This window comes from Companilactobacillus sp. FL22-1 (assembly GCF_043951805.1).
Classification (GTDB): domain Bacteria; phylum Bacillota; class Bacilli; order Lactobacillales; family Lactobacillaceae; genus Companilactobacillus.
The window spans coordinates 1-115,343 of record NZ_JBINJY010000006.1 but is presented as its reverse complement, the minus strand read 5'-3'; the positions used below and the strand labels follow the sequence as shown (position 1 = coordinate 115,343).

At 36.7% G+C, this 115,343-nt stretch carries 94 protein-coding genes, 1 pseudogene and 1 other annotated feature (1 of these 96 running past the window's edge); of the genes and pseudogenes, 68 read left to right on the top strand and 27 right to left on the bottom strand.

Features of this window, described 5'->3' with window-relative positions:
- The 3 genes in view from lacB to ACG72T_RS06425 are tightly spaced (at most 17 nt apart) and all read right to left on the bottom strand, a layout consistent with a single transcriptional unit that may run on beyond the window.
- On the bottom strand, positions 1-419 hold the 5' portion of the coding sequence (lacB, locus tag ACG72T_RS06435) for a galactose-6-phosphate isomerase subunit LacB (protein WP_395265347.1). The gene continues 97 nt to the left of window position 1, outside the view; 419 of the gene's 516 nt are visible here — the first part of the coding sequence; it begins with the start codon at positions 417-419; its stop codon lies off the left edge, out of view.
- Between the two features lie 17 nt (positions 420-436).
- Positions 437-871 (bottom strand): galactose-6-phosphate isomerase subunit LacA, encoded by a 435-nt coding sequence (gene lacA, locus ACG72T_RS06430; RefSeq protein ID WP_395265346.1) that lies wholly within the window; start codon positions 869-871, stop codon positions 437-439.
- 17 nt (positions 872-888) lie between these two features.
- A complete protein-coding gene (locus tag ACG72T_RS06425; RefSeq protein ID WP_395265344.1) occupies positions 889-1,653 on the bottom strand; it encodes a DeoR/GlpR family DNA-binding transcription regulator in 765 nt (254 codons plus the stop codon).
- 274 nt (positions 1,654-1,927) lie between these two features.
- On the opposite strand from ACG72T_RS06425, the gene ACG72T_RS06420 reads away from it, so the two are divergent.
- From ACG72T_RS06420 to ppk1, 5 genes are all read left to right on the top strand, one after another.
- Positions 1,928-2,455: a PTS sugar transporter subunit IIA gene (locus tag ACG72T_RS06420; RefSeq protein ID WP_395265343.1), complete on the top strand. Its 528-nt coding sequence runs from the start codon at positions 1,928-1,930 to the stop codon at positions 2,453-2,455.
- Positions 2,456-2,469: 14 nt separating this feature from the next.
- The gene (locus ACG72T_RS06415) at positions 2,470-2,775 is read left to right on the top strand and encodes a PTS fructose transporter subunit IIB (protein WP_395265341.1); all 306 of its coding nucleotides are present in this window, start codon (positions 2,470-2,472) and stop codon (positions 2,773-2,775) included.
- 28 nt (positions 2,776-2,803) lie between these two features.
- Positions 2,804-4,222 (top strand): PTS galactitol transporter subunit IIC, encoded by a 1,419-nt coding sequence (locus ACG72T_RS06410; RefSeq protein WP_395265340.1) that lies wholly within the window; start codon positions 2,804-2,806, stop codon positions 4,220-4,222.
- Positions 4,223-4,412: 190 nt separating this feature from the next.
- Positions 4,413-5,786, top strand: a complete 1,374-nt coding sequence (locus ACG72T_RS06405) for a DUF2252 domain-containing protein (RefSeq protein ID WP_395265339.1) — start codon at positions 4,413-4,415, stop codon at positions 5,784-5,786.
- A 27-nt stretch (positions 5,787-5,813) separates the two neighbouring features.
- A complete protein-coding gene (gene ppk1, locus ACG72T_RS06400; protein WP_395265338.1) occupies positions 5,814-7,817 on the top strand; it encodes a polyphosphate kinase 1 in 2,004 nt (667 codons plus the stop codon).
- Positions 7,818-8,090: 273 nt separating this feature from the next.
- On the opposite strand, the gene ACG72T_RS06395 is transcribed toward ppk1, so the two are convergent.
- Complete coding sequence (locus ACG72T_RS06395) at positions 8,091-8,996, bottom strand: proline-specific peptidase family protein (protein ID WP_395265337.1); 906 nt, start codon at positions 8,994-8,996, stop codon at positions 8,091-8,093.
- Positions 8,997-9,122: 126 nt separating this feature from the next.
- Here ACG72T_RS06395 and ACG72T_RS06390 point away from each other — a divergent pair, with 126 nt between their 5' ends.
- The 3 genes from ACG72T_RS06390 (at position 9,123) to ACG72T_RS06380 (ending at position 11,244) form a co-directional block, all read left to right on the top strand.
- A complete protein-coding gene (locus tag ACG72T_RS06390) occupies positions 9,123-9,911 on the top strand; it encodes a hypothetical protein (RefSeq protein ID WP_395265336.1) in 789 nt (262 codons plus the stop codon).
- A gap of 104 nt (positions 9,912-10,015) precedes the next feature.
- Positions 10,016-10,780 carry a threonine/serine exporter family protein gene (locus ACG72T_RS06385; protein ID WP_395265335.1) on the top strand — a complete coding sequence of 255 codons (765 nt, stop codon included), beginning with the start codon at positions 10,016-10,018 and terminating at the stop codon, positions 10,778-10,780.
- A 2-nt stretch (positions 10,781-10,782) separates the two neighbouring features.
- On the top strand, positions 10,783-11,244 hold the full coding sequence (locus ACG72T_RS06380) for a threonine/serine exporter family protein (RefSeq protein WP_395265334.1): 462 nt from the start codon (positions 10,783-10,785) through the stop codon (positions 11,242-11,244).
- 111 nt (positions 11,245-11,355) lie between these two features.
- On the opposite strand, the gene ACG72T_RS06375 is transcribed toward ACG72T_RS06380, so the two are convergent.
- On the bottom strand, positions 11,356-12,201 hold the full coding sequence (locus ACG72T_RS06375) for a MurR/RpiR family transcriptional regulator (RefSeq protein WP_395265333.1): 846 nt from the start codon (positions 12,199-12,201) through the stop codon (positions 11,356-11,358).
- Between the two features lie 151 nt (positions 12,202-12,352).
- On the opposite strand from ACG72T_RS06375, the gene ACG72T_RS06370 reads away from it, so the two are divergent.
- From ACG72T_RS06370 to ACG72T_RS06345, 6 genes are all read left to right on the top strand, one after another.
- Positions 12,353-13,660, top strand: a complete 1,308-nt coding sequence (locus ACG72T_RS06370) for a PTS sugar transporter subunit IIC (protein WP_395265332.1) — start codon at positions 12,353-12,355, stop codon at positions 13,658-13,660.
- A gap of 14 nt (positions 13,661-13,674) precedes the next feature.
- A complete protein-coding gene (locus ACG72T_RS06365) occupies positions 13,675-14,850 on the top strand; it encodes an aminotransferase class I/II-fold pyridoxal phosphate-dependent enzyme (RefSeq protein WP_395265331.1) in 1,176 nt (391 codons plus the stop codon).
- A gap of 548 nt (positions 14,851-15,398) precedes the next feature.
- A complete protein-coding gene (locus ACG72T_RS06360; protein ID WP_395265330.1) occupies positions 15,399-17,297 on the top strand; it encodes a heavy metal translocating P-type ATPase in 1,899 nt (632 codons plus the stop codon).
- Positions 17,298-17,440: 143 nt separating this feature from the next.
- Positions 17,441-17,671 (top strand): heavy-metal-associated domain-containing protein, encoded by a 231-nt coding sequence (locus ACG72T_RS06355; RefSeq protein ID WP_395265329.1) that lies wholly within the window; start codon positions 17,441-17,443, stop codon positions 17,669-17,671.
- Positions 17,671-18,225, top strand: coding sequence for a ferritin-like domain-containing protein (locus tag ACG72T_RS06350; RefSeq protein ID WP_395265328.1), 555 nt, complete (start codon positions 17,671-17,673; stop codon positions 18,223-18,225). The genes ACG72T_RS06355 and ACG72T_RS06350 overlap by 1 nt, the downstream gene beginning before the upstream one ends.
- 13 nt (positions 18,226-18,238) lie before the next feature.
- On the top strand, positions 18,239-18,925 hold the full coding sequence (locus tag ACG72T_RS06345; RefSeq protein WP_395265327.1) for a Crp/Fnr family transcriptional regulator: 687 nt from the start codon (positions 18,239-18,241) through the stop codon (positions 18,923-18,925).
- Positions 18,926-19,016: 91 nt separating this feature from the next.
- Here ACG72T_RS06345 and ACG72T_RS06340 read toward each other — a convergent pair whose 3' ends face one another.
- The 3 genes from ACG72T_RS06340 to ACG72T_RS06330 form a co-directional block, all read right to left on the bottom strand.
- The gene (locus ACG72T_RS06340; protein ID WP_395265326.1) at positions 19,017-20,567 is read right to left on the bottom strand and encodes an Ig-like domain-containing protein; all 1,551 of its coding nucleotides are present in this window, start codon (positions 20,565-20,567) and stop codon (positions 19,017-19,019) included.
- A 272-nt stretch (positions 20,568-20,839) separates the two neighbouring features.
- Positions 20,840-21,850, bottom strand: a complete 1,011-nt coding sequence (locus tag ACG72T_RS06335) for an NAD-dependent epimerase/dehydratase family protein (RefSeq protein ID WP_395265325.1) — start codon at positions 21,848-21,850, stop codon at positions 20,840-20,842.
- Positions 21,851-21,865: 15 nt separating this feature from the next.
- A complete protein-coding gene (locus ACG72T_RS06330) occupies positions 21,866-23,074 on the bottom strand; it encodes a glycine C-acetyltransferase (protein ID WP_395265324.1) in 1,209 nt (402 codons plus the stop codon).
- 300 nt (positions 23,075-23,374) lie between these two features.
- Here ACG72T_RS06330 and ACG72T_RS06325 point away from each other — a divergent pair, with 300 nt between their 5' ends.
- The 9 genes from ACG72T_RS06325 (at position 23,375) to ACG72T_RS06285 (ending at position 33,517) form a co-directional block, all read left to right on the top strand.
- The gene (locus ACG72T_RS06325; RefSeq protein ID WP_395265323.1) at positions 23,375-24,049 is read left to right on the top strand and encodes a Firmicu-CTERM sorting domain-containing protein; all 675 of its coding nucleotides are present in this window, start codon (positions 23,375-23,377) and stop codon (positions 24,047-24,049) included.
- Complete coding sequence (xrtG, locus tag ACG72T_RS06320; RefSeq protein WP_395265322.1) at positions 24,042-24,638, top strand: exosortase family protein XrtG; 597 nt, start codon at positions 24,042-24,044, stop codon at positions 24,636-24,638. Before ACG72T_RS06325 ends, xrtG begins: the two co-directional genes overlap by 8 nt.
- Positions 24,635-25,972, top strand: coding sequence for a TIGR03111 family XrtG-associated glycosyltransferase (locus tag ACG72T_RS06315; RefSeq protein WP_395265321.1), 1,338 nt, complete (start codon positions 24,635-24,637; stop codon positions 25,970-25,972). Before xrtG ends, ACG72T_RS06315 begins: the two co-directional genes overlap by 4 nt.
- Positions 25,969-26,349: a 6-carboxytetrahydropterin synthase gene (locus ACG72T_RS06310; protein WP_395265320.1), complete on the top strand. Its 381-nt coding sequence runs from the start codon at positions 25,969-25,971 to the stop codon at positions 26,347-26,349. The genes ACG72T_RS06315 and ACG72T_RS06310 overlap by 4 nt, the downstream gene beginning before the upstream one ends.
- A gap of 11 nt (positions 26,350-26,360) precedes the next feature.
- A complete protein-coding gene (locus ACG72T_RS06305; RefSeq protein ID WP_395265319.1) occupies positions 26,361-27,896 on the top strand; it encodes a TIGR03766 family XrtG-associated glycosyltransferase in 1,536 nt (511 codons plus the stop codon).
- A gap of 136 nt (positions 27,897-28,032) precedes the next feature.
- Positions 28,033-28,791: a formate/nitrite transporter family protein gene (locus ACG72T_RS06300; protein ID WP_395265318.1), complete on the top strand. Its 759-nt coding sequence runs from the start codon at positions 28,033-28,035 to the stop codon at positions 28,789-28,791.
- Positions 28,792-28,973: 182 nt separating this feature from the next.
- A complete protein-coding gene (gene helD / locus ACG72T_RS06295) occupies positions 28,974-31,295 on the top strand; it encodes an RNA polymerase recycling motor HelD (RefSeq protein WP_395265431.1) in 2,322 nt (773 codons plus the stop codon).
- Between the two features lie 145 nt (positions 31,296-31,440).
- Positions 31,441-32,088, top strand: a complete 648-nt coding sequence (locus tag ACG72T_RS06290) for a L,D-transpeptidase (RefSeq protein ID WP_395265317.1) — start codon at positions 31,441-31,443, stop codon at positions 32,086-32,088.
- Positions 32,089-32,182: 94 nt separating this feature from the next.
- Entirely contained in the window at positions 32,183-33,517 is a 1,335-nt protein-coding gene (locus tag ACG72T_RS06285; protein ID WP_395265316.1) for a dihydrolipoyl dehydrogenase family protein, read from the top strand.
- A gap of 77 nt (positions 33,518-33,594) precedes the next feature.
- Here the strand turns inward: ACG72T_RS06285 and ACG72T_RS06280 are convergent, their stop codons facing one another.
- Positions 33,595-34,959 carry an FAD-dependent oxidoreductase gene (locus tag ACG72T_RS06280; RefSeq protein ID WP_395265430.1) on the bottom strand — a complete coding sequence of 455 codons (1,365 nt, stop codon included), beginning with the start codon at positions 34,957-34,959 and terminating at the stop codon, positions 33,595-33,597.
- Positions 34,960-35,042: 83 nt separating this feature from the next.
- Between ACG72T_RS06280 and ACG72T_RS06275 the strand changes: the two genes are divergently transcribed.
- Positions 35,043-35,741 (top strand): EAL domain-containing protein, encoded by a 699-nt coding sequence (locus ACG72T_RS06275; RefSeq protein ID WP_395265315.1) that lies wholly within the window; start codon positions 35,043-35,045, stop codon positions 35,739-35,741.
- 64 nt (positions 35,742-35,805) lie between these two features.
- Here ACG72T_RS06275 and ACG72T_RS06270 read toward each other — a convergent pair whose 3' ends face one another.
- Positions 35,806-36,441, bottom strand: a complete 636-nt coding sequence (locus ACG72T_RS06270) for a GPP34 family phosphoprotein (protein WP_395265314.1) — start codon at positions 36,439-36,441, stop codon at positions 35,806-35,808.
- Positions 36,442-36,451: 10 nt separating this feature from the next.
- Positions 36,452-37,033: an SGNH/GDSL hydrolase family protein gene (locus ACG72T_RS06265; RefSeq protein ID WP_395265312.1), complete on the bottom strand. Its 582-nt coding sequence runs from the start codon at positions 37,031-37,033 to the stop codon at positions 36,452-36,454.
- Positions 37,034-37,124: 91 nt separating this feature from the next.
- Here ACG72T_RS06265 and coaA point away from each other — a divergent pair, with 91 nt between their 5' ends.
- From coaA to ACG72T_RS06225, 8 genes are all read left to right on the top strand, one after another.
- Positions 37,125-38,051 (top strand): type I pantothenate kinase, encoded by a 927-nt coding sequence (coaA, locus tag ACG72T_RS06260; RefSeq protein ID WP_395265311.1) that lies wholly within the window; start codon positions 37,125-37,127, stop codon positions 38,049-38,051.
- A 57-nt stretch (positions 38,052-38,108) separates the two neighbouring features.
- Positions 38,109-39,674, top strand: coding sequence for a glutamine-hydrolyzing GMP synthase (gene guaA / locus ACG72T_RS06255; RefSeq protein WP_395265310.1), 1,566 nt, complete (start codon positions 38,109-38,111; stop codon positions 39,672-39,674).
- A 99-nt stretch (positions 39,675-39,773) separates the two neighbouring features.
- Positions 39,774-39,917, top strand: coding sequence for a hypothetical protein (locus ACG72T_RS06250; protein WP_395265309.1), 144 nt, complete (start codon positions 39,774-39,776; stop codon positions 39,915-39,917).
- A gap of 12 nt (positions 39,918-39,929) precedes the next feature.
- Positions 39,930-40,211: a hypothetical protein gene (locus ACG72T_RS06245; RefSeq protein WP_395265308.1), complete on the top strand. Its 282-nt coding sequence runs from the start codon at positions 39,930-39,932 to the stop codon at positions 40,209-40,211.
- Positions 40,212-40,258: 47 nt separating this feature from the next.
- Positions 40,259-40,774, top strand: coding sequence for a hypothetical protein (locus ACG72T_RS06240; RefSeq protein WP_395265307.1), 516 nt, complete (start codon positions 40,259-40,261; stop codon positions 40,772-40,774).
- 224 nt (positions 40,775-40,998) lie between these two features.
- Positions 40,999-41,769 (top strand): endonuclease/exonuclease/phosphatase family protein, encoded by a 771-nt coding sequence (locus tag ACG72T_RS06235; protein ID WP_395265306.1) that lies wholly within the window; start codon positions 40,999-41,001, stop codon positions 41,767-41,769.
- 29 nt (positions 41,770-41,798) lie between these two features.
- Positions 41,799-42,623, top strand: coding sequence for a metallophosphoesterase (locus ACG72T_RS06230; protein WP_395265305.1), 825 nt, complete (start codon positions 41,799-41,801; stop codon positions 42,621-42,623).
- A 295-nt stretch (positions 42,624-42,918) separates the two neighbouring features.
- On the top strand, positions 42,919-43,530 hold the full coding sequence (locus ACG72T_RS06225) for an FtsK/SpoIIIE domain-containing protein (protein ID WP_395265304.1): 612 nt from the start codon (positions 42,919-42,921) through the stop codon (positions 43,528-43,530).
- 31 nt (positions 43,531-43,561) lie between these two features.
- Here ACG72T_RS06225 and ACG72T_RS06220 read toward each other — a convergent pair whose 3' ends face one another.
- Together ACG72T_RS06220 and celB are read right to left on the bottom strand one after the other, a co-directional pair.
- On the bottom strand, positions 43,562-44,104 hold the full coding sequence (locus tag ACG72T_RS06220) for a metallophosphoesterase (protein ID WP_395265303.1): 543 nt from the start codon (positions 44,102-44,104) through the stop codon (positions 43,562-43,564).
- Positions 44,105-44,604: 500 nt separating this feature from the next.
- Positions 44,605-45,957, bottom strand: a complete 1,353-nt coding sequence (celB, locus tag ACG72T_RS06215; protein ID WP_395265301.1) for a PTS cellobiose transporter subunit IIC — start codon at positions 45,955-45,957, stop codon at positions 44,605-44,607.
- 457 nt (positions 45,958-46,414) lie between these two features.
- Here celB and ACG72T_RS06210 point away from each other — a divergent pair, with 457 nt between their 5' ends.
- Positions 46,415-47,071 carry a zinc-ribbon domain-containing protein gene (locus ACG72T_RS06210; protein WP_395265300.1) on the top strand — a complete coding sequence of 219 codons (657 nt, stop codon included), beginning with the start codon at positions 46,415-46,417 and terminating at the stop codon, positions 47,069-47,071.
- Between the two features lie 166 nt (positions 47,072-47,237).
- Here ACG72T_RS06210 and ACG72T_RS06205 read toward each other — a convergent pair whose 3' ends face one another.
- Positions 47,238-47,789 (bottom strand): TetR/AcrR family transcriptional regulator, encoded by a 552-nt coding sequence (locus ACG72T_RS06205; protein ID WP_395265299.1) that lies wholly within the window; start codon positions 47,787-47,789, stop codon positions 47,238-47,240.
- Between the two features lie 154 nt (positions 47,790-47,943).
- Between ACG72T_RS06205 and ACG72T_RS06200 the strand changes: the two genes are divergently transcribed.
- From ACG72T_RS06200 to ACG72T_RS06165, 8 genes and pseudogenes are all read left to right on the top strand, one after another.
- On the top strand, positions 47,944-50,268 hold the full coding sequence (locus tag ACG72T_RS06200) for an ATP-binding cassette domain-containing protein (protein WP_395265298.1): 2,325 nt from the start codon (positions 47,944-47,946) through the stop codon (positions 50,266-50,268).
- Between the two features lie 370 nt (positions 50,269-50,638).
- The gene (locus ACG72T_RS06195; protein WP_395265297.1) at positions 50,639-51,187 is read left to right on the top strand and encodes a hypothetical protein; all 549 of its coding nucleotides are present in this window, start codon (positions 50,639-50,641) and stop codon (positions 51,185-51,187) included.
- 105 nt (positions 51,188-51,292) lie between these two features.
- Positions 51,293-58,792: a hypothetical protein gene (locus tag ACG72T_RS06190; RefSeq protein ID WP_395265296.1), complete on the top strand. Its 7,500-nt coding sequence runs from the start codon at positions 51,293-51,295 to the stop codon at positions 58,790-58,792.
- Between the two features lie 115 nt (positions 58,793-58,907).
- Positions 58,908-59,948 carry a LacI family DNA-binding transcriptional regulator gene (locus tag ACG72T_RS06185; protein ID WP_395265295.1) on the top strand — a complete coding sequence of 347 codons (1,041 nt, stop codon included), beginning with the start codon at positions 58,908-58,910 and terminating at the stop codon, positions 59,946-59,948.
- 132 nt (positions 59,949-60,080) lie between these two features.
- Positions 60,081-61,406, top strand: a complete 1,326-nt coding sequence (locus ACG72T_RS06180) for a PTS sugar transporter subunit IIC (RefSeq protein ID WP_395265294.1) — start codon at positions 60,081-60,083, stop codon at positions 61,404-61,406.
- A gap of 17 nt (positions 61,407-61,423) precedes the next feature.
- Positions 61,424-61,867: a DUF3284 domain-containing protein gene (locus ACG72T_RS06175; protein WP_395265293.1), complete on the top strand. Its 444-nt coding sequence runs from the start codon at positions 61,424-61,426 to the stop codon at positions 61,865-61,867.
- Positions 61,868-61,898: 31 nt separating this feature from the next.
- Positions 61,899-64,133 carry an alpha-galactosidase gene (locus ACG72T_RS06170; protein WP_395265292.1) on the top strand — a complete coding sequence of 745 codons (2,235 nt, stop codon included), beginning with the start codon at positions 61,899-61,901 and terminating at the stop codon, positions 64,131-64,133.
- Positions 64,134-64,144: 11 nt separating this feature from the next.
- A pseudogene (locus tag ACG72T_RS06165) lies at positions 64,145-66,190 on the top strand (beta-galactosidase).
- A 65-nt stretch (positions 66,191-66,255) separates the two neighbouring features.
- Here the strand turns inward: ACG72T_RS06165 and ACG72T_RS06160 are convergent.
- A complete protein-coding gene (locus ACG72T_RS06160) occupies positions 66,256-67,245 on the bottom strand; it encodes a zinc-binding dehydrogenase (protein ID WP_395265291.1) in 990 nt (329 codons plus the stop codon).
- Positions 67,246-67,512: 267 nt separating this feature from the next.
- Here ACG72T_RS06160 and ACG72T_RS06155 point away from each other — a divergent pair, with 267 nt between their 5' ends.
- Both ACG72T_RS06155 and ACG72T_RS06150 read left to right on the top strand, forming a co-directional pair.
- Entirely contained in the window at positions 67,513-68,400 is an 888-nt protein-coding gene (locus ACG72T_RS06155) for a serine hydrolase (protein WP_395265290.1), read from the top strand.
- 227 nt (positions 68,401-68,627) lie between these two features.
- A complete protein-coding gene (locus ACG72T_RS06150; RefSeq protein WP_395265289.1) occupies positions 68,628-69,167 on the top strand; it encodes a dihydrofolate reductase family protein in 540 nt (179 codons plus the stop codon).
- A gap of 108 nt (positions 69,168-69,275) precedes the next feature.
- Here the strand turns inward: ACG72T_RS06150 and ACG72T_RS06145 are convergent, their stop codons facing one another.
- From ACG72T_RS06145 to ACG72T_RS06135, 3 genes are all read right to left on the bottom strand, one after another.
- Positions 69,276-72,020, bottom strand: a complete 2,745-nt coding sequence (locus ACG72T_RS06145; RefSeq protein WP_395265288.1) for a cation-translocating P-type ATPase — start codon at positions 72,018-72,020, stop codon at positions 69,276-69,278.
- Positions 72,021-72,190: 170 nt separating this feature from the next.
- Positions 72,191-72,601 (bottom strand): nucleoside 2-deoxyribosyltransferase, encoded by a 411-nt coding sequence (locus ACG72T_RS06140; RefSeq protein WP_395265287.1) that lies wholly within the window; start codon positions 72,599-72,601, stop codon positions 72,191-72,193.
- On the bottom strand, positions 72,598-73,488 hold the full coding sequence (locus ACG72T_RS06135) for a LysR family transcriptional regulator (RefSeq protein WP_395265286.1): 891 nt from the start codon (positions 73,486-73,488) through the stop codon (positions 72,598-72,600). Before ACG72T_RS06135 ends, ACG72T_RS06140 begins: the two co-directional genes overlap by 4 nt.
- Before the next feature lie 107 nt (positions 73,489-73,595).
- Here ACG72T_RS06135 and ACG72T_RS06130 point away from each other — a divergent pair, with 107 nt between their 5' ends.
- The 3 genes from ACG72T_RS06130 to ACG72T_RS06120 all read left to right on the top strand — a co-directional run bounded on the left by ACG72T_RS06130 (position 73,596) and on the right by ACG72T_RS06120 (position 75,894).
- The gene (locus tag ACG72T_RS06130; protein ID WP_395265285.1) at positions 73,596-74,141 is read left to right on the top strand and encodes a DapH/DapD/GlmU-related protein; all 546 of its coding nucleotides are present in this window, start codon (positions 73,596-73,598) and stop codon (positions 74,139-74,141) included.
- Between the two features lie 17 nt (positions 74,142-74,158).
- Positions 74,159-75,025, top strand: a complete 867-nt coding sequence (locus ACG72T_RS06125) for an aldo/keto reductase (protein ID WP_395265284.1) — start codon at positions 74,159-74,161, stop codon at positions 75,023-75,025.
- Between the two features lie 122 nt (positions 75,026-75,147).
- Positions 75,148-75,894, top strand: coding sequence for an alpha/beta hydrolase (locus ACG72T_RS06120; protein ID WP_395265283.1), 747 nt, complete (start codon positions 75,148-75,150; stop codon positions 75,892-75,894).
- Between the two features lie 61 nt (positions 75,895-75,955).
- Here the strand turns inward: ACG72T_RS06120 and ACG72T_RS06115 are convergent, their stop codons facing one another.
- Positions 75,956-76,414: a nitroreductase gene (locus ACG72T_RS06115; protein WP_395265282.1), complete on the bottom strand. Its 459-nt coding sequence runs from the start codon at positions 76,412-76,414 to the stop codon at positions 75,956-75,958.
- Positions 76,415-76,564: 150 nt separating this feature from the next.
- Between ACG72T_RS06115 and ACG72T_RS06110 the strand changes: the two genes are divergently transcribed.
- From ACG72T_RS06110 to ACG72T_RS06085, 6 genes are all read left to right on the top strand, one after another.
- Complete coding sequence (locus ACG72T_RS06110) at positions 76,565-76,801, top strand: cytochrome b5 domain-containing protein (protein WP_395265281.1); 237 nt, start codon at positions 76,565-76,567, stop codon at positions 76,799-76,801.
- Between the two features lie 130 nt (positions 76,802-76,931).
- Positions 76,932-79,463, top strand: a complete 2,532-nt coding sequence (locus tag ACG72T_RS06105; protein ID WP_395265280.1) for a M1 family metallopeptidase — start codon at positions 76,932-76,934, stop codon at positions 79,461-79,463.
- 459 nt (positions 79,464-79,922) lie between these two features.
- Positions 79,923-81,953, top strand: coding sequence for a hypothetical protein (locus ACG72T_RS06100; RefSeq protein ID WP_395265279.1), 2,031 nt, complete (start codon positions 79,923-79,925; stop codon positions 81,951-81,953).
- Between the two features lie 155 nt (positions 81,954-82,108).
- Complete coding sequence (locus ACG72T_RS06095) at positions 82,109-82,846, top strand: metal ABC transporter ATP-binding protein (RefSeq protein WP_395265278.1); 738 nt, start codon at positions 82,109-82,111, stop codon at positions 82,844-82,846.
- 2 nt (positions 82,847-82,848) lie between these two features.
- Positions 82,849-83,700 carry a metal ABC transporter permease gene (locus ACG72T_RS06090; protein WP_395265277.1) on the top strand — a complete coding sequence of 284 codons (852 nt, stop codon included), beginning with the start codon at positions 82,849-82,851 and terminating at the stop codon, positions 83,698-83,700.
- Positions 83,697-84,632 (top strand): metal ABC transporter solute-binding protein, Zn/Mn family, encoded by a 936-nt coding sequence (locus ACG72T_RS06085; RefSeq protein ID WP_395265276.1) that lies wholly within the window; start codon positions 83,697-83,699, stop codon positions 84,630-84,632. Before ACG72T_RS06090 ends, ACG72T_RS06085 begins: the two co-directional genes overlap by 4 nt.
- 213 nt (positions 84,633-84,845) lie before the next feature.
- Here the strand turns inward: ACG72T_RS06085 and ACG72T_RS06080 are convergent, their stop codons facing one another.
- Positions 84,846-85,544 carry a Bax inhibitor-1/YccA family protein gene (locus tag ACG72T_RS06080; RefSeq protein WP_395265275.1) on the bottom strand — a complete coding sequence of 233 codons (699 nt, stop codon included), beginning with the start codon at positions 85,542-85,544 and terminating at the stop codon, positions 84,846-84,848.
- Positions 85,545-85,714: 170 nt separating this feature from the next.
- Here ACG72T_RS06080 and ACG72T_RS06075 point away from each other — a divergent pair, with 170 nt between their 5' ends.
- The 4 genes from ACG72T_RS06075 to ACG72T_RS06060 all read left to right on the top strand — a co-directional run bounded on the left by ACG72T_RS06075 (position 85,715) and on the right by ACG72T_RS06060 (position 88,926).
- Complete coding sequence (locus ACG72T_RS06075) at positions 85,715-86,179, top strand: LytTR family DNA-binding domain-containing protein (RefSeq protein WP_395265274.1); 465 nt, start codon at positions 85,715-85,717, stop codon at positions 86,177-86,179.
- A complete protein-coding gene (locus tag ACG72T_RS06070; RefSeq protein WP_395265273.1) occupies positions 86,169-86,921 on the top strand; it encodes a LiaF transmembrane domain-containing protein in 753 nt (250 codons plus the stop codon). Before ACG72T_RS06075 ends, ACG72T_RS06070 begins: the two co-directional genes overlap by 11 nt.
- Before the next feature lie 193 nt (positions 86,922-87,114).
- Positions 87,115-88,005, top strand: coding sequence for a helix-turn-helix transcriptional regulator (locus ACG72T_RS06065; RefSeq protein WP_395265272.1), 891 nt, complete (start codon positions 87,115-87,117; stop codon positions 88,003-88,005).
- Between the two features lie 312 nt (positions 88,006-88,317).
- Positions 88,318-88,926, top strand: a complete 609-nt coding sequence (locus ACG72T_RS06060; protein ID WP_395265271.1) for a hypothetical protein — start codon at positions 88,318-88,320, stop codon at positions 88,924-88,926.
- Between the two features lie 181 nt (positions 88,927-89,107).
- Here ACG72T_RS06060 and asnA read toward each other — a convergent pair whose 3' ends face one another.
- Positions 89,108-90,115 carry an aspartate--ammonia ligase gene (gene asnA / locus ACG72T_RS06055; protein WP_395265270.1) on the bottom strand — a complete coding sequence of 336 codons (1,008 nt, stop codon included), beginning with the start codon at positions 90,113-90,115 and terminating at the stop codon, positions 89,108-89,110.
- 94 nt (positions 90,116-90,209) lie between these two features.
- Positions 90,210-90,457: a binding site (T-box leader), on the bottom strand.
- Positions 90,458-90,652: 195 nt separating this feature from the next.
- Here asnA and ACG72T_RS06050 point away from each other — a divergent pair.
- The 9 genes from ACG72T_RS06050 (at position 90,653) to ACG72T_RS06010 (ending at position 103,962) form a co-directional block, all read left to right on the top strand.
- Entirely contained in the window at positions 90,653-92,344 is a 1,692-nt protein-coding gene (locus ACG72T_RS06050; protein WP_395265269.1) for a hypothetical protein, read from the top strand.
- A 547-nt stretch (positions 92,345-92,891) separates the two neighbouring features.
- Positions 92,892-93,950, top strand: a complete 1,059-nt coding sequence (locus ACG72T_RS06045) for a carbamoyl phosphate synthase small subunit (protein ID WP_395265268.1) — start codon at positions 92,892-92,894, stop codon at positions 93,948-93,950.
- A gap of 15 nt (positions 93,951-93,965) precedes the next feature.
- A complete protein-coding gene (gene carB, locus ACG72T_RS06040; RefSeq protein ID WP_395265267.1) occupies positions 93,966-97,142 on the top strand; it encodes a carbamoyl-phosphate synthase large subunit in 3,177 nt (1,058 codons plus the stop codon).
- A 376-nt stretch (positions 97,143-97,518) separates the two neighbouring features.
- Positions 97,519-97,944: a PTS sugar transporter subunit IIA gene (locus ACG72T_RS06035; protein WP_395265266.1), complete on the top strand. Its 426-nt coding sequence runs from the start codon at positions 97,519-97,521 to the stop codon at positions 97,942-97,944.
- Complete coding sequence (locus ACG72T_RS06030) at positions 97,928-98,398, top strand: PTS sugar transporter subunit IIB (protein ID WP_395265429.1); 471 nt, start codon at positions 97,928-97,930, stop codon at positions 98,396-98,398. The genes ACG72T_RS06035 and ACG72T_RS06030 overlap by 17 nt, the downstream gene beginning before the upstream one ends.
- 17 nt (positions 98,399-98,415) lie before the next feature.
- Positions 98,416-99,183 carry a PTS mannose/fructose/sorbose/N-acetylgalactosamine transporter subunit IIC gene (locus tag ACG72T_RS06025; RefSeq protein ID WP_395265265.1) on the top strand — a complete coding sequence of 256 codons (768 nt, stop codon included), beginning with the start codon at positions 98,416-98,418 and terminating at the stop codon, positions 99,181-99,183.
- 15 nt (positions 99,184-99,198) lie between these two features.
- Entirely contained in the window at positions 99,199-100,041 is an 843-nt protein-coding gene (locus ACG72T_RS06020; protein ID WP_395265264.1) for a PTS system mannose/fructose/sorbose family transporter subunit IID, read from the top strand.
- Positions 100,042-100,151: 110 nt separating this feature from the next.
- On the top strand, positions 100,152-101,123 hold the full coding sequence (locus ACG72T_RS06015) for an SIS domain-containing protein (protein ID WP_395265262.1): 972 nt from the start codon (positions 100,152-100,154) through the stop codon (positions 101,121-101,123).
- A gap of 79 nt (positions 101,124-101,202) precedes the next feature.
- Complete coding sequence (locus tag ACG72T_RS06010) at positions 101,203-103,962, top strand: sigma 54-interacting transcriptional regulator (protein ID WP_395265261.1); 2,760 nt, start codon at positions 101,203-101,205, stop codon at positions 103,960-103,962.
- Positions 103,963-104,158: 196 nt separating this feature from the next.
- Here ACG72T_RS06010 and ACG72T_RS06005 read toward each other — a convergent pair whose 3' ends face one another.
- The 5 genes from ACG72T_RS06005 to ACG72T_RS05985 all read right to left on the bottom strand — a co-directional run bounded on the left by ACG72T_RS06005 (position 104,159) and on the right by ACG72T_RS05985 (position 111,410).
- Complete coding sequence (locus ACG72T_RS06005; RefSeq protein ID WP_395265260.1) at positions 104,159-107,326, bottom strand: AAA family ATPase; 3,168 nt, start codon at positions 107,324-107,326, stop codon at positions 104,159-104,161.
- Positions 107,326-108,507, bottom strand: coding sequence for an exonuclease SbcCD subunit D (locus ACG72T_RS06000; RefSeq protein ID WP_395265259.1), 1,182 nt, complete (start codon positions 108,505-108,507; stop codon positions 107,326-107,328). Before ACG72T_RS06000 ends, ACG72T_RS06005 begins: the two co-directional genes overlap by 1 nt.
- Positions 108,508-108,640: 133 nt before the next feature.
- A complete protein-coding gene (locus tag ACG72T_RS05995; protein ID WP_395265258.1) occupies positions 108,641-110,050 on the bottom strand; it encodes a C69 family dipeptidase in 1,410 nt (469 codons plus the stop codon).
- An 84-nt stretch (positions 110,051-110,134) separates the two neighbouring features.
- Positions 110,135-110,995, bottom strand: coding sequence for a mechanosensitive ion channel family protein (locus tag ACG72T_RS05990; RefSeq protein WP_395265256.1), 861 nt, complete (start codon positions 110,993-110,995; stop codon positions 110,135-110,137).
- Positions 110,996-111,044: 49 nt separating this feature from the next.
- Positions 111,045-111,410 (bottom strand): DUF2200 domain-containing protein, encoded by a 366-nt coding sequence (locus ACG72T_RS05985; protein WP_395265254.1) that lies wholly within the window; start codon positions 111,408-111,410, stop codon positions 111,045-111,047.
- Positions 111,411-111,540: 130 nt separating this feature from the next.
- Here ACG72T_RS05985 and ACG72T_RS05980 point away from each other — a divergent pair, with 130 nt between their 5' ends.
- The gene (locus ACG72T_RS05980; RefSeq protein ID WP_395265252.1) at positions 111,541-112,125 is read left to right on the top strand and encodes a peptidylprolyl isomerase; all 585 of its coding nucleotides are present in this window, start codon (positions 111,541-111,543) and stop codon (positions 112,123-112,125) included.
- Positions 112,126-112,197: 72 nt separating this feature from the next.
- On the top strand, positions 112,198-113,109 hold the full coding sequence (locus tag ACG72T_RS05975; protein ID WP_395265250.1) for a prenyltransferase: 912 nt from the start codon (positions 112,198-112,200) through the stop codon (positions 113,107-113,109).
- Here ACG72T_RS05975 and ACG72T_RS05970 read toward each other — a convergent pair.
- Positions 113,074-113,952, bottom strand: coding sequence for a LysR substrate-binding domain-containing protein (locus ACG72T_RS05970; RefSeq protein ID WP_395265249.1), 879 nt, complete (start codon positions 113,950-113,952; stop codon positions 113,074-113,076). The genes ACG72T_RS05975 and ACG72T_RS05970 overlap by 36 nt on opposite strands.
- Before the next feature lie 99 nt (positions 113,953-114,051).
- Here ACG72T_RS05970 and ACG72T_RS05965 point away from each other — a divergent pair, with 99 nt between their 5' ends.
- Positions 114,052-115,071, top strand: coding sequence for a YeiH family protein (locus ACG72T_RS05965; protein WP_395265248.1), 1,020 nt, complete (start codon positions 114,052-114,054; stop codon positions 115,069-115,071).
- Positions 115,072-115,343 lie beyond the last annotated feature (272 nt).

The window sequence follows — 115,343 nt, the reverse complement described above, 5'->3', positions numbered from 1 at the left end:
TCGATTTTCTTAACTAGGTCGTCGTCTTCGCCAAGATACTTAGCTGCTAGGAAGGTCTTAACGATTTCTTCTGCAAGGTGTTCACCAACAACGGCACCACCGAAACTGATGACGTTTGCATTTAGGTGTTCCTTAGCATATTTAGCGGCTGTTGTATCAGCAACTAAAGCTGCACGAACTCCTTGGTTCTTGTCAGCGGCTGTTGAAATACCAACACCTGTACCACAAAGGACAACACCGTAATCTGCTTTGCCATCACGAACAAGGTTAGCAACACGTAGTCCGTAGATAGGGTAGTGTGTTCTTGTGTGGTCGTATGTACCAACATCAATAACCTTGTGGCCCATAGCCTTTAACATTTCTGAAATCTTGATTTTAGTATCTGTAACAATATGGTCGTTTCCTAATGCAATAATCATAAATTAATTCCCTCCTACTAATATAATTTCTCTAGCATGTCCAAACGGATTTGGTGACGTCCACCAGCGTAGTTGACACCTAAGTATTCATCAACGATTGATTCGGCACGTTTCTTACCAACGATACCAGCACCAATAGCGATTGCCTTAGCACCGTTGTGTTCTGTAGTCATATGAGCTGTATTTTCTTCAGTAACGTTAGCTGTTACCATGCCATGGATCTTGTTACTTGCCATAGCTGATCCTGTACCATATTCATCAAACATAATTCCACGGTCTGTTTTGCCATCAAGTACGGCGTGTGAGACTGCAACTGATGAATCTACGAAGTCAGCAGCTGGTTCTTCTGAAAGGTCAACGATTTCGTAACCTTTTCCTTCATTTTCAAGATAGTTCTTGATGTAGTTTTTTAATTCAAATCCTGCTTTATCTGAAGCTAATGCGATTTTCATAAAAATAATCCCTCCAATTATTTGGTAATAAGTCTTACATACTGTTGATAATAATCGATAGTTTCTTTGGAAGTGCCTTTGTTAGTCACAAGATAATCAACATCATCAAGGCTGTAGAAAGTATAGAAATCATTGCGATTTAACTTATATTTATCAGCTACGATGTATTTTGTCTGTGAGTTATTTAAAGCGACGCTTTGAATTCGACCTTCCTCAGTATTGGCAGTCATAATCTGAGAATTCTGAATCCCATTGACGCCAACAAATGCTTTGTCGAATTTTAGTCCACTGACAGCATTGCTTGCCAAAGCCCCGATCAATGTTCCTGAACGGCTTCGATAAATTCCACCAGCTAAAATCAATTCACAATTTAATTCTGAATTTTTAAAGCTTTCAAAGACAGGAATACTGATGGTGACGACTCTCAAAGAATTAATATCTTTCGTAATGTTTTGAGCAATCAGTTCCAACGTTGTTCCTGGACCAATAAAGACTGTATCGAAATTATCGATTTGATTAGCTGCTAATTTGGCTAATTCTTGTTTCTCTTTAATATGAACTTGACGCTTTTCCACATGAGATGCTTCCTCTAATGGAGAAACGCTGATTTTTTGAGCTCCACCGTGAATTCGGATCAACTTACCAGATTCTGATAATTCTTCGAGATCACGTCGGATAGTCATATCAGAGCAATCCAACAATGTAGTTAAATCATTAACAGTAACAATATCGTTTTTATCTAATTCCGATAGTATCTTTAGAAAGCGCTCTTTCTTTAACAAAAGATCACCTCTCTTTGTTTACTATTGTTCGTTACAAACATAATTTAGCACCTGAATGTTTACTTGTCAATCGTTTTTGACATGTAAATGTTTATTTTTGTGTAAGCATTTACTGCACTGATATAGTTTAAAAATTCCCGTTCCTATACTTAATATAGGAAAACACATTAAGACTATTATATTTTTTTATTTTGTATTGACATATTTTCTGCAAGCGTTTACTATTGTTGTTGTAAACAAAAACAAACAAGTGAACAGGTAGGTGATGGTGTTAATGGGTGAATTGGCTACTGATCAACTGTTTAGCGAAAGTGAAGTCTATATTTCAAAGGCTTCAACACAAGAGGAAGTGTTTCGTGAAATAGCTGATTCTTTACTAAAAAAAGATTTAGTAACTAAAGATTTAGTAACTAAAGATTTCATTAACAACTTGTTGGAACGCGAAAAGAACTATCCTACTGGAATTGACATGTCAGTCGTATCTGCAAAGATTCCTAACATTGCAATCCCACATACCGAGAGTGAATTCGTAAAATCAAGAATGATCGTTCCAATTAAGTTGGACAAAGAAATTTCTTTCCATAATATGATAGATCCTTCGAAAGAATTTCCAGTGAAGTTCTTGTTCATGATTTTAAACAATGATCCAGAAGGCCAATCGAATATATTGGCACAAATCATGGACTTCATGGCTCGTACTTCTGAAAACGAGCTTGTACCATTCTTTAAGAGTGAAAATCCTAAAGAAATCTATTCTTTCTTGAATAGAAAGTTTACTCAATACGCTAAGAACAACGAATAAGGAGAGTGTAAATTATGTTTAAAATTTTAGCTGCTTGTGGTGCCGGAGTTAACTCAAGTCACCAAATCAAAGATGCTTTGGAAGAAGAAATGAGCAACCGTGGTTATGACGTACAATGTGACGCTGTTATGGTCAAAGATATTACTGAAGATATGTTGAAAGATTACGATCTATTCACACCAATCGCTGATACTGACCTTGGATTCACACCTAGTTGCCCAGTTGTTGATGCTGGTCCTATCCTTTACAGAATGCCTGCTATGGCAAAGCCTGTTTACGATCAAGTAGAACAAGCTATTAAAGATAGTGGCAAAGCTTAAAAAACTGTTCATCTAGGGGGAAACAGAAATGTCAGGAATTATTCATTTTGCTAACTTGATATTCAAGCCTTTGATTGACCTTGGCGCTGCACCAATGATGTTAATCGTCTTGACTATCATCGCTTTGATCTTTAGAGTTAAATTCTCTAAAGCTTTGGAGGGTGGTATTAAATTAGCCATCGCTCTTACTGCTATCAGTGCCGTTATTGGTTTGTTGACAACAGCTTTCCAAGACGCCTTGAATGCGTTCGTTAAGTCAACTGGTATTCAACTATCAGTAACCGACTTAGGCTGGGCTCCACTTGCTACTATTACTTGGGGTTCACCATATACATTGTTCTTCTTGCTTGTAATGGTTATCGTAAATATCGTTATGATCGTTTTGGACAAGACTAATACACTTGATGTTGATATTTTTGATATCTGGCATCTAGCTTTCGTTGGTTTGTTAGCTATGTTCTTCGGCGCAAACTTATTAATCACAACATTGCTTGTTATCTTTATTGGTGTTTTGAAGATTATCAATTCAGATTTGATGAAACCTACTTTTAATGATCTTTTACACGCACCAGCTTCAAACCCAATGACAACAACACATATGAACTACATGATGAACCCAATCATCATGGTATTTGATAAGATTTTCGATGTTATTTTCCCATGGTTAGATAAATTCGACTTCGATGCTGCTGCATTGAACAAGAAGATCGGTTTCTGGGGAAGTAAATTCGCTATCGGTATTTATTTAGGTATCTTTATTGGTTTACTTTCACACCAAGGTATTAAGGAAATCTTTACACTATCATTCACAGCCGCATTCTGTTTGGAACTATTCTCATTGATCGGTTCATGGTTTATTGCCGCTGTTGAACCATTATCACAAGGTATTACAGACTTTGCTAACAAGAAACTTAAAGGTCGTACAATGAACGTTGGACTTGACTGGCCATTTATCGCTGGTCGTGCTGAAATCTGGGCTGCTGCTAACGTTTTGGCTCCTATCATGCTTCTTGAAGCACTTGTATTACCTGGTAACAAGATCTTGCCTTTAGGTGGTATTATCGCCATGGGTGTTACACCAGCTTTGCTAGTTGTTACACGTGGTAAGATTATCCGTATGATCGTTATTGGTGCTATTGAATTGCCTCTATTCCTATGGGCAGGTACATTGTCAGCACCAATGGTTACAGCTACAGCTAAGAAACTTGGCGCATTCCCTAAGGGACTTGCATCAGGTACAATGATTTCCCACTCAACAATGGAAGGTCCTATTGAAAAATTCCTAGCTTACTTAGTAGGTAACGCTTCAACTGGTCAAATCAAGTTTATCCTTTATGCTGCATTAGCACTTGCTGCATACCTATTGATCTTCATCTGGTACGCAAAGCAAATGAAGAAGAGAAACAAGATTTATGCTGACGAAGCTGCTGCTAAAGCTGCTAAATAATTAGAAAAGAATATAAGAAAATCCCAAAGTTAATTCTTTGGGATTTTTTTGTAGTCAATTATAAAATAATTAAATTTTAAGCACGTCTAATAAAAATATTTAGTCATACTTAATCATAATGTAAAAATAAGTGAAAGCTCACAGTTATTCAAGCTACCTATTGTATAATAAAATTAAGGAGATGACCGGTATGAGCAGAACACCATATACTTTCCAAGATACTGATGCTTTTAAAAGTACAGAACAATTAATTATTAGAGGCCGCTTCTTTGCCACGACGGTATCTGATAAATTCAATCAATTTGAACCGAAGAAAAGGAATATTCATAAGATCCTGAATATTAAGAATAAGCTACTAGTTCCAGAACTCTTAGCGGTAAAACGGGAACGAATGTCTAAGTCACTCTTTGCTTTTTTTCGGGGAACAGTTGATGTAATGCATTATGATATGTCACGCAATGAGAATAGTGGTATCAAAGTTCTAGTGGGTGGGGATGCCCATTTAGGAAACTTTGGTTTCTATGGCTCTTCTGAAGGGCAATTATTGTTCGATATGAATGATTTTGACGAAGCTCACTTAGGTCATTGGGAATATGATTTGAAGCGATTATTGGTCAGTGCCTTGATTGTTGCCAGAGCACATGGCTTTGAGGAAGCTGATGTGCAAGAGTTTTTATTGACTGTGGTCGATACTTACTTTGACACTCTCAAACATATGACAAAAATCTCTGAAATGAAGCGATTTATTTTGCCAAATACTTTGCAAAACATTACTGAGATTTTTGGTAAATTGAAGGATAACGAGGAATATTTCCAGGAATCTTTCAATAAGATGATTGCCAAGAGCATCAAAAAAGCTCAAAAGAGCAATTCAAAATTGGTCATTGAAAAATATACTGAGGTTAGTGCCAGTGGAGAACGTCGATTCGTCGAAAACAAACCAGTAACTCAACATATCAGCGAAAAGGATTACAAAGATGTGGTCGAGGGTTACAAGAAGTACAAGAAGAATCAACGTAGCGATGTTAGGTTATTTTTGGAAGACTTTGATATTATTGACATTGTGCGGCACAGTGTCGGTGTAGGGAGTGTGGGAACTCTCTGCTACTTGATCTTGTTGCAAGATTTAGACAGTAATTACTTGGTACTTCAAGCTAAACAAGCTTTGCCAATTTATAATGATGATAAACTTTATTCTGATGTGGATGTCAGTCAGGGACAGAATATTGTTAACAGTCAATTGATTTTGCAGAGTGCATCCGATCCATTTTTAGGGGCCTTTGATACCAAGAAATACAGTTTTTACATGCGGCAATTTAAAGATATGAAATCTTCAATTAATTTAGACAAACTAGACTTTGAATCATTTGAGGACTATACGAAAGTTTGCGTAATTTTATTAGCCAGAGCTCATTCACATTCGCCTAACTATCCATTGATCATTGGATTTGGTGAGGAATACGCTGATATTGCTAATTCGTTAATGAACTTTACTAATAGTTATGTCAAACAAGTCGAATACGATTATGATTCGTTTAAAAAAGAACAGAGGGATGAAGGATAAATTTAGAAATGAAGGTTAACTAGCTATATGAAGGATGAATATTATAATAGGGATTTAAGTTGGATATTATTTGATAATCGAGTAATCGATCAAGCTTATGACGAGAAGGTTCCATATTTGGAAAAGTTAAAATTCTTGTCGATTGCTTCAAATAACTTAGATGAATTTTTCCGAGTCAGAATGCATAACATTTTAACTTTGATGAAACATAACGAGTCTGAAAAACGGACCGGTTTTTCGGGTGAAGAATTGTTAAGCTTGGCTTACGAATTTAATACACGAAATATTGAAAAAGAGTATATGGCCTACCATTCATTAATGAAGGAAGCTAAAGAAAAGAAGCTTTTTAAGTTGATGAAGTTCGGTGACTTGAATGATTCAGAGAAGAAACATATTAAAAAACTTTATAATAAGAAAATTTTACCGCGCTTAGACATGCAACGATTCATGAAGGAATTCAAGTTTAGACGTAATTTGAATTTACTGATGGAAACTCCCAATTATGTTTATACGTGCCCAATTCCTGAGGATCTAGGACGTTTGATGGAAACTGGTGTCGACAACCACTTTATCTTGATTGAAGATGTGATTCGTCACTGTGCTTCTGACATGATTCGAAAATATCAGATTTCTAAATTCTATGTTTTCCGTGTCACTTACGACCAAAATAAGCCTTATGATTTTTTGAATGAAAATTCAACTGATCAAGAGTATTTGAGTGAAATGATCAAGTATGTTGATACTAGAGATTTAAGAAAGATCACTCGAGTTGAATTTGCATGTAACGGCGATAAAAAGGGACGCGAGTATTTTGCTAAGTTGTTCAACATTAGTAAAAAGAGCGTCTACAAGATTCAAGGACCAGTCGATCTTAAATTTTTGAACACGATTTTTAAGATGTACAAGGATCATCCTGCTTTAGTTTCTGCACCATTTGAAGGACTACAATGGAACAGCTCTAACGATATTTTGCAATATTTGAATAAGTCACCCATTTTAGTTCAGTATCCGTACGATTCGTTCCAAGTTTTCGTTGATTATTTAGAAGCAGCTGTCAACGATCCTAAAACGACTAAAATCTGTATAACGATTTATCGAACGGAAGAGAATTCTGACTTATTGAGACTGCTTCAAGAAGCTGCCAACAAAGGAATCGACGTTACAGCAGTGGTGGAATTGCGAGCTAGATTTGACGAAGTTCATAATATTGAAGTGGCTAAATTGCTTCAAGAATCCGGCGTTAGGGTGCTGTTCGGGGATAAGGTCAATAAAGTTCACTCGAAAATCTGTTTAGTTTTGCATGCTGATAATACTGGTTATGTTCAAATTGGAACTGGTAATTATAACGCCATAACGTCACATGTTTTTTCTGATATAAGTTATTTCACAAGCAATCAAGAGTATGTGGATGATGCCACGAAGTTTTTCAACTACTTGATCACTGGTCAAAAAACGCCATATAAACTTTTGGCAACTTCACCTAATGGGATCAACGACATGATCGTGACCAATATTAAAAAGGCGACTGAGGCGTATAAACGTGATGGTCAAGGCGAAGTCTTTATGAAAGTTAATGGATTGACAGATGTCGATATCATCAATGCAATCTACGCTGCAGCTAAAGAAGGCTTGCCATTCCACTTGATCGTCCGTGGTCCATGTTCACTCAAATTAGGTGTTTGCGGTCCCAAGGAAGATATTCGGGTGAAGAGTATCGTCGGTGAACTGCTAGAGCACAGTCGAATTTATAAGTTTCAATATGGTAAGGATCATACTGATGTTTGGATTTCATCGGCGGATATGATGACTAGAAATTTGGAACGACGTGTTGAAATAGCAGTACCTGTTTTGGAAGAAAAGCCTAAGCGTCAGTTGTTGAAAATCGTGAAGATGTATTGGCGAGATACGGAAAATTCATATTATATGAATGAAGACGGCGATTATGTTAAGAAAAAGGTTCATAATGGCTTTTCCGCACAACAAACTTGGTTACGACAATTGAAGTATCGTAAATATATACATACAAAATAAGAACTCGTCTGTTCTTTGTTAGAGAATGACGATGGTCCTTTTGTGGCTACTGGATGAAATAATTTGATTTCATTTGGTACCATGAAGGGCTTTTTTTGTTTGTGTTTTTTCATATATAAAAAAACAGCTATATAGCAGTATTTCTACTGATATATAGCTGTTTTAGAACCCAATTTCTTCCGGTTTACTACGTTTTATAAATCACACGCAAAAAACGCGTGCAATTCATAAACCTAGGTAAATCCTCGGAAATTCCCAGGCTTGTTTCACTCTCTAGTCGTTGAAGTTTCCGCTTTCTACGTCTTTGATGAATGTTTCCAAATGATCGAAGTAAACTGGTGCATTGTCGATCATGTGATGGTGTCCACCGTTTGGTGTAGTTACTAAGCGGGCATGTGGAATTTCTTTTTGCATAATTCTAGCAGATGAAAGTGGCATTGTTTCATGTTCACCGAATGTTAATAATGTAGGAACGGTGATTTCTTTGAGATGTTTTCTGAAGTGCCAATCTTTTAGTTTACCCGTGATAACAAATTCGTTGTCACCTTGGAATGTGTTATAGACAGGAACAGCGGTTGTGTCAACCAAGTGTCTGATGGAAATTGGTTGTTTACGGTCAACGTATTCTGCATTTAAGATGTCAACATAGCTTTGATATGTAGGATCGGATAACTTGTTTTCTGCTTCGATCTTTTCCATGTACTTAACTTTTTCAGGACCAAGTGTATCTAGACGGCATTTGTTGACGTTTTTAACGTATTCGTCAATTTCGTCAACCATACTTGAGATGATGGCACCTTTTAGATGTTGACCATATTTAGCAGCGTACATTTGAACTAATGCGCCACCCCATGATTGGCCGATTAGATAAAAATTATCTAGTCCTAGTTTTTGTCTAACTTCTTCAACTTCTTCCAAGAAGTAGTCGTAAGTCAGATACTTTTTAGCAATTTCGGGATCGCTGTAGTCGGGTTGGTCGGAGTACCATGATCCTAATTGATCATAAAATGTAACTTGAACGCCAAGATCAGCTAATTTATCGCCGAAGTTCTCCCAGTATTCGTGATTTCCACCAGGTCCACCGTGGAGGCACAGCAATTTGATATCACCGTGGCCAGTTGTGTGGGTCCATAAGTGATACCCGTTGTCTAAAGTAAGGATTGTTGTTCCTTGTTTCATAAATTTCACCTTCCTGCTTATGATAAGTATAAGTATATATCTATTTCTTAGTCCTTTTCAAACATTCTATAATATTATTTGAAACTTTCTAATTATGGTAAAATTGAATGTGTTAGAGAGGACGAGATGATGAGGAAAATATTGCGAAGTTTAGTGCTTGTGGGAGTACTTTTAGGCTTTTTTTGCATGATGAATCTCATTGTTCAAGCTGATACAGTCGAGTCAAATCAAGAAGTTAACTTCAAGGTTTATAAGTCTGGTTCCAATTCAATTTCACCAGTCGATAACTTTTTTACCAGAAGGGCTGCGGTCAAGGCCAATGATAATGGTAGTTACCAAGTTTCTCTGTTAACTAAAGATACTGATTTTAGTGATCTCAATATTTTATCAATCGACGGTCATAAACCTGCCACCCAAGTAAAGGGCAATAATTTGAAGTCAGTTAGTTTTGAAATCGACAAGCTATCAGACTTGAAGAAGAGTTTGACAGCGGTTGTTCAAACCAAAGTTTTCGATTCTAAAATTGATCAAACTACGGTCACAATCACTTTTGATTTTGATTCGTTACGTCCTGAAGGTGCTAAAAATCCTGCCATGTCCGGTTTAAAGCAAGTGACAAAAGCTGATAAAAAATCTTCAACATCTTCCAACTTAAATGTAAGCTCAACGGAAGATAAAATTATTTCCACACCAAACAAAACACAAACTACAACGACCAAGTTACCTAATCTGCTGTCAGATATTGATGGAGTAAAAGTTAAGACTACAACTTCAAGCAATCAGGATAAGGATCAGGGAAATTCCTTGCCACAGATGAATAATTTAACTAATTATATTTTGATAGTTATTGGAATTATTATCGCAATTTCCATATTTGCCTTGTTGAAGGGAACTTATTGGAAAGGGCCTAAGTAGCCGATAATTTTCAGAAAAAGAATTGTCTTTTTGCTTTGCTTTGATAGGGGAATGTGTTAATAATATTCTGATAATAAAAAATCTACCATTTGGAGGAAGCCATCATGAGTGCTATCAGTGAGGAAGAGATTGTCACTCTTTGTGGTCAAGTGGGGACGATTCTACTAGAAAATGGTGCTGAAACAGCTCGTGTTGAAAACACAGTCGAATATATCGGAAGAGCTGCAAGTATACCAGTTGTTTGTCATGCGACAATGACTGGTATTTTTGTTAGTTCTGAAAAGAGCGCCAAAACTCGGATCTTCAAAGTTCGGGTCGGGGATTTTAATTTACAAAAAGTAGATGAGATCAATACTTTATCCAGAGAATTTACAAGTCAAAAGATAACTTTTGAACAGTTACGCCGAGAGGTCATGCGAGTTAAAGATGAGACCTTGGATTTTTCATGGATTACTAAGTGTATCGGTGCTGGATTAGTTTCCATGCCACCGATGTTATTATTTAAAGCCACTTGGGGTGACCTAGGATTGGCTTTCTTCGTTGGGATTATAGGCTACTTAGCTGCACAATTCGTTGGTCACAATACTAAAATACCTTATATTCCAGTCGCTATTGGGAGTCTATTGATCAGCATGATTGCACATATCTTAGGTGTAAGTGGGGTGGCACATGATGCTAACTATATTATTATCAGTGCTTTGATGCCGTTAGTTCCAGGGGTGCCAATGACCAATTCGTTGCGGGAAATTATTGAGCGAAACACTATTTCCGGTTTAGTCAGAGCAACTGATGCTGTTATGTCAGGTATTTCAATCGGTAGTGGTGTGATTATTGGGCAAATTGTAATTAAAGCGATCATGGGAGGTTAGTTATGTCAGAAATAATTTATGGATTTATTTTTGGCTTCTTATCCAGCGTTGGCTTCGGTATTATTACCAACAATCCTAGACGGACACTAGTTCCAGCAGGTATTATCGGTGCCAGTGCCTGGGTGGTCTACATTATTGTCAGTTGGTATAACCATGGTTTGATCATGCCTAATTTAATGGGAGCGATTGTGATTGGTATCTTCGGCAATCTGGGGGCAATTTTAGTAAAAGCACCAGTTAATATCTTCTATGTTCCCTGTTTAGTTTCATTGGTTCCCGGAGCTATTTTATACAATAGTATGCGTAATTTTACTTTAGGCAATGATAGTTTAGCTGCTTATGGCTTTATTGAGGCATTGACTGTAGGGATGTCCTTAGCAATTGGTTTCATTATCGCAGAAGTGATAGCCAATAAACTTTATCCTCCTTTAAAAAGATATTTGAACAAACGAGAAAATAAATAGAATGAAATAAACAACGCCTTTTGACTCTCATTGCAGAATCAAAGGGCTTTTTTAGTAGGATGGATTGTCAAATCAAGTTAGATTTCTCAAAAAGATTATCTAATATAAAAGCTAAAAATGGGATTTTGGGGTTTTTCGTAAATTGTTGTAATTAGTATCATAATTTTTGTTGAAAAGACAGGAGTAGAGAGTGTTAAGAATATATTCTATAGATATCTGAGATGAAAAATTTGATACACCGTAAGGTAGGGTCTCTTTTTGAGGTATTAGCAAAACGACGGTGGCATAAAGTGCAAGAGGGCTTTGTTCATCGTCGGTTATAGCAATGATAGGAGTACCATTTTGTCGAAAATGTTTAGCATCATTTACTATTTCAGCAGTTGTTCCACTTCTAGATATGATGATTGCAACATCTTTGTCATCCGAATTTATTGAAAGATAAAACTGCTCAGCCTGTAAGGGCATTAAAAGAATATGATAATTAATTTGTAATAGTTTTAATTGAAAATCAGATAGTCTTATGAAGTTGCTACTAACGCCGATACCGTATATATTATGAGAATTTTTTATAAGAGTGATAGCATTATTTAATTTTTTTGTAGTTAGAAGATGCTGAGTTGCTGTGATAGTTTCAATAGATAATCTAGATATTTTACTGGAAACTGTTAGTGGATCGTCATTTTTTGAAAATGGGGTATTAGCATCAACATTTTCGATGGTTAGTAGTTTTTGCTCATAATCGCGAGCTAAATTAATTTTAAAATCCTTGAAACCAGTGGTTTTACATTTTTTACAAAACCTCACAATTCCCGCAGTAGAAATATGAGTATTTTTAGAGAGTTCATAAATTGACATAGACAAAACAATTTCAGTATTGTTCAAAATATATTGTGATAAGACTAAGTAACTGCTTGTAAAATTATTCTTTTCACGTAGTTCATTTATGATTTGGGTCATTCTAGTTCTCCTCGTAAATGTTTGTTTCGATGTTTATAAGATTTTGTTTACGTTTTAGTGAAACATAGTTTCATTATGACTTAATAGTGTTCCCTCTGATAGTTATACAACATATTATAATTATAGAATTTAGAAAAGGAGATTATCTATTATGGATGGAATGACGAACTTTGTAGAAAAGAATATTGTTCCTAAGGTATCTAAAGTAACTGACTTAAGATACTTCCAAGCTCTTCGTAACGGATTTTTTGCTATTATGCCATTAACCATTATTGGTTCAATTTTTATGTTAATTACGGATTTTCCAGTTAGTGGATATCCAGAATTTATGGCTAATATTTTTGGCTCTCATTGGGCAGACTTTATTTCACCTGCCTATCGTGCAACTTTCAATATGATGGGTCTGATGTTTGCTGGAACTATGTCCTATAAACTTGCTGAAAGCTACAATTTGGACAAGTTAATGGGAATGGTTCTAGGAATCGTTTCCTATGTCGTTGTGTTACCTAAGACTGTTACAACGGATAAAGGTGTAACAGTAGAAAAAGTATTGTCTTTTGATTGGTTAGGTACACAGGGTGTTATTACCGCAATTATTACATCAATAATTACTATTGAAATATTACATTTTTGTGTGAAGAAGAATATTGGTATTAAGATGCCAGATAGCGTTCCTGCAATGGTTAGTAAAGCATTTAGTGCCTTAGTTCCAGGTTTCTTCATTGTCCTAGTTTCTTTAATCATTAATGGAATTGGAACTGTATTATCTGGCTCTTTTCCAAACATGATCTACTCAGTTATTCAGGCTCCTATACAGGGAATTATTGGGGCTCCATTTGCCATTATTTTAGTTGCTGGATTAAATGGGTTGCTATGGTGGTTTGGAATTCATCCAACTGTTATCAATTCAATGCTTTATCCAATTCTTTATGCTAATGCCGATAAAAATCAACAGTTGGCGGAATTAGGGAAATTGACGGCAGGACATGGAAATTATGGAACAGTCCAAATGCTTGATCAATTTGCAACCATTGGTGGGGCTGGATGTACTATTGGTCTTGCCATTACAATGTTTATTATCGCAAGGTCATCCAGAATGAAAGCAATGTCTAAAATTGCTTTTATTCCATCATTCTTTAATATTAATGAACCTTTGATTTTTGGATTGCCAGTTATTTTTAACCCATTAATGTTGATTCCTGTGACTTTGGCTCCAATTGTTTCAGTATCAGTGGCTTTCTTATCCATGTCAGTTGGCTTTATGCCGATGTTTACTAATATTCAAGCTCCTTGGGCGACTCCATTTGGTTTCTCTGGATTTCTTGTCGGAGGGTGGCAAGGATTGGTAACTCAATTAGTTTGTGTTGTTTTAGTTGTACTAATTTATTACCCATTCGTCAAAGCACTAGATAATCAATATCGTAAGGAAGAAGAAGGAGATACTTCCGTCGAATACTAAAAGAGGTAGTTATTTTGGAAAAAGAAAATGTTTATAACGTTTGTAGTGAAGTGGACTTGAAATCAATAGAACCTTATGTACCCATGGCTCCAGACATTGTACAGACTACTTCATTTCATTTCTCAAATTATGAGGAATTTATTGATTATAGTTCAGATGAAAAAAATCATTTTGTTTATACTAGAGGTTCAAATCCAACCATTAAATCACTTGAAGAAAAATTGGCCAAATTGGAACATGGTGAAAAATGTAAGGTGTTCAGTTCTGGAATGGGAGCCATTTCGGCAACGATATTCACACTCTTACAAGCCGGTGATCATGTTTTAATGTTAAACACGATTTATGGTGAAGCAGTTTCGTTTGGAAGATACTTAAAAAAATATAGTGTGGAATGTGACAGGGTAGATATTAAAAATAGTGATGATATTTTAAATTATATTAAACCAGAAACAAAAATGATTTATTTTGAAAGTCCATCATCGCAAAAATTTGAAATGATAGATTTAGAAAAAGTTTCAAAGCTTGCTAGAGACAGGAATATCTATACAGTAATTGATGCTACTTGGGCATCACCTATTTTCCAAAGTCCATTGGATTATGGTATTGATGTTGTTATTCATTCATTATCCAAATATATAGGGGGACATTCAGATAGTGTTGGTGGAGCTATAATAGGTAAAGCTGAAATTATTGATAATATTTTTGAAAATGGACATCAATCCTTGGGAGCAGTAATAAGTCCGTTTAATGCATGGTTAACGATTCGCGGACTTAGAACATTACCTGTTAGAATGACACAATTCGATCAGAGTATTAGATACGTATTAGACGCTTTAAAGAATGATAATAGAATTGAAAAGATATATCATCCATATTTAGCAACAGGCGAACAAAAAGAAATTGCGGATAAATATTTGACTGGGTATGGTTCGCTGTTTGGAATTGATTTCAAAGATAAAGATTTCGACAAATTAAAGATTTTCGTTAATTCATTGAAAATTATTTCAATCGGAGTCAGTTGGGGAGGCTTTGAAAGTTTAGCGTTACCATCTTTCAAGGGTAACAATGAATCTAATTTGGAAGAACGAGGCCTACCAATCTCACACGTTAGAATGTATGTTGGTCTTGAGGATCCTAAAAGTATTGTTGAAGATATTTATCAAGCAATGAACATGGCATACGGCAAATAAAAAAATCCTAATTAGGGTGAAAGATTAACTAAAAATTTTAGTAACTTTGGTGAGATCCATTAGTGTATCAGGGCTGTGCAAAGGGAAAGATAGCAGAATCGAGGCAGTTTTTATTGAATAAATAGTTTGTCTCGCTTAATACTCAATTGAGAACGTGATCAATAATCTTTTTTGAAATCATTACTACCATAAATATCGGTGGAATCGATCAAATTGATGCCACTGTGTCCATGATTTTAGTAGATGCTTGATTCTAGTGTGATTTCTCGAATCTTTAATGTGAAACTATTATACGAACTCATAACTTAAGAACTCCTTTAGATGATTTTTGAAATCACTTTATTCTATGGGGCTCAGGTTATGAGTTCTTTTTTCTAATGTATTGAACTCTAATTGTAAGATTGTTGGGCAGGTAGTTGAAAGTTTCCCCAAACATGGTTTTAAATGCAACTTTTTTATCAAAAATCCTAAAACTTGATTCACATCAATTTTTAAAACCACCTTACCCCTTAGAATATGTCTTGTAAGTTAAGAAAGAGGTAAGCAAAATGACAAAGTTAAACGTATGGATTACGAAACATCAAAATAAAATTACTGCTGCAATTGCAATTTTGATCGTATTGAGTTTACTTTCAGAATACGTTTTAAAATTTGGAACTGCTGCGACAGTCTTCATGATCGTAGCCAGTATCCTCGGAGCAATTCCAGTAGCTCTACATGCTTTTACCGCTTTGCAAAATAAGGTTATCAGTATTGAATTATTGGTAACGATCGCGGTTATTGGTGCCTTTATTATTGGAGAATATGAAGAGTCAGCCGTCGTAACTTTTCTTTTTCTCTTTGGTAACTATTTGGAACAGAAGACTTTGGAAAAGACTCGTTCTTCCGTTAAGAGTTTGACACAAATGGCTTCTACAACCGCCGAATTAGTCAATGAAGATGGTCAAACTGAAACAGTTGACGTCGATGACTTGGACGAAGGCGACCATGTCTTGGTTAAACCGGGTGGTCAAATTCCTGTTGATGGCAAAATCATCGATGGTACAGGTTATATGAATGAAGCTTCAATTACTGGTGAATCAACACCAGTGAAAAAGGGTATCGGCGATAAAGTTTTCGCTGGATCTTTGACCGATAATGGAACTATTACAGTTGAAACGACTTCCGTTGGTGAAGATACTACTTTTGGTAAAATCATCGAACTAGTTGAAGAAGCTCAAGATAGTCAATCACCAGCTGCTCGTTTTATTGATAAATTTGCTACATATTACACACCCGCTGTTTTAATTATTGGTATTTTAGTTTGGGCGATCACACGTGACTTCCCACTAGCTATCATAGTTCTTGTTTTAGGATGCCCAGGTGCTTTGGTTATTGGTGCACCAGTTTCCAACGTTGCCGGAATTGGTAATGGTGCGAAAAACGGAATTCTGATGAAAGGCGGCAATGCCGTAAATAGTTTTTCACATGTTGATACTTTAGTTTTGGATAAAACTGGTACTTTAACAACTGGCCAAATGAGTGTAACTGACGTGGATAACTTTGGTGACAAAGCAGAAAACTTAGCCTTGTTAGCTGCAGTTGAAAAGACTTCAGATCATCCACTAGGACAAGCAATCGTTAAATATGCGACTGATCAAAAAATTACTGCAACACCTGCACTACCAGAACTAGATACTGTAAAGGGCCAAGGTTTAGTTGGCCAAAATGATGATTTCAAGATTCTAGTCGGTAATGAACGTTTGATGAAAGCTAACGATGTCAAAATTTCCGCTGAACAAAGACAAGCTATCGATAAGCGAATGAATGATGGTGATTCAGTTGTCTTAATGGCTATCGATCAAGAGTTGAGATTAGTCGTTGGTGTCAATGATCAATTGAGAAGTGATGCCCGTGAAGGTCTCCAAGCTTTGAAAGACGCTGGTTTGAAACGAATCGTCATGTTAACTGGTGATAACAAAGTAGCTGCTCAAAGAGTCGCTGACAGATTACCAATTGATGAAGTTCATGCAGAATTATTGCCCGAAGATAAAGTAACTTTTGTTAAAAAATTCCAAGCTCAAGGTAGCACAGTAGCCTTCGTTGGTGATGGTATCAATGATAGTCCATCCCTTGCTACAGCTGATATCGGGATTGGTATGGGAACCGGAACTGACGTTGCTATTGAAACAGCTGATATTATCTTGGTTAAATCTAGTTTCGATGCTTTAGCACATGCTTATATTTTGGCTAAAAAGACAGTTGCTAATACTAAAGAAAATATCGTTATCGCTGTTGGTACCGTAGCACTATTGTTGCTCGGCTTGATTGTTGGCGTTATCCATATGGGTAGCGGAATGTTTGTCCACGAAGTAAGTATCTTAGTCGTTATCTTCAATGCGATGAGATTAATTAGAAATAAATCTTCAAAACTTGATTCAAATCAAGTTCTCAAGACAGCAAACTAATTAGAATAGTGTTTGTAAGTTAGTTGAGCAAGTGATTTTCGAATTACTTGCGAGCTGTAAGTGCTTCAAGCTTGAAACATTTACAGCTCGTGGGTATTTGAAACTTCACTAGCGATGAATTAAGAAATATGGAGGAATCGATTATGGCAAAAGCAATTTTACAATTAGGTGAATTAACATGCCCATCATGTATGACAAAAATTCAAAAGGCCGTTGAAAATCAAGACGGTGTTTCAAACGTAAAGGTCCTCTTCAACGCTGGTAAAGTAAGAGCAGACTTTGATGAAAGCAAGACTTCAGCTGACAAGTTGGCTCAAGTTATTACTGATCTTGGATATGAAGTTCTAAAAGTTAAAGTTAAGGAGCTAGCATAATGACAGAATTAACAATTGATGAAAAATTCGCTGCTGAACAAAAGCAGGCTGACGCAGATCACCACAAACCTACAGCTGGAGCAATGACAGGACACATCGTTTCCAATCATTTTCTTTTGAATATCAAGTTGCATCAGATTGCTTGGTTTATCAAGGGAAGCAATGCTGAAAGTTATAAATCAGTTTTAAAACAGACAATTGACGAAAATAATGCTTGGTATGATAAGATAGCTGATGAATTACTTGATGAAGGCCAATTACCTCCATCCACTATGAAAGAGTACTCAGACTACGCTATGATTGAAGAAGATGGCAAGAATAAATATTTGAGCGCTGATGAGATGATTCAAACAGTCGTTAATGATTTCAATACGGATAATATGTTCGTTACTAGAGCAATCAAATTGGCTGAAAACGAAGATCGTCCTTTTATGGCTCAAGTATTAGTTCAATTGTTAGGTTTCAATAATCATCAAATTAGAATCTATCAAGCTTTACTTGGTAAAAGCGCACGTGAAGGTTTTGAAGAGGAAGACGACGAAGATTTCGACTAAGGAGCGATAATTGATGGCAAAGTTGGCACATGACCACACTGCAGAAGATTGTGTAGAGTTAGTTTCTATTTTCAAAAATTTATCAACCGCTGATAAAAAGACGATTGCAACCTTGGTGACTCACCATCACTATAAGAGTGGCGAATATCTTTTTTCAGCCGGGGATAAAGCTGATTCCTTGATCATTGTGGCTCATGGACAGGCGAAAGTTTTTCAAATGTCAGCCAATGGGAAAGAGCAGATGTTGCGCATCCTTCAAACTGGAGACTTCGATGGTGAGGCAGCCTTGTTCGCTGATTCGGAGCATGCCAGTTATGCTCAAGCTTTGATGGACACCGCCGTTTGCCAGATTACCCGTAGTGATTTTCAAAAGTTGATGCAACAGACGCCAGAATTGACAGTTAATATGGTCAACGCCCTAGGACGTCGAGTAGGCCAGTTGGAGCAACAGACAACTGAAGTTACGACTGCTAGCGTTGAAAGCCGTTTGGCCAACTACCTTTTGGAAACAAGTGCTGGACTTGATAATGATGTCTTTACTTTGCCCCTCAAGAAAAAAGATATCGCAACTTATCTGGGTACGACCCCCGAGACAATTAGTCGGAAACTAACAGCCTTAAGTGACCAAGGTTTGATTGAGAAAATAACTAATAATAAATTTAAAATCTTAGACGCTGATCGATTAATGATGATCGATTAAATAAAAAAAGATCCTGAGTAAAATATTGTATTTTACTCAGGATCTTTTGTGCTTTTATGCCGAAATATCAATACGAAATTTCTAAATGAATCTATCTCATCCTACGGCGATGTAGTACAACTACATTCATTGTTCCAACTAATAAGACAAGTCCTAGAAGTGTTAAAGCTGATTGATTTTTATCACCAGTTTGTGGGAACTTTTGAGAGCTATAGTCATTATTTGAAGTTGCATTATTAGATTCTAGTGCTGGACTAGAAGGTAAGACTGCACTTGGTTTGTTAGGACTTAATGGTCCAGGTTCATAAGGACTTTCCGCATTTGGTAACTCAACAACAGGTTGTTCAGTACCAGGTTTCTCGGTACTTGGTTGTTCAGTACCAGGTTTCTCGGTACTTGGTTGTTCAGTACCAGGTTTCTCGGTACTTGGTTGTTCAGTACCAGGTTTCTCGGTACTTGGTTGTTCGGTACCAGGTTTCTCGGTACTTGGTTGTTCAGTACCAGGTTTTTCGGTACTTGGCAATTCAGTGCCAGGTTTCTCGGTACTTGGTTGTTCAGTGCCGGGTTGTTCGGTACCAGGCTGTTCGGTACCAGGATTTTCAGTACCGGGCTGTTCGGTACCAGGTTGCTCAGTACCAGGGTTTTCAGTGCCGGGTTGCTCAGTAACGGGTTGTTCGGTACCAGGGTTTTCAGTACCAGGATTTTCAGTACCAGGCTGCTCGGTACCGGGTTGTTCGGTGCCAGGGTTTTCGGTGCCAGGTTGCTCAGTACCAGGAGTTTCGATCACTGGAGGTGCTGGGCGATCCACTGATGAATCAGCCGTTTCGGAATGTCCTTCTTGGTCAGTCATCGTAACTTGATTAGTAAAGGTATCCTCACCAGTTGGTTCGTTGGTGGTGGATTGATATACCAATCTCATATCTCCGACAAAGCTACCTGTGGCTACAACTGTAATTGTGTTTCCATTTTTAGTAACAGTTATGGGGATAGGAAAGCCTCGGTTGTCCAGTAGTTTGGCACTATTATCAACGTAAGTGTGGTTGGGACCCAGTGTATCAACAAACGTTGGATCAGTTATACCGCTACCTTGAATAAACACATTGACTTCCCAGTTAATTGTAGTGGGTTTGTCCGGATCAACCCAGGCCGCAGATTTATTTAAAATAATCTGTGATAGTGTTTCGGTAGTTTCAGGGGTAGTTCCGTTAACACCAACACGAATAAACCCTTTACGGTTCAATGGTGTCAGTGGCAAAACGCCATTTAAAACAACTGTTCCAGTTGGGGCACCCTTTTTGACTGTAATCGTACCGATAGTGACTCCCAAAGAGTTTAGCATTGGAAATGATCTATCAGAAGTGATTTGAACATTGTCAGGTATACCAAAAGTTAAAGTATCGCCTTCAGAAACCTTAACTCCGTTGGGAATACTCCACTGATAATTCAAGGTGTATTTACTGCTTTCTGGTAATTCAGCATTATGCTCATATGTTTGTCCGTCTGAGTCTGAAATTACTGCGCTATTACTATCGAGTCCTACGACCTCAGTAATATCACGTGCAAAAACTTGATTAGACGTTGAAACTAGAACAAGCAAAAAACTAGCAATAATGGCCGATACCAATATTGTTATTCTTTTCAAATTCATCCCTCCTTAATCAAAGGATTTTCTATCGTAATCTAAATTATTTTTTTTGATAGCTTTGATCGATGCTTAATTTAGCATAAAATTGGGATAATAAAATACTATATGACAAATTGTACTATTATTTATATTGTTATTTTATAACAATTTATGTTATATTACTCTGCTTTTAATAAAACAAATAGCAGTCTTAAACTCCTATCTTATTAGGAATCTAAGACTGCTTTATTTATTATATATTTAACAACTAATCTTTCTGAAGTGGCTGATTAATTACCAACTTTAACACTAGGTTCAACTTGCACCATAGTTTCAATATCTTCCGTTTGAAATTTCTTTGACAATTGAGTCAACATTTCGTCAGTCATCTTATCCAGATCAAACTTAGGACAAAAGCCCCATTCACTGATAGCATCGTCAGCATTGATGTAGTTGGGCCAAGAATCGGCGATTTTTTGAAGTTTAGGGTCTACTTGATAGCTTAATTCAAAATCGGGAATATGTCGTCTGATCGAAGTAGCAATACTTTCAGGATCAAAGCTAATCGAGGTGATATTAAAGGCGTTTCGATGGATCAACTTGTCTGGGTCAGCATTCATTAACTTCACTACAGCGTCGATTGCATCATCCATGTACATCATATCCATTAAAGTTTTATCGGCAATCGGTGAACGGTATTTTTTGTGCTTCAAAGCTTCGTAATATATATCGACGGCGTAATCAGTCGTGCCACCACCTGGGGCTACTTTATAAGAAATTAGTCCGGGGAAACGGACTGAACGTGTGTCGATGTCGTATCTTTCATAGTAGTAGTTTGCTAATAGTTCTCCAGAGACCTTGGTCACACCATAAATAGTTGAGGGATGCATTACTGTGTCTTGGGGTGTGTCGTCAGGATCAGCGTCTGGTCCATAGGCTGCAATCGAGGATGGAGCAAAGAATTTGGTTCCAGCACCCAATTCACGTGCTACTTCTAAAGCGTTTATCAATCCCGTCATATTTAATTCCCATGCAAAAGCCGGATTCTTTTCGGCCTTAGCTGATAAAAGTGCTGCCAAATGAATAATAGTATCGACTTTATTCGCCGTCGCAATTCTTAAGAAAGCGTCAAAATCTTTCACATCTAAAACTTCAAAATGACCATTTTCGACAACGGGATTACCGTCAATTCGTCTGATATCAGTTGAGATAACATTCTCTGGGCCTAAGTCATTACGTAATCTTTCAGTCAGTTCGGAACCAATTTGTCCTAAAGCACCAGTGATCAATACTTTTTTCATGAGGAGTTACTCCTTTCAATATTGAACTGCTTTGTTAAGAATATTTAATTCGGTACCAACTTGTTCATAAACTGCGATTGCTTGGTCTAGCATGTCTTTAGTATGAGATGCGTTGGGCATATTTCTAATACGACCAGTCCCTAAAGGAACAGTTGGATAGACGATTGGTTTAGCATAGACGCCATTTTCAATTAACTTTTGGGAAAATTTCTGAGCTAATTTTTCATCGCCAACAATGACGGGAGTGATCGGTGTTTGCGATTTACCGATATTATAGCCAATGTCTTGCAGCGAGTCTTTGAAATAATTCGCATTGTCCCACAGCTTTTCAACATATTGCGGATTGTTTTGAATCAACTCGATAGCTTTGATACATCCAGCAGCCGCACCGGGGGTTAGTGAGGTTGAGAATAAGAAAGGCCGGGCTTGTGATTTTAACCAAGTAATCAATTGTTTTGTACCAGCTATATAACCGCCAACGACGCCAATTCCTTTGGAAAGGGTACCCATTTGTAAGTCGACATGATCTTGCAAGTGAAATTCTTTCACCGTTCCAGCACCATGTCCCATAACTCCAGTTCCGTGAGCATCGTCCACGTAAGTAATGATGTCATTTTCTTCACAAATTTTGACGATTTCTGGGATATTGGCAATGTCGCCGTCCATTGAAAAAACGCCATCGGTGATATACATGATTTTTCGATAGATATTATCTGATCTTAATTGTTGAGCTTTCATCTTTAAGTCTGCCATATCCTGATGTTTGACACGGATAATCTTGGCTCCAGAAAGTCGAGCTCCATCGATGATTGAGGCATGATTCAGTTCATCGGAAAGTATCGCGTCACCTTTTTTCATGATGGCAGGGATAGTACCCAAGTTAGCGTTGAATCCAGATTGGAAAGCAATTGCGGCTTCTGTCCCCTTAAATTCAGCAATTTTTTCTTCTAATTGTTGGTGAATATCTAGAGTACCGTTAATGGTGCGAACGGCTCCGGCTCCAGCACCAAATTTCTTAGTGGCATCGATTGAAGCTTGAATCACCTCTTGATTGGTCGCAAAACCGAGATAATTATTGGAAGCTAAATTGATCAATCTTTTGCCAGCAATTTCAATTATGGGACCATTACTACCTTGCAAAGTATCGATAGTGTTGAAAAGACCGTTTTTCTTCAATTCGTCGATACCGGTGGTCAAAAAGTTTGTCAGTGTGGTTGAACTCATTTGTAGACTCCTTTGCAATTGATATTGTCCGTACATCCGTACTATACAAGACGGAGAAACCGCTTACAAAGACTTAGCTTGTTAAGCTATCCACATACTAAAGATAGTTCAAGCTGGCTCTAGTTAGTTGGCCTAATAGACGTTTTGTCAAGTGATTAAAAAGTTGAAGTTATATTTAGGGAATATAAAAACTCTAAAAAAACATGACTATATTTATATTTTTTATTAAAAAATATATTCATAGTGTAGAGGATTCGTTATATAATGAGTCGATGAGTTCAGGCTTAGGGGAGAATGACTATGAGGAAAATATTCTTGGCACTTTTGATTTTTGGGGCTTTAGTGTTAACGGGGACAACCAATGTTGAAGCCGCAACAAATAGCAATAATACCGATATAAAAATCGATGGTAATTTTAATGATTGGAAAGATAAACCAATTACTAAATCGAATAGAGGTCTGATAAAGAAGGAGTCTTTAGTAGCTGACAAAGATAACGTGTATTTTTATGCGAGCATGTCACCAAGACATGGTGTTGGTTATCAAGAGATCGCACGTTCAGGTTATAAGTTAACTGTTGGTGACAAAACGTTTCTGCTAACAGTCGATCCAGATGATTATGCGAGTGGCAATCGGCTGACGACGATGAACGTTCAAGAAATTGATGGCGATGGCAAAATTAATAAAGTTGCTGAGTCTTCACAAGTTTATATAAAAAGTAAGGTTAATCAAGGAAACGGTAAAGGTTTTAAATTAGATATGGAATTTAAATTGCCTTTGTCAGAGTTGGGTATAACTAATACAGCTTCACAAGATATTACGCTCTCAAATGAGGACTTAGGAAGTAAAACTTTGCACGTTGTAGGTGGAAGTACTGGTCCAGTCTTGTTAGCAATCAGTGGCTTAGCCATAGCTTTATTTGCGATTTTTAAAATGCCTAGAATCAAAAGACTTAGGGAGACGTCTAATGAATAGTTTTTTGTTACTGGGTATCATTATTTGGATATATTTGCTGTCAGTTGTAAGAAGAGCTCGACTGACGGCTTTTTCTTTTCTTGTCGGCAGTGTTGGCTGTTTTTTTGTCTTGATGACCTTAAGCACGCCTTATTGGGTTTGGTTTTTTACTCACGGAGTGATCGACGGTGTTGCAATAGTTGAAAAACTTATAAAAATGGGCTCTGTTTATCCGAAGTACGGATGGATCTACATTACGAATCAAGCCACTCCGGTTACTTTGCAAATTGACTATGAATGTTCAGGGATAATTGAAACAATGGCTTATATGAGTTTATTGCTTTTTTATCCGACATATTCACGTAAAGAAAAATTTTTTTATTCAATACTCGGCTTGGTTTGGATCTATTTAGCCAATGTTGTTAGATTGATTATCGTTGTGGCAATGGTCTATTTGGGTGGGGCAGACGTCTTTTATTTGGCACATTCAATTTTGGGAAGATTAGTCTTTTACCTGTTGATCATTGTCTTGTATTACAACGTCTTCACTTATTCACATTGGGCGCAAGAATTCTACAAGCTGTTTAAAAAGAAAGTAAGAAGTGTATGAAATATTTTTGGTATTTAACAATTAGACAAATGGGATTTTGGCTGACCTGGATCTTGATTCCCATTGTGATCGAAATAATTCCTGCCGTTATTTCTGCTATCAGGCTGGCTGCCAGAAATGCTCAGACTGTTAAAGAAGAAATGCCGCTTAAATTGCCGTTTATTACGATAATAATACCGGTCTATAATTCGGAAGCGACGCTTTACAATTGTATTAAATCAATTAAGGATTCAACATATCCTGACAAGTTAATTCAAATTATAGTAGCTGATAATCAAAGTACGGATAATAGTTTTGGTGAATTTGCCAGAGCACAAAACAAATTTAATTTGAACATGCAATTGCTTAACACAATTAAGGGGAAAGCTAATGCCTTGAATGCTTCGATTTATGAGGCAATTGGCGTGTATGTAATCAATATTGACAGTGATGGAACCTTGGAAAAGCATGCTTTGATGAATATGGTTTTAAAATTTGAGAATAATATTGATATTTCAGCCATGACGGGAACTATTTTACCTAGAAAAGATTTGATCAAGCGAACTAAAAAGCCTTTCTTAAGATTGTTGCGACAGAATGAGTACTTTGAGTATGCTCAAGCTTTTCTTTCCGGTCGGGTGATCGAATCTTATGAGAATCAATTATTTACCATGTCTGGCGCTTTCTCGGCTTTTCGAAAATCCGTGATTATGAAAACCTTCATGTATGATACGAATACATTAGGTGAAGATACTGAGATGACCTTTCAAATTCGTGATCGGCTGAAGAAAAAGATCTTAATTTGTACTAATGCTATTTTTTATATTGAACCAATCGATGGGTTAGATGCCCTCTATCGACAACGGCAACGGTGGCATCGTGGTGAATTAGAAGTAATTAAGTCGTATATGAACAATAATGCGGACGTAAAGTTTTTCTTCAAGAATTTTTTGGTGCGACGTTTGGTAATTGATCACACCTTTTTATTTCCAAAGATGATTTGGATGTTTGCTAGTTTTGTTCTCTTGTTCTACCGCTATTCACCAGTGGTTTTGGGAATTTCGTATCTTATTATTTATTTTTTGTACGCGATGGTTTCAATTCTGAATAATTTATGTGTGCGAATGTTGTTGAGGGAATTCGAGAATGAACGGCGATTTTATATCAAACTCACATGGGTAGCTTGGACTTTGCCATTTTATAATTTCATCTGTTCTTGTTTTAGATTAGTGGGAACATTGAATGTAGCTAGCAATAGCCACGAGTGGAATGCTTTGAGTTTTAAAGAAGAAATACAGCGAATTTTAAAAGTTTTTGGGAAAGATATTCGGAGTCTGGAGAGGGATAAAAGTTGAATATAGAAGGTTATGAAACATACAGTACTTATAAGTTAACATCTTATATCAATGCTAGTCATGCTGTCCGTTGGGAAAATGGCATTGGAAAAGAACACATGCATACTTGGGCGATTATTTGTGAGATACATGTCAATCATGAACAAATGGTGCCTTTTAACGTGATTGAAAATGAATTGAAGGAAGTGTCACAACGGGTTTCGGGGAAGTTTTTAAATGAAGTACCACCCTTTGATCGTATAAACCCTACTTTAGAAAATTTGACCACTTATTTCTTCAGCGTCATTAACGATATTTTACGTAAAAGAGATGCAGTTTTAACTCGTTTAGAGATTGGCGAATCTCCAACTAGATTTTATTGCATAACCTTGAAATAACAGGGGTGCGTATGAAGAATAAAGTCTTTATTTTTGGCAGTAAATTAATTAAATATTTGTTTTATTTTTTATTTCTATTAACTTGTTATTTTGCGATTACCTCGCCCAATCTGATTTTGGGTGATAATAATGTAACTGGTTCAGGGACGACTATAGTGACGGCTCTATTTATAATTACCGCTTTAATTGTGATCGGAACTTTTTTGACGTTTGAATCTTGGGCGGACTTATTAAAATATATTTTTATTGATCGTCAGTGGGTAACATCAATTACTTCATTAAGTGTGGTAGTGATAATTCAGATAGTCTTCGTATTGAATGTTCATCCAGCAATTGGTTTTGATCCGGGAGCGATTCATCGGGCGTTGATTCAGACAACTGATATTGAAACCAGAGCTTACTTTTCACTTAACATGAATAATATTGCCACGATGTTATGGCAACACCAGTTGGCATTATTTTTTAAAAATCATTCATGGTTGCTGTTTGACCTGATAACTCTGTTTTTCGTTGACCTTTCGGCAGTGTTGAATATTTGTAGCGTGTTAGTTATCGATCCTAAAAAAGTTCCGCTGGCCATTTATATGCATGCATTGTGGCTATCGGTCTTTCCAATGATAATCGTGCCTTATACTGACGCTTGGGTATTACCATTCGTTTCGATGTATATTTTTCTGTATTGTTTGTTGCGATACGGGAAATTAAATTTGATTTGGAAAAGTATTGTGGCACTTTTATTAGGAATTACGGTTGCTGGGACCTACTTTATCAAACCGTCAGCCATCATTGGGATAATCGCCATCGGCTTAATCGAATTGCTATATTTATTCAAAGGTAAATTTTCAAAGGAAAGAATGATTATTGAGTTTATCTTGGGGTTGATAATCTTAATTGGCGCCGTACCAACTTATTCGATTACAAATTATGCCATCGATCACCAAAAATACATTAAGGTCAATGCTGAACGTGCCATTGTGCCATTGCATTTTATCAGTATGGGAGTTTCTGGTGATGGCGGCTACAACGCTCACGATGCTTTAATGATGGCTAAGATGCCTAGTAAACAAGCCCAAACGGCCTATTCCAAAAAAGTGCTAGAAAAACGGCTTCAAAAGAAAGGTTTCTGGGGCTATCTGAAATTTCTTCTCCAAAAGCACGCTAATAATACGGCTGATGGAACTTTTGCCTGGATCAAAGAAGGACATTTTATCAGCGATAATCCTAAACCGTCCTCAAAAGGATTGGCTGGTAAAATCCGTAATTTCGTTTATCTATATGGTAAAAACTTGGGCGATTTTCGATATATAGCTCAAGTGTGGTGGGTATTTTTGTTAGCAACGATTCTTTTTAATTGGAAAGATGACCGTAAAATCGTGCAGTTATTGCGATTGACCATTATTGGAGGCTTTATGTTCTTGCTGATCTTTGAAGGTGGAAGAAGCCGCTATCTAATTCAATTCCTGCCAGCGTTTCTTATCTTGTCAGCTCTCAGCTGGGGTAAGTCATGGCAAAAATTGACCGAATTATTTGCATGGACCAAATTATAAAATAACGTAGCTTATAAAAAAGCTGCGTTATTTTTATGGATACGTGTTATCCGAATTATTATCGCTGGTTTCGTTGAAATGTTCGGTAATAGATGATATTTTAAAAAGACCAAATGTTGAATATGGGGGATCGAATATGTCTACTCCAGAAGAAATTCTGCAAAAGAGTATCACGACCGGAGTTAGTAAATTGAAAAAGACGTTGTTGGCCAAAATGTTGCTGGGCTTTATCGGTGGAGCGTTAATATCAATTGGCTTCTTAGCTTATGTACGGGTGACAGCATCAATTCCCAGTGCTTTGGGGAGTGTCAAAGCGCTAGTCGGTGCAACCGTTTTTCCTATTGGGTTGATTGCTATCCTCTTAGCTGGGGGAGAACTGGCTACTGGAAACATGATGGCCGTGGGAACGGCGCTCTATTCGAAAAAGATTAAATTAAGTGACTACTTGATGAACTTAGCAGTGATTACCTTATTTAATTTCTTAGGGGCAGTCTTTGTAGCTTATTTCTTTGGTCATGTGACAGGTTTAACTCATGCACAGCCTTTTGCTCAAGCGGTGATCAACATTGCCAACAGTAAGACTAGTGCTAGCTTTTTTTCAGCTTTTGTTTCCGGAATCGGCTGTAACTGGTTAGTTGGGTTAGCGGTGTGGTTAGCTATGGGTGCAAAAGATGCAGCTGGCAAGATTTGGGGGATCTGGTTTCCAATCATGATTTTCGTGGCAATTGGTTTTCAGCATAGTATTGCCAATTGTTTTATTATTCCGGCCGCTATTTTTGAAGGTGGGAGTAACTGGTGGCTCTTTTTCCAAAACTTCGTCCCAGTTTATCTAGGTAATATCGTTGGGGGAATTGTTTTTGTTGCCGGATTTTATCATCTGAGTTATAAAAAATAATAAATCTAAATGTTGGTTAATTATCGAATATTGAGATAAAATAGATGGCAAGTTATTGAGGGATGGCAGGAAGATGCTGTCCTTTTTTATTTTCCAAAGTTATGATAACGCTTTGATGGATTTTTGAAATCTCAGCATAATAGTGGTAACATAATATAACTTTAATTTAAGAGGTTATTATGATGACAGACAAACCTAAGGTTAACGAACAGGACGAAAAGCAACGTGAACAAGCACATTTGAATGATGTGGTTGCACAAATTAAAAAGTCCGAAAGCTGTCTTCAGGAACATATTGAAGTCGCTGAAGATGACTTAAAAGTTATTAATAATGCTTTCGATGATATTCACATTGGAATGGATGGCGATTCGATCTCAATGGATGCAGCCCTATCCATTCATCAACAGCAACAGATGCTTGACGAAAGAAACAACAGTTGGCAACAGTCGAAACAACGTTTAGGCATTCTCAAAAAGCTGGAAAAGACACCTTTCTTTGCACGATTAGACTTCCAGGAAAAAGGTGAACCCAAAAAGGAGACCGTTTATATTGGTTTAAGTTCTTTTACTGACCGCAATGATCACTTTTTAGTTTACGATTGGCGAGCACCAATTTCTTCTATTTATTATGATGGTAAATTGGGCGATGTAACTTACCAAACTCCCGATGGGGAACAGCAAGTTGAATTATACTTGAAACGTCAGTTTTTGGTGGAAGATGGCAAGATCAGAGCTTACTTTGACACGCAAGAAACGATCGGTGACCAAATGCTCTTGGAAGTCTTAGATGGTAAATCTTCGACACATATGAAAGGGATCGTTAAGACGATTCAGAGTGAACAAAACAAGATCATTCGTGATACTAAGTCGAAATTATTGTTTGTTCAAGGAGCTGCTGGTTCTGGTAAAACTTCAGCTATCCTTCAACGGATCGCTTTCTTGCTATATCGCTATCGTGGGACGTTAACATCCAGTCAGGTAGTAATGTTCTCACCTAACTCGTTGTTCAATGACTATATCAAAGATGTTTTGCCAGAAATGGGTGAACAAAACATGGTGCAAATGACTTACAAGCAATTTTTAGCACGCCGTTTACCTAACTTAACAGTCGAAAGCTTATCTGATCAATTTGAAACAGTTGTCGATACTAATAGTAAATCCGTCAGCAAGTTCGTCTCGGATATTGAGTTTTTCAAGATACTGACTAATTATAGTAAGCTACTCGGTCAAAGCGGAATGGCTTTTAAGGACATCAAGTTCCAAGGCAAAGTCTTTATTGCGAAGGAAAAAATTCAAGAAATCTACTATAGTTATGGTTCCCAATATAATTTGGGCAATCGTTTGGATGCGACGGTCGATCGTTTGGTCAAAATGTTGCATCGTAAAATTGGTGCGGAAATGCGCTCGAAGTGGGTTGCGGAAAGAATCGAGAATTTGAGTCAGGAACAGTTGCAAGCTTTATATAACACCGCTGATCAGGAATTTAAGAATGGCGATGAAGAGAAGAAGTTCTTAGCTCGTAAGATCGTCACGGCAATGATGCAAGGCGTTTATAAGAATATCAAGCGTCTGCGTTTCTTGAACGTTGCCAGCAACTATATGAACTTTCTCAAAGCTGTCCCTAAGATCGTCAACTTAAAAGATTACGAAATTACTGACGAACAATGGGATCAATATGTAGAGAATTTTGTCACAGCTTTCCAAAATAAACAAATTTCGATGAATAATCTTAGTCCTTACCTTTACTTGTATGATTTGGTGACTGGTAAACACGGTGAATTGGACATGAAATTTGTCTTCATCGACGAGATTCAAGATTATACGCCATTCCAATTGGCCTACATGAAATATAAATTCCCACGGGCTCGTTACACGATGTTAGGTGACTTGAATCAATCGATCTTTACTAAGAAAAATAGTCAGACCTTGCTGACGGAAGCTCAAAGTTTGTTCAATGCCGATGAAACGAGAGTAGTTCAATTAGTTCACTCATATCGTTCGACAAAACAAATTACGGACTTTACGAAAGCTATTTTGACAAATGGCCAAAAGATTGAGCCGTTCAATCGTAACGGTGATTTGCCAAATATGCTATTGGCTAAGGATATCGATCAATCGATTCAACAAGTGATGACGCAGCTACAAGAAAATAATCAACATAAATATACGACCGCCATCATTGCTAAAACTTTGGCTGATGCGGAAGAATTGCATAAGCTGTTAAAAGCTCAAGGTGTGCAATCAACTTTGATCCGTTCTGAAAACCAACGCTTGGCTACAGGCACGATCGTCTTGCCATCATTCTTGGCTAAGGGACTGGAATTCGATGCGGTCATTATGTGGGATGCATCTAAGGACAAATTTGACGAAGACGAACAACAATTAGTCTATACGATTGCTTCTAGAGCAATGCACAAGTTGACCATTACTGTAATTGGAGCACCATCACAATTATTGGAACGTGTGCCCGAAAAGTATTATCAAGTAGCTCAACCTAAAATTTAATCGTTTTAAAGAACGCAAATACCTGCCGATTCTAAATATGGAATTGGTAGGTATTTTCTTTTTTGGATAATATTTTTAATCAAGGATTGTTAAAGCTCTTCCCGAATAATATACTTAAAGCTAGATATTTTTTGGGGGAAATTAAGTGAAAATTAAATGGGTATATAAGATCAGTGGCATAATTATTGCGTCGTTAGCGATAATTCTCTTAGTTGTCGGACACTTTTCGCAACACAATGAGGTCCAAAAGGATGTCAAAGTTGAAACTAAAAAAGACGCGAGAAAAGATATTAAAAAGGCCCCTCAAGTTCGAGAGGACAAAGGAATGGTCAGCTTAAAGAATTTCAAGTACGATCAGTCTTCGGAGAAGAAGTCTTATCCAGATTTGAACCAACATCCTAATGCTTGGATCGATGTCGATATAGCGACGCAACGGACGTATATCAAAGATGGTAAAACGACGTTATACGAAATGTATTCTTCAACTGGTAAACATGATACGACCCCACGGGGAACTTATTACATTCAAAATGAACGGGGAGATTTTTTCTACACCAAGCCGTTAAAGATGGGAGCCTATTACTGGGTATCATTTTTACATCATGGTGAGTATTTATTCCATACTACACCGACAGATGTTAACGGGAAGTATGATGACAAGATCGCCAAAACCTTGGGGAACGAACCATCGTCACATGGCTGTATTCATCTTTCCACACCTGATTGCAAGTGGGTCTATGATAATGTGCCAACAGGAATGAAAGTTGTTATCCACGGAAAATACCATGCTTAAGCAATTAAGATCGAATAATGAAAGCGGATTTATTGTCATGGCAATCGAAATGTTTTAAGTTGAATATATACTTAAACTTTCGGAGGTCAGCTTGATGAGTGAAAAATTTGATTATGACGTACTTTACATTGGATCTGGACACGCAACATTCGATGGAGCGACACCCTTAGCTAAGATTGGGGTCAAAGTTGGGGTTATTGAAAGTGGACTAGTTGGTGGAACTTGTCCTAATCGTGGCTGCAACGCCAAAATAACTTTGGATGAGCCAGTTAAAATGACCCGTGAAGCTGAAAGAATGGCCGGTGTTTTAAAGGGTGATTTAACGATTGACTGGACTAAGAATGTAGCTCATAAACAGGAGATCATCGATAATCTGCCTCAAGATTTAACTAATCGTCTAGAAAACGCTGGGGCTACGATTATGAAAGGCCATGCGACTTTTAAAGATAACCACACCGTTTTGATCGATAATAAAACTTCAGTGACAGCTGAAAAGATCGTGATAGCCACTGGTTTGAAACCTCATCGTTTAGATATCGTGGGCACAGAGTTGGCTCATGATAGCGAAGACTTTATGAATTTGACCACTTTGCCCAAAGACATCACCATCATTGGTTCGGGCTACATTGGGATGGAATTTGCGACAATTGCCAACGCTTCCGGAGCCAATGTCACTGTGATGTTGCATTCAGATAAAGTTTTACGCAAGTTCTATCAACCGTACGTCAAGATGGTAGTTGATGATCTCAAGCACCGTGGCGTAAAGTTTATCGAAAAAGCTAACGTGCAATCCTTTGAGAAAACAGCTACGGCCTTTAAAGTTAACTACGGCAATGGCCAATCCTTAGTTACTGATTGGATCTTAGACGCAACCGGCCGAATTCCTAATCTAGAGAATTTAGCTTTGGAAAATGTCGGTGTTAAATATGACCACAGTGGTGTGTTCGTCAATGATTATTTACAAACAAACGTTGAGAACATCTATGCTGCAGGGGATGTGGTCGCCAATGACTTACCAAAAGTTACCCCAGCCGCTTACTTTGAATCGCTCTACTTAATGCAACTGTTCTCTGGTCAAACAACTGAACCAATCAAGCTTCCCGTTATCCCATCAGTAGTCTTCACTTCACCACGAATCGCTAAAGCTGGAGTGTCAGTTGAAGAAGGTCAAGAAAAGGGTTACGATATTGCATCCAACGACTTAGCTGATTATTGGTATTACAAGGTAGACAAAGAACCATTGGCTCAAAGTAAACAAATTCACGATCAAAAAGGCCACTTAGTAGGAGTTACCGAAATAAGTGACCAAGCGCAAGATGCCGTAAATGCATTATTGCCAGCGATAGAATTCCAATTTGACCGTCAACAAGTTGGCCGTTTAGTGGGTCTTTTCCCAACTATTGGATATGCAGCTTGGCATCGGGCCTAAAATATTGTATGCAAAAAACCTCTGATTTTATATTTCGAATCAGAGGTTTTTTTACGTGTAAAAATCTTATTGAGAAATTATTTTCTCCAAAAACCGTGTTCTTGGTCGACGGCCTTTTGAGCAACTAAATTCAAGTAATTAAAGGGTTGATCGAAGTTAGGCGAGAAGAGCATATCTAATAAAGCTAATTCATCAATCGTGTTGCCGTTTTGGATCACTACCGACATCGTGTTGGCCGATTGGGAGATTTCATGATCAGACATCATTTGAGCACCTAGAACTTTACGGCTGTCTTTGTCATAAACCAATTCGACAGTGACTTTTGCGGTGGTGGGCATGAAATCAGGCCGATAATTGCCTTCGTAGATTACGGATGCGGCATTGAAATGAGCTTTTTGAGCATTTTCGAGAGTCAAACCAGTAGCGGCAATGGTCTTATCGAAAAGTAGCATGCCGGTAGTAGCTTGCGTGCCCATCGTTCGAACTCTTTTGTTGAAAATGTTGATTCCGGCTAGCATACCTTGACGGATTGCGTGAGAAGCTAAAGGAATATAAGCTGTTGTGAAAGTTGGATTGAAGTGAACTTCGGTGGCATCTCCAGCCGCAAAAATATCTGGGTCAGAAGTTCCCATATATGGATCAGTGATGATAGCTCCATTTTCAGCGATATTGACTTGACCTTTAACTAGATCCGATTGTGGTACGGTACCAGGTGCAACTGTAACCAAATCGACATCACAATCACAATTAGTTGATTTGAGATTGATTTTATCGTTAGGTAAGTCGTTGAATTGGGTGACCAAGGTATCAGTCATAACATGAACGCCATTTTCAATCAAAAGTTGTTTGACTTTTTCAGACATAGTAGGACTGAGATATTCGTGCAAGAGATAATGATCCTTTTCAATCAAATGAACTTCATGATTGGATTTTCGATAACCTTCTGCAAACTCTACTCCAGCATAACCACCGCCAACAATGGCGATTCGATGACTATTTTTAGCTACAGCGTAAAGCTGATTTGCCTCGTCACAAGTCTTACCAAGCATTACCCGGGGACTTTCGATACCACTGATAGCTGGAATGGCGGTCAGTGACCCGGTAGCGATGAGTAATTTATCATAGTGGTCGTGAACCATCGCTTTAGTTTTTAAATCTTGAGCTAAGACAGTGTGCTCTTTAGCGTTGATACTGATGACGTCATGTTGCATCTTCATATCGACGCCTTTTTTGATAAAATCTTTTGGATCGGCATAGAAAACATCGTCTAAGTTTTTAACCGTTCCCCCGAGATGTAAATACGTTCCACAGGCCAGATAAGAAATCTCTTGGTGGCGTTCGTAAACCGTTATATCAGTATTTGGATAATATTTGATGATTTGATTAATGGCTGCGATTCCAGCGTGAGTACAGCCAACAATAATAACTTTTTTGTTCGTGATATTGCTATCCTTTCTCTTTGTCGTATACTACGGGTAGATAATAACTATGGTAAATATACACTCGTTTATAGGGGAATGAAAGTATGAAAACGATTTATCGTTATTTTGTGCAACCACAATTGGATGGAAAGAAGAATACGATTTTTGGATATGAGTTGTTAATGAAGGAATTGACTGATCAAGGCTGGCGGATTCCGGCTTCATTTAAAGATATCGACTCACAAATCATTTCGGACTTGTTGATTCAGACAACGAAGATTTTAGGCCTAAAAGTACAATACTGTTCAGTCAACATTAATCGTGAACAACTGATGGATACGACCATTGCTAAAGCTATCATTCAGAGTCAAAAACAACTCTATCCAGCTAAGTTAGTCGTGGAATTAACTGAGGAAAAAGGTTGCAAGAGTTATCCTGATACTAGTTTGATTCCACAATTGCGTAAATTTATCGAGCAGGGGATGCAATTGTCATTGGATGATGTTGGAACTGGTGTCAATGATTTTAAGAGTATTCAAGAGTTCTTGCCTTTAGCTTCGGAATTGAAGTTTGCTCTACAGAATTTTCGTAGCGAGTCTAAAGACCCAAACATTCAAGAAAAGTTACATTTCTGGCATGCCATCAGTAATGAGTACGGTTTGCGCCTAATTTTAGAAGGGATTGAGGATGCAAATGATGCTAAATTGAGCAAGTCCTTTGATATTCCATTACGTCAGGGCTATTACTATGGCAAGCCCAAGTTGTTGCATTTGCCCGATGATCCGGTTGACTTAGGATTCTAATAATTGCTGAACGAAAAATACCCTCTGATTCTCAACTAGAGTCAGAGGGTATTTGCGGTAATAATTAACTCAAAAGTGTTAAAGTAACACGATTTAGTTTCTTGGAAAGTTCGAACAGCTTTTCATAGGTGGGATCATTTTGATAAAGATCCATCTTATCCTTCAATTGTTTCTGTTCAAATGGTGAGAAGTAAAATTTCAAATCATGATTGCCATATAAGGTCGCTAATAGAGCAAAGGCGTCTGGTGAAATCTTGTCAGAGTTCAATATTTCCTTACGTAGATCACTGACCAGACTGCGTTTAACGTTGCGGTTAGGTAAATAATTGTTAGTCTTGAAAACTAATCCCGTTACCGCCTTAGTCACGTCAACTTTGTCGACTAATGAATCACCGATTTCATTGTAAATGATCCGAGTGATCTTTTCGTTGGTTGCCATTGCTCTTAAAACGTGATTGACGCTCTTGCCCTGATTCTTATTGATGATTTGGAAAAATTCGTTAAGATATTGTTTGTCGTCGGGCAAAACCTTATTAATGATGACACTGTTGTCTGTCAGGTCGATAATATCATTCAGTGCTAGGTCGAAAAATGAACTTTCGGCTAAATAAGCACGACGTCTGGTATTCTTAAAAATACGAATACTACCTTTTTCGTTACACGATAAAATAAAATATTTTTGAGGAATATTTAAATCCATAAAGTGCTCCTTAATTTGCCACTAACTTGGAATGGTTAGTTAATTTGGCTTTAATTTCTGGTATTAACTCGTCTTCTAAGAGATTATAACCTTGCTTGGTAAAGTGCAAACCGTCTGATTGTAACATTTTTGAAAGATTAGCACCGTAAGCCATATCGTGCAGCAAATCAACATACGATACGTCTAGTCGGTGGCTGAGATGTTCAGTTACTAACTCGAATTGGAGCTGACGGGTCCAAGGACGAGTTGGATTCTTCTGCCAGTCGATGTAAGGCGGCGACAATAAAATAATTTTTTGTCGATCCAAACTTGCAATCATATTCGACAGATTAGCCGCAAATTTACCAGGCTTGATTTCATCGGTAGTGCAGATATCGTTAGCCCCGAATCCTAAAACGATTGCTTCAGGACGAAGGCGGGCCACACGATCAACACGTGTCATAGCATTACTGGTCTTGTAATCCGCAAGCGACAGATTAATGACTTCATAACCAGGGAAGTTTTTGCGCAGGCGTTTTGCGAGTGTATCGCTAGTTTTGCCATCGCGAACCCCTAATAAAGTGAAGTCCCCAAATAATACTATTCTTTTCATATATGTTTCCTTTTTAAAAAAGTTCTATACTATACTAGAATACCAGAAAACAAACAAAAGTTAATTATTATATTAAGCAGGGTTTAACAATATGCAAAGTTTAGCTAACTACGATGAATTTACTCGCAAGCAATGGGAGAATTTCCACGGTGAATACACCAAACAAGCAATTACTGACGGCGAGCTGAGAAAAATCAAATCCTTAGATGATGAAATATCCATCGATGATGTCAGATCGATCTATGCTCCGATTCGTCACTTATTGCATATCTACTTAAAGAATTATCGTAAATTGACGAAATTAAAAAACGAACTGATCAATCGTTCGACTAGAAAGATTCCTTTTATTATTGGAGTCTCTGGTTCAGTTGCCGTTGGAAAAAGCACTACCGCCCGGTTATTGAAGATAATGCTGGAGCGCGCCTATCCACAGTATAAAGTCTCACAGATGACGACGGATGGCTTTTTGTATCCTAGTAAAATATTGAAAGAACGTCATTTAATGGAGAAAAAAGGTTTCCCTGAGACGTACGATATGGAGAAACTGTTAAAATTTTTGGGCGATGTCAAGACTAAAGGCGGTAAAATCAAGTATCCACTTTATTCACACAATATTTACGATATCATTCCCGATAGGTACGAAGAGACTGACAATCCAGATATTTTGATCGTTGAAGGGATAAATGTATTACAATTGCCTCATAACGAACAGATCTATGTCAGCGACTTTTTTGATTTTTCCATTTATATCGACGCAGAAGTCAAAGATATTGAGGAATGGTTCTTGAATCGCTTCGAGAAGCTATTAGATTTAGCTAGAAACGATCCTAATAGTTATTACTACCAATTCACCCAGATTCCGGAAAAAGACGCTATGAGCATGGCAAAACGGGTTTGGGAAACAATCAATTATCCTAACTTACGTGATTATATTAAACCGACGATGAACCGAGCCAACCTGATTTTACACAAGTCAGAAGATCATCAGATCGATAAAATTTATCTTCGTAAATATTAAGCGTTAACAATGTATGACATGAGACCGAATTTCGTATACAATAGAATAAATAAAAAAATGGGGGAAATTGATTTGAGCAAGCAATGGCCTGATGCTGATAGCATCATCGTTCTAGACTACGGTAGTCAATACAATCAGTTGATTACACGCCGAATCAGAGATTTCGGTATCTACTCTGAATTACTACCAAATACTATTACTGCTGCAGAAGTTAAAGAAATCAATCCTAAAGGAATCATTCTTTCTGGTGGACCAATGAGTGTCTACGACAAGGATGCCTTTTCAATCGACCAAGACATTTACAAGTTAGGAATTCCTATCTTGGGTATTTGTTACGGTATGCAATTGATGTCTTATAATTTAGGCGGAAAAGTTGAACCAGCTGATAACCGTGAATATGGACGTGCTGATATTACAGTTAAAGATTCAGATTCTGTCCTATTTAAAGGCTTACCAGAAAAGCAATATGTCTGGATGAGTCATGGAGACCTCGTTAGAGAAGCTCCAGAAGGTTTTAAAGTTGTCGCTACAAGTAAGAATGCACCTATTTCTTCGATTGCTAACGACGAAAAGAAAATGTATGGTGTCCAATTCCATGCCGAAGTTAGAAATACTGAATATGGCTTGGATATCCTAAAGCACTTTGCCTTTGACGTTTGTGAAGCTCAAGCTAACTGGTCAATGGATGATTTCATTGATCAACAAATTAAAAAGATTCGTGACACAGTTGGTGACAAGAAAGTTCTTCTTGGACTATCTGGTGGTGTCGATTCTTCAGTTGTTGGCGTTTTGCTACACAAAGCCATCGGTACACAATTGACAAGTATCTTTGTTGATCATGGTTTGTTGCGTAAGAACGAAGCAGATCAAGTTATGGATAGTTTGAAAGGTAAGTTTGGTTTGAACATCATCAAAGTAGATGCGCAAAAACGTTTCCTAGACAAACTTGCTGGCGTAACTGATCCTGAAAAGAAACGTAAGATCATTGGTAACGAATTTATCCAAGTGTTCAACGACGAAGCTACTAAGTTAGATGGTATCGACTTCCTAGCTCAAGGAACACTTTATACAGACGTTATCGAAAGTGGTACAAGTACTGCTCAAACAATCAAATCTCACCACAACGTTGGTGGACTTCCAGAAGACATGCAATTTAAGTTGATCGAACCATTGAGAACCTTGTTCAAAGATGAAGTTCGTGAACTTGGTGAAAAATTAGGTATGCCACACGAATTAGTATGGCGTCAACCATTCCCAGGTCCAGGCCTTGGAATTCGTGTTATCGGTGAAGTTACCGAAGATAAACTAGAAATCGTTCGTGATAGCGACTGGATTCTTCGTGATGAAATTGCTAAGAACGGATTGGACGAAAAAATTTGGCAATACTTTACCGTCTTGCCAGGAATTCGTTCAGTTGGTGTCATGGGTGATGGCCGTACTTACGATTACACAGTTGGTATTCGTGCCGTTACCTCAATTGATGGTATGACAGCTGACTTTGCTCAAATCCCTTGGGATGTATTGCAAAAGATCTCAGTTAGAATCGTAAACGAAGTTGATCACGTTAACCGTGTAGTTTATGATATTACTTCTAAGCCGCCTGCAACTATTGAGTGGGAATAATTGAATAGTACAAATAGCTTGGTTAGACTAGTCTTTCTGAGCTATTTTTGTATAAAAGGCAAACAAAAGAGCAAACAATGCTTATTAGGAGTGACAATAATGGCCAAATTTAGTGAAAACATTGTATTTAATGCGAGATATATTGCATATTATGCTCATCTTAAACAGGTTGACCACGGAGGAAATCCATATATTTTTCATCTGGTAGAAGTTGCAGAAAAATGTACTAGTCCTGAAACGTAAGCAACAGGGTATTTGCATGATATATTAGAAGATACAGACACAACAGTTGAGGATTTGCTGGAAGATGGTATTCCGGAAAAGATAGTAAATACCGTTAAATTATTGACCAGAACGTCCGATGAAACCTATCATGAGTATTTAGAAAAATTAAAACCAAATCCTATAGCTAAAGAGGTAAAGTTAGCTGATTTGGCAGACAATCTTAATTTGAATCAATTGAATACGTCAGTTAATGATTCTAACAGTAGTTTGATTAAATGTTATAAGAAAGTCGTGGCATTTCTAGAATCGTAAAAACTATTGTATTAAAAAGCTTAAAGTAAAAAATATTATAATGGAGGATGAGACAAATAGAACTTCAAGTAAGAATATCAGTTGAGACGGCCGAAATTATTGAAGAGCTAAAAGCAAGATATGAAGCAGATCAACAAATTCGGTTCACAAAAAGTGATGTATTAATGAAAGCCGTTAATGATAATAAATCTTCGTGGGAAGACACTAAGTGGGAAAATATTGAAATTGAATTATCTAAAAGATCTATCACACCAAGTGCTACAAGACCTAAATTTGATATTTCACCAGATGTAGATAATTACTTAAAAAAACTAAAGGCATATTTACCAAATTACTTAGGAACTCGATCAGTTACCATCGGTGTAGCAATTAAGTATGCGGTAAAATTAGCTTTATTCAATTTTCAAAAAAATGATGATAAAGTTTTTACATATTCTGAGATGATTAGTCAGATTAAAGAAAAATACCTTGCGGTTGCTACTTCAACTGCAGAAAAAAGTATTTTGAATGAAGCTTTAACTGAAGTAGAATTCAATTTAAATCATAATCACTTTCACATTTAGATAGGCCTATAAGGCCTATTTTTTTTGTTTTAATTTATTGAGAAAAAAAGGAGAAAAAAATTCTCCGAAGAGTTGACGGTTTCATTTTGACGTGTTAACTTACTTGTGGAGGACAAAAGGAGGATAGGTGGATGATAATAAGAGAATATCGAATCTTTCTAATATATTAGTTAAGAATATGAAAAAAATATCTAAATATTATTTAAATACAGGAGGAAGTAAATATGCGAGCAGTTTGCTGGAATATCAATTTGAGATCTAACACAATATCAGAGGATGCGGCTAGTTTTGTAGTAAGAAATATACAAGGGAGTGGTAGTCCAGACTTGGTTGTTTTAACCGAGTATGTACAATCTGATATTTTGAATAATAAATTAGAAAAAAACGGATATGCTGTCTACACAGATGAAGATTTAAAAACAAAGAATGGAATTCTTATTGCAATAAATAAACAGAGCAATATCAAAGTCAAAGAAGTTTTCAATTTAAAAGAGAATGTTAATGATATTAATCCAAATTTTTTGGGCGTACGTTTGATAAGTAATGGTAAACATTTAAACGTAGTAGGAACAAGAATTAGAATTGGCGGAAGTAATTTGACTGATGATTTTAAAGACAGAGCACGACAAGTAACAGGGCTATTAAATCAACTTGATATCCACAATATTTCAGGTCGCACGGCAATTGTCGGGGATTTTAACAACGGTTGGTTTGATAAGAAAATGAATGAAGTTAAGGAAAAATATACAGGAAAGCCACGTGAGTATTTTAATTATGGAATGTTGACTTCATTAATGAAGTGTGCCGATTTTAAGGTTGGTACACCCAAAAATGGTTATTCTTGGGGAAATGGTTTTAACTTAGATCATATCTTTTTTAGAGATCTATCCGTCAAAAATTCTATTTATAAGTGGGATTTTGAGCAAGACCCATTGTATAAACACAGAGTTGGCTATCCGGACCATGCACAATTATTAACAGAGATAGAACTGTAAAACATTTGGTTAAAAGTGAGGGAGAGAAATTGATTCAAATACAAGGAAACAAGTTAGAAAAATCTGGTGAATATTCTATGGAAAAGCCGAGTGGATTAGGAAGGACATATGTTATATCCGATGTTCATGGTTGTTACGATCAGTTCATTCAGCTTCTAGAAAAAATAAAATTTTCTGATAAAGATCGTCTCATATTGTTGGGTGATCTCGTGGATCGTGGGCCTCATAGTTGTAAGTTGCTTCGTTTCGTTATGCCAAGCCCCAATATTTATCCGATTCTTGGGAATCACGATTACTTCGCGTATAAAAATTTGAGGTGGCTCACTTCAACCTTTTCGGCTGATTCTACTAAAAAAATAGATAGAGATTCAGTGGAGATCTTTTTTGAATGGGTTAAAGAAGGTGGGGAGAGCACCGTCAATGAATTTAGAATGCTAAATGGCAATCAGCGTCAACAAATTATTGAGTTTCTGTCAGAGTTTTATTTTTACAAAGAATTGACTGTAAATGAGCGAAAGTTTGTCCTTGTCCACGCTGGTATTGAAAATTTCCAGCGGAATAAGCCGATGATTGACTATGAATTTTACGATCTAATCTTTGAGCATCCAAATTATCAAGTTGAATATTTTCCAGATCGATTTCTTGTTACAGGTCATACCCCTACTCGAATTATTAGAAAATTAGTAGGCCAGTCAAATAATGATGGTAGTGACGATTTGATTTTTCGAACACATCATCATATTGCTATTGACTCCGGCTGTGTTTATGGTGGACGCTTGGCGGCTCTGTGTCTTGATGATTTATCAGAATATTATGTCGATGGACCAAACGTTCATGGAGGAGACGGGATTTGATTCAGTTGATGAAAGAAGCAAGGCAGAAAGTAAAAAAGGTACCAATAAGAATCTGTTTAAATAATCCAAACGAATTCCTTAATTACAAACACGATTTACTCATTTGTCAAATAATTTTAGTAGCGATAATTGTATTCTGGTTCATTCTTTGTTGGTTTACAGATGATTTGTTATTCAGAATAGTGGATATAATAACAACAGCTTTATTCTTTTTCTATGAAATTCGTTTTTTTCAAAATGGAGGCACTTTTTTAGATATGAGTTTGAGATTGAATATTTGCTTCTTCGTTTTACATTGAAGAATGATTTAGAAGATACGGTGTTCTCATATCTGTATGAAGAAGACGGTAGAGTATTACATGTTAGGGCTTTAAAAGGAATTTCTCCTAAAATCGCGAAGATTGAAAATTTGGAAAAGGGATTATGCAGTCTATTTGGTTATCCTTTAAAGAATAAAGTAATCAGTGAGACGACAGTTGATTACTATTTTCAGAAAGAGTCTTTTGAACGTATAAAGTATGGTTCAGATGAAAATCAGCAGGTTGAAAGCTTGGAAATTAATTTGGGATATGGACAGACCTATAACATGATTAAAACACCTCATATTCTTATTTCAGGTGGTACAGGTTCAGGAAAATCTGTATTTATTAGTTGGTTTGTTCTTGAGTTATTGAAACGACAAACAGAACTCTATATTGTCGATCCCAAACATTCAGATTTATCAGCTTTAAAAAAGGTTTTGAATGAGCAAAATGTTGCCGTAACATTACCGCATATTACTAAAGTTACACGTCTTGCCGTAGAAGAAATGCAAAAACGATATGATTTCATGAATGAACCAGAGAATTTTAAATATGGATCTAATTTTACCAATCATGGTTTTAAACCAGTCTGGTTGATGTTTTAATGAAAGAAGTTCTGTTTATTTCTACTGTGAATTACAGGGACATTTCTCGTAAATTCACAATGTTCACTATTTCTTCTATACTAATTGGCCTATAATTCGTTATATCGACACCAACATTCACTGCATTTTCACCCAGCGTTCTAGTAAAATAAGCAGCATTTATATTGTGAACATGACCATATAAATGAATTGCGTGGTTGTAGTAACCGTCCCATTCCAATATAGGATAGTGAAAAAGAACAAATTTTCTATTATTATATTCAAAAGAATAATAATCTTTAACCCATTCAAATAAAGAATGGTCAAAATTTTGATCATTTAAGTATTGTTCATGATTTCCTTTAATTAGATATTTTTTGCCTCGTAGTTGTTTTAAAATTGTATTTGCCTGTTCCCCAGTACCCATATAAACAAAATCTCCTAAAATATATACTTCATCGTTTGGAGATTTTACAGTCTTATTCCATTTTTCTATTAACTTTTGATTCATTTCTTCAACATTATGAAATGGTCGATTACAGAAAGCAATTATTGGTTCATGGAAGAAATGTGTATCTGCTATAAAATATTTCATTTGTGTTCTCCCTTTTTAGTCATTGATGATATATTACATTATCTTTATAGAAAGTTGTAATGTTCAATGATTAAAAGTATAATTTTTAGTACAAACAAATTGCAAACAATCCATTTAAATTCATATTAAATATAACGATTGTTAGGAAATGAGAATGCTGTAAAAATAGTATTTCAATTCAAATTAATTAAGACAACCATTGAGTGGGAATAATATTCCGTAGAAAAATATAGAGCATCTCTGACTATTGTCGGAGATGCTCTTTTTATCTTAAATAAAAGGGTCTAAGTCAAATCGTGTTGGTGAGACCTATTTCTAAGAATCATACCTTAATTGGTATGGTTCTTTTTCTTTACATTCTTATAAGTTGAATGCGAATAGTGAATTTAAATAGGTTGATATTAAGAGGTACTCAGAGAACTTAGTTGATAATTAGAATATAAAAAAGCCTTTCAGATGAAGTAAATTCATTGAAAGACTTTCTTGCATAAAACTGAACCTTAAGCAGCAGCTTCTGCAGCTTTTTCTTGTTTTAGCAACTTGTTGTCGTAACGCTTGATAAATGGGAACCAAACGACGAATGATACCAAGGCACAGACGATAGAAAGGACAGCACCTTTCCAACTAGCAGTACCAATAAATCCACTCAAACCAACTGGTGTAGGCCATGGTTGTTGAGTAATAATCTTAGGAACCAATTTGGATGTGATAGCAAAGTAACTAACAAGTCCTGAAGCAATTGGAGCACCTAAGAATGGAATAAATAGGTCGACATTATAAACGATAGGTAAACCGAATAATAAAGGTTCGTTGATATTGAAGATAGCTGGAACAAGTTCAACCTTACCAATTTCCTTTAATTGGGCTGATCTAGAGAAGAATGCTAACCAAATGGCAACACCTAAAGTAGCACCGGAACCACCAATGATAACGAAGGCGTTCAATGGATCACCGGCGAAGAAGTTGCTGGCACCTTTAGTATTAGCAATCATATTAGCTAAAATAATTGGTGTATAGAATGAGCTCATGATTGTAGCACCGTGAATACCGAACCACCATAGGAAGTGGATAAGGAAGATGATAATCAAGAAGCCCCACCATGTATTTGTAATATTACTGATAAATGAAAATGGAATGTATAATACCTTGAATATATCAGTTCCTAAAAGAACAAAGATCAAGTTAAGTACCATAACAACAAAAGCAACACAGGCACCAGGAATCAATGAACTGAATGAGTTAGAAACACCAGCTGGAACTGATGCTGGCATCTTGATTTGCCAGTTGTGTTTAACAGTAAAACGATAAATTTGAACTGTAATCCAACCAACAACTAAACCGGTAAAAATACCTACGGCAGCAATTCTGGTAATACCACCAGTAGATACGGCGTAACCACCACCGATAATGTTGTCTGGTTTTAGAGATTGTTGAAATTGAATAACACCGTTCTTCCAAATTAATTGTGGAACGGTAATGAAGAATGCCATTAAAAACATAAATAGAGCATTTAGTGGAACAAGATTCAGATTTTCTTCCTTTGCATAAATCTTAGTATAAGAAAAAGTGAATTGACCTGCGAAGATCAAAGCCAAAATACCCATTGTGGCATTATAACCAGTTTGGAATAGATTAGAAAAACGACCCAAACTGCTAGCATATACTGCTGCGAACCCAGGAATTGGAAAGGCCTGGGGTAAAACGTTCAAAATAAGAAAAATTGATCCAATAATTGTGAATGGAATAACACTATAACCGGCGTCCATGATGGCTCTAACAAATCTAGTAGCCGCAAACTTACCAGCAAGGTTAATCATTCGATCCTTAAAAGAACCTGTATCCTCACTTGACATAAAAATCCCTCCTCAAAAAGTTACGACTATTATACTAGTGCAAGCGCTGCCAAAAGTAAACTGGTTTTTGAAAGAAAAATGATAAAATAATCCACATACTCCAATTGTATCAAGATGTCAAGACTCGTTCGAATCTCTTTTGAAATGAAATTGGTATACCTGTAAAATGAAACTTTTTTAGATACAAAAAAGTGCTAGGTGACCACCCCAGCACCTCTTTGTATACAAGATAACCGAGAATAGTTATCTACATAAATTATTAACTAATTTGTTTAAGTAGCTATATAACTATTTATGAAAAAAGGCAATAAAATAAAAATCAACGCAATTAAATAACGTTATTTATATCAATATTATTTAAATTTTGAAGGAAATATTATTATAAACAAATCTTATTGCTAGAAAAAATAGGTTTCCATATACTATCCGTGAAAATATATATTTTTAGGAGGATATTATGGTTCAATCTGTTGATTCGCAAAACGATAGTGATTTATTTTCAGTTAGTTTAGTGGCCTTTTGGGTCAAGGGGAGTATCACAATGGATGATTCTTTCCTACGTGTAAATATGCCCAATACAGTTTTATTTGGTCTCTTACCCGCTGGTAAAACCAAGGATTCATCACCACTCTCAGGGATAACCAATGTCTACACTTCCAAGTCATACAAACTAGGATCAATTATTTTAGGACTTGTTCTGATTATGGCTGGGTTAGCCATGCTTGGTAGCGTAACTTTTGGAGCTTTATTGATGCTCTTAATTGGAGCAGCTGTATTAGGCGGAGGGATTAAAACTTCCTTTACTTATGAGCGTTCAGGAATTCAAAAAGTTATTGAGTTTCCCTTCTTTGAAGCCAGCCGGGTTGATGGCCTAGAAAATCAATTGACTCAAAAATTGGCACAATTCCAAGATGATCGAAATGTGCGTAAGCAATCAGAATTAACTCGCCAGCAAGCAGTTAACAATACTAACAGTGTTGTTAATGCTATCAATAATAATGCCGATACAAATGTAGCAACCGATACGGCAGACTTTGTCTTCTGTTCAAAATGTGGAGCACAGTTAAAACCTGGCTCAGTATTTTGTAATAAGTGTGGCGCACAAATCAATTAAAATAAATAACAAAAGAGCAACTCCGGGTAAAAAAGGAGTTGCTCTTTTGTCATTCAATTCATCATAATCACCAGGGTCATCGGAAACCAAATCTGGTGAAGTAAAAAATCTCAGGAAAATATTCCTTGTATATAAAAGGTAAACGATAGATTTGTTTACTTTCAAATTATGGGGTAATGCTACCTTTAAGAAAATTAGCTTTTTCGTCTTGTAAATCGTCCGCAAAAACGACTCGGGTAATTATTTGGCTTAATTCTTCTGGAGTTTCCTGCATGCCTTCTTTGACCCAACGTTTCAAAATTCCTTGTATTCCTAACATGATGTAAGTCTCCTGATAGGTACTGAATGGGGGACGATCGAATGGCTGATGAGTGGTGGAGTGCATTTTTCCCAATAATTTAGTATTACCTTCGACAAAGGCTAAGTTACTTATTTGTGGATGTTGATAAAATCCCTCTAATATTCGTTTCATAGCTTCAAGGGGCGTGATATCTTGCGGGAGATCGATACTTTTTAAAAATTCTGTTTCAATTGAATCTACACACATGTATACGTCGGTGTAATAACGGTAAAAGGTTGTTCGATTGACGGCAGCTTTTTGACAGACTTCGGTGACCGTGATGGCATCGATTTTTTTCTCTTCTAAAAGTGACAAAACTGTCTTTTTGATCAGGCTTTTAGTGTGTTGGGCCCGCTTGTTATTCTTTATTCCAACCATAGTTTCTCCTCATAAGTGCAACACTTTGTCTTGAATTGATGATTGAATATCTTAAAGTATTTTTCTATTATATGAAGACATAGTGTTGTATTAATACTTGTTTAACAAATAAATTATCATAACTAAGCAAAAATAGATACGGGAGAGAATAATTATGCTGGAGTTAAAACATATTAAGAAGTATTACCATGTTGGTGATTCAGTAACAAAGGCTTTAGACGATGTTTCGATAGCTTTTCGTAAGCAAGAGTTTGTTGCAATTTTAGGACCGAGTGGTTCAGGTAAAACGACGATGCTTAACGGGATCGGTGGCTTGGATATTTATGATTCAGGTGATCTAGTCATCAAAGGCAAGTCGACTAAAGATTTTACTGAGGCTGATTGGGATGCTTATCGTAACAATTCGGTTGGCTTTATCTTCCAAAGTTACAATATTATCAGTCACTTGAGTATTCTCGATAATGTGGAAATGGGAATGACCTTAAGTGGGGTCGGCAATGAAGAAAAACGTCGTAAAGCTACTGAAGCTTTGGAACGAGTGGGATTAGGTCCGCATATCAACAAGCGTCCTAATCAATTGTCAGGTGGGCAATTACAACGAGTGGCAATTGCGCGGGCGATTGCCAATGACCCAGAGATTTTACTTTGTGATGAACCAACAGGAGCGCTGGATACAGAAACTAGTCAGGAAATCATGCAACTGATCAAAGAATTGTCGGCCGAACGGTTGGTAATTATGGTCACTCACAATCCAACTTTGGCAAAACAATACGCTGACAGAATTATTAATTTTGCTGATGGTAAGATTCAGGATGACTCTAATCCTTATGTAGAAGATGTGTCGAAAGATAATTTTGAGTTGAAAAAGACCAAAATGACTTTCTGGACAGCTTTGAAATTATCATTTACCAACTTGAAGACTAAGAAAGCTCGAACCGCACTGACAGCTTTTGCTTCCAGTATTGGGATTATCAGTATTGCAATCGTGTTAGCCTTGTCTTCAGGCTTCCAGAAACAAATTGATAAAACACAAAGCAATACGTTAGCTCAATTCCCAGTCACGATATCACAGACCGCTTCGAAACAGACTGCACCAAGTAAATCGGTGAAGAATTCGAATTCGAAAAAAGTTACCGCTAAATTGAGCCAACAAGAAAAGATGACTCATACTAATAAGTTGAATAAGAGTTACCTAAATTATGTTAAGAATTTGAGCCCTGAATTGAGTAAGGATATCACTTATAACTATTCAACAGGGATGAACTTGTTGAGTAAAACTGATGGCAAAGTCAAGACAGTTCAATTTTCCAACACTAATGGTTCTTCAAGCACAATGAGCGGAATGACTGCTGCCATGGCATCTACAACCGGTATTGGTGGTTCCGTTTATCCTTCATCTGATAACAATGGTCTGAACTTCTTGAAGAAGCATTACAAAGTTATCGCCGGAACTACTCCCAAGAATGAAAATGATGTCATTTTAATTGTTGACCGTGATAATTCGACTAATATCAATGCTTTGAAAAATATCGGCTTGAATGTCAAAAGTGGCCAAAAGTTAGATTTCAATAAAATTGTTGGGAAAGAATTCAAAATCGTCGCTAATAACGATTACTATACGGAAGTTTCCGATAATTTATATACCCCTAATCCTGACCTAACTCAAATTTATGATAATAGTAACAATAAGACCGTCAAGATTGCTGGGATTATGAAAGTCAGATCTAAGTCTTCTGAGAATATTTTAGCCTCAGGAATAGCTTATAGTGACAAGTTAACTCAAGAGATAATTGAGACTAATAAAAATTCAGAGATTGTTAAAGCTCAAAAAGCTAGTGATACCAACGTTTTGACTGGTTCTAGCGTTGACAGTACAACCAAAGAATCATTGGTCAGTTATCTCGGTGGTTCAGCTACTCCATCAAGTATTATGATTTATCCAAGTACCTTTAAGAATAAAGATAAAGTCCTCAGTTATTTAGATAAATATAACAAGGGTAAAAAAGCTTCTGATAAAGTCATTTATACTGATTTAGCGGGACAAGTTTCAGACTTAACCGGTGGTTTGATGGATGCAATTACTTACGTCTTGATTGCTTTTGCCGGAATCTCACTAGTGACAAGTATGATTATGATTGCCATCATCACTTACACTTCAGTTCTTGAAAGGACTAAAGAAATCGGTATTCTTAAGGCATTGGGAGCTAGAAAGAAAGATATAACCCGAGTCTTTGATGCGGAAACAACGATCTTGGGTGTTTCTTCAGGATTGCTTGGCGTAATCATCGCTTGGTTAGCTACATTCCCAATCAATATTATTTTACAAAATATGACCGACTTGAAGAATGTGGCCCAATTGAATCCAGTCCATGCCTTGATTTTGATCGTAATCAGTACCGTTCTAACAGTTCTCGGTGGACATATCCCCGCAAAAATGGCCGCTAAGAAAGATGCTGCCACTGCCTTGCGTTCAGAATAAGTATTTTTTTATATCATCTTAGGTAAGAGAAATCTGATTTAGGAGTAACGATAATCCTTTTGTGGTTGTCAGATGAAATATGATAATTTCATCCGATGCCATGAAAGGATTTTTTTGTTTCAACTATTTTATTGAGGATTAAATTTAGGATTTAGTAATTTTGAGATAAAATTTTTATTTTATAGGAAGAAAACTTTTAACTTTTGGCAAGCTTTTTTTAAATTAGTAATATAATAAAGCGTGTACACAAGTAATTAATTATTTGGATATAACATTATTAAGTAATTGATAAACAGATATTTTTAAAGTGCAAGTATTTGAATTATACATTACTCATGCATAATTCATCGTAAATCGGGGGGACTTTAAGATGAAAAAAAAGAATGTTAAATATATAGGTAGCGCTGTGGCAGTTGCATTACTAGCTGCGGGTGCTCCAGTAGTGGTTCCTATGGTAATCCCAGATTCAAATATAACAGTAAGTGCTGATGGTATCGATTATAATCCACCAGCCGATTTACCAATAACGAAATTTCTTTCTGATTTTATGAATCAATTTGAAGATCAGTATGTATCTAATGATGACGTTTTTGTTGCGGCATTAAACCAAAAAATTGATTATTACAATGAGTGGGGTATATTGTACTCGTATTTTGATCCCAAAAATCCTGCACATATGAGAGATTTGCAAAGTGATCCAGCTGTTGATTATTTAAAGAGTAGTTTGCCGGATAAACAAGATAGTGATCCACTTCAAAATGGGGATAATTATTATTATCGTGATGTTTTAGGGTCACTGACACTAACTGATGGTAATGGTCAACCTATCGTTTTACACAGTATTGATGATTATCGTACCGTTGTAGATGAGTTTAAAAATAATAAAATTGCTTTTCCTATTACTGTAGATATTAATTGAGTTAAGTCTACCAGTACAAATGATGGGGTGGGAACATACAACCCACCATCATTGGATACTCCTGGTGTAACAGATGATATGATACATAAAACTGTTGTTGTCAGTATGAGTAAATTTGATGTTACGGAAGATACAACGACTCCAAACGCAACAGTGGGGACTAAATTATCTGATATATCATCGACTGATAACAAGAATACTTTCAATGTTACAGATAGATATGCTGACACTAATAAAGACGGAGCAAGAACGCCTATTTATGGTCAAAGCTTGTTTACAGGTGATTCTGCTGGACGTACAGCGGCACTTGCATATGCCAAAACGGCAACATTTGATCCAACTTCTACTACTAGTGGAAATGTAAGCTCAGGTACACTAGATTCTGATGGTAAAATTCTAAAAACAGGAAAATATTATCAAACAATTACATACAAATTAGCTAACGATACTGATAAGGCAATAGAGGCCATGTTAGCTGGAACAAAAGATGATTCAACCAATCAAAAGGTTTCTCCTTATAGTGTCTTTATTAATGGTGGTAGTACGGCAGCAACAGATGGAACGGATTATGCATATAACAAAAATACTGGAACAATAACAGTACTTCGTCCAATTAATGTTATGGATATTGTCAAGCCAGAATTAGAAACTCCAAATTCTTCTGTTGGTGAATTGGCTAGTTCCTTAAAGGATACAACTGGTGACAAATTAATCGATGATAACGGACAAACTGTTCCAACAAGCGACGTAAACATTGATGATACTTATTACACCGATAAAACTGTAAATAATAATAATATAGCCACTGGGTTAGTCGGCAGTGATGGCAAATTTACTAAGGCTGGAACGTATTGGCGTAAAATCACATTCACCCTAAGTGATGGTGACGTAAGCTCTATAACTAATAATGGTGGAGCAATTAATGCCACGGGCAAGCAATTAACTTATGTTCAAGAAGTGGACATAAAAGACTCTGCTAAATTAACAGTAGCTGATGCTACGGCTAATGCTGGTGAATTAACGTCAGTAGAAAGTGCTACAACCGGTAATGATGTAACTGGTAAAGATGGATCACTACTCAATCAAGACGAGGGTGATTACAAAGGTGTCAGTTTTGGGACTGATTATTATGACGTTAACTCGGATAACGTAAGTAAAAGTACTGTTTTAAATGGTACTGCCGGTTCCCCAACAAGTGGTGTTGTTACGGATGGTAAATTTACTAAAGCGGGAACATATTTGAGAACAATCACTTTTTATTTAATACAAGGAGCAATTTCAAACAATGCCTTCACTGGTCTTGATCCTGACGTTAAAGAAATTGAAAAAAATAGTACCGTTATGTATGTTCAAACAATAACAATTAATCCTCATGAAGTCATACCAACGATAAATGATGTCCATACTATGATCGGAACTTCGGTTACAGCTAACGAATTACATGATCCAAGTACTGTTGAGTTGCCAGGTAGAGATAATTCGCTTCTAAATAAAACTGAGGGTGATAACAAATCCGGAATTTCCTTTGGAAATACTTATTACGATGATTCAACATTAAATAATGTAACGAAAAATATTTCTGCAAAAGGTAGATTAAATGCCGCTACGACGTATCATCGTTTAGTTACATTTTATTTAACAGATGCAGCTTATAATCAATTTCATTTTAATGGTTCATTTACACATAGTGATAAAGATGAATCAATAAGTTATATGCAAGATGTAATTGTTGACCCATCAACAAAAACTGCAACCTTTGGTAAACATGATTTAGATGTTACGTATAATACGGCCACAAATTCAAGTACATTGACGGAAACTTCAGATTATACATTAGCCGATGATGATGGAAATACAGGTTCTATTGAAGACAATGCTTCTTTGGATGGAAAATATTATGCTACAGAAGCTGAAGCTAAAGCTGGAACTAATGCTTTAACAGTTGCTAATTTAACAAATTTTCTATCTCCATATTATCGTGTTATTACTATTAAAGTAAAATCAGGAGATGGCTACTTATATAGCTATCCTGGTGCCAGTTTTGTTGATGCTGATAATGATAAAGTGCAATATATTCAAAAAATCAGTGTCAATAAGGAAATTGCAACCATAAATGTACCTAGTGAAAGTGTGGTTTCAGGAAGTGCTCTAGCTGGAATTAAACAGGATACTACTACGATCACAGATAGTAGTAGTAATTCTATTGGTACTGGAGTGGCTGGAACAACTTATTATGATGATCCAGCCGATGCAATTAATAATAGTTCGGATACGTCAAGTAGAATTATCACCGATAGAGTGCCAAGAGTCACTGGTCCAAATGGTACTATGTATAGAACCATCACATTTACTTTAAATAGTGGAGCAGGTTCGAACTATACTTTTAAAGGTGCAGACGGTGATGTTGAGGGTACTAATTTTAAAATTGACAGCGCTACCGATACAATCACTTATGCGCAACCAATTAGTATTACTCTTGGTCCAGTCAGTGAAATAAATATAGTTCCTCAAAAAGTTAATGTAGGCTCACAATCAACTGTCGATCCCACTGATATTACTGTCAAAATCCAACAAAGTTTTTTCGGCATTTCAGTGATTGACGAAAGTAAAGAAATTGGAGTTGGAACGGTTTATTATGATAAAGACACTAAAGCGGTAGATACTGACGTATTAGATGCAAATGGAAACTTTAGTAAAACTGGCTCGTTCTATCGAGAAGTAATTATTCCGTTGAAACAGAAATATTATGCTACAACATATGACTTTTCTAAAGGTACCAAAACTGGGGTTAGTGATCAATATGTCAACGTTAATGCAGGAGGAGAAGAAGAAGGTGCTACTGTAACTTATCTTCAAGAAGTTGACGTGATTGCACAACAAGGTAAAGGGAATGCCCCAGATAAACATACTTATACTGGAGTTCCCATTACAGAGTTGAATACAACATCTGATTATACTTTGACCAATAGTGATGGTACTGTAAATCTTTCTAGCGGCGTAACTTTTGGAACTAATTATTATCCTACAGCTCAAGATGCTGTAGCTGGTACTAATGAAATTGCCAATGCAGATACGAATGGCGACTTTGATAATGCCGGTGATTATTATAGAACGGTCACTTTCACAGTAAATCCCGATGATGTTGATAAATATGATTTTACTGATGAATTTAATGATGTGAAACCAGTCGTTACTACAGTAAATGGTGTGACGACGGTTATGTATGTACAACATATTCATGTTGATAAAAATGTTGCCACAGCAACGATTACTCATGAAAAAGTTGTAGCTGATTCTAATATCACAGATGTGCCACAACCAGATCCAACTGTGAATACTTTGCTTGATAAAAATATTCAACCTGATACTCAAGAGGGACATACGGTTGTTACAAATGATGGTAAAGATGTTACAGCTGATAATTCTCAATACTACGATAGTAATAATCCTGAGAGTTACGATCCAAATAACACAAGCAAATATGTCATAAATGGTAAATTTACTAAAGCAGGTATATATTATCGTCGAATTACATTTAATTTAATTTCTGGTGTTTCAGCAGCTGATGAGTTTAAAGGAAAAGATGTTGTCTTAGTCAGCAAGACTGACAATAGTGTTACTTACCTTCAACCAGTTGATGTCATACTTAACACAGCTGTTGCCAATGTTGTTGGTGCTTCAGCAACTGCTGGTCAATCAGTAACTGATGCCAAAGTGGATACTGATGGAACTAGTGACATTACATACACTGTTGGAGGAACTACTGGTTCAATCGTAGACTCTATCAGTTATGGAGATTCCTACTATCAGAATGCAACTGACTTTATGAATGGTGTTAGTCCAGTTGGAAAGACTTTCACTACATCTAGAGACTTCTATCGAGTTATTACCTTCAAGTTGAAGGCTAATGCGCTAGAAGGGAATACATTGGATGACGATATTCACACTACTACGACAAATACTGATGGTACTGTAAGTGTCAGTTATGCTCAAGCAATTTCAGTTGGAAAGAGTTCCGCAAAACCTAATATTGCTGGTACAAAAGCCCCAATTAGTGTTCCTGCTGGATCTAGTGTTAGTGGTGAACAAACAGGTGAATCTAATACTGTTACTGGAGTAACTTCAGATGGTACTGAAGGCTTAATCAATGATGGAACTGTTTCATTTGGAACGGACTACTATTCAACGGCAGATACTAATAATACTGTTGCGACCGTTTTAGCCGGGACAGCCAATAAGACTGATGGTGTCATTTCTGGTGATAGTTACATTAAACCAGGAACCTACTACCGTACAGTGACTGTACCTCTTAAAGAGGGGTCTAACTTGGCTAATAGTTTTGATCCTACAACTTCGAAACTAAGTGAAGATGGTAAGTCAGTTACATACGCTCAAACTATTACGATTGGTTCGCTTTCAGTTAAAGGCAACGCGGATGCAATTTCAGTCACTGCTGGAACTAAGACTGATGATTCTAAACTAACAAGTACGACTGGTTACACTTTGACCAATGGAGATAATACAGTTGACGCTACAGTTTCGGTTGATTCGACGCATTATTATAAGAGTGCTGCCGATGCTTTAGCTGGAAAAAATGAAGTAACTTTAGATAGTTTCGTAGATAGTACTGCTACTTATTACCGTGTTGTAACCTTTACACCAGCAGCCGGTACAATTGATGAATATACGACGACTGACCCTAATACCAGGGTGAACTTGGATAAGGGTACCGTTACTTACGCTCAAGCCATTACAGTAGAAAAAAGTGCGGCGGAACCAAATATTGCTGGTACAACAACCTCAATTAATGTTGATTCAGGTTCTAGTGTTAGTGGTGAACAAGGTAAAGAAAAGAACGGTATCGATGGAATCAATGCAGATGGTACTAAGGGCTCAATTGTTAATGGAACTATTTCATTTGGAACGGACTACTATTCAACGGCAGATACTAATAATACTGTTGCGACCGTTTTAGCCGGGACAGCCAATAAGACTGATGGTGTCGTTTATGGTGATAGTTACATTAAACCAGGAACCTACTACCGTACAGTGACTGTACCTCTTAAAAAGGGGGCTAATTTGGCTAATAGTTTTGAACCTACTACTTCAAAACCAAGTGCTGATGGTAAGAGCGTTACTTACGTTCAAACGATTACTATCAACGCTAATAAGGCTACTATTAAAGCTGATAATCCGATTTCAGCTACTGCAGGTGAGTCAATAACATCATTACCTGCTGTTGATGGCTATACTTTGAATGTAGCTGGAGATAAAGTTTCAGCTAAGGTACGTACTGACAATAAGATTTACAAGTCCTTTAGTAATAAAGTTCTTAGTGATGAACTTAAAGGCAATGAGTTCCCAAGTGCTGGGACTTATTATCGTGTGATTACCTTTACACCAACTGATGCTAGTGAATATACATTTGATGATCCAAGTGTTATTTCAAATGAAAATGGTGTTATTACCTATGTTCAAGCAATCACTGTTGATACAACATCAGCCAAAGTAAATTCAACAGAAGTTTCTGCAACAGTTGGGGATAAAGCCTCATCTCTTACAACCGCTGCTAATGCAACATTAACGACTGATAGTGGTAATGTTGAAGCAGAAGTTACAGTTGGTAAAGCGGTTTACCGTTCATCGACAGGCGCTTTAACTAAGAATTCTAAAGATGAAGTAAATACATTTGATGATACTAATGCTTATTATCGTGTGATTACTTTCAAGCCAAAAGATGGGAATGCTAAGCAATATTCATTTGATGATGAGAACGTTAAAATAAGTGCAGATGGGACAACAATTACTTATGCTCAACCAATCACTGTTAAGCCAAAGTCAGGTACTAAAGGTATTCAAATTGGTCCTGATGTTGCTAACAAGACTGTAAAAGTTGATATTAGTAGTGTCGGTATAAATAAAGACTTGGAGTTAACTGATGGCTACACTTTGAAGGATGGGGACAACTCATTAATTGATACAAGTGTTCCTAATGGTGGAATCGGATTTAGTGCAGAATATTATGAATTAGCAGATGCCACTAAATCAAATCCTACAGTCGATGATTTAGGTGCCAAAGTTGATTCAAGCATTGCAAATCTTTATACAATCACAAAGCCAAATGATTACTACCGTAAGGTTATTTTCAACGTAACTCCTGAGACGATTAAAAATTATGACTTTTCATCAATTTATGGAAAAGTAGTAGGAAATACGGTAGTGTTTGTAAAAAAGATTTCTGCCTTAAAGAATCGAGCATACGCAAATATTTCTACTCCAAGCGTTAGTTACAATACGTCAGCTAATTCATCAAGTTTGAAAGTTCCAACTGGTGTAACTTTGCAAGATGATGCTGATAAGAATATTAATTCTGGAACTCCAGAACTTAGTGGCATTTTCAGTACTGAAGATGCTGCCAAGAATGCTACTTCAGATACGGGTGATGTAACTGGTAATTTGCAAGATGGTCCTTACTATCAAAGAGTTACTTTCCTATTGTCTGATAATGATAGTAATGCCTACGACTTTGGTGATGGAGTTGTTGCTAAAGATGGTAAGTCTGTAACTTATATCCGTACTATCACAGTCAAACCAAATTCAGGCGGTTCAAGTGGTAATTCCGGCAATAACTCAGGAAGCGATGCTGATAACAATGGCAGTGGCGACGAAGACGAATGGACCTATTATAAAGATCCAGGAGTTGTCACAACCAAGATGACACGACCATCGTATTCATTGAATAATCGAGCTAATGAAACTGTTGAAAACCGTGCTCTAGCTCAAGATACTTCATGGATTACTGATCAGTATCGGACTAACAAAGCAGGTGTAAAGCAATATCGTGTTGCTACCGGCGAGTGGATCGATTCGAATGATGTTTACTTCCGTGAAAATTCAACTGGTAATAATGGCGATGATGATTGGACTTACTACAATAATCCAGGGGTTGTCACAACCAAGACAACACAACCATCATATTCATTGAATAATCGAGCTAACGAAACTGTTGAAAACCGTGCTCTAGCCCAAGATACTTCATGGATTACTGATCAATATCGGACTAACAAAGCGGGTGTAAAACAATATCGTGTTGCTACTGGCGAATGGATTGATTCTCACGATGTTGTCTTTAACGGTCAAACGACTGATGAAGAAGATGGCTGGACTTACTACAAAGATCCCGGTATCGTTGTCACAAAGCCAGATCAAGAATATTATTCACTAAATAACCGAGCAAATGATACGATTAAGAATCGGGCTTTAATGGAAAAGACTTCATGGATCACCGATCAATATCGGACTAATCGTCAAGGAGTAAAACAATATCGTGTTGCAACGAATGAGTGGATTGATTCGCATGATGTTATTTTTACAAAGAATGTCAAGCAAATCGTCAACGTTGATGAAACAGCACCTTATTACAGTCTCTATACGATATATGGACAATTAGTTCAAAATCGGGCTCTTGAACAGGAGACATCATGGTTTTCTGATAAAGTAGCTTACGCTGATGATGGAACTGTTTATTATCGTGTTGCAACGAATGAATGGGTCAAACAAATTGATGGTGTTCATTTGGCTTCGTATGCATGGTATAAGTATTAAAGATAATTAAATAGGACTTTCGAATTGTAAATTTCAATTCGAAGGTCCTATTTGTTTTGCGAAATAAAGAAGACTAATATATAGTAAACACAAGTAAACATTAACGAGGAAAATAATGGCAAGTATTAGAGATATAGCAAAGATGGCTGGAGTTTCAGCAGCAAGCGTTTCAAGAATTCTAAATAATGATAAAAGTTTTAGTATCAATGATAATACTCGGCAACGAGTGATTGAGATCGCTAACCGACTACATTATTCTAAAGAAGAAAATCTTAAAGGGCCTCGTTATAAAAATAATGGGATGTCAGTGGGATTGATTTTAAGACACGATGAGGAATCTGAATTAAAAGATCCCTATTTTTTGGCAATTAGACGTGGAATTGAAGAGGAAGCAGCTAAATGGAGATTACAAGTTTTTAATGCATTTAGAATGCGTGATAAAGAAAAAGATTGGGACAAATTGGCTAATTATGGTGCAGTTATAATGATTGGCGAGATGACAGAGTCAGCAATGAATAAGATTCTGGAGAAGAATTCAAATATAGTCCTAGTTGACAATTATATTAGTGATGAAAGATTTGATCGTATTCAGACAGATTTTATTGAAAAAACACAAAAAATATTAAACTTATTGTATGACATGGGACATCGTAATATAGCCTTTGTCGGTGGTAGAAGTAGCATCGTAGATGTTGATGGTACTCGAATGAATAGTCGCCATGAAGTAAGGGCTGATAGTTATGAGAAATGGATGCGGTTAAAAGGATTAAATGAATATATTAGTACAAATGTTGGACATTGGTCTGCAGAGGATGCTTTGAGTATGACGGAGGAAATTTTGAAACAGTCAGTTATTCCTAGTGCAATTGTAGTTGCTAGTGATCCCATGGCGATGGGTGTTTACAAAGCTATAAATAATGCGGGACTTAAAATTCCCAATGATATTTCGATAGTGAGCTTTGATGACGTAGAAATGAATAAATATTTAACGCCCACGTTGTCGAGTGTCAAAATGGATTCTGAGGAAATGGGAAGAATGGCCGTAAGAGTAGCGCAGAATCAGATGATTGAGCCCAGAAGAATGCCGATTCAAATCGTTTGCTCCAGTGAACTGAAAGTCAGAGACTCAGTGAAAAATATTTCAAAAGAAAAATAATTGAATTTGAAAATGCTTATTATTTGAAAAAATGGTAAGTATTTTTTATTAGCTCTTGTGTAAACGTTAACTAAACGATTATAGTAATCTTTGTAAACGTTTACAGATTGATTGAAGAGAGGGAAACATGAAATGAAAAATATTTTAAATGCATTTCAGAAGAAAATGGGGCCAATATCTGAACTCATTGGTGCTAATAAATATCTTCTAAGTTTACGTGATGGATTCATGTTAGCTTTTCCAGCCACTATGTTTGGATCGATCATGGTTATTTTGCAAAATTTACCAACTACCTTTGGTTTCAGCGGATTTTTACCAAAATGGTTTAATGATTTTCTAGTTAACTTTTTTGGCCCAGTTAGTAATGCTACAATGTCTGTTTCTGCTTTATTCATTGTTTTTGGAATTGGATATCAACTTGCTGGTCATGAAGGCCAACAAAAGATTTTTGCGGGTGCCATTTCACTATCTAGTTTCTTGATGCTATTGCCCATAGGTACTGACAAGAAATTGGGCTCATTTATTGCTATCAATGATTTAGGTGCTCAAGGAATGTTTGTGGGTATTATTACTGCTATAATCGCTACGAAAATTTACTGTGCTATTAGTGCCGCACATATAACCATCAAAATGCCAGCTTCAGTGCCTCCAATGATTGCTGAATCATTTGTTGCCATAATTCCCGGAGCTGCTCCATTATTATTATTTAATATTATTCGCTATGCCTTTACATTTACTTCTTGGGGCAATGCAGTTGATTTTGTTTATGAAATTTTACAACAACCTCTAATGGGATTGGGTGGAACTTTGCCAGCGGTACTTATAGCTGTCTTCTTTACTCAATTGTTCTGGTGGTTTGGTGTTCATGGAACTTTACTTGTTAACTCAATTATTGATCCTATTATGGGTGCTTTGGCAATTCAAAACTACAATGCTTATAAAGCTGGAGCAGCTCATTTACCAAATATTATTAATACTACATTCATGGGTGTTTTTGTTAACCAAGGTATGCAATTAGGTTGTGCCATTGTTTTTGCATTTTTCTTAGCTAAATCAGTACGAATGAAAACAACTATGAAGACTGTTTTTGCACCAGCCATTTTTAATGTGTCTGAACCAATGACCTATGGACTGCCAATTGTTTTAAATCCTGTTCTGTTAGTTCCTTGGGTTTTAGCTCCATTAGTATCAACTACCATTTCATATTTTGCTATTGCATCAGGGATGGTTCCAAGACCAATTGGTGCAACAGTTGTTTGGACTACGCCGATCTTCTTAGCAGGATGGTTAGGTACTGGATCCATTGCAGGTGCTATCTTGCAAATCGTTGATGTCATCGTTATGACATTAATTTGGATACCTTTCTTGAAGTCAATGGATAATGAATTCTTGAGAGAAGAACAAGAGGTCTCAAAAACTGAAGAAGCAGGATTAAAAGCGGAAAATCAAAAGAGTTAATTAGGAGATAAGGAATTATGAGAACTGATACGTTGAGGTATAAATATGGGTATAATGCCAGTCAAAATGATCTTTATAACACATTGGTAAATGAACAATTAAAATATTTTCAACGTACCAATCCACAAATAAGACATTTGACCCCAGGCACTACTATTGAAGCGGAATTAACAACTAAAATGAAGCGAATTGCGACGACGAATAAAATGAGCATAAAAAATATGGTGAAGAATGAACTGTTTCAAATGGAAACAGAGCAACCTGATGGGAAAATAGTTCAAACTTATCAATTTGAAACGAATAAAAGAGGAAAGAAATTCTTAGTTTACTCCGAAAGAAATACTTTCAAAAATACACGTAATCAGACTAATTTTATGTTTATTAGTTTACTTTATAAATTTTTCTATAATCGTGGTGTAAGAAAAAGAATGAAATATTTAGACGATTTAGCCGTGAATTAACTAAGAAGTATCGAAAGGAAAGTATTTTCATATGATAGATATAATTTCAAATAAAATATTTCATTTACATAATAGTAAAATTAGTTATTTATTTTGGATTATGCCGAATAATCAATTGGGACATATTTACTATGGGAAAAATTTGGGTGAATTAAATGATGATGACGTAGAGTATTTAATTCAGCAGGAAAGTAAATCAGCAGGGACAGTAAAGTATTCTGAAAGTATAAAGAATTTTACACTGGCAGATCGAGAACCAGAATATCCAGTATATGGTTCTTCAGATTTTCGTGAAGGTGCAATCGATATTTCTCAAAACGATGAACAATGGTATGCTGACTTTAAATATAAATCTTATTCTATTAACAAAACAAAGATTCGTGATTTAGACATCCCAGCGACATATTCCAATAATGATACTGACTCTGAGACATTAGATGTGATATCTGAAGACGAAGAACACTTGCTTAGACTGCATGAGTTTTTCACTATTTTTAAAGATTATGGAGTAATAGTTCGTAGCCAAAAATTAATTAATTTAGGAAAAAAAGATATTGATATCAACAATATGATGAGTGGTGTTCTAAGTTTGCCAACGGCAAATTATGATTTTTTAAGTTTATCAGGAGCCTGGTTGAAAGAAAGACAGATTAAGCGTCGCCATATTGAGCAAGGAATCACTTCAATAGAGTCACTAAAAGGTGCATCTAGTCATCAGCAGAATCCGTTTGCAGCTTTAGTCAGTGATAATGCCACCACAAATAGTGGGGATATTTATGCATCTAACCTAATTTATTCAGGTAACTTTTTGAATCAGGTCGAAGTTAATGAGTGGAACAAGACTAGATTGTCCATTGGAATTAATCCCAAATATTTCCAATGGAGATTAAGTGAGAACGAAAGTTTTAAAACTCCGGAAGCAATATTGTATTACAGTGGCAGTGGATTCAATGGACTTATCAACGAAACTAATGGATTTACTGAAGATCATATTATAGATACCAAATGGAAGAATGATTTGCGTCCTGTTGTCTTCAATAATTGGGAAGCCACTTACTTTGACTTTAATGAAGAAAAATTATTATCTTTGGCACGTGAGAGTAAAGAGCTAGGAATGGAATGCTTTGTCCTTGACGATGGTTGGTATGGACATAGAGATGATGATCGTAGTTCTTTGGGAAATTGGGTTACTGATAAAGCCAAGTTTCCATATGGTTTAGGACATTTTTCCAAACAGATTCATCAAATGGGAATGAAGTTTGGGCTTTGGTTTGAACCAGAAATGGTATCTCCAGATACAGAGTTGTATAAAAATCATCCTGATTGGGTAGTTCACCATCCTTATAATCGAGTATCGATAGGGCGAGGGCAATACGTTTTAGATTTTACTAATCCTGAAGTGGTTAAAACGATTTATCAACAAATGAAATCAATAATTTCAGAAACAAAGTTGGACTATATTAAGTGGGATATGAACCGTAATATAACAGAAGCTTATTCGACTTATCTAAAAAAAATTGGAAGACCTCAAGGGGAGTTTTTCCACCGGTATATCAAAGGTGTTTATTCTTTGTACAGCATGATTTTATCAAGTTTCCCTAATATTTTAATCGAAGGCTGTTCTGGCGGTGGCGGTCGTTACGATTTAGGAATTCTTTATTATAGTCCACAAATTTGGCCCAGCGATGACAGTGATGCCGTTGAAAAATTGTCTATTATGACAGGAACGACTTTAGCGTATCCATTATCGACTTTTAGTAACCATTTATCAGCTGTCCCTAATGATCAAGTTAAGAGAACAGAATCAATAAAATTTAGACAGGATTTAGCTAGCTTTGGACCATTGGGATTTGAATTGGATTTGAATAAATTGACTGATGAAGACAAAGAATGTATCAAACAACAAATTGAATTTTACAAAGATAATCGTCAATTATTATTGCATGGTAAGTTCCGCCAAGTTTTGGATTTGAATCCCGAAAGTAATGAAGTTGCATTTGGTGTAAAAAATTCAGAAAGTATTTTTATTGGATTTTTCCGGAAGATGACAAAACCTAATTCGGCTGTTAAACGGTACTTACCAATCTCTTTTATTGATGAAAATAGAAGATATGTTATTAATAATGAAACGTCAGTAAGTGGGTCAGTATTAAAATATTCAGGCTTATTGGAACCTTATGAATTTGATGGTGCAAATAGTGAAACGGCTCAAGTATCAGGTGATTATCAATCTTGGACATATCTTTTGAGGTCAAAGAAAAATTAAGAGGTTTATCAATGAAATCAATAGATACTTTTTTATATGGTGGAGACTATAATCCTGAACAATGGTTAGATCATCCAAAGATTCTTCAACAAGATCTAAAGTTAATGAAGTAAGCCAAAATTAATACTGTAACTTTGGGTACTTTTTCGTGGGCATCTTTAGAACCGAGGGAAAATGAATATCATTTTGAATGGTTAGATAAGGTCTTTGACGACATTTATAAAATAGGAGGACATATAATATTAGCCACTCCAAGTGGTGGACGCCCTAAATGGATGAGTCAGAAATATCCAGAGGTCAATAGAGTTGATGAATATGGGCATCGTCACATGGCGGGCTTTCGTCATAACCATTGTTATTCATCTCCAATTTATCGAAAAGAAACAAATAAAATCAATACTTTGTTAGCAAAAAGATATGGGAATCATCCAGCCTTATTAATGTGGCATGTTTCTAATGAATATTCGGGAGAATGTTACTGTAAAATATGTCAGGATAACTGGCGCAAATGGCTAAAAAAGAAGTATCAAACACTTGATAATCTTAATGAAGCTTGGTATTTACGTGTTTGGAGTGGATTGTATAGTGATTGGAGTCAGGTTATGCCACCAACTCCTTTGGGTGAGACTAAAGTTCACGGAATGGATTTGGATTGGAAAAGATTTGTAACCGACATGACAATTGATTTTTATAAGTCTGAAATAAAGCCTTTAAGAGAAATAACGCCTAATATTCCAATAACTACAAACTTTATGGCAGAAGGTATGGATCATGGAGATTTTTATCCTATCACAGGTCTAAATTACGGTAAATTTGCAAAGTATCTGGATGTTATAAGCTGGGACAGCTATCCAGTATGGCACAATAATTATGAAACATTAGCTGAAACAGCGATGAAGACAGGATATGTACACGATCAATTTTATTCACTGAAACATCAACCGTTTATTGTTATGGAATCAACACCAAGTTATGTGAATTGGCTTCAATATAATAAATCCAAACGTCCGGGAATGAATATTTTAAGTAGTATTCAACAAATTGCTCATGGATCAGAAAGCACTTTATATTTCCAAATTAGACAGTCTCAAGGTAACTCAGAAAAATATCATGGTGCGGTAATTGAACATGATGGATCAAAGAACAATCGGGTTTATCAAGAAGTTTCCCAATATGGTGAAATGCTAGCTGATATCTCAGAAATAAAGCATGCTAAAAGAGTATCTAAAGTCGGTATTTATTACGATTGGGAAAGTAATTGGGCCTTTAATCGTGGAGGTGGCTTTGGTCGCCCTACTAGGTTAGGCATTCAAACATTGCAAAAACATTATTCAATATTTTGGGGTCAAGATATATCATGCAGTATTCTTGGCGAAGATGATGATTTTTCAAATTATGATTTAATCATAGCTCCGATTTTATATATGAATAAGGAAAAAGTGGTTGATAAATTAACTGAATATGTGAGATCCGGTGGAGTATTAGTTTCTAGTTATTTTACTGGGATGGTTGATAAATATGATCGTGTTAATTTATATGGATTACCTAAGAAATTGAGTGAGTTGTTTGGCTTGAATACAAAAGAAATTGATACTCTATATCCTGATGAACATGGTCATATTTTATATAATGGGAAAGAGTATTTGAGTAAAGACTTTAATCAAGTTATCGAAACAACAACGGCTAAAACACTTGGTAAATATATAAATAATTTTTATCAAGGGACTCCAGCAATAGTGAAGAATGATTATGGTAAAGGAAGTGCATATTACTTAGCCACGAGAATGAGTCGTGATTTCTTGAAAGATTTTTATAAACCAATTATAAAAGAGTTGAATTTGAGAAATAACTTTATATCCAAGTCAGTATATGAAGTCTCTTGTCAAAACAGATACAAAAATGGATACGTTTATCATTTTTTGATGAATTTTTCTGAAAAGAAGCAAGCTATTGAAACCAATCGAGAAACTACGAATGTTTTGGATGGTTCGATTGTAGGTAAAAATATTGTTTTAAAGAAATATGGCACTTTGATTTTAAAAGAAAAATATAGTTAGTTAAAAAGTCACCTAAATGGAAGAAATTTTCCTTAGGTGACTTTTTAGATTAGAACTAGTAAATTTTAAATTCTTACAATAATCTTGCCCACAGAATCTCGGTGCAAAAGCATTTCTAATCCATCGACTAGTTGATCAAACGGTAAAACTTCAGTAATGCTAGGATCAATCCGCTTTTGACTAGCGAGTTGTAATAATTCACCAGCCATGATACCTAGATCTTTCTTTTGCGTCAGTGAATTGCCATGATGGGCACCGCCAAGATTTAAAGTGGTAACGCTGAGGCCTTTATCAAACAAGATATCGTTGTCATCAAGTGTTGGGCCATCCACGATACAGACTAATTCGCCATTGTAGCTGAGCCGTTCTGTTACGTCTAATTTGGCTTCGGCGCCACTGACTGTATTGAGAATCAAGTCCACACCGGAGTTATTAGTATATTTCATTATTTCGGCGGTTACATTTTGATTCTTATAGTCGATAATTTTATCAGGCTGAAATTTTTCAACGAAGGCAGTCTTGGCAGTAGAAACGGTGGTGATAACTTTGAGTCCTTGAAGTTTGGCCAATTGAATGGCAATCGAACCTACGCCACCAGCGCCTGCGTGAATGAGAATATTTTTCTTGCCGGTCAAATTCATCTTCCGAAAGATGGCCTGATATGCTGTCATGGCCCCACATAGAAGTGCTGAAGCTGTTTCAAAGCTGACATTATCCGGCAGTTTTGTGAGGCAGTATTCGGGGAAAATTGCATATTCAGCGAAGACACCGTCATTTTGTAAATTATTGTGACCAGATACACGATCACCAGGTTTAAATCGGGTCACATTTTCTCCGACGGCTTCAACTATTCCCGCGGCATCGAGTCCAAAGATATGTGGATATTTGAAGTTGGGAAGTGGTTGTGAGATAAGTTTGTAATCGACGGGATTAAGGCCAATACTGTTAACTTTGATCAAAACTTGCTCTGGACCAGGTTTTGGAGTCGAAACAGTTTCTTGTCTTAGGTTTGTTAGACCAGATTGTTTAGGATCAGTGAATAAGTAAGCTTGCATAAAGATTCCTCCGGTAAACATATTATTTTAATTATACTGTTGTTTTGTTTGCTTGAAAAAGAATATCCCTGATACAATAAATCAAAATAAATTTATTACATTTTGTTGACAAAATATCATTATTTCAGAAATATGTAACAGAAATGTATTAAGCAAATTATTTTCGGGCTCGTATAATGAAACTATTTAGAAGGATGATTTTAAAGTGGAGGTAGTCTCATAAGAGTTAAAAGGCGAAAGATAAAAAAGTATCTCAAATTTTTCTTGATGATATGTATTGTAGTTGCTGGATTGAGCTATTATTTTAACAATTCCTATGCTTCAAGTGGCAATGATAATGAGAAGACCAATCAGGTCATCAAAAAGAAGCAAAAGATCATCAAGACAAATTTGACCAATTATTTAAATAGTGTAACTAAAGATGGTACGGCAAGTGTGAGTTTTTACAATTTAGGTGCTGTTGAGGGCAGCAGTTCGGCAGATGACAAGGAAGCCAAACTTTACCAAAAGGGCAGTTTAGAAGTCGAGTCAAATGCCAAGGCCGTGAATATTTCGGCAAGTACATATAAACTCTATATCGCAGCTTTCTTGATGAATCAAAAGCTACAAGGGGCTTTCAGTTGGACAGATGAGAATGAGGATGGCTTTGAACGAATGATCGTTAACAGCGACAATGACTTTTCTGAACAACAGATCGTCAATTATGGTGCGAGCGCGTTGAGTAATTTCACTCAGAGTCAAGGTTGGTATCCGAATGTCTTTCAAGATGGTCAGGCGACTCAAACGACCAGTTATAGTCTGCAGTTATTGCTTGAAGATCTAGCTTCAGGATCAGGCGCTTTTCAAAATAAGTCTGATCAAAAAAAGATCCTAAAGTGGATGGGTGAGCAAAACTATCGTACGGGTATTCCTACTGGTGCAGCTGCAGCTGATGCGGGTACGACGGTACAAGACAAGGTCGGCTTTTTAGACGATGTGAACAATGATGCCGGTATTGTAACTTTACCTAATGGACAGCGATATATTCTGGTCATTATGACTCACGGACACAACCAAAGTGATTTCAGTGGTTTCCCACGAATAGCTAAGATTGCTAAGAATGTTCAAGAAATTGTTTATGGTGCTGATGCCGGCAAGCAATTGAATAATTATTAGATACAAAAAGAGAGTTAGGTGACCACACCTAGCTCTCTTTTGATATCAAGCGGCTGAGAATTGCCACCCTTGTTTGAGATATCTAATCCATTATACACTTTAAAAGGTCATTTGGATATCACTTCCTTAAAATAAGAAAATTCAATTAAAAAATCATACTCAATTAATGCAATTTAAAAGGATTAATTATATAATTGTCCCTAATAAATCAACGGAGGCCAAAAGGAATGGCACGAAAAGTTATCTTATACATCGCAGAAACCCTCGATGGTTATATTGCTGAAAAAGATGGCACTATTGATTTTTTAACTAATAGCGATTTTAGCTCTGGCGATACAGCTGACCACGAATATGAAAAATTAGTAAAGCACATTGATACAGTAGTTATGGGGCGTCATACTTATTCACAGATAGTTAACGAGTTATCGCCTAATGATTATCCATATGGCAATTTCGAGAATTACATTTTGACAACTCATCCGACTGAAGGCATCGACAATATTCATTTTATTCACGATGATGTTAGTGATTTAGTTGAAATGTTGAAACAACAGCCTTCCAAAAAGGATATCTGGATCATCGGCGGCAGCAGTATCATTGCGCCATTAGTTAATAAAGACTTGATCGATGTCTATGAAATTTGTATTGTTCCAATCGTTTTGGGCAGTGGCATCCCCTTGTTCTCTGAAAAGACTAACTTTAAGGAATTGAACTTAGAGTCAGCTAAGAAGATCAATGGTGTGGCTTATCTAACCTATTCTAAATAACAAAATTACATTAGACGTGGATGTGATTTTTTCCACGACAAAGCCCAGTGATAACCATTTTTGGTTAATTCCACTGGGCTTTTTTAATTAATAATTTAGCAATATTTTTTACCAGATTTTAATCTTGAAGAGTTCTTTAAGTCCTGAAAGTACTAAGGTTGGCAGTGCTGGAATGAAGATCACATAGAGATAGATTGCGGCAGGTAAGGTAGCTGTTCCCATAACTAAATTAAAGAAGGGAATCATTGTCACTAACACCGATGATATTCCGGCAAACGCCACAGCCAAAATCAAGCGTGGATTTCCGAAAGGATTTCTTCTAAAGAGTGTTTTGGAGCTTCTCGCATCAAACACATGCCATAATTGGCCAAATACTAGAGTCAAAAAGGCCACTGTTTGAGCTTCATTGCTACCAAACCCTTGATTAGCTGCCCATAAGAAGGCTAGATAAACCATGGCACCCATGATGGTCCCTCGAACCAAGACTCTGGACCAAGTATGATTAGCTAAGATCGATTCGTTGGGGTCACGGGGAGCTTCTTTCATGATGTCAGATTCAGCAACATCGTATCCTAAAGCAAATGATGGCAAGGCATCACTGACCATATTGACCCAGAGGACCATGATAGCGGTCAGTGTCGGCGTCCCAACAGGAACTTTACCAATGGTTTGGCTAAAGAAGAGTAGTCCCAACAATAACGACAAGACTTCGGCAACATTAGTCGTCAATTCATGGCGCATGAAATTCTTGATATTGGCAAAAATAGTGCGGCCGCTTTTAACGGATTTTTCGATTGTGGTGAATTTATCATCTAATAGAATCAAATCTGCTGAGTCTTTGGTTACTTCAGTCCCATTGATTCCCATAGCGATACCGATGTCGGCGGCTCTTAAAGCTGGAGCATCATTCACACCATCGCCAGTCATCGCCACGATTTGTCCTTGGCGCTGTAATTGTTTAATGATCCGTTGTTTATGTTCAGGTGTGACACGGGCGTAGATATTAGTCTTTAAAACGGTATTGAATAATTGTTCATCAGACATTTCTTCAATATCGATTCCTTTAACCACTGGAGCAGAAAGTGTCTTAACGATTCCTAGATCGTAAGCAATTGCCCGAGCGGTTTTTTCATGATCGCCAGTGATCATTACTACAGCCACGTTGGCTTCATTGAGGGTCTTGACGGAGTATTTTACTTCTTCACGAGGAGGATCGATGATACCAGCGAGACCAGTGATGATTAAATCAGTCTCTAAGTCTTGTACCTCAGCTGTTTGAGCGGCTTTTTGACTGATTTTTTTGTAGCCGACTGCTAGGGTCCTTAAAGCTTGATCAGCATATTGACCAACGACGTCTAAGAAATCAGCTTGTGCTTTTGGAGAGCGGTCAATTTGATTGTCTTTCAAGATACTACTACTGTTGCGTAATAGGACATCTGGCGCACCTTTAGTGTAGAGAAAGTAATCGTCATTTTTTTTAACGACCACGCTCATCATTTTGCGACTGCTAGTAAATGGTAAAGTACGGATTATTTCGTAATCTTTTAAGAGCTCGTCTTTAAAGAAACCAGCTTTTTGTCCCAGTACAGTTAAGGCAACTTCGGTCGGATTACCAAAGGGTTTATACTGGCCATCGACTTCTTTAACTGTGGCTTCATTGCAGAGCACGGCACCAGTTAAGAATTGCGATGATTTGTCGACAGAACCACTGATTTGGCCTTGGGGAGCGTAGCCTAAGCCAGAAACGTCAAAGAATTTACCATTGTCGTAAAATTTAGTCGCGGTCATTTCATTTTTGGTTAGAGTCCCAGTTTTATCAGAACAAATGTAAGAAGTACTACCAAGAGTTTCCACACTATTGAGTGATTTGATCAAACCTTTGTTTTGAGCCATTTTAGCGGTACCGATAGTCAAGACGATCGATAGAACTGCAGGCAAAGCGTCAGGAATCGAGGCCACCGCTAAGGCAATTGAAGTTGAGAGAACGGACGTCAGAGAATTAACACTAAATTCCCCTGCTCGAATTATCCCCACGACGAAGGTAAAGACAACGATAGCAGCAGAGAATTTCATTAAAATATTGGTCAATAGATTGATAGTATTTTGTAGCGGAGAGATTTTAACGTCGGTTTCTTGCATTAAGCGGGCAATATTTCCTAACTCGGTCTCTTCGCCAGTGGCGGTGATAACACCGACTCCTTGTCCGTTCGATACGGTAGAACCAGAGAAGCCCATATTGAACCGGTCGCCCAGTTCAACGGTTTCGGAAATAACATCGCTATTTTTTGCAATTGCATCGGGTTCACCAGTTAAATGTGATTCGATGACTTGTAATTCATTCGTATCGATCCAACGAACATCGGCTTCAACGAAGTCTCCTAAAGCAACTTTCAAAATATCACCGACGACTAGTTCAGCTGTCGGTATTTTTTGCCATTCATTATTTCTTAGGACAGTCGCAAAACGGCTGTTCATTTCCTTTAAGGCATCGAGGCTCTTTTGGGCATTGATTTCTTGCCAAAAACTCAAAAAGGCGTTGATCAAAATCAAAATTAAAATGGCAATCGCTTCATAGAGTGATTCTCTTCCATGTTGGCCATCGCCTTGGACTTGAAAGGCATACCAAGAACTGAGAAATGATAATAAAACTGCTCCTAAAAGTACGATCACGATTGGTTCCTTGAAACTTTTCAAAAAGATTTTCCAATATGGTTCAGCTTTTTTCTCTTCGATTTGGTTAGGACCATACTTTTCACGGTTAGTAGTCACTTGGCTGTCAGTTAAGCCGTGATCCTTGTCGACCGAAAATTGCTTCAGAATCGTGTCAGTCGGTATTTTGTAATAGTTTGCCACACAATCATTCCTTTCATTTGGGCAAAGAAAAAGCGCCAGCCTCAAGAAACTTCCTTACCCTCAGAAGTATTGACTTGAAGCTTGCGCTCAACCTAGTTAGATTTACTTGTACATTTAGTATATCATCAGAAAATATTTTTGGCTATTTTGAAGATTATTGAATTATCCGTTTAGGATAAGTTGTGTTGCAGGATCTTGATGGCTTCAGAAATAGTCTGATATTCGAAAATTTTTTGGAAATAGGCTGTTCCATTGATCATTGCTGACAACTGACTCTTGGAAGAATTATGGAGAATGATCACTGGTTTGTGCAGTCTTTCTGCGGTAGCTAATTCATAACCGACACCTAAACTGGGATGTGAAGTTTCAGCTACCACTAAATCACATTCTTCTAACCACTTAACATCACGGTTACGGATATAAGCATCTTTGGTCTGATCGTCACTAGTTATTGATAAAGACTGGTCACCGATATGTTCAGTGAGAACTTGGTTATCTTGATTGAGAAAATCGATCAGTTGGCGATAAATTTTAACGTCAGCACGTCCGCCTCGAATTGAAGCTGCAAAGTATATTTTCATGCTTGAGACTCCTGTTTAATTTTTTCTTGCAAAGTTTTTAAAAATAATTGATCGGCTTCCGGTAGTTGACGTTTCTTACTCCATATTAAGGTATTGGGATCGGTCATAGTTGGAGTTAAGGGGCGAAAGACTAAATTGCTATCACCAGAAGTATTGATTAAATTTTCATAAGTTAAAGCTAGACAACTGCCAGTTTTGACCAAGAGACTGGCATTGAAGATTAAATTATAAGTGCCAATAAATTTGAATTGTTCAAATAGCCCTTGACTCCAGGCAATGAAGTCTTTGTGATGGCTAATTTGTCGAGATGCCAAAAGAGGGCGACCAATCAAGTCGCTTGGGGTAATGTCCTTTTTTTGAGCTAACGGTTCGTCTTGACGCATTAAGAGACCCCAACGATTGTTTTCAGGTAACTTCATAGTATTATAGTTGCCTAATTCATGGTGCCCCATGATGATACCAAACTCTAAGATACCACTGTCTAAGGCTGCTTCGATCACGGTTGAGTCACCGCTGTTAAAGTTGACCTGAATGTCAGGATATTGATGAATCAAGTCGTGAACCGTATCCATGACACATTGAATAGCGACACTTTCCCCAGCACCGATATCCAAAGTTCCACTGACGACATCTTGTTTTTGTAAATTATAAGTGGTTTTGTCAACCAGACCGATTATCTCTTGGGCTCTTTGCAAAAGGTAGTAACCATCTTGAGTTAACTGGATTTGACGTTTACCACGGATGAATAGTTGAGTGCCTAGATTAGTTTCTAAATCAGCAATTTGGCGAGATAAGGCTGGTTGAGAAATATGTAGTAGCCGGGCGGCACGGGTAATATTTTGTTCTTGAGCAATCGCAATAAAGTAACGTAAAACTCTGATATCCATTGATAGACTCCTATTATACGAAAAAGTAATGATAAATGATTATTAATAAGTATTTAACATCATAATAATATCTTTGTATACTGATTTCAATCAGTGAGGTGTTTGAAATGAAATCGGAAATGGATCTTGGAACCAAAGCTTATGAACAAGTTGAAAAAGTTAATCACAAAAATCAAATATTGGTTCAAGAATTGAATGACACTCCCCATACCCAAGCGGAAATTAGGCAAATAGTTAGTCAGATCACGAATGAAATAATTGATCCTACCACTGAGATCCGACTGCCATTTCGAACCGATTTTGGTCGGAATTTACATATTGGTAAGAACGTCTATATCAGTAATTGTTCCATGTTCGTTGATCTAGGCGGCATTTATATCGGAGATAACGTCTTGATAGGGCCTAATGCCACGATCACTTCGGTTAATCATCACACTGCCCCTGATCAAAGACGACACTTGATTTTTAAGTCGGTTTACATTCACGACAATGTTTGGTTGGGAGCAAATGTTACGATCACACCTGGGACTACGATTGGTGAAAATGCCATTGTAGCGGCTGGGGCAGTGGTAACTAGAGATGTTCCGGCTAATACGATTGTTGGTGGGGTGCCGGCTTCAGTAATAAAAATAATTGACCATAAGAAAAAATGAATTGAAGGAGAGATTTTATGACAGTTTTTGATGAAACAATTACGTTAAACAACGGAGTAAAGATTCCCAAGCTAGCTTTAGGTGTTTGGGAAATTCCAGATGATCAAGTAGCTCAAGCAGTTAAGAGTGCGATTGAGATTGGTTATCGTCACATTGATACTGCCCAAGCCTACGGGAATGAACGTGGTGTCGGAGAGGCAGTTCGTGAGTCTGGTATCAGTCGTGAGCAGATATTTGTAAATTCCAAAGTCGCAGCTGAAATCAAAAATTATGATGAAGCTAAGCGCTCAATCGATGAAACTTTGAACAAGATGGGATTAGATTATTTGGATATGATGATCATTCATAATCCTCAACCATGGAAAGAAGTTAACCAAGGAAATGACCGTCATTTTGAAGGTAACTTAGAAACTTGGCGGGCGATGGAAGATGCGGTTAAGGCTGGTAAGTTAAAGACTATCGGAGTTTCTAGTTTTAATAAGGAAGACTTGGATAATTTGATCAAGAACAGCGCTACTAAACCAGCCGTCAATCAAGTGCAAATTCATATCGGTGATACGCCTATGGATATTATCAAATATTCTCAAGCAAACGATATTGCGGTCGAAGCTTTCTCACCAGTAGCTCACGGGGCTGCCCTAAATGATGAGCGCATCAAAAAGATGGCTGCTAAGTATCATGTCAGTGTGCCACAATTGTGCATCCGCTATGATTGGCAATTAAATGTCATTGTTTTACCAAAGTCAGCTAATCCAGAACATATGAAGTCAAATTCTGAAATTGATTTCCAGATTTCAGAGGCAGATATGCAGACTTTGGCAGCTATTGACACGATGGAATATGGTGATGCCAGTGCCTTTCCAGTTTTTGGTGGCAAATTATAATTACAGATGGTTCCCGATTGCGGGTGCCATTTTTTTGTTCTAAAGGTAATTGAGTAAAATTATCTATTTTAAGCGAAGTGGTTTAAAATAATCGTAATTTGTCAAAAGAGGATGATAAAAGTATGGATGTTGAGATTAAACGTGACGGATTGACTTTACGAGGGACCTTGAATAAGCCACAAGGAAAATTCAACTTAGTGGTTCTAATGCACGGTTTTACTTCTAACCGAGGAGTTGAACCAGAGCAATTACTTTTTCAATTGGCTAAGCACTTGGAAGAATTAGGCTTTGCGACCTTACGATTTGACTTCAATGGTCATGGACAATCAGATGGTAAATTTGCAGATATGACGGTCTTGAATGAGATCGCTGATGGCAAAGCTATTTTGGATTATGCAAGAAGTTTAGCTGGTGTTCAAAAAATCTATCTGCTCGGTCATTCCCAAGGCGGCGTGGTTGCTAGTATGTTAGCTGGTTATTATCCTGATAAAATTTCTAAATTAGCTTTATTAGCTCCAGCAGCAACCTTAAAAGATGATGCCTTAAAAGGGGATACGCAAGGTTATACTTATGATCCTCACAATGTTCCCGACCAATTAGCCATCAAAAAAGGTCTGACTTTGGGCGGATTCTACATCCGAACAGCGCAAACTTTACCGATCTATGAAGTAGCTAAGCAGTATCACGGACCAGTCTGCTTGATTCATGGTTTAAATGATACAGTAGTTAACAAAATTGCTTCGACACGTTATGATGATGTTTACCAAAATGATCAATTACATCTTTTAGATGGAGCAGACCATGGTTTCAGTTCTGAAAAATCTCGTCAAGCAGCTTTAAAGATTGTCGGTCAATTTTTTAAAGAGTAGTCAAAAAAATGAGAGTGGCAACTCGATTTTGAGTGACCGCTCTCATTTGCTTCAGCCTGTTTTACTTAACGATATTAGTTTTGATTTTTTCTAAGGAAATATCACGTGGTGTGAAGTTTTCAGTTGTCTGACCAAGGGTTAAAGCAAAGATAGGTTTGAAACCATCTGGAATGACACCACTAGGAATTGAGCCTAGGCAAGCCATATTGTAGTTAGCACCGGGTCCTTGATCTTCTGCGGCTAGTTCCATACCGTGAACCATTGTGCCAGCAGAATTTCCTTCCATTAATCCGTTATTAGTAGCAGATACGACGATAACGGTTGGAGCGTCATAAATGCCATTTAGTTGAGACAAAACCTGGGAGTCTTGGATAACTGTCAGACGATAATTTTCGAATTCACCCATCCCAGCGGAACCGGCGTTGGCGGCTAAGAGAATATTTTGGAGTTGTTCGTCGGTTATTTGTCCAGAATATTGGCGAATAGCTTTACGTGATTTGATCATGGTTAATGTTTCCATAGTAGTACCTCCAATTTGATAATTAACTCTATTTTAGAACTTTTGTATCCGCTCGCACAATTGATTTTTACAGTAGTTAAAAATATCCTTTTGGAGAAGAAACGTGTCATAATGAGCTTAGTTAGAAAATTTGAAAGCGAGGTTAGTTAAATGGCAGAAAAGGTATTTACCGAAGCAGAGTTAAAGAAGTTTAACGGAGAAAACGGCAATCCCGCCTATGTTGCAATCGATGGGGTAGTTTATGACGTTACTGACGTACAACCATGGGCTGGTGGTAAGCATCACGGTAATACAGCTGGCAATAATTTATCTGACGCGATCATGCAGTCGCCTCACAAGCACTCGGTTTTAGCCAAATTAAATGCCGTTGGCAAGTTAGCTGAATAATTTCGTTTAATAGTCCTTTGGATAAGGGCTATTTTTTTACAAATCTGTTCCCTTTTTATTGAAAGTGCGATATCGTAAAGATTATAATAAATTAGAAATAAATTAAAAAACATTAATCAAAGGGGAACTTATGACTGAAATAACACGCTTTTATGAAAAATTTCAACCTAGTCGCTACGATGTTTTTATTGATATCAATCGTGGTACTAAACAATTTTCTGGTAAGACTGTGATCGATGGTGAAGCTAAAGTGCCATCAATTTCAATTCACCAAAAATATTTGAACATTGAATCTGTTCAAGCTGATGGTAAAGAAGTTCCATTTACAACTGACGATGACAATGACGCTATCAACATCACTTTGCCAGCTGCTGGTCAAACAACTCTAACTATCACTTACAATGCTAAATTGACTGATTCCATGATGGGTATCTATCCTTCATATTACGAAGTTAATGGCGTTAAGAAGCAAATTATTGGGACGCAATTTGAGACCACTTTTGCCCGTCAAGCATTCCCTTGTGTTGATGAACCAGAAGCTAAAGCTAAATTCGATATGGCTATCAAGTTCGACGAACAACCTGGTGAAACAATTTTGGCTAACATGCCAGAAATTAGAACTGAAAATGGGATTCACTATTTCGATACAACGGTAAGAATGTCGACTTACTTGATTGCTTTTGCCTTTGGTGATCTTCAAAGTAAAGTTGCAACAACTAAGAGTGGTGTTGAAGTAGGGGTCTTCGCTACTAAGGCTCACAAAGCTAATGAATTGGACTTTGCCTTAGATATTGCCAAACGAGCAATCGAGTTTTATGAAGACTTCTATCAAACTCCTTATCCACTTCCACATTCATGGCAATTGGCACTACCTGACTTTTCTGCTGGAGCAATGGAGAATTGGGGTCTGGTCACATATCGTGAAGCTTATTTGATGGTCGACCCTGATAATACTTCTTTGGATACTAAACAATTAGTTGCGACGGTAATTACCCACGAATTGGCTCACCAATGGTTCGGTGATTTAGTAACTATGAATTGGTGGGACGATTTATGGTTGAATGAAAGTTTTGCCAATATGATGGAATATGTGGCAGTTGATGCCATCGAACCTGACTGGCACGTTTGGGAAATGTTCCAAACATCTGATGTTCCCGCTGCTTTGCAACGTGATGCTACAGATGGAGTTCAATCAGTTCACGTTCAAGTAAATAACCCAGCAGAAATCGATGCCCTGTTTGATTCAGCAATCGTTTATGCTAAGGGTGCCAGAATGCTAGTAATGGTATGTGCTTTATTGGGAGACGATAATTTACGTGCTGGTTTGAAGAAGTACTTTGAAGCTCACAAGTATCACAATGCTAAAGGTGATGACCTTTGGAATGCTTTAGGTGATGCTTCTGGTATCGATGTTGGCTCGATCATGCACTCATGGTTGGAACAACCTGGTTATCCGGTTGTTTCTGCTAGCTTAGTCGACAACAAGATTACTTTGACACAACAACAATTCTTTATCGGTGAAGGTAAGGATGAGAGCCGTCAATGGCAAATTCCTTTGAACAGTAACTATGGCGCTGCTCCTAAGATTATGGCTGACCACAGTGTGGTGATCAATGACTATGAAGACTTGCGTAAGGATGCTGGTGAACCTTTCCGTTTGAATGTCGGCAATAATTCACACTTTATCGTGAAGTATGACGATGCCTTGATGAAGGATATTTTAGACAATTTAGATTCTGTAGATAATATTTCTCAATTAGGACTTTTGCAAGATCTACGTTTGTTGGCCGATGCTAAAGAGATTTCTTACGCTGCCATCGTACCTTTGTTGGATAAATTTGCTCAAAGTCATTCAACTGTTGTTAATGCCGCTTTATATCGTGTCGTTAATAATTTGAAGAAGTTTGTTAAATCAGATTCAGCTGAAGAAAAGAACTTGCAAGCTTTGGTCAATAAGTTGAGTGCAAAACAAGTTGAACGTCTAGGCTGGGAACCAAAAGCTGGCGAATCAAACGATGATCAATTGACTCGTCCTTACGTTTTGAATGCCGCCTTGTATGCTCAAAATGAGGAAGCTATTGCTCAAGCTCACAAGATTTTTGAGGCTAACCAAGATAATTTAGCAGGACTTTCCGCAGATATTCGTCTGTTAGTCTTGAGAAATGAAGTTAAACATTTTGGTAATGAGCAATTATTCAATAACTTGCTAAGTGACTACGTGAAGTCGGCCGATCCTAGTTATAAAGCTGATCTATCAGTAGCCGTAACAAGTGTAGAAGATCCAAACTTGATCAGTCAGTTGATCAACAAGTTCGAAGATGCAGAAACGATCAAGCCTCAAGATCTACGTGCTTGGTATCGTGGAACTTTGGCTAATGAAAAGTCACAACAAGCTGCTTGGGACTGGATTAGAAATGACTGGGATTGGCTGGAGAAGACAGTCGGTGGCGACATGGAATTTTCAACTTACATCACCGTTACTTCGATGGTCTTCCATACCCCAGAACGTTTAGCAGAGTTTAAAGCTTTCTTTGAACCTAAAGTTAATACACCTGGTTTGACACGTGAAATTCAAATGGATATCAAGATCGTTGAAACAAATGTTAACTTGATTGAAGCTGAAAAAGATGCCGTTAATAAGGCCATTGCTGAAAACAAGTAAATTCTAGAATAAAACGGAAATATTGCTAGTATTTGTCAAAAAATACTGGCAATATTTTTTTTACATAAAAAAAGACAAAAAACGTAAGAAAACGGAAACATTTTTGGGTGATATATTCCTGCTGAAGATAATATAATTTCTTTAGAATTATATAAATCGAGCAATAATTTTGACGTAGATACGGCAATAAATTAAATTTACAATAAGTATTTATTCAAGATTTAAGGGGATGATATTATCAAAAAAATATTTGTTTTAGCTACCAGTTTAGCTTTTAGTATTTTTATTGTAATAATTACCCTAGGCGGATCGTTTGTTAAAGCTGCGCAAACGGATATATCAGTTGTTCTGTCTAATAATCCCAATAATGGTGGAGTTGATCGGACGGTTCCTGAAGGGCTAAGCGGAATTTCAACGTGGTTCAATGTTCCTGCAATTAAGGATAACAATACGGCTGTTTTGCCTGCCAATAGTGGGATTAATAAGAGTAGTTCTGATATTATTCGATTAACTCAGACTGATACAGATTTAACCAAAAAAGCTAAAGTAGGAGTTATTTGGTCCAAACGTAGTCAGACGGCAGAAACGGACCAAAATTTTATTGATATCACTAAGAAACAAACGATGTCAATGTGGATGTTTTTCGGTGGAAAATACTCATCAGGTGGTGACGATACTGGTGACGGGATGGCCTTCGTAATTCAAAACGTGGGTGAGAATGCCTTTACTACAGTTCCTTCTAGTGGATTCGTCGGAGAATCTTTAGGCGTTTGGGGTTCAGAGACCTCGGCTAGTGACGCTTCTTCAACTTTAGCTATTCGAGCCATTCAGAATAGTTGGGCGTTGGAATTTGATACTTATCCCAATGCACCTGAAAAAGGCGGCATAGGTACTAACTTTGATAGTCAAAATGCAATTGGTTACGTTATCAATCACATTGCTGATAACTATCCTGGCGAGCCATCTACTTATTTAACAGGTACGTATCCTGGATTGATCATGGATCATTTACATCCAATTATTAAAGTTAAGACCGCTAAATTTCCTAATAATTTCTTAACTGATGATCGTTGGCACCATGTTACGATGACTTGGACGCCTAATGCGTCTGACTCTACTAAGGCAACAGTCAATATGAAGTTTAATGATAAAGATATTGATGGTACTTTGAGAACACCAGATATTGATCAAGATTACCCAATTGATTTAACTAAATTTAATTTATCAAAGGGAACTACCAAATTGTATTGGGGATTCACAGGATCTACTGGTAATAGTCAAGAAAATAACTTGATCAACTTTGAGTCTATTCCAGCGATAGTTGAAGCTGATGCTACAGCTAGTATGTATGATATTACTTCTCAACGTGAAATTAGTGATCCTACGACAACTGATCCTAATAAAAATGTGGTTTATGATGGAGATCAGGTCAATATCAATTACAATTTGAATTATTTAAGTGGTTCCAGAAGTTGGAGTAATATTGTTGGTGATATGAAGTTGCCAACCAATATCAACTATACGCAAGGAGTAATTACTTATACCGATACGAGCGGCAATAAGAAGACTGAAACCATCAGTGAATTGAGCGGTATGACTAATAATGAAGTTAAACATAAATTAGCAGAATCGCTTTGGAAGGACGGTTATAAGTCGGCAGAGATCACTTTTACCGGAACCGTAGTTGGGTCCAATACGTCTGATATAACTGTGCCAGCTCAACATGCTAGTTTTGACGGAGATTATTTGCAAAAAGATGTGATGACCCAGGCTTTTGTGATCAAACATATTGCTGATATCAATTTAACTGCAGTTGGTAATACGACTATCAATGCACTTTTGAATCAACCGGTAAATGTTCAAGGTAAAGTGGCTTACAGTGACCAAACTAGTGTTGATCCGAATAATTTTGAGATATTTGCCAAAGTGAATAATAATTCTTCGATGATGATCAGCAGTATGACCAGCAATCCATTTACTTTGACGATACCAGCGGATCAGTTAGCCAAAGGAAGTAACACGGTCACGCTTTATGTCGTTGATAAAACAACTCACAAGGTATCTAATCAGATCACCTTTACAATCAACGTGTCGGATTCAATTTTGAATTTGACGGTTTCAAATCAAATGAGTTTCGGCAATGTTCAAGAGTATCCACTGAACAAGGTGATTGGCCGTAGTAGCAAATGGACCGTTGATGTCAAAGATACCAGACCTGTTGGCTCCAAATGGCAATTATCAGCCCAAGCTACGTCGTTGAGTAATAACTTTAAGGGAGGATTAGTCTTTGTAAATAAAGCTGATTCCGAACAATCCTTGACTGATAATTTGACGATGATTGCTACTGGTACCAAGGCTAGCAATGACGAAACTGACGTTTCATCCAGTTGGGATAGCAATGATGGAATCCTGTTGCGTCAAAGTGGAAATAGTTCAGCAGGAGTTCATACAGGGGTAATTACCTGGACATTAGTTGACAGTACAAGTTAATACTAAAAAGATTATTTCAGATGATGAAATAATCTTTTTTAATATAACGGTAAAATCAGAATTAAGTTCGCCTAACTTTTTTCTTGATGTGTCATGAAGTATATGATATTCTTACGACAGAACCGGGGGGAAACGTCTAAGAATGGAGGCTCTTTATGCTAAACGTTAAGAACCTCACTGTCGCTTACGATGACACACCAGTTTTTGCTGATGTAGCCGTTAAATTCAACGCGGGTAAAATCACTGGGATCATTGGGCCGAATGGTGCAGGTAAATCGACCTTGATCAAGGCAATTTTGAATCTAATCAAAACTCGTCAAGGTGAGATTGACTACAAAGGTCAGTCAATGAAGTCTGTTCAAAAGCAAGTTGCTTATGTTGAACAAAGAAAGGATTTGGATCTAACTTTTCCAATCGATGTCTTTGACTTAGTTCTGACTGGAACTTATGGAAAATTAGGCTTATTTAAAAATCCTGGTAAAGCTGAAAGAGCAGCTACCGCAGATGCATTAAAACAAGTTTCCTTGACTGAATTTTCCAAACGCCAAATTGGAAATCTGTCGGGTGGACAATTGCAGCGAGTTTTCGTTGCTAGAGCTATCGTGCAACAAGCTGAGATCATTATTTTAGATGAACCGTTTGTCGGGATCGACTTGCAGAGTGAAACGGCCATTATGAAAATCTTGAAGCAGTGGCGAGATGAGAATAAAACTATTATCGTTATCCATCATGATTTGAATAAGGTAACTAAATATTTTGATGATTTAGTGATTTTAAACCATGGCATCGTCGATTATGGTCCAGCCAAGGAAGTTTATAATCCGAAGAATATCGAGAGTGCCTTCAGTGCTGACTTATCTTCTGTTCTATTTCAAGAAGAGGCAGGTGTTTAGGTATGACTTCGATAATTGATTTTATTAATGCTTTGGGAAAATATGACTTCTTACAAAGTGCCCTCTTGACTGCAATTATGGTTGGGATAATGTCCGGAATTATTGGAAGTTTCATTATCTTACGTGGGATGTCACTGATGGGAGACGCCATTTCTCATGCTGTGTTGCCAGGAGTTGCTGTAGCCTATATGCTCGGCATCAATATTTTGATTGGAGCTTCCGTATTCGGCGTCTTAGCAGCTCTGTTGATTGGCTTTGTTGCCTCACGCAGTAAGATCAAAACTGATACTTCGATTGGGGTCGTCTTCAGTGCTTTTTATGCTTTAGGTTTTATTTTGATATCAATGGCAGAAAGTTCTACTAATTTACATCATATTTTGTTCGGAAATATTTTGGCAGTTAGTGACACTGATATTATGACTACTGCAGTTGTCTTAGGATTAGTTATTTTGTTCGTTGTGACTTTCTATAAGGAATTGCTAGTAACCTCATTTGACGAAACTTATGCCAAAACTTATGGCTTGAATGCACAAGTGATCCACTATGCTTTGATGTTAGTTTTAACCTTGGTCACTGTTTCAGCTTTACAAACCGTGGGAATCATCTTGGTAGTGGCGATGTTGATCACACCAGCAGCGACAGCCTTTCTTTGGACGGATAAATTAGGAACGATGTTGCTTCTTTCAGCGGTTGTGGGCGTAGCGTCATCTATTACTGGCTTGTACTTTAGTTATACTTTCAATTGGGCCTCTGGTCCGGCAATTGTTATTGTAGCCGCCGCTTTATTCGCAATTTCTTTTGTTGCCTCACCGAAACAAAACTTCTTTAAGTTGAAAAGGAGTGTGACACAATGAAGCGATTTTTCATCACTTTAGTTGGAGTTATCCTGATGATCAGCGGCGTGTACTTCTTTTTATATCAACGAGATAATAATTCTAAAACAGTCGCTGACAACGAAAAGATCCATGTAGTAACTACGAATTCAATCTTAGAAGATATAGTTCATAACGTTGGGAAGGACCGGATCAAACTATATAGTATCGTTAAACGTGGGACTGATCCGCACGAATATGAGCCACAACCGACTGATGTTTCTGCTTCAGCCGATGCGGATGTAATTTTTCATAACGGCTTGAACCTGGAAACTGGTGGTAATGGTTGGTTTACGAAGCTAGTCAAGACGTCCAATAAGAAATTTGGTCGCGAAGTTTTTTCAGCCAGTGCCGATGTTAAAGCTAAGCATTTAACTACTAATAAAGACGAAGAAGATCCTCATGCTTGGTTGGATTTAGCTAACGGAATCAAATATGTCAAAACAATCACCAAAGTTTTGCAGGAAAAAGATCCTAAGAATGCGAATTATTATCAAGCCAATGCTGATAAATATGTAACTAAATTACAGAAATTGCATCAAGAAGCTGAGTCTAAATATTTACAGATTCCTGAAGGACAACGAGTATTAGTCACTTCTGAAGGAGCCTTTAAGTATTTCTCAGAAGCTTATCATGTCAATCCAGCGTATATTTGGGAGATCAATACTGAAGCACAAGGAACACCCGATCAGATGAAAGCTGTTTTAGCGAAGATCAACGCTTCAGACGTCAAGCATTTGTTTGTGGAATCATCCGTTTCACCTAAGTCAATGGATAAAGTTGCTAAAGAGTCAGGCTTAGATATCTATTCAAAGATTTTCACTGATTCATTAGCTAAAAAAGGTACGAATGGCGATACTTATTATTCAATGATGAAATGGAATATCGATAAAATTTATAACGGCTTAAAATAAAAAATTCCCCGCAGTCTTTTTAAAAGACTACGAGGAATTTTTTTCGATTCAGACTCACGAAAAAACCGAAAACATAGCAATTGAGGACTAGTTGTTTTCGAGTTCTTCCATGAGTCACATATAGTACTACCTTCTCTATACTGATGCAAGGAATTAGATTGTGAAAAGAAAAAAGTTCAAAGTAAAGAATCAAATCTTTACTTTGAACTGATGTTAGTTGCTATTTCCAAAAATTTGGATGATACTCAAGAACAAGTTAATGAAATCAAGTACCAAACTGATTGAAGCAACCAAAGCGATTGCACCTAAACTTTCTGAAGCAGAATATTGTTGGTAAATGCGTTTGATGTTTTGTGAATCAAAGGCAATATAGAACAAGAATAAAATGATGACCACAGCACTAGATAACATTAGTAAGGCTGAACTGTGGAAAATCAATAAGTTGATAGCTTCAACAACGATGATGGCAATCAAAGCAGTTAATAAGGTTCTGCTCCAAGATGTTAAATCTTTTTTAGTTACAAAACCGATAACGGCCGAAACCCCAAAAGCAGCTGATGTAACGAATAATGTTTGTACGATACTCTTAGCTGAGTAAAGGTAAAAGACTGGAACCCCGATCACCGATAAGGTAACGATGAAACCTATGTAACTTATAAAGGTCAATAAGTATGACTTTGTTGCTAAACGACTACTTAAGCCAATAAAAGCAAAGGGAACTCCAATCATTAAAATTAGCGAAATGATTCGGTGTTGAGCCATACCTTGGAAAATCATTTCTGATAGAGCTTGGTTGTTGGCAATCAATTGCGCACTAATGGTCCAAAGCGCGATTCCTAGTCCAGTATATAAATATACTAGAGATGTAAATCTCGCTAAACCAACAGATTTTACTTTATCTACAGATTGCATTTTTAATCCTCCTCAAATCTTATTAGAATAATTGTACAATAGAATAACATTATTTTGTAATTTGGGAAAGGGGACCGCTTAGTTTCTCAAATTGACCACTTAGACAAAATTCATATACAGCAGTCTTTGAAAGTGGTGTAATACAGTTATCGAAAAGGGGGTGGGTCGATGTGAAGATTCGTTTGGATATTGCACCTGAGTATCAAGAGAAAGAAATTGTTATCAGAGCAGCCCAAAATGATGCCGAAGTAACACAGTTGGTCGCTGGTCTTAAAGATATCGAAAATAGATTTAACCAGATCAATGGCTATATTGGTGAAACATTGTATTCATTAGCGCTTTCGGACATTCTGTTCTTTGAAACTAACGATCGAAACGTCTTTGCACATACGACTGATAATGCCTTTTTGATCCATTACCGGCTGTATGAATTAGAAGAAAACTTACCAGATAATTTTTTACGGATTTCTAAATCTTCAATTTTAAATATCAACGAAGTTTCTTCATTATCTCGTTCAGTAACTGGAAATCTAATCCAGTTTCGCGATTCATATAAGCAGATTTATGTGTCACGACGCTTTTTGAAAGAATTAAAAATGAAATTAAGTCAAAGGAGTTTGAAAAATGAAAAATAGAAATGGAATTTTCTGGGGTGTATTTCTACTTTTAAGTGCTGCTATTTTAGTTGTTAGTCAATTGCATTTAATCACCTATACATTCAGCTTTTGGACAATTGTGGCCACGATAATCCTGGTTGCCTTTTTGATTAAAAGCTTGGTTTATGTCGCAATACCTGGGGCAGTCTTTTCGACCGCCTTTCTAGCTATTCTCTATGCCAAACCATTGCATATCACAACTTTGGTACCATGGACCATCTTGGGGGCCGCATTGCTGATTTCAATTGGATTATCAATGATCTTTCGCCCGCTTTTAGCTCGTCGTCGCCCTTGGTTGAGAAAAAAATATTATCAACAGTATCAATGGAGCTCTAATAGAGGTAAAAGGTTTCAAGGTGTGGTTGATCCTGACATTGAGACGATGAATCAATCTGATATTGATATTTACGTCAAAATGGGCAGCAGTATTCGTTATGTGAAATCAGATGACTTTCATGAAGCTAATATCGACGTATCTATGGGCGATGCCAAAGTTTACTTCGATAACGTCCAAGTTCATGATTCAGCCGTAATCAATCTGGACGTTTCACTCGGTGGGATTGAATTGTACTTGCCCAAGACTTGGAATGTTGTCAAAAAGATCGATAATAACCTTGGTGGAGTCACTGAAGTAGGCTATCAAGATGTGACCGATTCGAGCCCAACAGTTATTGTTCAAGGATTGGTTTCTCTGTCCGGATTGAAGATTACTTATATTTAAATCCAATCTTTGCTTAGAACTTTTTATATAATGATAGGTTATTTCTCAATCCCACAAATTATGCTAATCTAATAGTCACAGGGGATAGGGAAACAACATGAACTTAACATTGAGAATATTTTTTCTACTATTAGAGAACAAACCATTAAAGAATAAAGAAATATCTGAAAAATTGAATACTAATATTCGAAACGTGCAGCGTATTATAGAAAATCTCAAGCTTGCTTTTGACGATAAGACTAACGTTTTGAATCGGCATTTTACCTTTAAAGAGGATGGGCGCTATCACACTGTCAGTCAAAATTTACTTTTAAAGGAAAATGAGATTTTATTGCTGACGAAAATTTTGGTTTCGAGTCGTTCGTTGAATGAAACTGAATTGCCAGAATTGATTGACAAATTGATCGATATGGTTGGCGTCGACAATCGTAAGGTGGTTAAAGATGCAGTTGCTAGCGAACGATTGACGCAAACTTTTATCGATGATACGAGCTTGCGCAAGGATAAGTTATGGGCCTTGCAACAAAATATTTCCAATAATGAAAAAATACGTTTCCAATATACTAATCATGAGGCACAAGAGGATGCTCAGACAGAAACGGTTGAGATTTCGCCTGTGCATACCTTTTTTGACAATTATTACTTCTTTTTAGTTGGCTTGGAGAAGGAAACCCATAAGTACGTAACTTATCGAATCGACTGGATGACCGATATAAAAGTTATTCACGTTAAAATAGCCGATGACTACAGTAAACGACCTAATCACGGTAGGGATGCGCAGTTGAATCTTTACGGATACCCAGGTAAAAAGACGCGGATCTATTTTGAATATTACGGATATATCGGTTATATCAGAGATAAGTTTCCGTCTTGCAAAGTTATTAAGAAGCTTGATCGGCCAAATCGTTTTCCGTTCTCGGTTAATTTGATTGAGATTGAGGTCAACTATTCTGACGGAGTAAAATTATGGCTATTGGGAGAGACGACCATTTTACGAGTTGTGAAACCCAAAGCTATCGCTGATGATATCAAGAAAACTCTATATGATACTTATCGTTTATATGACGATGAAAAAAAGCAATGATAATTTCATTGTTTTTTATTTTGCCCAGAAAGCGACACTAAGAAAGTTACGACACATAAAGTAGTTAAGGCTAGTCATAAGAAAGCCAAAGCTAACGGCAAAAAGCACCAAGCAGCTAAGTCGAACAGTAGTACTGAATTTTCTAATCAAAATTTTGTATCTACATATGAAGATGACATTTCGGGTATTTTCTTCAAAGGCAATCAATTTATTTGGGTTTATAACGAAATTACTAATGGGGATACTTCGGAATTAGTTTCAACTCAAGGTACATATTCGTATGATGCCAAATCGCAAATAGTGACATTGAATGTGGCAAATCAATCGAAGACATATATGGGTAAATCCAGTCAGTTATCACGTTATTATTATGAAAGCGTCAGTGCCTCTCCGGCTAATTCTAATTTGCAGCTAAAGTACAGTGCGGGCAATGAAGCTTCAATGACACCGCAAAATGGTAGTTTTGGAAGCAAGACGTTGCAAAGCATGGAATCTAATCAAATCTTGAGTTATGACTATGCCGTAAGTAAGTATAGCGTTCAAAAAGTTGATTCTTCCATGCAAAAGGGACGAAACACGATTAATAGTGCAGAAGAGCTTAAGAGATTCTTGCTTGATCATGATTTGATCACACTTAAAGATAACGTTAAAGTTGAAGCCTATAACGGTGGTGGTCAATTTGACGAATTTCGAGTGTATAGTCAACTAGATTATGGCGATGTTATCGGTGGCAAGGATGGAGTAGAACCTGAAAAGACAGTGAGTGCTAAATATTCAGTAGCCTTAGATACAGGTATGATGAGTGAAGTGTTTTTCTTAGGTAATGATAATAATATTTATCATGAAATGTTTAGTACAAGACCAGAAGTAGAATTAGCTCCGAATATAGATTCTGCTTACCACATGTATTACGGACAATGAGTCAAAGAAGAAAATGAAATGCAATTCGATTCAAAAGGTAATAAAGGTTTAGATAATATTTGTAAAAAATTTATTACATGAAATCTGATTATAAAAAAATCGAATTTAAAAAGAAAGAAAAAAACGTTGATGAGTCTGTATTCATCAACGTTTTTTTCGTAGGGGGAAGGATCATTAATTTTTATAGTAAGTGAATGTTATTTTCTTCGCATTTTTCACGTAAGTCTTCTGGCCAAACAGCAGCTTGAACTTCACCAACGTGAGCTTTGCCGAGCAATAACATACATAGACGTGATTGTCCGATACCACCACCGATTGTGTATGGTAATTCTCCAGCCAGTAACATTTTGTGGAATGGAAGGGATTCACGATCTTCAGCGTGAGCGATCTTCAATTGTTCTTTCATTGATTCTTCAGAAACTCTGATACCCATACTTGAGATTTCTAGAGCATGTTGTAGAGGCTCATACCAGAATAAGATATCACCGTTTAATTTCCAATCATCATAGTCAGGGGCACGGCCGTCATGACGTTTACCACTCTTCATAGCTCCTCCGATTTGCATTAAGAAGACACAACCGAGTTCTTTACAGATAGCGTCTTCACGTTCCTTAGGAGTTTTGTCAGGCCATCTATCTTCTAGTTCTTGGGTTGTAACGAAGTGAATTTCATCTGGTAAATGGTGGACAGCTTCAGGGAATTTATACCAAACTTCGTGCTCCATATGTTTGATAACTTTGAAGATTTGCTTAACGGTACTTTCCAAAGTTGCCGTTGTCCGTTCATCTTTAGCAATGATTTTTTCCCAATCCCATTGATCGACGTAGATTGAATGAATGTTATCAAGATCTTCATCTTTTCGGATAGCGTTCATGTTAGTGTAAATACCTTCATGCATTTCAAAGTGATAACGTTTCAAAGCCAGACGTTTCCATTTAGCAAGTGAGTGAACGATTTCGATAGTTTCACCTGGAATACCTTTCATTGTGAAAGAAACAGGGGATTCGACACCATTAAGATTATCATTTAGACCAGTACCTTTTTCGACCATCATAGGTGCAGATAGACGGGATAAATTTAGTTCCTTGCCAAATTCATCTTGAAAAGTTTCACGAATGTATTGAATAGCTTTTTGAGTTTCTTTAACAGATAATTTTGGATCGTAGTCCTTTGGTATAATCAAGTCCATAATATTTTCCTCCAATGTGTCGGCTGACCGGTCAACCGTCTTTAAATAAATGCAAAATAAAAAAGTCTTTCATCTCAATTATTAAGTTAATAATAATTGGGACGAAAGACTTTTCGCGGTACCACCCAAGTTGCCTATCTAAAATAGACCACCTCAATAAGAGCACTAGCATGCTCCACCGATGGTAACGTACCGGTTAACGTCTGAACTTACTTTGATTGCTCATTTTAGCCAGAAACATAAGAAAGTGTTATTCGGATTTATCATTTACCATTGGGTTCTCACCACTCCCAATTCACTGTCGGTATGAAAAATCGTACTCCTCTTTCTTGTCGTTTTTTATCTTGTGACACTTATATTAGCATTATTTTTTTAAAAGTAAACTATAAAATTTGAAAAGTGTTAATTTAAACTCGATTTATTAAACCGCCTTTAATGTAATGAAACGTAAATTTCTTTTCAAAATTAATTTCTATAGCTTGGAAAAGTCAGTATTAATCTATAATGTGAGAGAGAGAAGTTTAAGGCGGGGAAGTTATGAAAAAGTTTGAACTCACATCAAGAAATAAAATCATCATTTTATTATTAGGGTACTTTGTTGTGGCCGAGATTATGTACTTTACTTTTAAAAACGGCAGTATCTGGTTCGGCGATGATGTTTATTACCAATTTCAACGGATTCAAGGAATCAGCAAGTCTCTACAAGAAGGCCTGTATCCATCAATTTCGACCATCAATTTTGGAAAAATCAGTTATGCAGTCAATATCTTCTATCCTTGGGCAACCTTATTGCCATTTGCGGTAGTTTCGTTATTTGTTCATGATCCGATTTCAACTTATTATATGGCACTGTTCTTTTATTTCTTGGTGTCATTATTGATCAGCCATTATTCGATGTATCAGTTTTCCCACTCGCATTTACAAGCAATCCTATTTACCCTGATCTATAACTTCAGCACTTACCGCCTGATTGACTTATTGAGTCGGGCAGCTCTAGCTGAATATATAGCATCCATATTCTTACCGTTATGCTTTTTAGGATTTTATGAAACATTTTTCCGAGATTCAAGTAAGTGGTATTTGTTCGCCATAGGGTTTAGTGCCATTATTTTAACTCATGTGTTGACGACGTTTATGACCTTGTTGATTTTTATCGCCTTTTTAGTCTTAAATCTCTGGAAGATTAAACCTATCAAAGAGCGGGCTGTGGCGGTCAGTAAATCTATCGTTATAACGGTGCTTATAACGTCGTTATACACTGGACCATTTCTTATAGAGGAATTCTTCCAGAAATATCCTAAGGCTGATCCACAAATTTTAAGAGGACTTAAATTATCAGATTTTTTACAAGCAACACTAGTCAGCAATGCCAATCGAGCCTTTGATAATGGACTTTATAATCCAGGATTATTAGTTTTGGTGGCATTGATTTTGGGATTGCTATGTATTTTGAAGTTTGATCGACTGAATAAAGAAATATATTTAATGGGTGTGGTGACTTTTGTCATCTCGACTAATATTATTCCATGGCATTTTTTTCAAGATACCTTCTTATCCGTGATTCAATTCCCGTATCGCTGGTTGATCTTCTCAACGTTCTTTCTTGCAGTGAGTGGTTCAAAAGTGGTAATGCTCTTTATCTTGAGAAAAAGTAATTATTTTTCATGGAGTTTGGTTAGCATTTTAGGAATAGTCATGCTAGTTACTTGGTTAGGCTCTTTTTTAACTGCAATAAAGGGTGAGATGCTTTCAGATCCTAAACAGGTAATTAGTCAATCAATGATTCAAAAGAATCAGATTCCTGAATCATTACCCAATCAGTATGTGTATCAACCAAAAGAAACCGTTAAATATTTGTATTCCGTATTGGACCATCAAATATTTATAAATCGCAAAGTTGTTAGAAAAACGCCTAAAGCTGATCGTGGTACTAATGTGATAAATCTTGACAAATTGAAAAAAAACGAAGTAATCAACTTGCCAATGATCCGCTATCGTTTTAGCAACGTTTCAGTTAATGGCAAAACAGTTCATTTTTGGAAGAGTGCCAGAGGTACAATTGAATTTAAAATTAAGCAACAAAGCAAAAATAATCGAATCGTTGTTTCGTACGGCAGTAGGAAACTAAATATCAGTTTATTAATATTAACGGTGTTTGGTTGGTTGTTTATCGTGTTGGATATTTTTATTCAGAAACGTATTCGTATGATCGAAGAAATAATTATTTGAAAAGCGTAACTGACTTGAGTTTGAGATGAATTGAAGTTGTTAAAAATTTATTTCTTAATGACAATTATAAATTTCAGCAGAATTGCGGAGTTTTTTTTATCCAAGCATTAATTTGTTTCAAGTGCCAATAACCAACAACGGTGGTTTTATAAAAATAAAACTTGTCTATCAAATAATTATTTAATAACTAATATTTTAAGTTAATAAAAGTGTCGTCGTTCGGAAATAATCCTATTGACGAATCAACACTGCATTTGTATTATTAGTACAACAACTTTTAATTAAGTCCAGCGAGATTTAGAAAGTAATCACTTATGAAGAATAGACTTCTAAAGCAAACTTTCTCTGCCAACTGGCAAAGAAAGTTTTTTTAATATCATCGGCTAAAAGATTCTGCGGGATTTTTTAACCATAATTCTGAATTTTTAAACGGATCCAGAGAGGTCCCAAAGGTTCAGTCTAGTTCAATCTAATCAGACGAAAACTCTAGGGATGCTCACCAGCATCTCTTTTTATTTACTCAAATTTCTCAATTCGGAGGACAAACATGAAAAGATATTTAGTTTTTGAAGATGGAACTTACTTTGAAGGTACGGCATTTGGAGCTGATACTGAAACAATTGGTGAACTAGTTTTTACCACCGGCATGAGTGGCTATCAAGAAGCCATCACTGACCAGTCTTACAATGGACAAATCATTAATTTCTGTGCTCCAATGATTGGTAATTATGGAATTGCAAAGAAGTTTAATGAATCGGTTACGCCGACTATTAAAGGAGTTTTGGCTCGGGAAGTTAGCGACGTGGTCGGTAATTATCAGAGTGAAATGACCTTGGATGAATACCTGAAACAAGAAAATATTCCAGGGATTGCCCGAATTGATACGCGAGCCATTACTTTGAAAATCAGAAAGATGGGTGCCATCAAAGCCGCCATTGTTGACGAACTTAATTCCGGCTTGGTAGATGGAATTGCCGATTGGACAGTAGACGGCCCACAGCTTGATAAAAGTATTGCGACTGAAAAAAGAGCGATTCCAGGTAGTGGTAAGCATGTAGTAGTCCTCGATTTTGGATACAAGGAAAGTATCATCTCTGAATTAACCAAGCGGTCTTTAAAAGTTACGATCGTTCCAGGGAATACTTCAGTTAAAGAAATTGAAAACTTAAAACCAGATGGAATCTTGTTAAGTAATGGACCTGGAGATCCGACTGATCACGAAGATATTTTGCCTGCAATCGTTGAACTCGAGAAACGTTATCCGGTGTTTGGAATTTGTATGGGTCATCAATTACTTTGCCTCGCTAATGGTGCCAAAACTTTTAAGATGAAGTTTGGTCATCGCGGTTTTAATCATCCGGTGAAAGATTTAGCAACTGGCCGAATTTACTTTACTTCTCAAAATCATGGTTATGCAGTTGACAAAGATTCAGTTGCACAAACGGATTTGAAGATCACTCAAGTTGAATTGAATGATCAAACTGTTGAAGGAGTTGAGCATACGAAATACGATGCCTTTTCTGTTCAGTTCCACCCAGATGCTAAGCCAGGTCCTCACGATGCAGACTTCTTGTTTAATAAATTCTGGAACATGATCAATAAATAGTTGGAGGAAAATACATTGCCAAAGAGAACAGATCTTAAAAAAATTATGATTATCGGTTCGGGTCCAATTATTATTGGTCAAGCTGCCGAATTTGATTATTCTGGTACCCAAGCTTGTTTAGCTTTAAAAGAAGAAGGCTATGAAACAGTCTTGATAAATTCCAATCCGGCTACGATCATGACGGATAAACATATCGCTGACAAAGTGTATATTGAACCAATCACCTTAGAGTTTGTGGAAAAAGTACTTGTTAAAGAACATCCTGATGCTATTATTCCTACTTTAGGTGGTCAAACGGGCTTGAATATGGCGGTCCAACTTCAGGAAGCCGGTATATTGGACCAACTAGATATTGAAATCATTGGGACAAAGTTAAATACCATCAATCAAGCCGAAGACCGAGAAGAATTTAAGGAATTGATGAATCAATTACATGAACCAGTTCCTGCTTCACAGTCGGCTCACAGTTACAAAGTAGCAAAGAAGTTTGTAGATGAGATTGGCTTTCCAGTAATAATCCGACCAGCTTTTACCATGGGTGGAACTGGTGGTGGAGTTGCTCATGATTATCAAGAATTGGAAGAAATCGTTGAACGTGGGTTAAAAGCTTCACCATCGACAGAAGTTTTAATTGAACAAAGTATTGCTGGTTACAAGGAAATTGAATTTGAAGTTATGCGAGACAGTGCGGATAATGCTTTAGCCGTCTGCAATATGGAAAATATTGATCCTGTAGGGATTCATACCGGTGATTCAATGGTTATTTCACCAATTCAAACTTTAACTGACGATGAGGTTCAAAAATTACGTGATGTTTCATTGAAAATTATTCGAGCTTTGAAAATCGAAGGCGGCTGTAACGTTCAATTAGCAATCGATACTAAGACCAGCGACTATTTCATTATTGAAGTTAATCCCCGGGTTAGCCGTTCGTCCGCATTAGCTTCCAAAGCTACAGGTTATCCGATTGCCAAAATTGCCGCAAAGATTGCTGTTGGCTTAACTCTTGATGAAATTATCAACCCCATCACTGGGAAAACTTTTGCTCAGTTTGAACCCGCATTGGATTATGTTGTTTGCAAAATCCCTCGTTGGCCATTTGATAAATTTTCAAAAGCTGATCGCACCATTGGAACACAGATGAAAGCTACTGGTGAAGTCATGGCCTTAGGTAGAAATATCGAGGAGGCTCTTCAAAAAGCCGTTCGTTCTTTGGAAATCGACCAGAGTGATCTGATTATGGATTCCCTTAGTGAAAAATCATTGGAAGAGTTGGAAGAATACGTCAAAACACCAACAGATGATCGATTATTCTATTTGGCAGAATTGTTGCGGCGCAATGTTTCCTATGAAACTATCAAACAATTAACGGCGATTAATCCATTCTTTTTAGCCAAAATCAAAAATATCGTTGCTTATGAGAAGGTTTTGACCAATGGAACTTTGGACAAAGATATCGTTTTGGAGGCTAAAAAATTAGGCTACTCTGATAAGACGATTGCTCGATTGAATAATCTCGATGAAGACATTATTCGCCATTTCCGTCTGCAAAGTAATATTTTGCCAACTTATAAAACCGTCGATACTTGTGCTGGTGAATTTGAAGCGACTGCACCTTACTTCTACAGTACTTACGAAACTGAAAACGAATCAGCTCAAATGTCTGAAAAGTCAGTCTTGATTCTTGGTTCAGGTCCTATCCGAATTGGACAAGGAATTGAGTTCGATTATTCAACGGTTCATTGTGTTCAAGCAGTTCAACAAATGGGTTACAAAGCCATTGTTATCAACAATAACCCTGAAACAGTGTCAACTGATTACTCAGTAGCAGATAAATTGTACTTTGAACCTTTGACTTTGGAAGATGTCTTGAATGTTTCTGATATTGAAAAGCCAATCGGAGCTATCGTGCAATTTGGTGGTCAAACCTCTGTCAATTTGGCTCAACCACTTGAAGACAGTGGAATTAAGATTTTGGGTACACAAGTTGCAGATATCAACCGTGCAGAAGACCGTGACTTATTTGATCAAATTATTAAAAAATTAGCTATTCCTCAACCTGCTGGTGGAACTGCCACATCTCAAGCTGAAGCTATTTCAGTGGCTCACAAGATCGGTTATCCAGTCTTGATTCGTCCTAGCTACGTTTTGGGTGGACGTGCTATGGAAATTGTTCGTTCCGATGAAGAATTGAATAAGTATATGACAGAGGCAGTTCATGTTTCTAATGATCATCCGGTCTTAATTGATACTTATTTGACAGGACGTGAGTGTGAAATTGATGCCTTAAGCGATGGCGAGAATGTTTTACTACCAGGAATTATTGAACATATTGAAAGATCAGGAGTCCATTCTGGAGATTCGATGGCTGTTTATCCACCACAGAATATTTCTGATGAAGTTCAAGGCCAAATTGTTAAGTACGCTAAACTATTGGCAAAAGAACTAAAATGTATTGGGATTATGAACGTTCAATTTGTTATTCACGACAATCAAGCATATGTAATCGAGGTCAACCCCCGTGCCAGCCGAACAGTGCCATTCTTGAGTAAAGTTACCGGTATTCAAATGGCAAGGATCGCTACCAAACTGATCTTAGGAGCAGATTTCAATAGTCTAGGATTAGAGCCAGGTTTGGAACCAGAATCACGTTTGATACATGTCAAAGCACCAACATTCTCTTTCAATAAACTGAATAATGTCGACAGTGCTTTGGGACCAGAGATGAAGTCCAATGGTGAAGTCATGGGAACTGGTTTGAATTATACGGAAGCTCTGTACAAAGCTTTTGAAGCTACTAATCAGCATATTAAAGAAGCTGGGAATGTCTTGATCACAGTCAATGATAATGATAAACAAGAAGCCAGTGTTTTAGCCCGCCGCTTCCATGAAGTTGGTTTCCAGATCTTGGCCACGAAAGGAACAGCCGCATATTTGAATAAACAAGGAATTGCCGCCAAAGTAGTTCCAACAGTTGGCAAGTCAGAAAAAGATATTATTTATTACTTGAGTAATAATAAGATTCAGTTATTGATCAATACCTTGGGTGAGAGTCGTGGTAATCAATCAGATGGATACATTATTCGTCAAAATGCGATTTTGAATTCAGTACCACTTTATACTTCCCTTGATACGGCTAACGCCATTGTTAAAGTTTTGGAAAAACGTTTCATCAGCGTTAATTCTTTATAGTGATACAAAAATAGCATCCCTTTATGGGGTGCTTTTTTTGTGCTGTTGTAATTGTTCAATTGTAAACATAGATAATTAAGCAAAACCACTTTGATTGCTTTTTCTATAGTTATTAGAAATATATAACGAATGACAGAAATAAAATAGTACTTGTGGCGGAGTGTTGCCGCACCTCAGCTATTTTATTAAAGGTTATAAGGTGTTTTTTGTTTTGATGGAAAGCTCACAACTTTAGCATAGAATGTGTGCAAAAAAATTAACTTGTAACTGTGTAAAGTGTGTACGTGAGTCAAATGAAGCCATTAGATCAGCGTTTTGCGAAATTGGCACGCTAATTGCTTATATAAGAGTGTAAGGATAAACAGGAAGTGATGTTATGAAAGTTGTATTAATCAGTCATAGTAATATGGCGGTAGGAATGAAGCAAACATTAAACATGATTATTGGGGATGATAAAAATGTTCTTGCATTTGCAGCATATGTAAATGGAAGTACTGATGAAATTGAAAAAGTAAAAAAAATGGTGGAAACGGAAAAAGAGCAGTTTATTATTTTGACTGATTTGTTAGGTGGAAGTGTTAACAACGAAATGATGCAACTATTAGAAAATAACAATAATGTCAAATTAGTTACTGGAATGAATTTACCTTTGGCAATGCAATTACAATTAAAATTAAGTACAACTGATAAATTATCAGATAAAGAACTGGCGGAAATTATTGATGAAAGTAAAAATGCATTAGCAAATGTAAAAAAATTATTAGTAGAAAAGAGGATGAGTGAAGATGATCAAGTTTTGTAGAATAGATCACCGTTTATTACACGGACAAGTTATTTTTTCCTGGACTAAGTCAGAAGGTATCGAAAGAATAATCGTTATTGATGATACTGCTGCTAATGACGAATTCAAAAAGATGTTTTTGAGTTTATCGAAACCGACCGGTGTGAAATTGAATATTTTCTCTGTAGATACTGCGATTAAAAACATTCCGAAAATAAAAAAATTACCGGAAAGAGTCATGTTAATTTTTGGGAATACAGATTCAACACTGGCATTTATTAAAGAATATAAGGATGTAAAAGAAATAAATTATGGAGGGATTCCAGAAAAAGAAGGTTCAAAAAAATTCAGCAATACTATTTCTCTAACCGATAAAGATATTGAGAACTCAAAGAAACTTAGTGATATGGGAATAGTTTTATACATGCAACAAATTCCAACAACTAAAAGAGAACCATTGAACGACAAAATATAAAGTAGGGAGTGAAAGCAATGTTATATAAAGCGCTGATATTAGGAATTATTGGTATTATCGTTGTTTGGGATTCACGACTATTTGGAAGACTAAATGTTGAACAGCCATTGATAGCCAGTACGTTAGTCGGTATCGCACTGGGTGATGTAACAAAGGGGTTAATGGTTGGTGCGACACTAGAATTAATCTCTCTTGGATTAGTTAATGTTGGTGCTGCCGCACCACCAGATATGGCTATGGGATCTATTATAGCTTCAGCATTTTCAATCTTATCTGGTGCTTCAGCTCAAACGGCCTTAACGATTGCCATCCCTATTGCCGTCTTAGGACAGATGTTAGGAATCGTTATAAGAATGGGAATGTCATCTTTTAATGTTATGGCAAATAAATATATTGATAAGGGTAAATTCAAATCAGTGACAAATTTACACATTATTTGGGGACTTGGACTTTATGCAATAAGTTACTTTATTCCAATTTTTATAGCAATTTATTTTGGAACTGGACTAGTTAAAAGTATCGTGGCAGTCATCCCAGATTGGTTAACGAACGGATTGACTGTTGCCAGTGCTGTACTTCCTGCATATGGTTTTGCATTGTTACTCTCAACGATGCTCTCTAAAAAAATGGCACCTTACTTTTTTATAGGATTTTTAATTACGGCGTATGCAAGTACTAGTGTTACAGGTGTAGCTCTATTCGCAATACTTATAGCAATTATATTGGATCAAATCATTTATAAAAACAAACCATCTTCAAATGACGACTCATTAGATTCCCTATAGAAAGAAGGTAAATTTATGTCAGATGATAAAGTTATAAAAGACGTAGCTGTTAAGAAAGAAAATAATAAAAAATATTGGCAATTCTTCTGGCGCTCATGGGCTATTCAAGCTTCATGGAACTACGAGCGTCAAATGAATTTAGGCTTTTTGTATGGAATAGCACCAACTTTGAATCGGATATACAAAGATCCTAAAGACATTGATAAAAAGAAAGCAGCGTATAAGAGACACTTAGCTTTTTATAACTGTACGCCACAAACCTCTGCTTTTGTTTTAGGACTTTCTGCACCAATGGAAGAGCAATTGGCAAAGAACCCTGATGATTTTGATCCTGAGTCAATTGCTGCTGTTAAATCAAGTTTGATGGGTCCATTGTCAGGTATTGGTGACTCATTTTTTCAAGGAACAATTAAAGTTTTAGCATTTGGACTAGGTATAAATTTTGCTCAAAAAGGTAATATTTTAGGACCAATTCTGGCTTTGCTTATTTGTTTAGTACCAGCATGGTTAGTGACTTGGTATGGAGCAAAGTGGGGTTACACGGCCGGTAATCAATTTTTAGCCAAATTAAATTCTGAAGGTGCTATGGACAGAGTCATGTTTATAGCTGGTGTAGTTGGATTAATGGTAATTGGCTCTATGGTAGCAAGTATGATCCCATTAACAACTCCATTGCATATGGGTACAACTTTTAAATTGCAGTCAACATTGAATACGATAATGCCTAAAATGATTCCGATCGGTTTGACAATGCTCATGTATTGGTTGATTCAAAAGAAAGTTAAAACAGGATGGATTTTAGCCATTTGTATTATCGGTGGTGTTGTAGCAAGCGTTCTAGGAATTCTTAAAGCATAAAAAGCAAATTGAGAGAGGAAGAATAATTTATGTTTGATTCAAGCTAGAGGAATGAAATTAACAGGTCAATTGCAAAATCAAACAGTACAAAAACTAGGAGGAATTTTATTATGTTATCACCAAAAGAAATCGTAGCTAAAATTTTTAAGGAAGAATCAAATATTGAAAATGTAATGTTTGTCGGTTGTGGCGCTTCAATGGCAGACTTGTACCCAGCAAAGTATTTCTTGGAAAAGAACGCCAAGAAACTTAGAGTCAGTCTTTCAACAGCAAACGAATTTAATTATGATACTCCAGCATCATTAGGTAAAACTTCCATTGTCATTGTTGCTTCTCTTGGTGGTACAACACCAGAATCAGTGGAAGCAACTAAAGTTGCAAGTAAAGCAGGTGCACATGTAATCTCAGTTACAAATTCAGAAGGATCTCCATTAACTGAAGCCGCAGAATTCGTAATTGTCCATGGATTCCATGAGAGTTATGCAGCTAAGACAGCTAAGATGAAGAATGTTTTAATCTTGGCAGTTGAAATTCTCCAAGCTAGTGAAAAATATGAACATTATGATGAAATGATGGATGCATTGGGTAAGATTGATAATTTAATCAATGAATCTGTTAAATCAGTAACACCATCAGCTAAGATTTTTGCGGAAAAATATAAGAATGACAAATTAATTTATGTATTGTCCAGTGGTGCAACATACGACGTTGCTTATTCCACAGCTAGTTTCTTGTTTATGGAAATGCAATGGATTGCAGCTCCAACATTAAATTCAGGTGAATATTTCCATGGCCCATTTGAAATGACAGAGAAAGATGTCCCATATTTATTGTTTATGAATGACGGACCTACACGTCATTTGGATGCACGTGCCTTAACTTTCCTACAAAGATTTGATGCCAAGGTAACTACTATTGACGCAAAGGATTATGGTTTAGCTTCAATTGCATCAGATAATGTGATAGATTATTTGAACCCAATGCTAATAACAGGGGTAATGCGTGTCTATGCTGAGGAATTAGCAATTGCCAGAAACCATCCATTAACAAAACGTCGTTATATGTGGAAACTGGAATACTAATTATTCTTAGAAGTTCAAAGCGGATTGACAATACTGTCAACCCGTTTTTGTGCATATATTATTTAATTAGGAGGTCCATATGCCAGAGAATAAAATTGAAAAATATTTAGATAAAATTTCAAAGAATGCTTTAGACGATCGTAACTTTAAAATATTGGAGACGTATAGTATTTCACAAAAAATCAAATTGTCTCGAAGCACGGTTAGTCGATACTTAAATGCTGGCTATGATCGAGGCGTTTTTGCTAAGATTCAAACGCATCCGGTTAAATATATATCAGTTAAGGTATTAAAAGATTACTTTAAAAATGTCGAGTTAAATTATGATAACATTGATTCCTTGTTAGATTCCGCTAGGAAGCATTCAGTAGATAATGGGGATATTTTTAGAGGCGTGATTGGGTCAGATGGAAGTTTAATCAATCAGATTGAAGAGATAAAAACTGCAACTCTATACCCTGGAAAAGGATTACCTATAATGTTGATGGGACCTAGTGGATCTGGGAAAACTTTTTTAGCTCGTAAAATATATGATTATTGTTTACAAAAGAATTTAGTCGGTAAATCAGCTAAGTTTCAATCTCTAAATTGTGCTCAATATTTTAATAATCCTGAACTATTATCTAGTATATTATTTGGATACACAAAAGGTGCCTTTACTGGAGCTTACCAAGATACTCCAGGATTGATAGAAAATGCTGATGGAGGGATTCTTTTTTTAGATGAAGTTCACAGATTAACTCAAAGTGGACAGGAAAAGCTATTTTCGTTTATGGATACAGGTATGTATTCTCCAATTGGAAATGATAGTATTAAGCACAAAGCAAACGTTAGATTAATATTTGCTACAACCGAGAAATTGGATTCGACTTTTTTGCCCACGTTTGTTAGACGTATACCAGTTATAATTAATATTCCTAGTTTCAGTGCAAGACCACAAAATGAAAAAGTGCAACTTATTGATTATTTTTTTATGAATGAAAGTAGGGTATTAAAGAAAAAACTAAGTGTTTCTAATCAATTAATCAATGTATTAGCCTCTGCCGATATGGAAGGCAACATTGGGAAATTAAAAAATATCATCAAATACTCGAGTGGAAATGCTTATGCGAAGTCAGGTAATTTATCAAATATAAAAATTAATTTGTCTAATATTCCCGCCAATTATTATCAGAATTTACTGAACTATAAAGGCTTTGAAAGCGAGTCTGCTGATAACGTAAATTATGATTATCAAAATGGAAAATTGCCGCACCATTCAAATCAAATAATTAGTATTATGAAAAGTCTTTATGGAGATACGATCGATCATTTTTGGAACTATTTAAATAACAGGATGAATAAACAACAGTTCTTAAATCATATAAATAAAAACGTAGATATGCTGTTTGATAGCATACTATTTAATACTAAATATAAAAGTCACAATGACTCGGAATATGAATTTCTCATATATCAAATAAAGTCAGTATTTGATTTTATGGAATCAAGTTATGGTTACCCTAAAGATGGAAATCAAATTTTAGCTATAGCCACATTACTAAGATCCAAGAATTTGCAATCAGTTTTAAATGAGAATGAAATATGGAATCATAATAAGGGTCAAATTATGAATGAATTACAGCGTAATTTTAATCAATCATATCAAATCGCCTCTAAAATACTATTGTTACTTTCTAATAAAATGGAAAGGGATATCTTAGAGGAAGATATTTTGATGGTTACTTTATATGTCTCAAAAAATAAAAGCAATAGTTCAAATCGCTTTTTACATGCAGTAGTAGTTGCACATGGATATTCAACTGCCAGTAGCTTGGCAAATGTCGCCAATAGAATTTTAAAGAACAATATTTTCCAATCAATTGATATGCCAATTGATACAACGAGTAAGGATATTGAAACTAAATTGGTTGATTATGTTAATACGGTTAATATTGATAAAGGATTAATTCTATTAATAGATATGGGATCCCTTAAACAAATTGGAAATAGTATTAATGAAAAATTAAATGTTCCAATTTTAATGATTGATCACGTATCAACTCCACTTGTCTTAAATGTTGGAACTTTGATCCTTCAGAATAAGGGATTGAGTGATATTAGAAGCAGCGTTGATGAGAATAATATAGTCAGCAGTGAGCTACTTTTACCTCACAAAAAGCAAAAAAAGGCCATAATTACTTGTTGTCACTCTGGTTTAGGCAGCGCTGTTCAAATTCAAGAAATAATAAAAAATACTTTAAAAAAATTCAATGTTGATATCGAAGTATTGCCCTATGATTTTAATAAATTGTCAAAGAATAAACAGAATGAATTACCATTTGAACTGTATGATGTTATTGCAATTGTGGGGACGGCTAACCCTAATATTGGAGGGATACCATATTTATCATTAGATGGTCTTTTGTCAGGGGAACATATTGATCAATTGATACGGATATTAAGTAATACTAAGTCTATTGATTATTCTGAATTGAAAAATGAATTACTAATGAATTTTACAATGAAACGGATGATCTCCAGTATAACGATACTCGATCCTAATAGTTTAATAAAAATTGCAGACAAGACAGTTTCTAAAATGGAAAAATTATTGAATAAAGAATTTGAAACTAATAAAAGAGTATTGTTAATAATTCACGAATCAGGAATGGTTGAACGTTTAGTTAGAAATGAGAAGGTTGATGTACAAATAGATTTGAACAATTTTATTGCTTCTCATCAAAAGATGTTTGATTTAATTCACCAAGCAATGATACCAATAGAGGAACATTATAATGTGAAAGTAAACGATGAAGAAATTAGATTAGTTATGGAAATAATTTTGGGAGATGATTGACTCAAATATATGACTACTTGAGCCCAATAAAGTGTAATAACCAAAAGGCCATAATTAAGATTCAATATTCGTTTTGGCGATAAGTAACATGCGATTTTCTTGTCAGAGTTTTGGAAAAACGTTTCATCAGCGTTAATTCTTTATAGTGATACAAAAATAGCATCCCTTTTTGTGAGAGGGGTGCTATTTATGTTGCTTACTTATTGATTAATTCAATTTTACTCTTACCATCGCCAAGTTTTTTGACGAGTAATTGTTGGCCGATACTCTGTTTCATTGATTCGATGTGACTGATTACACCAACAATCCGATTTTGACCGATGTCCTCTAAGGCTGCCATGGCTTCAGAAAGGGTTTCGTCGTCTAAGGAACCGAAGCCTTCGTCGACAAAGAGGGCATCTATTTGGACGCCGTTGGCTGAAGATTGGACGACTTCACTTAGCGATAAAGCGATTGATAAGGCAGCAATGAAAGTTTCACCACCTGATAAAGTGTCCGACGAGCGAATAGCATTAGTCTCTCGATCATAGACATTAATATCCAGACCATGATCACGTTGCTTGTTTCGTGCTTCTTCAGAAATTACGAAAGAGTAACGGTTATGTGAAAGACGATTTAAAAAGGTTTGATTGGCATAGGAAAGGATAGTTCTTAGATAGTTTTGGACAACATAAGTTTCAAGCTTTAATTTGCTATCATTACCATCTTTACCACTCACAATATTGTAAAGGCTAGTGATTCCGGCCAATTCTTTGGCAAAATTTCCTTGTTCTTGCATGATTTTTTGGACTTTTTGATAGCCTGCTTGAGCGTTATTGAAATTAGTTTCGGCTTTGGTCAATTGAGCGATCGCAGTATTTTTTTGAATTTGTAAATCAGTAGCTTTCTGCTTTAATTCCTCGATATTCGGTTTAGTTAAGCCGGTGAGTGTCTGTTTAAGCTGTTGAATATTTTTGGTTAATAGTTCTTTTTCTTTATTGTAACTGGCAATACTACTTTGCAAATGGCTTAAGTTGTCATCAGCCAATTCTGCAATCCACTCTTGTAAGATAGCTAGCTCATGGGTCTTAGCCGAAGTGGCGTTTAATGAAGCTTCTAGTTCTTTAGTTAATGTATCGATGGTAGTTTGCTCTTTATTCAAGCGTACTTCGATATCCTTCAACTGAGTTTGCTTGTTGCTGGCAACTCTTTCGGCGGTATTGAGTGAACTTTGAGTATCTTTAAGTTGAACTTGGAAGTCGTTATAGGCTTTTTTTAGAACTTGTTGTTGTTTAGCCAGTGCATCACTTGTCACTTCAGGATCGTCCAATTGTTGAAGCTTTTCGTCTAAGTCTTTTTGACGTGTGTCTTTTTGAGCGGTTAATCGTTCTAACTCGGTATTAGCAGTGACCGATTTAGTTTGAAGGTCTTGTAGCTCTTGTTGTAAGTTTTTGATTTCTTGAGCTAATTTTTGAGCAGTCTTGATTTTTTGATCGATGGTTTCCAACTTAGTTTGGAATTGTTGCTTGATTTTATCTAGGTCGAATTCAACTGGTAGGTCAATCTCAATAGTTTCGAGAAGTTCGTTATATTTTGAGGATAAATTTCGTAAGGCGGTAACTGATTCTGCTTGTTTTTGACTAAATTCTTCTGATAATTCGTCTAAAGTCTGATTGGCTTCTTTAACAGCATTATCAGCGGCAGCGTAAGTTTTCTGTGAATTATCAACTTCATCCATAGATTGGCGTAATTCAGTTTCGTTGGCTGTTATTTTTTGATTGGCGTAGGGATGTTCAGTTGAACCACAAACGGCACAAGCCTCACCATCTTCAAGTTCTTGACGAAGTTGGGCAATCATTAAAGTCTGTCGAGTTTTAATTTTCTCTTGATAGTTAGCCTTAGCTTTATCAAGTGTGGCTTGTTTTTTCTCCGCTTCAGCAGTGAGTTTCTTTAACTTCTCTTGCAATTTCTGTGTTTCGGAAATTGCGGAATCGCGTTTGTTTTCTAATGGAGTTAAAATTTCAATTAATTTTTCACGTTCATGCGTTAGTTGATCTTTTTTGTCAGTTAATTGAGTGGTATCGATGGCCTCTGTTTGTTTAGTAGTAATTTTTTGCTTAGTGGCCTCTACAGCAGTCACCTGTTCAGCATGTTTTTGCTGAGCTTGTTTTATTTGAGGGGCAAGTCGAGTTATTTCCGATTTGATTTTTTCTACGTCACGAACTTGAGCAATAGTCACATCTAATTTTTGGGCTTGTTGGTTTTTCTTGTCGTATTCTTTAGTTTGAGAATTTAGCTGTTCGAAGTTCTCTTTAACCTGTTGCAATTCCGACTGAGCGTCCTTTAACGCTTTGGTGGTTGTCTGCTTGCTTTGAGTAGTTTCTTGAGTTTCTTGTTTAGTTCGATCAAGATCACGGACAATATCTTGCAAGCCTTGGGCCCAAGTTAATTCAATGACATGATCTTTTTTATCTTTGATGGCAGTAGCTTGTTGAGTAATATTAGTTTGGTATTCTTGTTCTGATTCAGCTAACTTGTCGAAATTGGTATTAGTGATTTTGGCATCATGATATTTTTTGTCAGCATTTTGCCAGTCATTATCAACTTTTTTCTCGAAAGCTTGAGTCGTTGCTAAATGTTCTTTCCGAGCAGCGGTATACCTTTTTAAGGCTGATTCCAATTGGTCGTTAGGTAGGGAACTTAATTCATCTTGTTCAGTTTCCGACCAGACAGGGGATTCAATTTGTGATTTCAATTCATTGTTGAACTCAGCTGATTTTTGATTGGCTTCGAGGTAGTGATCCTTTAGTTTAGCAACGAAGTCGGTAAAAAGTTGTGTGCCAAAGATTTTTTTGAGGATTTTTTCCTTTTCATCAGTATTTGATTTCAAAAATTCAGAGAAGTCATTTTGTGGTAATAAGATGATCTTTTTGAACTGATCAGCACTCAAGTTCAAGATTTCAGTAATGGCATGGCCAACGTCAACTGGTTTAGAGGCGATACTTTCTATTTCAACTTGATTAACATCCTCGACAACCGATAAGTTGGCAGTGGGATTTTTCTTGGTGGTTCCGGAACCAACTTTTTTAGCGAGATATTGCTCTGGTGTCCGTTCCACTTTGTAAATTTTTCCATTTTGTTCAAAGTAGAAAATGACCTTGGTGACATCTTTATCCCCAGCAAATTGACTCCGCATCTCTTTAGCATCCCGATCACTGGTGGTGGTATTGAAGAGTGCGTAAGTCATGGCATCAAAAATAGTCGATTTACCAGCTCCGGTATCGCCGCCGATTAGGAAGATGGGTGATTCGTCTAGTTTACGAAAATCGATGGTCGAGTGAGCATGGGGTCCAAAATTATCGATCTCTAAATAAATAGGTTTCATTATTTTTCTCTCTCCACTTCATTAAAGATATTTTCCACTAATTGTTTTTGCGGGTTAGACAGGTCATTACCGGTAATGCTCTTATAGAAATTATCAACGGTTTCTTCTGGACTAGCTTCATTTAAGTTTGTAGAAATTGTTTGCAGATCGTCTTGTTGTTGGTCTATTTGATAGTCTAATTCAACAATCGTTCCATAGCGTTTTTGCAATTCTGCTCGGACATTGGTCTGTACGTGTTCGCTGCGGTCAAAGTTCTTAATCGTAATCGCAAACCAGGCCTTATTGATCGGTTGAGTAGCTAAAAAGTCCTTGTCGCAGAGTGTCTGCCAATCTTCTTTTATGGCAATTAAATCAGTTTTAGGTGAGAGCGATTTGAATTGATGAGTGATTTTTGAATCAGTGATTTCAACAATATCAACGCCCTTATTTTGCTGCTTAGCTTCTTTAACATTGAATTTAACAGGACTACCGGAGTATCTGATGGTTTCACTTGGAGAAGCAAAGTGAGTATGAATATGTCCCAACATCACATAATCGAAGTTTTTAAATTGATCGGTGGTTAAAGTTGCTAGGCCACCGACTTTGGAAGTTGTTTCACTAGTTAAGTCCAATTCATCATCAGAGTTGGGTGTGACAGCAAAGTGAGTTACTAAGAGGTGCTTTTTTCCTGGAGTAAATAATTTAACCATATCACTGATAATCAATTGCATAGCTGCACCAATGGTGGTGATTGCTTTAACTTTATCATCAGGCAAGTTTTGTTGATGGTAATAGGCTCTAGCATCAATGGGATCAAAGAAAGGCAACAGAAAAATTTGGCTGTCAGCAGTCTCGATGGGATGAAAAGCTTCTTCAATTAAGGTATTCAAATGAAAGTTAGTATATTCCATCCACTCACGCCCGTAGTTTAGACGTTTGGCACTGTCATGATTTCCGGAGATAGCATAGATTGGTAGATGATGTACTAAATTGATCTCACGTAACATTTTGTCCAAAGCAGTTACGGCCTCGGGATTAGGAACGGCACGATCATAAATATCACCAGCGATAACTACGCCATCGACTTTTTCATCTAAAGCAATTTGCAAAATTTGTTTAAAAGCATGTTCTTGTTCGTCCAAAAGTGAATATCCATTTAAAGTGCGACCGATATGCCAGTCGGCTGTATGTAATAGTTTCATTAACAATTCCCCCATTTGCTCTAATTGTAGCAGAAGTAGCTTTCTTAAAATGAAGTATATCATTATTTTAGAACGTATGTTCGTAAAAGCAACAAAAAAAAGACTGGGACAAAAGTCCAAGTCTTTTTTTTAATTAGTCGTTCAAGTTGTAACGCAATTTCATATGTTCAGAGCCCATGATAACCATGTCTCCCAACAGTTTAGTTTGTAATTCGAAAGCTGTTGTAGCCAATTTTTGATTAGCATCTTCCAAATACTTCTTAACTTTCTTTTGGTCTTTAATATCGGCATCAGTATCATTTTGAATCTTGCGATAGGCACTCATTGCTTCGAGTTCATAATCATTTCTCATATCAACGTATAAGTCATAATCAGTATCACCAAGTAAAGCAGTGGTACAACTTAGCCAGTACATGTTGTTAAGATCAAATTTACCTGTGGCATTCTTATATTCAGCCGGTGTGTCTTTGACATTACTGTAGAATGGAACGACTGTGTTGAAAGTGTTAGCACCGTAGGCCAACCAGTGGATACCAGCAATTTCAGCAGGAACATTATTTCTGATTTGAAGAATGTGAACATTGTGGTTCCGGTTGATACCGATAGGACGGAAGAGTTTCTTTTCTGCCTCAGTACCATCACCATAGACGTCGTACTTCGTATTTTCAAAGTGTGAACCTAAAACGAACTTAACATCTTCAATGGAAATCTTGCGATTGGCATGACAGATAAATGGCAAGTCTTGATCCATTGGATCTTCTGGAGTGTCATCAGGGCTGAAGAACTTTTGACCGTACCAAGCACGTGGATTGTTGTAAACAGTATCTTTAATAGATGAACTACCAAAAATATGTCTCAAGTTATATTGGTTGAAGTCAGGGTTCAAATTGTTGTCGTCGATCATAGCTTTTAAATCGTCTGAACAGAGTGTATCGTCAGAATCAAAGTCGAACTGATCGATGTTCATGCGGTTAGGAGCTACAACATAGGCGTCATCAGGGATACGAACGGCTGCCCAATGGTGTCCGCCAATAGTTTCAAGCCACCAAACTTCTTCGTTGTCAGCAAATGAAATACCATTTGGTTCGTAGGTACCATATTTTTTCAAAAGTGAGCCTAATCTTTTAACACCTTCGCGGGCACTGCTGATATATGGAAGGACGACAGTAACAAGATCTTCTTCACCTAGTCCGCCTTCGACGAATGGATCTAATCCTAAGACACGTGAATTAGTAGTGATGGTTTCTGTGGCTGACATAGCAACATTTTTGCTATTGATACCAGCTGCAGGCCAGATACCGTTAGTTAAAATAGAATTAGGGATTGAAGTATAACGAAGTGGTTCATCTGGTAAGTCAACTTTTACTTTACTGATGACTGAAGTATAACTCTTAGGCTGATCTTCAGGATTTACCACGACGAAACGTTGAGGGTCTAGAGCTTCGTGACCATCGTCGTTACGAGAAATAATAGTTGAGCCATCAATTGAGGCCTTTTTACCAACTAGAATTGAAGTACATGAACCTTTAATACGCTTTTCCATGATATAGAGCTCCTTTATTAGTTTTGATACTTTGATTATAACTTTTCTAATCAGGTTAGCCAAATGGAGCTAGCAGAATAAAAGCTATTTCGGTAAATTGATTTGAGCGTTTTGGATGGCAGTCAAGTATTTTTCTAAAAGAACATTTTTGGCTTTAAACTGGGCACCGGGCTTAGTATATGTGGCAACTTGGATAGTCAAAGTACCATCATTTTGATTAGAAAATCCTAAGATTGCTGGCGCTTTAGTAATTTGCAGTTCAGTTAAATCTAAATTGCGGTTGATATCTTCGATAATCTTCGTAATTTCATCAAAGGGGGCAGTACTGCTGATGGGAATTTCAACTAGTGCTTGCATGTTATTGCGTGATTTGTTGCTGACAACGGTGATACTCCGATTAGGGATGTAGTTTAAAGTGCCATCAACGCTTTGAATTTGTGTAGTTCGGATACCTACGTAGGTTACCCGGCCTTCGATATTATTGATCTTGATTGTATCGCCGACACTGATTTGTTGTTCCAACAAGATAAAGAAACCGTTGACCATATCTGAAACGAATCCTTGAGCGCCAAGTCCAATAGCCAAAGAAAAAATTCCGGCACCAGCAATTAGAGTACCAACGGGGATGCCAATAGCTGATAAGATAGCGTAGATCCAGAAGAACAGTAGGACATATTTAAAGATGTTGAGCACAATGGTGTATATGGTATCTAGTTTCTTAGGGGAGATGGAGGCTTTGGTATTTCTCAAGCCAGTTTTGAAGATATGCCGAATGATTTTTTTACCGATCCAGTTGATCAGTAACAGGACGATTGTCAGTAAAACCAATTGGAAGACGGTTCCGGCAATATTTTGGAGAAATTTTTCCCAGTCGACTCTTTGGAAAAGGTTTTTGAGGAGTGAATTGATATTGAGAGATAATTGCAAGATTATGATTCCTTTCAAAAAAGATACTGAAATAATCCTATCATATAAAAAAGGCCCCTCACAATAATTAGTGGGCCTTAGTATCGGTACGTAAGATTTTATTAATTGCTTTATTACGAGCTAATTCATCGATCAATTTATCCAAATAGCGGATTTTTTGAGTTAGCGGGTCGGTTATCTCTTCCACTTTTACTCCACAAATAGTTCCTGTGATTAAAGCAGCATTTTCATTGAAGTGAGGAGCTTCATTGAAAAAGACAGCTAAAGTAATATTTTTAGCAATTTGTTCAGCTAGTGAATTTTTGTCGTATCCAGTTAGCCAAAAGATGATTTGATCGACTTCATCTTGGGAGTGTCCTTTACGCTGTGCTTTTTGAATATAGAGTGGATAAATATCGTTGAATTCCATCTGACTGATACTTTTTCTGCCCATTTTTACCCTCCGAAATTCTTTTACCCATAGTTTACCAAAATGAGTGATAATTAAGATGTATAAACGTTTGGCTTATGAGTCAAATATGGTAAAGTAGTTTAATCGTTAATTAATAGAAGGGAATTTAAAAATGGCATACCCACAATTAGATTTAGATAATGCTACTGGTAGTGTAGCAACAATCAAAACAAATCACGGAGATATCAAGATTCAACTCTTTGATGAGCTAGTTCCAAAGACTGTTAAAAATTTTGTCGAATTAGCAAAAAAAGGCTATTACAATGGAATTATTTTTCACCGTGTAATTCCTGATTTTATGATTCAAGGTGGCGATCCTACTGGTACAGGTATGGGTGGCGAAAGTATTTATGGCGATAGTTTTGAAGATGAATTTACTGACCAGTTATTCAATTTAGATGGTGCTCTTTCAATGGCCAATGCTGGTCCTAATACTAATGGCAGTCAATTCTTCATCGTTTCAAATCAAAACATGCCAAAACGCATGCTCAAGGAAATGGCTGCAGCTAATTATCCAGAAGAAATCGTCGCTGCTTATAAGAATGGCGGAACTCCTTGGCTTGATCATCGTCACACTGTCTTTGGTCAAGTGATCGAAGGGATGGATGTCGTCCGTGAGATCGCTCGAGCAAAACGTGATGGCAACGATAAGCCTAAAGAAGACATTATTATGGAATCAGTTGAAATTAATAAGTAAAATAAAACGTGAGCTACTTTTTGAAGTTAGTTCACGTTTTTTTACCTCAAATTTAGGGAAAAGAGATATCTTATGAAAAGTGTGAAAGAATTCTTTATTCTGACGCGAGTTTATTCGGTTGTTACTTCTGTAATGCCGGCTTTATTGGGGATGATGTTTGCTGCTTTGTATTACCATCAGTTTCAAATCGGCCCCAGTATCTTGCTATTTGTTGCTGTAGTGGCTTTTCACTTGGCGGTCAATGTTCACAATACGATCGTTGATTATTACAAATATCAGAGTCAACCGCAGATTTTTAAAAACAGCGTTAATAATATTTTAAACGTGCGCCAAATTACACCTAGACATGCTAAAACTGTGGCGATAGTATTAACTCTTATTTCAGCAATTATTGGATTTTATTTAGTTTTTAGAACGGGAGTTTTCGTCTTAATTATTGGGATTTTGAGTTTTTTGATTGGCTATTTTTACTCAGGCGGGTTGAAGTCAATTTCATATAGTCCCTTTGGTGAAGTCGTTTCTGGGCTAACGATGGGCTATAATATTTCTTTGCTTGCGGTTTACGTCAATTTGGCTGGCAGTGAGGCCTTCGAATGGAACTTTATTATCAAAACAGCCCTAGTGTCACTAGTAGCTGTTTTTGCAATCAGTAATATTATGTTGGCAAATAATATTTCTGATGCCAATGAAGATGAAAAAGTTGGGCGTCATACGATTGTGGCCTATATTGGACAAAAGAATTCATTATTGATGTGGATCGTCTGCTATGTTTTAGGGTATGTAGCTGTCATTGCTTCGGTAATATTGGGATATTTACCACTTTATAGCTTGATTGCGATTGTCTTGACTATGCCATTAGTGATCATTAATAGTATTAAGTTCGTCAAACGTCCGAATAAAGTCGTAACCTTTGTAAATTCGGTAAAGAATGCTCAGATTTTAATGATTTCAGTTTTGATTGGTGGTTTGATCAGTCTGTTCTAAAAAAGAGTTAATGATTCTTTTATAAGTATCTTTAAAGTATGAATTTTTAACAAAAACTAAGTTGATAGGATGTTCGATATTGAATCCTGGAAGGCTTAGTTTTTTTAGTCTGCCGGCTTTTAAATCTATTTTGACTAATGATTCGTACATAAAACTTATCCCGATATTGCTCTTCAATAGTTCGATAATTGTTGAGGGACTAGCAATCTCCAGCGTCTTTTCAAAATCAGAGAGATGGAGATTTTGGGTGCCTAGCCAGTTTTCTAAAATTTGCCGACTACCTGAGCCTTTTTCTCGAATCAAAAGTGGGGTTGTGAATAGGCCTTCGATGGTATCTGCCGGTATTTCTTGATGCGAGACGCAAATAAAGTTCTCTTGTTGCAAGAAAAAGGAGTCAAATTCGTCTTTATTGAAATTTCCCTCGACTAATCCAAAGTCAACTTTCCCATTACGGATGTCTTGCAAGATATGCTCAGTATTATTGATCCTCGTAGCTACCACACTAGTTTTACTGGATAGATGATGTAAAAATTGTGGTAAAAGAGTGGCGCTGAGTGATAGAGTACACCCCATTTTGAAACTATGGGAAGCTTGTTGGAGTGATGCGATTAGTTTTTGACTTTCAAAGGTGATTTTTTTGGCAAATTTGGCTAGTTCTAAACCAGCGGAGGTTATTTCAATCTGATGATGTGTCCTGATAACGATTGGAAAATTAAGTTCACTTTCCAATGAAGCAATCTGTTGTGAGACGGCCGGTTGGGTGATGAATAATCGCTTGGCAGTTTTGGTAAAGGACTTATTTTCGACTAATACAATCAAAGTTTGATAACGTTTATCTAGCATTTTTGAGCCCTCCATAAATTTAGCTTATGAGTTAGAAAGAAATACTAATTTTTACTTATATAGTTTCTATATTATCATCTAACAGATGGAGGGAACTGTATGTACACGAAATTTTTCGAAAAGAGTTTTTATTATGCTTTCGCAATGACATTGATTTGTTCTATTTTGGGAACAATACTAGGGGGACTGCCATATTTAACTATTGTTGGCGCTTTGGTGATCTCTCTGATTTTAGGGATGATGTTTCAGCTGTATCGGCCTTTAGTTAAGCAAGCTGAGATCGGTATCGGATTTATTTCCAATAAGTTTTTGCGCTTAGGTATTATTCTATTAGGATTTAAATTGAATTTAATTGATTTAGCCCACGCGGGAATTAAAACAATCTTGTTGGCAATGGTTATCGTAACTGGGGTTATCACGTTAACTTATAACATTGCTCGTAAGTTGGGTGTCAGCAAACGATTGGCAATCTTAACTGCCAGTGGGACAGGTATTTGTGGGGCAGCAGCGGTTATGGGAATTTCACCGCAGATTAAAGTTGCTCCTGAAGAGCAAAGTGCTAAACACAATGATGAAGTTTTAGCAGTCGCCATCGTTGCTATTTTAGGAACAGTCTTTACACTGATTGAGATTGCACTTAAGCCAGTTCTACATATGTCGGGAACACAGTTTGGTGTAATGGCCGGTGGTTCATTACATGAAATAGCCCACGCGATTGCTACTGGTGGAGCAGGTGGATCAGTTAGTTTAAGCGCCGCTATCATTACTAAACTTTCACGTGTTCTATTGTTAGCGCCAGCTGCTTTGATTATCGGTATCTGGTATCAGAAACAAGATGTCGCTACTGATGGTGAAAAAGGTAAGTTGCCGATTCCTTGGTTTATGGCCGGCTTCATATTGGCAAGTATTATTGGAACATTTATACCTATGCCAAGTCAGGTATTAAACGGGTTAGTCAAGTTAGCTTATATTGTTTTAGGAATGGCAATGGCAGCACTAGGTATGAGTGTCAATTTCAAAGCCTTTTTAAGCAGTGGCAAGAATGCAGTTATTGCTGCAACTTTATCTTCGGTAGTTTTATTAGGGTTTACGATCGTGATCAGTAAAAGCTTCTTTTAAAAGGATGTCCATTTGATAGCCATGTCAAAGTCAAATGGACGTTTTTTTTTTACAATTTGGACTGTTATTGGTCAAAAAACGTGCTATAGTATTAAGCAATAAAGTTAACCGATAAGATTTTGTTTTTGGGTATCTAATAGGAAGAAACTCGAATATGATTCAATTGTGTCAAATAAATTGAAAAAAATTACAAAAAGTACTTGCATCGGCTTATCTTTAACGGTAATATATTACCTGTTGTTGCGACAGAGCAACGGTGTCAACGGTTTGAA

Excerpts from the sequence above, each read along its gene's own strand:
- lacA (WP_395265346.1), bottom strand. The coding sequence starts at position 871 with ATGAAAATCGCATTAGCTTCAGATAAAGCAGGATTTGAATTAAAAAAC.
- ACG72T_RS06420 (WP_395265343.1), top strand. The coding sequence starts at position 1,928 with ATGGGTGAATTGGCTACTGATCAACTGTTTAGCGAAAGTGAAGTCTAT.
- ACG72T_RS06415 (WP_395265341.1), top strand. The coding sequence starts at position 2,470 with ATGTTTAAAATTTTAGCTGCTTGTGGTGCCGGAGTTAACTCAAGTCAC.
- ACG72T_RS06410 (WP_395265340.1), top strand. The coding sequence starts at position 2,804 with ATGTCAGGAATTATTCATTTTGCTAACTTGATATTCAAGCCTTTGATT.
- ACG72T_RS06405 (WP_395265339.1), top strand. The coding sequence starts at position 4,413 with ATGAGCAGAACACCATATACTTTCCAAGATACTGATGCTTTTAAAAGT.
- ppk1 (WP_395265338.1), top strand. The coding sequence starts at position 5,814 with ATGAAGGATGAATATTATAATAGGGATTTAAGTTGGATATTATTTGAT.
- ACG72T_RS06395 (WP_395265337.1), bottom strand. The coding sequence starts at position 8,996 with ATGAAACAAGGAACAACAATCCTTACTTTAGACAACGGGTATCACTTA.
- ACG72T_RS06390 (WP_395265336.1), top strand. The coding sequence starts at position 9,123 with ATGATGAGGAAAATATTGCGAAGTTTAGTGCTTGTGGGAGTACTTTTA.
- ACG72T_RS06385 (WP_395265335.1), top strand. The coding sequence starts at position 10,016 with ATGAGTGCTATCAGTGAGGAAGAGATTGTCACTCTTTGTGGTCAAGTG.
- ACG72T_RS06380 (WP_395265334.1), top strand. The coding sequence starts at position 10,783 with ATGTCAGAAATAATTTATGGATTTATTTTTGGCTTCTTATCCAGCGTT.
- ACG72T_RS06375 (WP_395265333.1), bottom strand. The coding sequence starts at position 12,201 with ATGACCCAAATCATAAATGAACTACGTGAAAAGAATAATTTTACAAGC.
- ACG72T_RS06370 (WP_395265332.1), top strand. The coding sequence starts at position 12,353 with ATGGATGGAATGACGAACTTTGTAGAAAAGAATATTGTTCCTAAGGTA.
- ACG72T_RS06360 (WP_395265330.1), top strand. The coding sequence starts at position 15,399 with ATGACAAAGTTAAACGTATGGATTACGAAACATCAAAATAAAATTACT.
- ACG72T_RS06355 (WP_395265329.1), top strand. The coding sequence starts at position 17,441 with ATGGCAAAAGCAATTTTACAATTAGGTGAATTAACATGCCCATCATGT.
- ACG72T_RS06350 (WP_395265328.1), top strand. The coding sequence starts at position 17,671 with ATGACAGAATTAACAATTGATGAAAAATTCGCTGCTGAACAAAAGCAG.
- ACG72T_RS06345 (WP_395265327.1), top strand. The coding sequence starts at position 18,239 with ATGGCAAAGTTGGCACATGACCACACTGCAGAAGATTGTGTAGAGTTA.
- ACG72T_RS06335 (WP_395265325.1), bottom strand. The coding sequence starts at position 21,850 with ATGAAAAAAGTATTGATCACTGGTGCTTTAGGACAAATTGGTTCCGAA.
- ACG72T_RS06330 (WP_395265324.1), bottom strand. The coding sequence starts at position 23,074 with ATGAGTTCAACCACACTGACAAACTTTTTGACCACCGGTATCGACGAA.
- ACG72T_RS06325 (WP_395265323.1), top strand. The coding sequence starts at position 23,375 with ATGAGGAAAATATTCTTGGCACTTTTGATTTTTGGGGCTTTAGTGTTA.
- xrtG (WP_395265322.1), top strand. The coding sequence starts at position 24,042 with ATGAATAGTTTTTTGTTACTGGGTATCATTATTTGGATATATTTGCTG.
- ACG72T_RS06315 (WP_395265321.1), top strand. The coding sequence starts at position 24,635 with ATGAAATATTTTTGGTATTTAACAATTAGACAAATGGGATTTTGGCTG.
- ACG72T_RS06305 (WP_395265319.1), top strand. The coding sequence starts at position 26,361 with ATGAAGAATAAAGTCTTTATTTTTGGCAGTAAATTAATTAAATATTTG.
- ACG72T_RS06300 (WP_395265318.1), top strand. The coding sequence starts at position 28,033 with ATGTCTACTCCAGAAGAAATTCTGCAAAAGAGTATCACGACCGGAGTT.
- helD (WP_395265431.1), top strand. The coding sequence starts at position 28,974 with ATGACAGACAAACCTAAGGTTAACGAACAGGACGAAAAGCAACGTGAA.
- ACG72T_RS06285 (WP_395265316.1), top strand. The coding sequence starts at position 32,183 with ATGAGTGAAAAATTTGATTATGACGTACTTTACATTGGATCTGGACAC.
- ACG72T_RS06275 (WP_395265315.1), top strand. The coding sequence starts at position 35,043 with ATGAAAACGATTTATCGTTATTTTGTGCAACCACAATTGGATGGAAAG.
- ACG72T_RS06270 (WP_395265314.1), bottom strand. The coding sequence starts at position 36,441 with ATGGATTTAAATATTCCTCAAAAATATTTTATTTTATCGTGTAACGAA.
- ACG72T_RS06265 (WP_395265312.1), bottom strand. The coding sequence starts at position 37,033 with ATGAAAAGAATAGTATTATTTGGGGACTTCACTTTATTAGGGGTTCGC.
- coaA (WP_395265311.1), top strand. The coding sequence starts at position 37,125 with ATGCAAAGTTTAGCTAACTACGATGAATTTACTCGCAAGCAATGGGAG.
- guaA (WP_395265310.1), top strand. The coding sequence starts at position 38,109 with ATGGGGGAAATTGATTTGAGCAAGCAATGGCCTGATGCTGATAGCATC.
- ACG72T_RS06250 (WP_395265309.1), top strand. The coding sequence starts at position 39,774 with ATGGCCAAATTTAGTGAAAACATTGTATTTAATGCGAGATATATTGCA.
- ACG72T_RS06240 (WP_395265307.1), top strand. The coding sequence starts at position 40,259 with ATGAGACAAATAGAACTTCAAGTAAGAATATCAGTTGAGACGGCCGAA.
- ACG72T_RS06235 (WP_395265306.1), top strand. The coding sequence starts at position 40,999 with ATGCGAGCAGTTTGCTGGAATATCAATTTGAGATCTAACACAATATCA.
- ACG72T_RS06220 (WP_395265303.1), bottom strand. The coding sequence starts at position 44,104 with ATGAAATATTTTATAGCAGATACACATTTCTTCCATGAACCAATAATT.
- celB (WP_395265301.1), bottom strand. The coding sequence starts at position 45,957 with ATGTCAAGTGAGGATACAGGTTCTTTTAAGGATCGAATGATTAACCTT.
- ACG72T_RS06210 (WP_395265300.1), top strand. The coding sequence starts at position 46,415 with ATGGTTCAATCTGTTGATTCGCAAAACGATAGTGATTTATTTTCAGTT.
- ACG72T_RS06205 (WP_395265299.1), bottom strand. The coding sequence starts at position 47,789 with ATGGTTGGAATAAAGAATAACAAGCGGGCCCAACACACTAAAAGCCTG.
- ACG72T_RS06200 (WP_395265298.1), top strand. The coding sequence starts at position 47,944 with ATGCTGGAGTTAAAACATATTAAGAAGTATTACCATGTTGGTGATTCA.
- ACG72T_RS06195 (WP_395265297.1), top strand. The coding sequence starts at position 50,639 with ATGAAAAAAAAGAATGTTAAATATATAGGTAGCGCTGTGGCAGTTGCA.
- ACG72T_RS06190 (WP_395265296.1), top strand. The coding sequence starts at position 51,293 with ATGAGTAAATTTGATGTTACGGAAGATACAACGACTCCAAACGCAACA.
- ACG72T_RS06185 (WP_395265295.1), top strand. The coding sequence starts at position 58,908 with ATGGCAAGTATTAGAGATATAGCAAAGATGGCTGGAGTTTCAGCAGCA.
- ACG72T_RS06180 (WP_395265294.1), top strand. The coding sequence starts at position 60,081 with ATGAAAAATATTTTAAATGCATTTCAGAAGAAAATGGGGCCAATATCT.
- ACG72T_RS06175 (WP_395265293.1), top strand. The coding sequence starts at position 61,424 with ATGAGAACTGATACGTTGAGGTATAAATATGGGTATAATGCCAGTCAA.
- ACG72T_RS06170 (WP_395265292.1), top strand. The coding sequence starts at position 61,899 with ATGATAGATATAATTTCAAATAAAATATTTCATTTACATAATAGTAAA.
- ACG72T_RS06160 (WP_395265291.1), bottom strand. The coding sequence starts at position 67,245 with ATGCAAGCTTACTTATTCACTGATCCTAAACAATCTGGTCTAACAAAC.
- ACG72T_RS06155 (WP_395265290.1), top strand. The coding sequence starts at position 67,513 with ATGATATGTATTGTAGTTGCTGGATTGAGCTATTATTTTAACAATTCC.
- ACG72T_RS06150 (WP_395265289.1), top strand. The coding sequence starts at position 68,628 with ATGGCACGAAAAGTTATCTTATACATCGCAGAAACCCTCGATGGTTAT.
- ACG72T_RS06140 (WP_395265287.1), bottom strand. The coding sequence starts at position 72,601 with ATGAAAATATACTTTGCAGCTTCAATTCGAGGCGGACGTGCTGACGTT.
- ACG72T_RS06135 (WP_395265286.1), bottom strand. The coding sequence starts at position 73,488 with ATGGATATCAGAGTTTTACGTTACTTTATTGCGATTGCTCAAGAACAA.
- ACG72T_RS06130 (WP_395265285.1), top strand. The coding sequence starts at position 73,596 with ATGAAATCGGAAATGGATCTTGGAACCAAAGCTTATGAACAAGTTGAA.
- ACG72T_RS06125 (WP_395265284.1), top strand. The coding sequence starts at position 74,159 with ATGACAGTTTTTGATGAAACAATTACGTTAAACAACGGAGTAAAGATT.
- ACG72T_RS06120 (WP_395265283.1), top strand. The coding sequence starts at position 75,148 with ATGGATGTTGAGATTAAACGTGACGGATTGACTTTACGAGGGACCTTG.
- ACG72T_RS06115 (WP_395265282.1), bottom strand. The coding sequence starts at position 76,414 with ATGGAAACATTAACCATGATCAAATCACGTAAAGCTATTCGCCAATAT.
- ACG72T_RS06110 (WP_395265281.1), top strand. The coding sequence starts at position 76,565 with ATGGCAGAAAAGGTATTTACCGAAGCAGAGTTAAAGAAGTTTAACGGA.
- ACG72T_RS06105 (WP_395265280.1), top strand. The coding sequence starts at position 76,932 with ATGACTGAAATAACACGCTTTTATGAAAAATTTCAACCTAGTCGCTAC.
- ACG72T_RS06095 (WP_395265278.1), top strand. The coding sequence starts at position 82,109 with ATGCTAAACGTTAAGAACCTCACTGTCGCTTACGATGACACACCAGTT.
- ACG72T_RS06090 (WP_395265277.1), top strand. The coding sequence starts at position 82,849 with ATGACTTCGATAATTGATTTTATTAATGCTTTGGGAAAATATGACTTC.
- ACG72T_RS06085 (WP_395265276.1), top strand. The coding sequence starts at position 83,697 with ATGAAGCGATTTTTCATCACTTTAGTTGGAGTTATCCTGATGATCAGC.
- ACG72T_RS06080 (WP_395265275.1), bottom strand. The coding sequence starts at position 85,544 with ATGCAATCTGTAGATAAAGTAAAATCTGTTGGTTTAGCGAGATTTACA.
- ACG72T_RS06070 (WP_395265273.1), top strand. The coding sequence starts at position 86,169 with ATGAAAAATAGAAATGGAATTTTCTGGGGTGTATTTCTACTTTTAAGT.
- asnA (WP_395265270.1), bottom strand. The coding sequence starts at position 90,115 with ATGGACTTGATTATACCAAAGGACTACGATCCAAAATTATCTGTTAAA.
- ACG72T_RS06050 (WP_395265269.1), top strand. The coding sequence starts at position 90,653 with ATGAAAAAGTTTGAACTCACATCAAGAAATAAAATCATCATTTTATTA.
- ACG72T_RS06045 (WP_395265268.1), top strand. The coding sequence starts at position 92,892 with ATGAAAAGATATTTAGTTTTTGAAGATGGAACTTACTTTGAAGGTACG.
- ACG72T_RS06035 (WP_395265266.1), top strand. The coding sequence starts at position 97,519 with ATGAAAGTTGTATTAATCAGTCATAGTAATATGGCGGTAGGAATGAAG.
- ACG72T_RS06030 (WP_395265429.1), top strand. The coding sequence starts at position 97,928 with ATGATCAAGTTTTGTAGAATAGATCACCGTTTATTACACGGACAAGTT.
- ACG72T_RS06025 (WP_395265265.1), top strand. The coding sequence starts at position 98,416 with ATGTTATATAAAGCGCTGATATTAGGAATTATTGGTATTATCGTTGTT.
- ACG72T_RS06020 (WP_395265264.1), top strand. The coding sequence starts at position 99,199 with ATGTCAGATGATAAAGTTATAAAAGACGTAGCTGTTAAGAAAGAAAAT.
- ACG72T_RS06015 (WP_395265262.1), top strand. The coding sequence starts at position 100,152 with ATGTTATCACCAAAAGAAATCGTAGCTAAAATTTTTAAGGAAGAATCA.
- ACG72T_RS06010 (WP_395265261.1), top strand. The coding sequence starts at position 101,203 with ATGCCAGAGAATAAAATTGAAAAATATTTAGATAAAATTTCAAAGAAT.
- ACG72T_RS06005 (WP_395265260.1), bottom strand. The coding sequence starts at position 107,326 with ATGAAACCTATTTATTTAGAGATCGATAATTTTGGACCCCATGCTCAC.
- ACG72T_RS06000 (WP_395265259.1), bottom strand. The coding sequence starts at position 108,507 with ATGAAACTATTACATACAGCCGACTGGCATATCGGTCGCACTTTAAAT.
- ACG72T_RS05995 (WP_395265258.1), bottom strand. The coding sequence starts at position 110,050 with ATGGAAAAGCGTATTAAAGGTTCATGTACTTCAATTCTAGTTGGTAAA.
- ACG72T_RS05985 (WP_395265254.1), bottom strand. The coding sequence starts at position 111,410 with ATGGGCAGAAAAAGTATCAGTCAGATGGAATTCAACGATATTTATCCA.
- ACG72T_RS05980 (WP_395265252.1), top strand. The coding sequence starts at position 111,541 with ATGGCATACCCACAATTAGATTTAGATAATGCTACTGGTAGTGTAGCA.
- ACG72T_RS05975 (WP_395265250.1), top strand. The coding sequence starts at position 112,198 with ATGAAAAGTGTGAAAGAATTCTTTATTCTGACGCGAGTTTATTCGGTT.
- ACG72T_RS05970 (WP_395265249.1), bottom strand. The coding sequence starts at position 113,952 with ATGCTAGATAAACGTTATCAAACTTTGATTGTATTAGTCGAAAATAAG.
- ACG72T_RS05965 (WP_395265248.1), top strand. The coding sequence starts at position 114,052 with ATGTACACGAAATTTTTCGAAAAGAGTTTTTATTATGCTTTCGCAATG.